The organism is Saccharibacillus sacchari (genome assembly GCF_037722395.1).
Taxonomy (GTDB): domain Bacteria; phylum Bacillota; class Bacilli; order Paenibacillales; family Paenibacillaceae; genus Saccharibacillus; species Saccharibacillus sacchari_A.
Window position 1 is genome coordinate 461,374 of the sequence record NZ_JBBKAR010000056.1, and the last position, 115,343, is coordinate 576,716.

At 52.9% G+C, this 115,343-nt stretch carries 94 protein-coding genes, 1 pseudogene and 2 riboswitches (2 of these 97 only partly in view); of the genes and pseudogenes, 77 read left to right on the top strand and 18 right to left on the bottom strand.

Annotation, left to right across the window (positions count from 1 at the left end):
• The 16 genes from pheT to WKI47_RS23440 form a co-directional block, all read left to right on the top strand.
• Nucleotides 1-1,698, top strand: partial view of a phenylalanine--tRNA ligase subunit beta gene (gene pheT / locus WKI47_RS23365; protein WP_340229579.1) — the 3' portion only. It extends 732 nt beyond the left edge of the window; only the last 1,698 of its 2,430 coding nucleotides appear in the window; the start codon falls outside the window, past its left edge; it ends in the stop codon at nucleotides 1,696-1,698.
• Nucleotides 1,699-1,985: 287 nt separating this feature from the next.
• On the top strand, nucleotides 1,986-6,050 hold the full coding sequence (gene zapA, locus WKI47_RS23370; protein WP_340229580.1) for a cell division protein ZapA: 4,065 nt from the start codon (nucleotides 1,986-1,988) through the stop codon (nucleotides 6,048-6,050).
• An 8-nt stretch (nucleotides 6,051-6,058) separates the two neighbouring features.
• The gene (locus WKI47_RS23375; protein WP_340229581.1) at nucleotides 6,059-7,159 is read left to right on the top strand and encodes a GGDEF domain-containing protein; all 1,101 of its coding nucleotides are present in this window, start codon (nucleotides 6,059-6,061) and stop codon (nucleotides 7,157-7,159) included.
• A gap of 186 nt (nucleotides 7,160-7,345) precedes the next feature.
• The gene (locus WKI47_RS23380; protein ID WP_340229582.1) at nucleotides 7,346-9,709 is read left to right on the top strand and encodes an endonuclease MutS2; all 2,364 of its coding nucleotides are present in this window, start codon (nucleotides 7,346-7,348) and stop codon (nucleotides 9,707-9,709) included.
• A 25-nt stretch (nucleotides 9,710-9,734) separates the two neighbouring features.
• A complete protein-coding gene (locus tag WKI47_RS23385) occupies nucleotides 9,735-10,154 on the top strand; it encodes a DUF350 domain-containing protein (protein WP_340229583.1) in 420 nt (139 codons plus the stop codon).
• 662 nt (nucleotides 10,155-10,816) lie between these two features.
• Nucleotides 10,817-11,317: an Lrp/AsnC family transcriptional regulator gene (locus WKI47_RS23390; protein ID WP_340229584.1), complete on the top strand. Its 501-nt coding sequence runs from the start codon at nucleotides 10,817-10,819 to the stop codon at nucleotides 11,315-11,317.
• 79 nt (nucleotides 11,318-11,396) lie between these two features.
• Nucleotides 11,397-12,572 (top strand): aminotransferase class I/II-fold pyridoxal phosphate-dependent enzyme, encoded by a 1,176-nt coding sequence (locus tag WKI47_RS23395; RefSeq protein WP_340229721.1) that lies wholly within the window; start codon nucleotides 11,397-11,399, stop codon nucleotides 12,570-12,572.
• A 125-nt stretch (nucleotides 12,573-12,697) separates the two neighbouring features.
• The gene (locus WKI47_RS23400; RefSeq protein ID WP_340229585.1) at nucleotides 12,698-12,946 is read left to right on the top strand and encodes an aspartyl-phosphate phosphatase Spo0E family protein; all 249 of its coding nucleotides are present in this window, start codon (nucleotides 12,698-12,700) and stop codon (nucleotides 12,944-12,946) included.
• Between the two features lie 231 nt (nucleotides 12,947-13,177).
• Complete coding sequence (locus tag WKI47_RS23405; RefSeq protein WP_340229586.1) at nucleotides 13,178-13,720, top strand: hypothetical protein; 543 nt, start codon at nucleotides 13,178-13,180, stop codon at nucleotides 13,718-13,720.
• A gap of 37 nt (nucleotides 13,721-13,757) precedes the next feature.
• Nucleotides 13,758-14,348, top strand: coding sequence for a cob(I)yrinic acid a,c-diamide adenosyltransferase (locus WKI47_RS23410; RefSeq protein WP_340229587.1), 591 nt, complete (start codon nucleotides 13,758-13,760; stop codon nucleotides 14,346-14,348).
• A gap of 65 nt (nucleotides 14,349-14,413) precedes the next feature.
• Nucleotides 14,414-15,373: an RluA family pseudouridine synthase gene (locus WKI47_RS23415; protein ID WP_340229722.1), complete on the top strand. Its 960-nt coding sequence runs from the start codon at nucleotides 14,414-14,416 to the stop codon at nucleotides 15,371-15,373.
• 9 nt (nucleotides 15,374-15,382) lie between these two features.
• On the top strand, nucleotides 15,383-15,760 hold the full coding sequence (locus tag WKI47_RS23420; protein WP_340229588.1) for an arsenate reductase family protein: 378 nt from the start codon (nucleotides 15,383-15,385) through the stop codon (nucleotides 15,758-15,760).
• On the top strand, nucleotides 15,757-16,689 hold the full coding sequence (locus WKI47_RS23425; RefSeq protein WP_340229589.1) for a 5'-3' exonuclease: 933 nt from the start codon (nucleotides 15,757-15,759) through the stop codon (nucleotides 16,687-16,689). Before WKI47_RS23420 ends, WKI47_RS23425 begins: the two co-directional genes overlap by 4 nt.
• 811 nt (nucleotides 16,690-17,500) lie before the next feature.
• Nucleotides 17,501-18,610 carry a phosphodiester glycosidase family protein gene (locus WKI47_RS23430; protein ID WP_340229590.1) on the top strand — a complete coding sequence of 370 codons (1,110 nt, stop codon included), beginning with the start codon at nucleotides 17,501-17,503 and terminating at the stop codon, nucleotides 18,608-18,610.
• 43 nt (nucleotides 18,611-18,653) lie between these two features.
• Complete coding sequence (locus WKI47_RS23435) at nucleotides 18,654-19,313, top strand: MOSC domain-containing protein (protein ID WP_340229591.1); 660 nt, start codon at nucleotides 18,654-18,656, stop codon at nucleotides 19,311-19,313.
• A gap of 149 nt (nucleotides 19,314-19,462) precedes the next feature.
• Nucleotides 19,463-20,596 carry an HRDC domain-containing protein gene (locus tag WKI47_RS23440; RefSeq protein WP_340229592.1) on the top strand — a complete coding sequence of 378 codons (1,134 nt, stop codon included), beginning with the start codon at nucleotides 19,463-19,465 and terminating at the stop codon, nucleotides 20,594-20,596.
• A gap of 113 nt (nucleotides 20,597-20,709) precedes the next feature.
• Here the strand turns inward: WKI47_RS23440 and corA are convergent, their stop codons facing one another.
• Nucleotides 20,710-21,651 carry a magnesium/cobalt transporter CorA gene (gene corA / locus WKI47_RS23445; RefSeq protein WP_340229593.1) on the bottom strand — a complete coding sequence of 314 codons (942 nt, stop codon included), beginning with the start codon at nucleotides 21,649-21,651 and terminating at the stop codon, nucleotides 20,710-20,712.
• Nucleotides 21,652-22,070: 419 nt separating this feature from the next.
• On the opposite strand from corA, the gene WKI47_RS23450 reads away from it, so the two are divergent.
• From WKI47_RS23450 to mqnC, 8 genes are all read left to right on the top strand, one after another.
• Nucleotides 22,071-22,424 carry a hypothetical protein gene (locus WKI47_RS23450; protein WP_340229594.1) on the top strand — a complete coding sequence of 118 codons (354 nt, stop codon included), beginning with the start codon at nucleotides 22,071-22,073 and terminating at the stop codon, nucleotides 22,422-22,424.
• Nucleotides 22,425-22,518: 94 nt separating this feature from the next.
• The gene (locus WKI47_RS23455; RefSeq protein ID WP_340229595.1) at nucleotides 22,519-22,884 is read left to right on the top strand and encodes a BlaI/MecI/CopY family transcriptional regulator; all 366 of its coding nucleotides are present in this window, start codon (nucleotides 22,519-22,521) and stop codon (nucleotides 22,882-22,884) included.
• A 10-nt stretch (nucleotides 22,885-22,894) separates the two neighbouring features.
• Nucleotides 22,895-24,382: a M56 family metallopeptidase gene (locus WKI47_RS23460; protein WP_340229596.1), complete on the top strand. Its 1,488-nt coding sequence runs from the start codon at nucleotides 22,895-22,897 to the stop codon at nucleotides 24,380-24,382.
• Nucleotides 24,383-24,615: 233 nt separating this feature from the next.
• Nucleotides 24,616-24,726: riboswitch (SAM riboswitch) on the top strand.
• Between the two features lie 627 nt (nucleotides 24,727-25,353).
• A complete protein-coding gene (gene metA / locus WKI47_RS23465; protein WP_340229597.1) occupies nucleotides 25,354-26,307 on the top strand; it encodes a homoserine O-acetyltransferase MetA in 954 nt (317 codons plus the stop codon).
• 272 nt (nucleotides 26,308-26,579) lie between these two features.
• Nucleotides 26,580-27,764, top strand: a complete 1,185-nt coding sequence (locus WKI47_RS23470; RefSeq protein ID WP_340229598.1) for an aminotransferase class I/II-fold pyridoxal phosphate-dependent enzyme — start codon at nucleotides 26,580-26,582, stop codon at nucleotides 27,762-27,764.
• A 1-nt stretch (nucleotide 27,765) separates the two neighbouring features.
• Nucleotides 27,766-29,052: a trans-sulfuration enzyme family protein gene (locus tag WKI47_RS23475; protein ID WP_340229599.1), complete on the top strand. Its 1,287-nt coding sequence runs from the start codon at nucleotides 27,766-27,768 to the stop codon at nucleotides 29,050-29,052.
• An 85-nt stretch (nucleotides 29,053-29,137) separates the two neighbouring features.
• Nucleotides 29,138-29,500 carry a DUF1304 domain-containing protein gene (locus WKI47_RS23480; RefSeq protein WP_340229600.1) on the top strand — a complete coding sequence of 121 codons (363 nt, stop codon included), beginning with the start codon at nucleotides 29,138-29,140 and terminating at the stop codon, nucleotides 29,498-29,500.
• Between the two features lie 274 nt (nucleotides 29,501-29,774).
• Nucleotides 29,775-30,911, top strand: a complete 1,137-nt coding sequence (gene mqnC / locus WKI47_RS23485) for a cyclic dehypoxanthinyl futalosine synthase (protein ID WP_340229601.1) — start codon at nucleotides 29,775-29,777, stop codon at nucleotides 30,909-30,911.
• A 78-nt stretch (nucleotides 30,912-30,989) separates the two neighbouring features.
• Here the strand turns inward: mqnC and WKI47_RS23490 are convergent, their stop codons facing one another.
• The 4 genes from WKI47_RS23490 to WKI47_RS23505 all read right to left on the bottom strand — a co-directional run bounded on the left by WKI47_RS23490 (nucleotide 30,990) and on the right by WKI47_RS23505 (nucleotide 36,078).
• Nucleotides 30,990-32,015 (bottom strand): iron ABC transporter permease, encoded by a 1,026-nt coding sequence (locus WKI47_RS23490; protein WP_340229602.1) that lies wholly within the window; start codon nucleotides 32,013-32,015, stop codon nucleotides 30,990-30,992.
• Nucleotides 32,012-33,031 carry an iron ABC transporter permease gene (locus WKI47_RS23495; protein ID WP_340229603.1) on the bottom strand — a complete coding sequence of 340 codons (1,020 nt, stop codon included), beginning with the start codon at nucleotides 33,029-33,031 and terminating at the stop codon, nucleotides 32,012-32,014. The genes WKI47_RS23490 and WKI47_RS23495 overlap by 4 nt, the downstream gene beginning before the upstream one ends.
• Nucleotides 33,032-33,040: 9 nt before the next feature.
• The gene (locus WKI47_RS23500; protein ID WP_340229604.1) at nucleotides 33,041-34,009 is read right to left on the bottom strand and encodes an iron-hydroxamate ABC transporter substrate-binding protein; all 969 of its coding nucleotides are present in this window, start codon (nucleotides 34,007-34,009) and stop codon (nucleotides 33,041-33,043) included.
• Nucleotides 34,010-34,260: 251 nt separating this feature from the next.
• Entirely contained in the window at nucleotides 34,261-36,078 is a 1,818-nt protein-coding gene (locus WKI47_RS23505; protein WP_340229605.1) for a S9 family peptidase, read from the bottom strand.
• Nucleotides 36,079-36,269: 191 nt separating this feature from the next.
• Here WKI47_RS23505 and WKI47_RS23510 point away from each other — a divergent pair, with 191 nt between their 5' ends.
• From WKI47_RS23510 to WKI47_RS23555, 10 genes are all read left to right on the top strand, one after another.
• Nucleotides 36,270-36,968: an HAD family hydrolase gene (locus tag WKI47_RS23510; RefSeq protein WP_340229606.1), complete on the top strand. Its 699-nt coding sequence runs from the start codon at nucleotides 36,270-36,272 to the stop codon at nucleotides 36,966-36,968.
• A 679-nt stretch (nucleotides 36,969-37,647) separates the two neighbouring features.
• Nucleotides 37,648-39,585, top strand: coding sequence for a threonine--tRNA ligase (gene thrS / locus WKI47_RS23515; protein ID WP_172241880.1), 1,938 nt, complete (start codon nucleotides 37,648-37,650; stop codon nucleotides 39,583-39,585).
• Nucleotides 39,586-39,822: 237 nt separating this feature from the next.
• Entirely contained in the window at nucleotides 39,823-40,023 is a 201-nt protein-coding gene (locus WKI47_RS23520; RefSeq protein WP_340229608.1) for a hypothetical protein, read from the top strand.
• Between the two features lie 127 nt (nucleotides 40,024-40,150).
• Entirely contained in the window at nucleotides 40,151-41,449 is a 1,299-nt protein-coding gene (liaF, locus tag WKI47_RS23525) for a cell wall-active antibiotics response protein LiaF (RefSeq protein ID WP_340229609.1), read from the top strand.
• A 12-nt stretch (nucleotides 41,450-41,461) separates the two neighbouring features.
• On the top strand, nucleotides 41,462-42,586 hold the full coding sequence (locus WKI47_RS23530) for a sensor histidine kinase (RefSeq protein WP_340229610.1): 1,125 nt from the start codon (nucleotides 41,462-41,464) through the stop codon (nucleotides 42,584-42,586).
• Entirely contained in the window at nucleotides 42,498-43,157 is a 660-nt protein-coding gene (locus tag WKI47_RS23535; protein ID WP_340229611.1) for a response regulator transcription factor, read from the top strand. The genes WKI47_RS23530 and WKI47_RS23535 overlap by 89 nt, the downstream gene beginning before the upstream one ends.
• A 654-nt stretch (nucleotides 43,158-43,811) precedes the next feature.
• Entirely contained in the window at nucleotides 43,812-45,485 is a 1,674-nt protein-coding gene (locus WKI47_RS23540; protein WP_340229612.1) for a S1C family serine protease, read from the top strand.
• 119 nt (nucleotides 45,486-45,604) lie between these two features.
• Nucleotides 45,605-46,297, top strand: a complete 693-nt coding sequence (locus WKI47_RS23545) for a response regulator transcription factor (protein ID WP_340229614.1) — start codon at nucleotides 45,605-45,607, stop codon at nucleotides 46,295-46,297.
• A 19-nt stretch (nucleotides 46,298-46,316) separates the two neighbouring features.
• On the top strand, nucleotides 46,317-47,903 hold the full coding sequence (locus WKI47_RS23550) for a HAMP domain-containing sensor histidine kinase (RefSeq protein WP_340229615.1): 1,587 nt from the start codon (nucleotides 46,317-46,319) through the stop codon (nucleotides 47,901-47,903).
• A 143-nt stretch (nucleotides 47,904-48,046) separates the two neighbouring features.
• A complete protein-coding gene (locus tag WKI47_RS23555) occupies nucleotides 48,047-49,012 on the top strand; it encodes a 4-hydroxy-3-methylbut-2-enyl diphosphate reductase (protein ID WP_340229616.1) in 966 nt (321 codons plus the stop codon).
• Nucleotides 49,013-49,493: 481 nt separating this feature from the next.
• Here WKI47_RS23555 and WKI47_RS23560 read toward each other — a convergent pair whose 3' ends face one another.
• From WKI47_RS23560 to WKI47_RS23570, 3 genes and pseudogenes are all read right to left on the bottom strand, one after another.
• The gene (locus WKI47_RS23560; RefSeq protein ID WP_340229617.1) at nucleotides 49,494-50,237 is read right to left on the bottom strand and encodes a lactate utilization protein C; all 744 of its coding nucleotides are present in this window, start codon (nucleotides 50,235-50,237) and stop codon (nucleotides 49,494-49,496) included.
• Between the two features lie 191 nt (nucleotides 50,238-50,428).
• Nucleotides 50,429-51,805, bottom strand: a pseudogene (locus WKI47_RS23565) (LutB/LldF family L-lactate oxidation iron-sulfur protein); the annotation flags it as partial.
• Nucleotides 51,802-52,566, bottom strand: a complete 765-nt coding sequence (locus WKI47_RS23570; RefSeq protein WP_340229618.1) for a (Fe-S)-binding protein — start codon at nucleotides 52,564-52,566, stop codon at nucleotides 51,802-51,804. The gene WKI47_RS23570 and the pseudogene WKI47_RS23565, both read right to left, overlap by 4 nt.
• 195 nt (nucleotides 52,567-52,761) lie before the next feature.
• Here WKI47_RS23570 and aldA point away from each other — a divergent pair, with 195 nt between their 5' ends.
• The 5 genes from aldA to glnA all read left to right on the top strand — a co-directional run bounded on the left by aldA (nucleotide 52,762) and on the right by glnA (nucleotide 58,690).
• On the top strand, nucleotides 52,762-54,207 hold the full coding sequence (gene aldA, locus WKI47_RS23575) for an aldehyde dehydrogenase (protein ID WP_340229619.1): 1,446 nt from the start codon (nucleotides 52,762-52,764) through the stop codon (nucleotides 54,205-54,207).
• 179 nt (nucleotides 54,208-54,386) lie between these two features.
• Nucleotides 54,387-54,713 (top strand): PadR family transcriptional regulator, encoded by a 327-nt coding sequence (locus WKI47_RS23580; RefSeq protein WP_340229620.1) that lies wholly within the window; start codon nucleotides 54,387-54,389, stop codon nucleotides 54,711-54,713.
• 5 nt (nucleotides 54,714-54,718) lie between these two features.
• Nucleotides 54,719-55,699, top strand: a complete 981-nt coding sequence (locus WKI47_RS23585; protein ID WP_340229621.1) for a permease prefix domain 1-containing protein — start codon at nucleotides 54,719-54,721, stop codon at nucleotides 55,697-55,699.
• Between the two features lie 220 nt (nucleotides 55,700-55,919).
• The gene (aroF, locus tag WKI47_RS23590; RefSeq protein WP_037283107.1) at nucleotides 55,920-56,984 is read left to right on the top strand and encodes a 3-deoxy-7-phosphoheptulonate synthase; all 1,065 of its coding nucleotides are present in this window, start codon (nucleotides 55,920-55,922) and stop codon (nucleotides 56,982-56,984) included.
• 281 nt (nucleotides 56,985-57,265) lie between these two features.
• Nucleotides 57,266-58,690 (top strand): type I glutamate--ammonia ligase, encoded by a 1,425-nt coding sequence (gene glnA / locus WKI47_RS23595; protein WP_340229622.1) that lies wholly within the window; start codon nucleotides 57,266-57,268, stop codon nucleotides 58,688-58,690.
• A gap of 97 nt (nucleotides 58,691-58,787) precedes the next feature.
• Here the strand turns inward: glnA and WKI47_RS23600 are convergent, their stop codons facing one another.
• Complete coding sequence (locus WKI47_RS23600; protein ID WP_340229623.1) at nucleotides 58,788-60,536, bottom strand: methyl-accepting chemotaxis protein; 1,749 nt, start codon at nucleotides 60,534-60,536, stop codon at nucleotides 58,788-58,790.
• 270 nt (nucleotides 60,537-60,806) lie between these two features.
• Here WKI47_RS23600 and serC point away from each other — a divergent pair, with 270 nt between their 5' ends.
• The 3 genes from serC (at nucleotide 60,807) to WKI47_RS23615 (ending at nucleotide 62,934) form a co-directional block, all read left to right on the top strand.
• A complete protein-coding gene (gene serC, locus WKI47_RS23605; protein ID WP_340229624.1) occupies nucleotides 60,807-61,895 on the top strand; it encodes a 3-phosphoserine/phosphohydroxythreonine transaminase in 1,089 nt (362 codons plus the stop codon).
• 152 nt (nucleotides 61,896-62,047) lie between these two features.
• On the top strand, nucleotides 62,048-62,515 hold the full coding sequence (gene trmL, locus WKI47_RS23610) for a tRNA (uridine(34)/cytosine(34)/5-carboxymethylaminomethyluridine(34)-2'-O)-methyltransferase TrmL (RefSeq protein ID WP_340229625.1): 468 nt from the start codon (nucleotides 62,048-62,050) through the stop codon (nucleotides 62,513-62,515).
• Nucleotides 62,516-62,679: 164 nt separating this feature from the next.
• Nucleotides 62,680-62,934, top strand: coding sequence for an AbrB/MazE/SpoVT family DNA-binding domain-containing protein (locus tag WKI47_RS23615; RefSeq protein WP_340229626.1), 255 nt, complete (start codon nucleotides 62,680-62,682; stop codon nucleotides 62,932-62,934).
• Nucleotides 62,935-63,017: 83 nt separating this feature from the next.
• Here the strand turns inward: WKI47_RS23615 and WKI47_RS23620 are convergent, their stop codons facing one another.
• From WKI47_RS23620 to WKI47_RS23630, 3 genes are all read right to left on the bottom strand, one after another.
• Nucleotides 63,018-64,082: a phosphodiester glycosidase family protein gene (locus tag WKI47_RS23620; protein ID WP_340229627.1), complete on the bottom strand. Its 1,065-nt coding sequence runs from the start codon at nucleotides 64,080-64,082 to the stop codon at nucleotides 63,018-63,020.
• The gene (locus WKI47_RS23625) at nucleotides 64,079-64,495 is read right to left on the bottom strand and encodes a hypothetical protein (protein ID WP_340229628.1); all 417 of its coding nucleotides are present in this window, start codon (nucleotides 64,493-64,495) and stop codon (nucleotides 64,079-64,081) included. The genes WKI47_RS23620 and WKI47_RS23625 overlap by 4 nt, the downstream gene beginning before the upstream one ends.
• Nucleotides 64,496-64,613: 118 nt before the next feature.
• Nucleotides 64,614-65,330, bottom strand: a complete 717-nt coding sequence (locus WKI47_RS23630) for a DUF2161 family putative PD-(D/E)XK-type phosphodiesterase (RefSeq protein WP_340229629.1) — start codon at nucleotides 65,328-65,330, stop codon at nucleotides 64,614-64,616.
• Nucleotides 65,331-65,513: 183 nt separating this feature from the next.
• On the opposite strand from WKI47_RS23630, the gene WKI47_RS23635 reads away from it, so the two are divergent.
• The 5 genes from WKI47_RS23635 (at nucleotide 65,514) to WKI47_RS23655 (ending at nucleotide 73,011) form a co-directional block, all read left to right on the top strand.
• Nucleotides 65,514-66,518 (top strand): LacI family DNA-binding transcriptional regulator, encoded by a 1,005-nt coding sequence (locus WKI47_RS23635; protein ID WP_340229630.1) that lies wholly within the window; start codon nucleotides 65,514-65,516, stop codon nucleotides 66,516-66,518.
• A gap of 225 nt (nucleotides 66,519-66,743) precedes the next feature.
• Nucleotides 66,744-69,287 carry a beta-mannosidase gene (locus WKI47_RS23640; protein WP_340229631.1) on the top strand — a complete coding sequence of 848 codons (2,544 nt, stop codon included), beginning with the start codon at nucleotides 66,744-66,746 and terminating at the stop codon, nucleotides 69,285-69,287.
• A 543-nt stretch (nucleotides 69,288-69,830) separates the two neighbouring features.
• Nucleotides 69,831-70,379 (top strand): acyl-CoA thioesterase, encoded by a 549-nt coding sequence (locus WKI47_RS23645; protein WP_340229632.1) that lies wholly within the window; start codon nucleotides 69,831-69,833, stop codon nucleotides 70,377-70,379.
• A gap of 238 nt (nucleotides 70,380-70,617) precedes the next feature.
• A riboswitch (FMN riboswitch) is annotated at nucleotides 70,618-70,773 on the top strand.
• Nucleotides 70,774-70,960: 187 nt separating this feature from the next.
• Complete coding sequence (locus tag WKI47_RS23650) at nucleotides 70,961-71,968, top strand: DMT family transporter (RefSeq protein WP_340229633.1); 1,008 nt, start codon at nucleotides 70,961-70,963, stop codon at nucleotides 71,966-71,968.
• 203 nt (nucleotides 71,969-72,171) lie between these two features.
• Nucleotides 72,172-73,011: an alpha/beta hydrolase gene (locus tag WKI47_RS23655; protein ID WP_340229634.1), complete on the top strand. Its 840-nt coding sequence runs from the start codon at nucleotides 72,172-72,174 to the stop codon at nucleotides 73,009-73,011.
• A gap of 120 nt (nucleotides 73,012-73,131) precedes the next feature.
• On the opposite strand, the gene WKI47_RS23660 is transcribed toward WKI47_RS23655, so the two are convergent.
• On the bottom strand, nucleotides 73,132-74,682 hold the full coding sequence (locus tag WKI47_RS23660) for a phospholipase D family protein (protein WP_340229635.1): 1,551 nt from the start codon (nucleotides 74,680-74,682) through the stop codon (nucleotides 73,132-73,134).
• A 179-nt stretch (nucleotides 74,683-74,861) separates the two neighbouring features.
• Between WKI47_RS23660 and WKI47_RS23665 the strand changes: the two genes are divergently transcribed.
• Nucleotides 74,862-76,772 carry a PAS domain S-box protein gene (locus WKI47_RS23665; protein WP_340229636.1) on the top strand — a complete coding sequence of 637 codons (1,911 nt, stop codon included), beginning with the start codon at nucleotides 74,862-74,864 and terminating at the stop codon, nucleotides 76,770-76,772.
• Nucleotides 76,773-76,840: 68 nt separating this feature from the next.
• Here WKI47_RS23665 and WKI47_RS23670 read toward each other — a convergent pair whose 3' ends face one another.
• The gene (locus WKI47_RS23670) at nucleotides 76,841-77,689 is read right to left on the bottom strand and encodes a DegV family protein (protein WP_340229637.1); all 849 of its coding nucleotides are present in this window, start codon (nucleotides 77,687-77,689) and stop codon (nucleotides 76,841-76,843) included.
• Nucleotides 77,690-77,941: 252 nt separating this feature from the next.
• Nucleotides 77,942-78,532, bottom strand: coding sequence for a DUF4064 domain-containing protein (locus WKI47_RS23675; protein ID WP_340229638.1), 591 nt, complete (start codon nucleotides 78,530-78,532; stop codon nucleotides 77,942-77,944).
• Nucleotides 78,533-78,852: 320 nt separating this feature from the next.
• On the opposite strand from WKI47_RS23675, the gene WKI47_RS23680 reads away from it, so the two are divergent.
• Nucleotides 78,853-79,233: a DUF423 domain-containing protein gene (locus WKI47_RS23680; RefSeq protein WP_340229639.1), complete on the top strand. Its 381-nt coding sequence runs from the start codon at nucleotides 78,853-78,855 to the stop codon at nucleotides 79,231-79,233.
• Nucleotides 79,234-79,666: 433 nt separating this feature from the next.
• On the opposite strand, the gene WKI47_RS23685 is transcribed toward WKI47_RS23680, so the two are convergent.
• The gene (locus WKI47_RS23685; protein ID WP_340229640.1) at nucleotides 79,667-80,209 is read right to left on the bottom strand and encodes a hypothetical protein; all 543 of its coding nucleotides are present in this window, start codon (nucleotides 80,207-80,209) and stop codon (nucleotides 79,667-79,669) included.
• 378 nt (nucleotides 80,210-80,587) lie between these two features.
• On the opposite strand from WKI47_RS23685, the gene WKI47_RS23690 reads away from it, so the two are divergent.
• From WKI47_RS23690 to WKI47_RS23720, 7 genes are all read left to right on the top strand, one after another.
• Nucleotides 80,588-81,052, top strand: coding sequence for a Dps family protein (locus WKI47_RS23690; RefSeq protein ID WP_340229641.1), 465 nt, complete (start codon nucleotides 80,588-80,590; stop codon nucleotides 81,050-81,052).
• Between the two features lie 309 nt (nucleotides 81,053-81,361).
• Nucleotides 81,362-82,150, top strand: a complete 789-nt coding sequence (sufC, locus tag WKI47_RS23695; RefSeq protein ID WP_340229642.1) for a Fe-S cluster assembly ATPase SufC — start codon at nucleotides 81,362-81,364, stop codon at nucleotides 82,148-82,150.
• A 32-nt stretch (nucleotides 82,151-82,182) separates the two neighbouring features.
• Nucleotides 82,183-83,484 (top strand): Fe-S cluster assembly protein SufD, encoded by a 1,302-nt coding sequence (gene sufD / locus WKI47_RS23700; RefSeq protein WP_340229643.1) that lies wholly within the window; start codon nucleotides 82,183-82,185, stop codon nucleotides 83,482-83,484.
• Nucleotides 83,484-84,704 carry a cysteine desulfurase gene (locus WKI47_RS23705; protein ID WP_340229644.1) on the top strand — a complete coding sequence of 407 codons (1,221 nt, stop codon included), beginning with the start codon at nucleotides 83,484-83,486 and terminating at the stop codon, nucleotides 84,702-84,704. The genes sufD and WKI47_RS23705 overlap by 1 nt, the downstream gene beginning before the upstream one ends.
• Nucleotides 84,694-85,119 (top strand): Fe-S cluster assembly sulfur transfer protein SufU, encoded by a 426-nt coding sequence (sufU, locus tag WKI47_RS23710; RefSeq protein ID WP_340229645.1) that lies wholly within the window; start codon nucleotides 84,694-84,696, stop codon nucleotides 85,117-85,119. Before WKI47_RS23705 ends, sufU begins: the two co-directional genes overlap by 11 nt.
• Before the next feature lie 18 nt (nucleotides 85,120-85,137).
• Nucleotides 85,138-86,535 carry a Fe-S cluster assembly protein SufB gene (gene sufB, locus WKI47_RS23715; RefSeq protein WP_340229646.1) on the top strand — a complete coding sequence of 466 codons (1,398 nt, stop codon included), beginning with the start codon at nucleotides 85,138-85,140 and terminating at the stop codon, nucleotides 86,533-86,535.
• Nucleotides 86,536-86,921: 386 nt separating this feature from the next.
• On the top strand, nucleotides 86,922-87,491 hold the full coding sequence (locus WKI47_RS23720) for a hypothetical protein (protein ID WP_340229647.1): 570 nt from the start codon (nucleotides 86,922-86,924) through the stop codon (nucleotides 87,489-87,491).
• A 68-nt stretch (nucleotides 87,492-87,559) separates the two neighbouring features.
• On the opposite strand, the gene WKI47_RS23725 is transcribed toward WKI47_RS23720, so the two are convergent.
• Complete coding sequence (locus WKI47_RS23725; protein WP_340229648.1) at nucleotides 87,560-88,615, bottom strand: HD-GYP domain-containing protein; 1,056 nt, start codon at nucleotides 88,613-88,615, stop codon at nucleotides 87,560-87,562.
• A gap of 625 nt (nucleotides 88,616-89,240) precedes the next feature.
• Between WKI47_RS23725 and WKI47_RS23730 the strand changes: the two genes are divergently transcribed.
• From WKI47_RS23730 to WKI47_RS23820, 19 genes are all read left to right on the top strand, one after another.
• Complete coding sequence (locus WKI47_RS23730) at nucleotides 89,241-90,677, top strand: bifunctional UDP-sugar hydrolase/5'-nucleotidase (protein WP_340229649.1); 1,437 nt, start codon at nucleotides 89,241-89,243, stop codon at nucleotides 90,675-90,677.
• A gap of 134 nt (nucleotides 90,678-90,811) precedes the next feature.
• Nucleotides 90,812-91,906: an HD-GYP domain-containing protein gene (locus tag WKI47_RS23735; protein ID WP_340229650.1), complete on the top strand. Its 1,095-nt coding sequence runs from the start codon at nucleotides 90,812-90,814 to the stop codon at nucleotides 91,904-91,906.
• A 128-nt stretch (nucleotides 91,907-92,034) separates the two neighbouring features.
• On the top strand, nucleotides 92,035-93,171 hold the full coding sequence (yfkAB, locus tag WKI47_RS23740; protein WP_340229651.1) for a radical SAM/CxCxxxxC motif protein YfkAB: 1,137 nt from the start codon (nucleotides 92,035-92,037) through the stop codon (nucleotides 93,169-93,171).
• 46 nt (nucleotides 93,172-93,217) lie between these two features.
• Nucleotides 93,218-94,582 (top strand): hemolysin family protein, encoded by a 1,365-nt coding sequence (locus WKI47_RS23745; RefSeq protein ID WP_340229652.1) that lies wholly within the window; start codon nucleotides 93,218-93,220, stop codon nucleotides 94,580-94,582.
• A 7-nt stretch (nucleotides 94,583-94,589) separates the two neighbouring features.
• A complete protein-coding gene (locus WKI47_RS23750; RefSeq protein WP_340229653.1) occupies nucleotides 94,590-95,282 on the top strand; it encodes an HAD family hydrolase in 693 nt (230 codons plus the stop codon).
• Nucleotides 95,283-95,334: 52 nt separating this feature from the next.
• Nucleotides 95,335-95,679 carry a YlbF family regulator gene (locus WKI47_RS23755; protein WP_340229654.1) on the top strand — a complete coding sequence of 115 codons (345 nt, stop codon included), beginning with the start codon at nucleotides 95,335-95,337 and terminating at the stop codon, nucleotides 95,677-95,679.
• Nucleotides 95,680-95,854: 175 nt separating this feature from the next.
• On the top strand, nucleotides 95,855-97,189 hold the full coding sequence (locus WKI47_RS23760) for a DRTGG domain-containing protein (RefSeq protein ID WP_340229655.1): 1,335 nt from the start codon (nucleotides 95,855-95,857) through the stop codon (nucleotides 97,187-97,189).
• A 29-nt stretch (nucleotides 97,190-97,218) separates the two neighbouring features.
• A complete protein-coding gene (locus WKI47_RS23765; RefSeq protein WP_340229656.1) occupies nucleotides 97,219-100,833 on the top strand; it encodes a DNA polymerase III subunit alpha in 3,615 nt (1,204 codons plus the stop codon).
• A gap of 254 nt (nucleotides 100,834-101,087) precedes the next feature.
• Nucleotides 101,088-101,276, top strand: a complete 189-nt coding sequence (locus tag WKI47_RS23770; RefSeq protein WP_340229723.1) for a glutamate decarboxylase — start codon at nucleotides 101,088-101,090, stop codon at nucleotides 101,274-101,276.
• 116 nt (nucleotides 101,277-101,392) lie between these two features.
• Nucleotides 101,393-102,286 carry an acetyl-CoA carboxylase, carboxyltransferase subunit beta gene (accD, locus tag WKI47_RS23775; protein ID WP_340229657.1) on the top strand — a complete coding sequence of 298 codons (894 nt, stop codon included), beginning with the start codon at nucleotides 101,393-101,395 and terminating at the stop codon, nucleotides 102,284-102,286.
• Nucleotides 102,287-102,290: 4 nt separating this feature from the next.
• Nucleotides 102,291-103,265 (top strand): acetyl-CoA carboxylase carboxyltransferase subunit alpha, encoded by a 975-nt coding sequence (locus WKI47_RS23780; RefSeq protein WP_340229658.1) that lies wholly within the window; start codon nucleotides 102,291-102,293, stop codon nucleotides 103,263-103,265.
• A gap of 264 nt (nucleotides 103,266-103,529) precedes the next feature.
• Entirely contained in the window at nucleotides 103,530-104,948 is a 1,419-nt protein-coding gene (gene pyk, locus WKI47_RS23785) for a pyruvate kinase (RefSeq protein ID WP_340229659.1), read from the top strand.
• A gap of 395 nt (nucleotides 104,949-105,343) precedes the next feature.
• A complete protein-coding gene (locus tag WKI47_RS23790) occupies nucleotides 105,344-105,865 on the top strand; it encodes a thioesterase family protein (RefSeq protein WP_340229660.1) in 522 nt (173 codons plus the stop codon).
• Between the two features lie 13 nt (nucleotides 105,866-105,878).
• Nucleotides 105,879-106,271, top strand: a complete 393-nt coding sequence (locus WKI47_RS23795; RefSeq protein ID WP_340229661.1) for an FxsA family protein — start codon at nucleotides 105,879-105,881, stop codon at nucleotides 106,269-106,271.
• A 413-nt stretch (nucleotides 106,272-106,684) separates the two neighbouring features.
• Nucleotides 106,685-107,797 carry a citrate/2-methylcitrate synthase gene (locus WKI47_RS23800; RefSeq protein ID WP_340229662.1) on the top strand — a complete coding sequence of 371 codons (1,113 nt, stop codon included), beginning with the start codon at nucleotides 106,685-106,687 and terminating at the stop codon, nucleotides 107,795-107,797.
• A 181-nt stretch (nucleotides 107,798-107,978) separates the two neighbouring features.
• Entirely contained in the window at nucleotides 107,979-109,277 is a 1,299-nt protein-coding gene (gene icd, locus WKI47_RS23805; protein ID WP_340229663.1) for an NADP-dependent isocitrate dehydrogenase, read from the top strand.
• 162 nt (nucleotides 109,278-109,439) lie between these two features.
• Nucleotides 109,440-110,393 carry a malate dehydrogenase gene (gene mdh / locus WKI47_RS23810; RefSeq protein WP_340229664.1) on the top strand — a complete coding sequence of 318 codons (954 nt, stop codon included), beginning with the start codon at nucleotides 109,440-109,442 and terminating at the stop codon, nucleotides 110,391-110,393.
• Nucleotides 110,394-110,634: 241 nt separating this feature from the next.
• Nucleotides 110,635-111,018, top strand: coding sequence for a hypothetical protein (locus WKI47_RS23815; RefSeq protein ID WP_340229665.1), 384 nt, complete (start codon nucleotides 110,635-110,637; stop codon nucleotides 111,016-111,018).
• Between the two features lie 303 nt (nucleotides 111,019-111,321).
• The gene (locus tag WKI47_RS23820; RefSeq protein ID WP_340229666.1) at nucleotides 111,322-112,203 is read left to right on the top strand and encodes an SDR family oxidoreductase; all 882 of its coding nucleotides are present in this window, start codon (nucleotides 111,322-111,324) and stop codon (nucleotides 112,201-112,203) included.
• A gap of 225 nt (nucleotides 112,204-112,428) precedes the next feature.
• Here the strand turns inward: WKI47_RS23820 and yfbR are convergent, their stop codons facing one another.
• Nucleotides 112,429-113,061: a 5'-deoxynucleotidase gene (gene yfbR, locus WKI47_RS23825; protein WP_340229667.1), complete on the bottom strand. Its 633-nt coding sequence runs from the start codon at nucleotides 113,059-113,061 to the stop codon at nucleotides 112,429-112,431.
• Nucleotides 113,062-113,222: 161 nt separating this feature from the next.
• On the opposite strand from yfbR, the gene WKI47_RS23830 reads away from it, so the two are divergent.
• Both WKI47_RS23830 and pnpS read left to right on the top strand, forming a co-directional pair.
• The gene (locus WKI47_RS23830; RefSeq protein WP_340229668.1) at nucleotides 113,223-114,197 is read left to right on the top strand and encodes a bile acid:sodium symporter family protein; all 975 of its coding nucleotides are present in this window, start codon (nucleotides 113,223-113,225) and stop codon (nucleotides 114,195-114,197) included.
• Nucleotides 114,194-115,343, top strand: the 5' portion of a protein-coding gene (gene pnpS / locus WKI47_RS23835; protein WP_340229669.1) for a two-component system histidine kinase PnpS. The gene runs 656 nt beyond the window's last position; the window shows 1,150 of its 1,806 coding nt (coding positions 1-1,150); the start codon lies at nucleotides 114,194-114,196; its stop codon lies off the right edge, out of view. The genes WKI47_RS23830 and pnpS overlap by 4 nt, the downstream gene beginning before the upstream one ends.

A 115,343-nucleotide genomic window follows, 5' to 3' on the forward strand; every position in this document is an offset into this window, starting at 1 on the left:
CGTCTGATGGCGGCAGGCGTCCGTCCGACGAACAACGTGGTCGATATTACGAACTACGTGATGCTGGAATGCGGACAGCCGTTGCACGCGTTCGACGCCGACAAGCTGGGCGCGAATATCGGCGTGCGTTCGGCGCGCGAAGGCGAAGTATTGGTCACGCTGGACGGCCAGGAACGCAAGCTCGACCCGTCGATGCTGCTGGTTACCGGCAACAACCGTCCGGCGGCTTTGGCAGGCGTGATGGGCGGCTTGGACACGGAAGTAACGGAAGCGACCATAAACATCGCGTTGGAATCGGCGAAATTCTCCGGTTCTTCGGTACGCAAAACGTCGAGAAAACTGGGTCTTCGTTCCGAAGCCAGTCTGCGGTTCGAAAAAGAAGTCGATCCGTCGGCCGTGATCGCGGCGCTTGACCGCGCGGCGCTGTTGCTGGCGCGTCACGCGGGCGGTTCGGTCGCGCACGGTATCGTCGAGCAGCGCGGCGGCAAGGTCGAAGAAAAGAAAATTTCGTTGTCGCTTTCGAAACTGAACGCGTATCTCGGCACGGACATTTCGATGCTGGAAGTCAAAGCGATCTTCGCGAGACTGAACTTCAAATGCGCGGACAGCGCGCAAGGCATCATTGACGTACAGGTACCGACGCGCCGCGGCGATATTACGCGCGACGTCGACCTGATCGAAGAAGCGGCCCGTATCCACGGGTACGACAACATTCCGACGACCGTAATCGAAGGACCGACGACGCCGGGGGCGTACACGAAATCCCAAGCCGTGCGCGTTGCGATCCGCCGCACGTTGACGCAAGGCGGTTTCCACGAAGCGATCACGTATTCGTTCACCCGTCCGGAGAACACGCAGCGTTTTACCGCTTTCTCGGCAGGGACTCACGAGGTTCCGCTGGCGATGCCGATGAGCGAAGACCGCAGCGTGCTGCGTACAAGCCTGGTACCGCTGCTGCTGGAATCGGCGCAATACAACCGCAACCGTAAAAATGCGAACCTTTCCTTTTTCGAGATCGGCAAAGTGTTCCACGCCAGCGAGCAAAAAGTGACGGTTCAACCGGTTGAGCTGACCATGCTGGGACTGCTGCTCACAGGCAATCGCGCAGACGGCACGGTCGGAGCGGCATCGCGCAAAGTCGACTTCTTCGACCTGAAAGGCGCAGTCGAAGCCGTATTGGACGAGCTGGGACTCGAAGCAAAATTCCGTGCCGACGCGCCGGACGGCTTCCATCCCGGACGTTCCGCGTCGCTGTATCTGGCAAGCGCGCCAAGCAAACGCATCGGCGTGCTGGGGCAACTTCATCCGCAGCTTCAACGAGATTACGATCTGGACGATACGTACGCGGCCGAGATTTGCCTGGACGAGCTGTACGCGAGCGCGACGCCGGAGATCGAATACCGCGATCTGCCGCGTTATCCGTCCGCGCAGCGCGATATCGCCGTAGTGGTCGATTTGACGCTCGAAGCAGGGAAACTGATCGAAGTCGTACGCCAATCCGCAGGCGAGCTGCTGGAAGACGTCAGCGTATTCGACGTCTACACGGGGGATCGCGTCGCTTCGGATAAAAAGAGCGTGGCTCTGGCCCTTACGTACCGTCATGCGGAACGCACGCTGACGGACGAAGAAGTGGCGGCGGCGCAGCAAAACGTCGTGAGCGCGTTGGAACAAACTTTCGCCGCGGAATTGAGAAAGTAAGCATTTTCCGGCAGGAGATGGGCAAAACCGCATCGAATTCTTTAGGAACCCGGTCCGCCAAGCGGTCCGGAACCCTGAAGAGGGATGCGGTTTTTGGCTGTAAAAGCAACTTTCGAGCTTCAAAAGCGTCATAACCCGATAGGGGTATTTTGCGAAAACGACGAACAATCCGAAAATAACGAACCACTCGATGATTTCCATTCACGATATCCATTAATGAAACTTAACGATGAACAAAACGATAAATGCGAAAATATCACGTAAACGACAGAGAGGAGCGGGCGAAGATGGCTGAGGAACGGAAAACAGTCAGCGTGGAAATTTACGGAACGTCCTACAAAATTTTCGGAAGCAGCCAGGAGTATGTCAAACGGGTAGCCCGTCTGGTCGACGAGCGTATGACAACGATCGCGACCGGGCATCCGAGATTGGACACGGTGCGGATTGCGGTGCTGGCCGCGGTCAATATGGCGGAAACGAATGTCATGAACCAGGATCTGCAAGGACGTTTGGACGAAGCTTCGGCAAAATCGGAAGTGATTCAGGCGGAATTGGAAAAGCTTCGCGAGCAGCGCGAAACGGATAGGCTGGTCGCGGAAGAGCTTCGCGCGGAAAATGTCCGATTGACGGAAGCGGAGGACGAATTAGCGGCACGCAACGCAGAAATCGAAAAAGCCAACGCGGAACTCGAACGGTTGAACGAACAGAAAAAGCAATTGGAAAGCAAACTGGCCGAAGCGGAAAAATCCGGCGGCGAGAATCGCGAAGCGCTCAAAAGCGTTAACGAGAAGCTGCTGGCCGAACGCCAAACAAATGAAGGTCTGTCCGGCGAATTGAAAAACGTCCGTTCGGAGTTGGGACGCGGACAAACGGCGTTGGCCGAAAGCCGCAAACGCGTATCCGAACTGGAAACCCAGGGAGAAGAACTGCTTCAACGCTTGTCTGCCGGCGAATCGCGGCATGAAGAGCTGGAACTGGAGCTGGGCTTGCTGCGGGAAGAAGAAGCAACGCTGCAAACCGTGCGCGGCAAGCTCGAAGCCGACGTGCAAAAGCTTGAACAGGCGCAAGCGCAGGCCACCGAGCGGAACGAGAAGCTCGAAACCGTACTGGAAGGGCTTCGGTCGAGCGGACAAGAGCTGCAAACTCAGCTTGAACAAGCGCAAACCCGCGCTTTGGAACTCGACGAATCGCTGCGGGAATCCGCCGGTCTTCGCACAAAACTGGAAGCTCGCGTGAACGAGCTGGAAGAAAGCGAAAGCATCTGGAGCGAGGAACATGCCCGGTTGGAATCGGAATTAAACGAAACCCGAACCCGCGAGCATGAACTTTCCGAACGTTACGAAGACGCTCGCGCCAAGCTTCAGCAACTGCGCGAGCGCGAAGCGGAAGAAGAAGCGCGCCGCAGCGAACTGGAAGCCGGACTTGCCGAATTGCAGGAAACGGAGCGCGATTTGAGGGAAGAACAAGAGCGTTTGCGTCTGGAGATCGGGCAGCAGCGCCAAGCGCACGAGCAATTGGAGCTTCGCACGAACGAGCTGGCCGAAACGGAAGCCGCGTTGGCGGAAGAAAACGCCGGCCTGACGTCGAAACTGCTTGCGTGGGAAGAACAGGAACGCGGCTGGAACGACGAGAAAAGCACGTTCGAGTCTCTGCTCGAAGAAGCGGAAAATTCCCGCGCGGAACTCAAAGACCGTCTGGCCGGGCGCGAAGAAGAAGCGAGCCGTCTCGGCGGCGAATTGCGCACGCTGGGCGAGGCGAATACCCGCCTTGCCGCCGAATTGGAAGAAGCTTCCGGAGACAAAGCGCGTCTGGAGACCGAACTGGAAGCCGTTGTGGCGGAAAAAGAGCGGATTCAAAACGAATTGGACGTTGTGGGCGCGGACAAAGCGCGTCTGGAAGCGGAGCTGCATGCGGCCAACGAACAGGCGGCAGGTTTGGAGCAGGCACTTCAAAGCGTGACGGACGAGAAAGCGTTGCTCGAACGGCAAGCGGAAGCGCTCAATGGCGACAAGCTGGGTCTGGAAAGCCGGATCGAAGCGTTGTCAGCCGAAAAAGACGAGCTGGAAAGCGAGTGGATGTCGCTGAGCGAAGTCAAAGACGGCTTGGCGGCCGAATTGGACGCCGCCCATGCGGAGCGCGTACGTCTGGAAAGCCGCTCCAGCGAACTGTCGACCGAAAAATCCGGCCTGGAACACCGGTTGTCGGAGCTGCGCGAGCAGTTGGCCGGAGCCGAGGAAACAGGCTCGGCGCTTCGTCTTCGGTTGGACGAATACGGTCAGGCCGAACAGGAGTGGGCGTCGCGGACAGCGGAGCAGGAACGCGAAGCATCCGAACGCGATGCGCAGATCGCGGAACTGGAAAGCAAGCTTGTGCAAGCGCAGGATCGCGGCTCCGAGCTTGAAGCGGAGCGTGCGCGCCTGGAAGCGCGCGTAGGCGAGCTGGTCGGGAGCGAGGAGTATCTGACCGGCGAAGCGGTCCGCCTGGAAGAAGAGCTGAACGAGCTGATCGGGCGCGAACGCGCGCTGGACAGCGAGCTGCGGCAGCAGCGCCAGGCGGCGGGCGAGCTTGCCGCCCGGATCGGCGAGTTGGAAAGCGAGCGGAACGCGCTGGACGAACAGCTGCATAGCGAGCGGGAAACGTCCGTACGCCTTGCGGAAGCGCAAGACGAGCTGGAGCTGCGTTTGTCGGCGCTGGGCGAAAGCGCCGACGCGTTGGCGGCCGACAAGCGGACGCTGGAAGCCGAACTGGCGGCGTCCCGCGCGGAAGCGGGCGCGTTGATCGAGGCTCAAGCCGCGTTGGAGCGGCGTCTGGAAGAATCCGCGGGATTCGCCGAAGCGCTGCGCGGCGAGAAGCAGGCGTTGGAAGCGGAATTGGCTGCGCGGAGCAAAGAGTTGAGCGCGACGCGCGGCTCGCTGGAAGAACGTATTCGCGAGCTGACCGGCAGCGAAGAGTATTTGACCGGCGAGACCCTTCGTCTGGAAGAAGCCAAATCCCGTCTGGAAGCCGAGCTGTCCGAAGCGCGGCAAGGTCTTGAAGCGCTGGAAAAATCCCAAGCCCAAGACGCTTCGGAACTTGCGCTGCTGCAAGAGCAGATCGACGTTTCCGCGGCCGAGCGCGAATCGCTTGCCGTTCGTTTGAGCGAAGCGGAACATCGCGAGCGCGAACTGGCTGACGTTCGGGACCGCGTGCGGCAGGAACTGGAACAGCTTCGCGGCGAACGCGATTCCGCCGTATGGCGAAACGGCGAACTGACGGCGGAAACCGAGCAGCTTCGCGGAAGCTTGGACGAGACGCAGCGACGCTTGTCCGAACTGTCCGGCCAACTGGACGACTATGCGCGACGCGAAATCGATTGGAACGGGGAGCGCGAACGCCAAGAGCTTTTGATCGGCGATCTGGAAGATCAGACCCATCATCTGCGCGGCCAAAAAGAAGAATTGGAGAACGGCCTTGAAGCGTTGACGGCCGGCGAAGAAGAGCGTGCCCGCGAATACGCGCGGCTTGAAAACGAATTGGCGGCATCCCGCGAGCGCGAAGCAGCGGCCGAACTCAAAGAAAACGATCTTGGCGAACAGTTAGAAAACCTGCGCCGCTCGGCTGCCCAGTGGAGCGAACAGGCTTCCGGTCTGGAAGCGCGGATCGCCGGATTGGAAACCGAACTGCAAGCGGAGCGTGAAGCGGTGCAGCGTGCTTCTCAAGCGCTGGAAGAAGCCGGACGCGAAGCACAAAGCCTTGCGGACGCCGAAGCGCAGTGGCAGGAAGAACGCGAAAAGCTGTCCGCGCGCATGGCGGAATTCGGCGGACGCGAAGCGTCGTGGCGGATCGAGACAGCGCGTCAACGCCGCGAGCTGGAAGAATTCGGCGAGCGGGAACGCGCATTGACCAAACACAAAAACGCCGCGGAGCGCAAGCTTGAAGAGGCGGCCGCACGCGAAGCGCAAAAAGGCGACGAGAACAGCCTTCTTCGCAGTGAGCTGTTGTCGGCGCAGCAGTCCGGTCGGGAACTTGAAGGACAAGCCCGCCGTCTGCAAAGCGAGTTGGATCAGCTCCGGGAACGCCGCGTTGCGTGGGAAGAAGAGAAGTCGAATCTTCACGAACGGCTGTCCGCGGCCGAAAGCGGCACGTCCGGCCAAGATGAGCAGCGGGAAAAGCTGCAAATCGAATTGGAGCAGGTGACGGAGCAGTACGAAGTCCTTTCTCATCAGCTTCGCATTCTGCATGTCGAACGGGAACTGGACAAAGAAAAGCGCGAAGCCGCCGAGCTTCAATTCGCGCAGCTTCAAGAAGAGCACGCCGAGCTTCGCAAAGAATACAACGAATGGATGGAAATGCTGGAGCAGGAGCAGCACTAGGGTGAATCATGGGTAATGTCGATATTCTGAACAGGCAGATTCTGAATGCCTACTGGATCGTGGCGGCGATGGTACTTGCGGTTGAAATCATGTATTTTTTGACCGGATACGGAAATGCCGAGCGTTACGATATCGCTTCGCTGCTCCGTCGCAGTTTGCTGGTGTTCGTCATCGCGGGGCTGGGCGAACTGCTGTACAAAGCGTTCAGGCGTCACGGCAGACAGATCGTGATCGGTGTCAGCTTGACCTTGGCTTACGTGAATTATTTGAACTTGAGCGTATATATGGAAAACGCGCCCGGCATTCTGTTGATCTTTCCTATGTTCGTTCCGTTGATTTATTTTGATCGCAAGTTGTTGGATCTGTTTGGCGTATTGAACATCGCGTTGTACACGGTATTTTATTTCGCGGTCGAGCGCTATTTTTACGATCGGGGTTTCGAAGGGTTTTTACTGATGATATCCATGCTGGTCGCTTCTTTGCTGCTGAGCCGCACGGTTCTGGTCCGGGCGATCGAGATCGGTCGGCAGGTGGAACATCTGACGCAATCCCAGCAGGACCTGATCGTCGATAAAGCCGTGTCGCAGCGAATGCTCAAAACCGATGCGTTGACCCAACTCTACAATCATGTGACGTTCTACGAGTATTTGGAAGACCTGGTCGACCAAAGCGAACGTAACGGATTGCAGATCCAGGTTGCGGTATTCGATATCGACAATTTCAAAAAAATCAACGATTCCTACGGTCATTTGATCGGTGATTTGGTATTGAAAGAAGTCTCGATCCGTATCGGCATGAATATTTCTCCGAATGATTTTGCCGCCCGGTACGGAGGCGAAGAATTTGCCGTTATTTTTACCGAAAAAAGTATCGAGGAATCGGCGGCCTTTACGGAGCGAATCCGTGCTGCCGTCGAAAGCGCCAACTATTCGTATATGGGCAATCATCCGGTAACGGTAAGCGTGGGGTTGTGCACGTATGAGCCGGAGGATACGGCGGAAAAGATGTTCAGCAAAGCCGACGCCGCGCTGTACCGCGCCAAGCGCTCCGGCAAAAATCGGGTCGAGCTGTACGCAGCGGGCCAAGACGTGGCGGTGCAGCGGCGTTAGAACAGCTATGCAACACGCGTCTACGACCGGCAGGCCCTCCCCAAAATCCGGCGATGCCGAATAAGGGAGGGTTTTGTTTTGCCGAACGCCGGATTCGAAGTCGTGGTTTCGACGGACGGAATCCGCTATAATCAAGGGACGGAGTGCAGGTTTAGGCTCCAGAACGAATAAGGAGTTGTCACGTTCTTGAACGATAAAATATTCGAAATTTTACAATATGAACGCATTTCGAGCGCACTGGCCGATCAGGCCCAGACGTCGCTTGGCAAAGAAGCGGCGCGTGCATTGAAGCCGGATACCGACTTGCCGTCGGTACAGAAGCTGCTTCAAGCCACGCATGAAGCGTTTCATGTCGACCGGTTGAAAGGAGCGCCGCCATTCGGCGGAATCGTCGATATTCGTCCGGCCGTGCAGCGCGCACGGATCGGCGGCATGTTGAACCCGCACGAGCTGCTCGGCATCGCCACGACGCTGTACGGTTCGCGCCGTCTGCGCCGTTTTATCCAGACCGTGCATGAGGAGCATCCGGTTGAGCTGCTTGACGGGCTTGCCGAGCTGATCTCGGAGCAAAAGGACCTGGAGCGTTTTATTAACTCATGTATCGGCGAATCCGCCGAAGTGATGGATTCTGCCAGCCCGACGCTTGCCAATATTCGGCGCGAGCTGCGCGGCGGGGAATCCCGTATCCGCGAAAAGCTGGAGTCGATGATCCGTTCTTCCAGCGTCGCCAAAATGCTTCAGGATCAGTTGATCACGATCCGCGGCGACCGTTTTGTTATTCCGGTAAAGTCTGAGTATCGCTCGCACTTCGGCGGTATCGTGCATGACCAATCCAGCTCGGGCGCCACGATGTTTATCGAGCCGGAAGCCATCGTGGCGATGAACAACAAACTGCGCGAGACCAAGCTGCGCGAGATTCAAGAAGTGGAGATCATCCTGCAAAAGCTTACGGCTGCCGTCGGCGAGCAAGCGGATCTGCTGGCGTACGACGTGGACGTGTTGTCGCAGCTGGACTTCATTTTTGCAAAAGGCCGTCTGGCTCACCGGATGAAAGCCACCGAGCCGACCATGAACGATCGCGGCTATTTGCGTATTCGCAAAGGCCGTCACCCGCTAATCGACGCAAAGGCTGTTGTTCCGCTCGATGTCGAGCTGGGCGGAGACTTTTCCAGCATCATCGTTACCGGTCCGAATACGGGCGGTAAAACGGTCACGCTGAAAACGATCGGCCTGCTCAATATGATGGCGATGTCCGGACTGTTCGTGCCAGCCGACGAAGGATGCGAGCTATGCGTTTTCGACGCGATCTACGCCGATATCGGCGACGAGCAGAGCATCGAGCAAAGTCTCAGTACGTTCTCCAGCCATATGACCAACATTATCCGCATTCTGAAAGAGATGACGCCGAAAAGTCTGGTGCTGCTGGACGAAGTTGGCGCGGGTACGGACCCGGCGGAAGGTTCGGCGCTGGCGATCGCGATTCTGGAATATATTCACCAGTTCGACTGCCGCATGGTCGCGACTACCCACTACAGCGAACTGAAAGCCTACGCTTACGAGCGCGACGGTGTTATCAACGCAAGTATGGAATTCGACGTGGCAACGCTCAGCCCGACATACCGATTGCTGGTCGGCGTGCCGGGACGAAGCAACGCGTTTGCGATTGCGGAGCGTCTGGGACTGCCGGGTAAAATCTTGAGCTTTGCCCGCGGCGAAGTCAAAGAGGAAGACCTGCGCGTCGAGAACATGATCAGCGCGCTGGAAGAAAATCGGATCGGAGCGGAAGCCGAGCGCGAAGAAGCCGAGCGTTTGCGCCGCGAGATGGAAGAACTGCGTACCCGGCACGAGCGCGAGCTGGAAAAGCAGGAAGCGCAGCGTGAAGCCAGACTCGAAAAAGCCGAAAACGAAGCCCGCGACATCATCGCCAAAGCGCGCAAGGAAGCCGACGAAGTGGTATCCGAGCTGCGCCGTCTGGCGATGGAAGAAGGCGCTTCGGTCAAAGAGCATAAGCTGATCGCGGCTCGCAGGCAGTTGGACGAAGCAGAACCGGCGGCTCGTGCGAAAAAGGTTAAAAAGCCGGCTGGAGCGAAAGCTGCGCAAAAAATCGGAGCAGGTGACGAAGTCATTTTATCGAATCTGGGGCAACGCGGGCATGTCATCGAGTTGGACGGCAAAGACGCGCTGGTACAGGTTGGCATCATGAAAATGAAGGTGTCGCTCGACTCGCTTGAGCGCGTGCAAACGGCTCCCGTTACCGCGCCGAAGCAGAAGCCGGTTACCGCCGTCAAACGCACCAAGGATGATAGCACGCGTTCCGAATTGGATCTGCGCGGTACGAATTTGGAAGAGGCCTTGATCGAAACGGATCGCTTCCTGGATGAGGCGTTCTTATCGAATATGGGACAAGTCTATCTGATTCATGGTAAAGGAACGGGCATTTTGCGTACGGGTATCCAAGAGCATTTGCGTCGCCATAAGCTCGTCAAGGCCTATCGGCTGGGTAACTACGGCGAGGGCGGCAACGGCGTAACCGTGGCTGAACTCAACTAACGGAAGGAGCGAGGTCTCGAACCCAATGAACACCTTTATCGATCCGTTGTTGGAGACTCCGATCGGAGCAGCCATCGCTTATTTTTCCGTAGCTGTTCTGGAACTGGTCGTCTTCTTGTCCATTTTCGAATGGGTTACCCGTTATAAATGCTGGGACGAGATCCGCAAAGGCAATCTGGCCGTCGCGATGGCGACTGGCGGCAAGGTCTTCGGGATTTGCAATATTTTGCGCTTTTGCATTGAGTCGGGTTCGACGATTTACGAAAGTATGTTATGGTCGTTGATCGGCTTCGTGCTGCTGCTTTTGGCTTACTTCCTGTTTGAATTCGTGACGCCGTTTTTCAAGGTGGATGAGGAGATCGGGAACGATAACCGGGCGGTGGGGTTGATTTCAATGATTTTGTCAGTGTCGCTGTCCTACGTTATTGGGGTTTCGGTCCTTTGATCGGACTTCCTGCCGTTGTGGCGCACTGGAGACGCTGCGGGAGAAAGTTCGTTTCGGTCGCGTGTTGCAGTCGGGAAGCAGGATTATATTTAAGTGGAGGCTTCCCGACTGCAAAGGCGAACGCTTCGCTCCTACACTGAACTTTCTCCCTCCGCTACTGTGGCGCAAATCGGTAGGAACCTCTCAAAAGCTCAACCCCTGCTTCCGCCGGAAGCGGGGGTTTTTGGGTAGGGGAAAGAAGTGAAAAATCCGCTTGAAGCGGTTTTTCAGGTGTGGGCGGTATGCTTGAAATGGGTGAGAACGGTGGCGGCGGTGTGGTTTTTCGGGTAAGATGGGGTACAACAAAGCAAGACAAAGCTGACTCGAAGAGTCACTCAGAGTGTCGAGAAATTTTAAAGTAACTAGAAGTCAAAAGATGGAGAGAGAAATTCAGTGCAGGAATGAAATGTTCGCCTTTGAAATTGAGAAAATTCCGCTAAAAATTCAATCCTTTTCTCAATTTCAACACGCGACCTAAAGCATTTCGAAGAAATGCACTTCGGAAGCCTATGCTTACAATTTCTCTCGGAATCTTTTCGCTTCCCGCTCACAAGAAACTTTCACGATAAACTGACTGACTCTAAGAGTCACTTACCAAGCGAAATCATCTGGAGGCATGCGTAGTGAAAGAAACGAACAAGCTGAAGCTGGATATTCTCGAATTGTTGGAGGAAGACGCGCGGCGGACGCACGGGCTGCTGGCGACGATGCTTAATGTATCGGAAGATGAAGTTCGCGAAGCGGTCGCGGAGCTGGAGCAGGATCATGTGATCGTGAAGTATGCGACGGTCGTGAACGAGAGCAAGGTCAACGACGAGAAGGTAACGGCGCTGATCGAAGTGCAGATCACGCCGGAGCGCGGACGCGGCTTTGAAGGGATAGCGGAGCGCATTTATTTGTACCCGCAAGTGAAGGCCGTATTCTTGATGTCGGGCGCTTACGATCTGCTCGTCGAAGTGGAAGGCCTCAGCCTGAAAGAAGTCGCAAGCTTCGTTTCGGACAAACTGTCGCCGATCGAATCGATCTTATCGACCAAAACGCATTTCATTCTCAAAAAATACAAGCAAAACGGGATCATTTTCGAAGAACACGAAGAAGATCGCCGTCTGCTGATCTCGCCGTAAAGGATGCGAAACGATGATTACTAACCGGGAATTGAACGTAAACGGAACCCAGCAGCCTTCGGACTCCGAACATGGCTCGATGGAACGCTATTTGTCGCCGCTCGTACGCGATATCAAGCCTTCGGGCATCCGCAAGTTTTTCGATCTGGTGAGCGCGAGCAAAGATATCATCACGCTCGGCGTAGGCGAACCGGACTTCGTTACGCCTTGGCATGTGCGCGAAGCGTGCGTGTATTCATTGGAGCGCGGTTATACCCGTTACACGTCGAACGCCGGCATGCCGGAACTTCGCGAAGCGATCTCGTCTTATCTGGACACTTCTTTCGGAACGTCTTATGATCCGGAAAAAGAGGTTCTGGTCACGGTAGGCGGCAGCGAAGCGATCGACCTCGCGCTGCGTGCTTTGATTCGTCCGGGCGACGAGGTTCTTGTACCCGAGCCTTGCTATATCTCGTATTCGCCGATCACCTCGATCGGAGGCGGGATTCCGGTCGGCATCGAGACGTTTGCGAAAGACGGATTCAAACTGACAGCCGAAGCGCTGGAAGCCAGCATCACGCCGAAATCCAAAGTATTGATTCTGTGTTATCCGAGCAATCCGACAGGCGCGACGATGACGGCCGAAGATTGGCTGCCGATCGCGAAAGTCGTGGAAAAGCATGATCTGATCGTCATTTCCGACGAGATCTATGCCGAACTGAGCTACGGAGCGGTCAAACATGCCAGCTTCGCTGCTGCGCCGGGCATGAAGGATCGCACGATTCTCGTCAGCGGCTTTTCCAAAGCGTTCGCGATGACCGGCTGGCGGATGGGTTATGCTTGCGGCCATCCGGAACTGATCTCGGCTATGCTGAAAATTCACCAGTATACCGTGATGTGCGCGCCCGTTATGGGTCAGGTTGCCGCATTGGAAGCTTTGACTAACGGTTTGGGCGAAAAGAACAAAATGGTTGAGTCCTATAACCGCCGTCGCCGTCTGGTCGTGCAAGGACTGAGAGACGCGGGACTGGAATGCCATGAACCGGAAGGCGCGTTTTACGCGTTTCCGAGCATTCAGTCTACAGGATTGACCTCGGAAAACTTCGCACAGCGTCTGTTGGTCGAAAATAAAGTTGCGGCTGTACCGGGCAGCGTATTCGGGCTTGGCGGCGAAGGTTTCTTGCGCTGTTCCTATGCAACGTCGGTGGCTCAACTGAACGAAGCGCTGGACCGAATCGGCCAATTTGTGTATAAAGTAAAGCGTGAAGGTGCATAAAGTCATTTTTTGGCTAAAGAACCGTAAAAATGCGTAAAATCCCCTTATTGGATAAGTTGCTTTTGTTGGAATCCTTCTATATAATGGGGGATCGAAACAGGTGATTTTTTCAAGGGGGAATTTTTTTGTCTGCCGCTTCGTTCCAAAAGTTAAGGCATGGACAAGGCGATGCACCGTCGCGTGTACAGCGCAATGCTCAGGCTTTCGGCGCTATGGCGGAACGCGAACTTTTCCTACAGGAGGAGATTCGGGTTTTGCGCGCCCAGATGGAAGAAACGTTCGGACGTGAACAGTCGTTCACCGCTGCGACCGTTGTCGAAATCAGCAGCCGGCTGGATCTGAAGATCAACGAATATATGTTACTCGTACGTTAACTTAACCGGTTAGCGTATTATCCCACTCCGCACACCAGCCCAAATCCATTTGCATACCGGCCAAAAAGGAAGAGACTTCGCGCAGAAGCTCTTCCTTTTTTTGTTCAAGCGGAACTGCCAAAGTGCCAAAAATGCTTGTAGGCCGTCAGGTATGATATATTGGTTAAGACACACTTTTTATGGCGTGTATGTGCGTGAGTCTTAAAGGGAATCGTCCAAGGAGGAATATGAGTGAAGCGGAAAAAGACGGGGATCTGGCTGCTGCTGATCGTGACGATCATGCTGCTGGCCGGGTGTGGTAAAGAAGACGGCGTGTTGATTTTTATGTCGGACAAAGCATCGTCGAGCCGTGAAGGCATTGACGTGATTCAGGAAAAGCTGACAGCCGAAGCACCGGATCTAAAAGCGGAATTTAATTATTCGCCGCTGTTCGATCTGCAAAAGGTACTGGTCGAGTATGCGGCGGGTGGCAACTCAATCGTGATTCTACCGAAGGAAACGGTTGAAACTTACGGTAAAGACGGGGCGCATATCGTGCTCGATGACTATTTTGACCAAGCGGATTACCCGGACGGCGTGTTCGAAAGCGGCGTGCTGAAAGACGGGGAACAAGACGCGGTTCAAGAAAAGCATCTTTTCGGGATTCCGGTCAAAGACATGAAAATGTTCCAGGATGCCGGCTACACGCCCGATGACATGCTGGCTTGCGTTCTGGTCAATGCACCGGACAAGGACGCGGCAGTCAAAGTATTGCAGAAGCTGACAGAAGGTTAATCGCTTTTGACAAGTTACTAGAAAGGAGGACGCGGACATGCGCATTTATACGAAAACCGGAGATCTCGGTCAAACGTCGGTCATCGGAGGCAGGGTACGGAAAGACGATGCCCAAGTGGAAGCTTACGGCACGATCGACGAGTTAAACAGCTTTGTCGGACAGGCCGCGTCGCTTCTTCAGGATGACCGATTCAAGGATCTGCGCGAACAACTGGCCGTCGTCGGCCAGGAATTGTTCGATTGCGGCTCGGATCTGGCTTATACGCCGGCAAAGCAGCAAGCGTACAAAACCCATGCGGCGATGACCGAACGATTGGAACTGTGGATCGACCGGTTGGAAGCGAATAATCCGCCGCTGGAACGCTTCATTTTACCGGGAGGCAGTCCGCCTGCGGCGGCGTTACACGTTTGTCGGACGGTATGCAGGCGCGCGGAACGTCGGGTCGTGGCCTTGAGCGATACGGCCGAAGTGAATCCGGAAGTGCTGAAGTATCTCAATCGGTTGTCCGATTACTTTTTCAGTGCCGCACGCGCAGCCAATCTGAAACTTAGAGTAGACGACGTCGAATACGTGCGCGGTGCCCGTGTTTTTTCCGACGATAAAAATGAACAAGAGCCGGGTGAATAAAGATCGAACCGTATGATTTTCCAAAAGAAAAAGGGATCGAACCTCCGCATGGTTATTACGATCCTATTGTGTATATCGTAACGTCGCGCGAACAGGGCTGGACGCTCAAGACGTTGATGAGCAGCCGCCTCGGCGTATCGCGCAAGCTGACCTCGCGGCTGAAAATGACCGAACGAGGCATTACGCTTAACGGCGAGCGGGTCTATATCAGCGTGCATGTGCAGGAAGGCGACGTGGTCGAACTTCGGATGGAGCGCGAAGAATCGGACGATATTTTGCCGGAAAAGATGCCGCTGGATATTTTGTACGAAGATCGCGATCTGCTGATTATTAACAAAGCGGCAGGCGTAATCGTACATCCGACGCATGGGCATTACACGGGTACGCTGGCGAACGGAGTGGTGCAGCATTGGCGCGACCGCGGCGAGCAGGTACGTTTTCGCCCCGTGCACCGATTGGATCGCGAAACGTCGGGCGTGCTGGCTATCGCCAAAAATCCGTACGTGCACCAGCATATTTCCGAGCAGATGATCGCGGGAACGGTAGATAAAATGTACCGGGCGTTCGTGCATGGTTGTCCGCAGCCGCAAAGCGGCCGCATCGAAGGGCCGATCGACCGCGATCCCAAAAATCCGCATGTGCGGATCGTCACCGAGTCGGGCTATCCTGCCGCTACCCGTTACCAGACACTAGAGCAGTATCCGGCGTATCGTGCTTCTCTCGTTCAATTGGAGTTGGAGAGCGGACGCACGCATCAAATCCGGGTGCATATGACGCATATCGGCTGTCCGCTGATCGGCGACGATATGTATAAATATGCGCCTGACGCTGCGCTTACGCCGGACGAGCGACAGGGTTCGGAGCGGCTGGACAGTCTTCTCGGACGGCAGGCTCTGCATGCTTTTCGCCTGGCCTTCGTTCATCCCGGCACGCATGAGCGAATGACGTTCGAAGCGCCTTTCCCGCCTGATCTGAGCACGCTCAAGCAACAATTGCAAAACGATGAATCAAAGAAAGAGATGTGATTGACACCGATGACTCAACTAAAAGTGTACCATTACGCCAAATGCAGCACCTGCCGCAATGCGATCAAATGGCTGAAAAACGAAGGACACGAGCTGGAATTAATCCCAATCAACGAGCAGCCTCCGGCCAAAGACGAAGTGCTGGACCTGATCGCGAAAAGCGGACTTGAATCCAAAAAGTTTTTCAATGTTAGCGGAGAAGTCTACAAAACGTTGGGACTCAAGGATAAGCTGGCCGACCTGAACGAAGAAGAACGTGCGGAACTGCTGGCTTCGAACGGCATGCTGATCAAGCGACCGGTCGTGACGGATGGCAATAAGGTTACGATCGGATTCAAACCCGAACAGTATGAACAAAGCTGGAGCAAAGGGGAAACCGATCAATGAGCGAACATAATGGGATCGAAGGGCTTCCGGAAAACGTGTTGGCGCGCAAACCGACATTGATGCTGGTTGACGGCATGGCGCTGCTGTTCCGTGCCTATTACGCGACAGCGCTCAAAGGCTATATCCGTCGTACGACCACAGGCGTGCCGACCAACGGCATTTACGGCTTTGTACGCTATATGTGGGACGCCGTGCAGCAATTCGACCCGACGCATATCGCGTGCTGCTGGGATATGGGCGGACGCACCTTCCGTACCGAGCAGTTCGAATCTTACAAAGGCAACCGTTCCGCCGCTCCCGACGATCTGATTCCGCAGTTCGATCTGGTCAAAGAAGTCGTCGAAGCGATGGATATTCCCAACATCGGCGTGCCTGGCTATGAAGCGGACGACTGCATCGGCACCATTGCCAAACGCTGCGCCCGCGAGCAAAACATGGACGTGCAGATCCTGTCCGGCGACAACGACCTGCTGCAACTGACCGACGAGCGGATCAAGGTCATCATCATGAAAAAAGGCTACGGCAATTACCAAGTCTACACGCCGGAGTTTCTGATGGAGGAAAAAGGATTGAAGCCTTCGCAGATCATCGATATGAAGGGCCTGATGGGCGACGCCAGCGACAACTATCCGGGCGTTAAAGGCATCGGCGAAAAGACCGCGATCAAACTTGTGCAGGAATTTGACGACATTGACGGTATTCTCGCCAATCTCGATAAGCTGACCAACTCTGTTCGCACGAAGATCGAAAACGACCTCGATATGCTGCATATGTCCCGCAAACTCGCCGAAATCCACTGCGAGGTGCCGGTCGAGTGTCCGATCGATCCGTGCGAGTTCAAGCTGGACGACGCGAAGGTGGCGGCGAAATTCGAGGAACTTGAAATGAGTAGTTTAACGAAGATGCTGGGCGCTGACGTGTTCGGTTGACCGATTTGCTTTGGGTGCTTGGGAGACGCTGCGGGTGGGAGGGGACTCGATCGCCGCTAAAATCCGATTCCCCTCTATTTAATAAGACATGCTGGGGGAAGGGAATCGGATTTTAGATGCGAGCGCTCCGCTTCTTCGTCTCCCTCCCACCCTCCGCTCCTGCGCACGCACGCGATCAGCCGAACAAGCGTCCAGCCTCTTCCTTATGGGGGAAGAGGGGAAGGGCAAAGCGAATGCCCATAGGTCAATAGGCATCGCTCCACAAGATTTACCCACAGATTCCCAAAAAGCGCAGCGCCTGTTCGTTGATTCGAGCTTTTACGTCTGTAAATCCCTAAATCCTTCAGTCTCTAAGTCTTCGCTTAGCAGCAAAGCTGCCTAAGCCAAAAACCGGGCGGAAGCGGGCGACAAGAAATCCCTTGTCGCCCGCTTCCGCCTTTTACCTACCCTAACAGCAAAAAAATACTCGCTTTTTTTGCGTATTAGGGGAAAAGCATTTCCGCTTTAGGTTGCGGAAATGCGCGCAGGAGCGGAGGGGGAAAGGAGCCGGAGGAAGCCGAAACTTTCCGAAGGAAAGTCTCTTCGTAAGCATATGCCACGTTCGCCTTTAAAATCCGGTTTCTTACCACCAGCCATGTCTTACTCCAATCGAAAGAAACTGGATTTTAACAGCGATCCGCAGGCCCTTTCCCCCGCAGCGTCTCCCAGCGCGAATTTCCTGCCACCGAGAAGCAGGAAGTCGCCCCCTCCATCGCCAATTAAAGAGAGTAGGCAACCAAAATCAAAGAAGAGTCAAGGGAGAAGATTCGTGATGAAAAGCAGGAAATGGGGAACGATGCTGTTGGCGGGGGTGCTCGCGGTATCGGGAATGTTCGGTGTGATAGGGGATCGGAAGGCCGAAGCGGCGGCGTCGATTACGACGGCGGTGCGCAAAGTATCGGTATCGGGGCGTACGTATACGGTACAGACCGTGACGATTCCGAAAGGCACAAAAGCCGCGTTGGGCCTGGCTCAGGGGCAAGTCGGCCAGACGCAAAGCTTCGCTTCGATCGTCAAAAACAGCAATGCGACAGCGGCGATCAACGGAGCCTTTTTCAACTCGTACGGAGGTCCTGCCGATCCTTACGGGACGCTGATCTCGAAAGGGCAGATCGTGCATACCGGCTATTATGGAACGAGTATCGGATTCAAAAAAGACGGAACGGCGTTGATGGATTCGCTCCGCGCGAACATTCGGGGCACGGTCAGCAGCAAACCGGACAAAGTTGGCAAAAGCAAAACGCTCGGCTGGTACGCGACTTTCGTGAACCGGACGCCGGAAACCGGGCAAAACGTCGTTTTGATGTATAACGCCGCGCGCGGCAGCAATGTCGGGTTCAGCGGCGGGATCGCGGTGACGATACGCAACGGCAAAGTCGTCAAAAAAGGCGCAAACACCAACACAACCATTCCCTCCGACGGCTATGTACTCGTTTATCATGGGTCTGAGAAAGATAACGCTGCACGTTTCGAAGTGGGTTCGACGGTTGAGATGGAGATCACGTACACAGATGCAGCGGGTAAAACCATTGCTTGGGACGATGTCGTAACGGCTGTCGGAGCAGGCCCGCGTCTAGTTAAAGACAGTAAAGTATCGCTCGACGCGAAAGGAGAAGGCTTCAACGATCCGAAGATTCTGACCGCTTCCGGCGCACGCAGCGGAATCGCGATCATGCCGGACGGCTCGGTGATACTGGCGACGATCAGCGGAGCGACGATGAGCCAGTGGGCGCAGGTCATGCAGAAGCTCGGCGCGAAGCAGGCGATGAATCTGGATGGCGGCGCATCGTCGGCGTTGTACGCCAACGGACGGACGCTAACCAACGCAGGCCGCCAATTGAGCAATACGTTGGTGTTCGGACAATGGGTAGCCATGCAATAAGATCCGTGCCATAATAAATCTCAGGATAAAGGAGGCGAACGGAATGAAAGACGTACGGATAGCCGCAGTGAACGTCGGATTGCCTGAGGCAGTGCCGAACGGGAAAAAAGAAGTCGAGACCGGTATTTTTAAATATCCCGTAGACGGAGCCGTATACTTGGGCAAGCTGGGCTTTGAAGGCGACGGACAAGCGGACTTGAAAAATCACGGCGGCGTAGATAAAGCGGCATGCGTCTATTCGACGGATCGCTTTCCTTTTTGGGAAAATGGCGTATTGCCTAAGCTGGGACCGGGCGCGTTTGGAGAAAACCTGTCGATCGAAGGCGGAGCCGAAGAAGATTTCTGTATTGGCGATACGTTCGCGATCGGCGAAGCGGTGGTACAGTTGAGCCAGCCGCGACAGCCGTGCTTTAAACTGTCGGTTCGTTATGGCGTTCCCGAGCTACCTGCCCAAGTGCAAGACACAGGCTACAGCGGCTTTTACTTCCGGGTGTTAAAAGAAGGCGTGATTCAGGCAGGCGATCAGGTACAGCTATTGGAGCGTCACCCGGCAGGCATGACCGTCATGCGCGCCAATGAAATCAAGTACAAGCTGAAAGACGATGCCGAAGCGATTCGCAGTCTGCTGGCAATCGACGAGCTGGCGGATGGCTGGCGCGGCTCCTTGGTCAAAAGGTTGGCTACATTGGAAGCGGAAGCCTAAGCAACTTAGCTTGACGAACCTTCCATATCAAGGGTATGATGAACACAACAGCATACAAGCGCGGAGGAAGCACCTCTCTTACATGTCCATGTAGGAGGGGTGTTTTTTGCGTTTCGGCTGAAATTTTTACGATAAGGTGAGGGATAGGGATGACGATCGTATTTTTGAACCGAATGGAAATCGAACGGGAGCATGAAGTAGGCGGCGCGCAGGTATGGATCGAAGAAGAAGGCGGGCTGTGGACCTGTGGCTGGAGCGAACAAGACAACGGCAGCCGGAACACGCAGGAGCGCGAAGCCTGGTACGAAGGCGATATGTGGAACGAGATGCTTGCCGTATACCGGCATAAGCTTGCGGCCAAGTTGGCGGAAGGGTACCGTCCGATCATTCGTGACACGTTTCAGGAATTTCTCGAATCCGGCCAACGCGGGCGTTATACGCAGAAACTGATCTGCTACAGCGAATTGCGCGCCGATGAAGAGTTGTATGCGCGATTGGCCGCTTGGCGCCGCGTGAGAGCGACCGAAGAACATCGCGCGCCTTATCTGATTGCTACCAACCGCGCGCTGCGCTTGATCGGAACCTTTTTGCCGCAGACGCTTGAAGAACTTCGGGAACTTCCGGGAATCGGCGAAAGCACGGTGACCCGTTACGGCGAAGCGATCCTTGAACATACCCGTCCGATCGAACGCAAGCATTCATTCCCGCTGGATTGGGTGGAACATCGTCTGGACGAAGAAGAATTCGAAGCCTGGACATACAAAAGCAAAGAACGCAAATTCAAACGCGAAGCGGAGCGGGTACGCGCCAACCGTCTGTTGCTTGAATCGACGATTCCCGGGAGCGCCTGCATTTCGTTGACCCAGATCAGCCAGGACAGCGGATTGGAGCGGCGGGAACTGATCGAAATGATGGAGTCTCTGGAAAAGAACGGCTATTCGCTCGAAGCGATTATCGAACACGAGATTCAGTTGGTTCCGCAAGAACAGCAATCGGCAATCAAGCAGGCGTACATCGAACTGGGCGATACGTTTCTCAAGCCCGTTTTGAAAAAAGTATACGGCGAAGAACCGCCAAGCGAACCGGGACAAGATATTTTGTACGAACAACTTCGGTTGCTGCGGATACGTTACCGTCGGGAAGCGGAGCGGACGGCGGCTGCGGCCGAACTGGCAGACATTGTGGCCAACGGTAGCGAGGCCGATGCGTCGGCGCCGCAAATCGTGATCGCGCCTACTGCGGCAAACCGTTCCAAATCCCAGCGCGCGACCGGGTCGGACTGAACGCGCAGCCGATACGCAGCGATCCGCATAACACCCAAAAAGACCGTTTCCGACTCCCGGCAAAGGAAGTTCGAAACGGTCTTTTTACGTACTTTTATGGGATGACTGACGAGTTACAGCCAGCCTTTTTTGCGGAACAACAGATACATCGTCAGGCCCAGTACAACCATCAGGCCGAGTACCATCGGATAGCCATAGGTCCAGTGCAGCTCCGGCATATGATCAAAGTTCATTCCGTAAATGCCCGTTACCACGGTGAGCGGCATGAAGATCGTCGTAATCACGGTAAAGACTTTCATGATCTCGTTCGCGCGGTTGGAGATACTGGACTGATAAGCTTCTCGAAGGTTGCCCATCAGGTCGCGGTACGTATCGAAAGCTTCGGAGACTTTGACTGTATTTTCGTAAATGTCGCTGAAATATTTTTGCAGTTCGTCGTCGATCAGGCGCAGGTCTTTCTTATTCAGGATATTGATGACCTCGCGCTGCGGCACCAGTACCTTTTTGAGCCACAGGATTTCCGCGCGCAGACCGATGATATCGTTCAGATGCGTACGTTTGGTATTCATCAGAATGTCTTCTTCGAGCTGTTCGATCTGGTCTTCGATCCGGTCGCCGACCGCGAAGAAATTGTCGACGACGCGGTCGATCAGCAGATACATGAAGCGGTCGGGCGTATTGACTTCCTCTTCCCACATGATCGGCTTGACCGTACGCAGTTCGTGAATCTTCTGCCGGGTAACGGTAATAACGAAATGCCGTCCCAGAAAAATGTTGAGCGCACGCATAAAGATTTCTTCGTTGTCGAAGCGGATGCTGTTGACGACGGTGAAATAGTGATTTTCATAAATTTCGATCTTCGGCCGCTGTTCTTCCTCGCCGAGCATATCTTCGACAGCCAGATCATGCATGCCGAATGTGACTTGCAGCAACGTAATATCGTCAAGGTCGGCATCGATCCAGTAAAAGCCTTCTTCGGGTGCATTTAAAGTTTCAGCCAGGTTCTCATTTTCAATAAGCGTAAAAACGCCGTTTTTTACATGCCGGATTTTCATGCCGTTCACTCCTTCGAAATGGGACATCGGTCGTCCAAAAATAGTCTCGAATTTGCGGGAGAACGCAGGAAAAAACAGGCCGGCGCGAAGAAGCGTGCGTCGTCCCGACACGGCTGAAGCAATCAGTCGCCAGGAAAGGCCGCTGTCAGCGAATGTCCAGAATTGGAGGCACTGCGCCGATTGGCCGTTTTTTCTGCTGTTGCACTAGAGTCTGCGTTCTCTTACGCTTGGGCCTCGGGTCGCCGTCCATCTGAAATTCACCTCTTGCTTTCCATATTGTTTTCATAAAACCCTCGTTAAGTATACCTTGCGCCCTGAGGGCTTTCAAGGCTTTGTTTGTGAAGGTTTCTGCTTACACTATCGGCTTCAAGAACGTTAAAATGTAGAAAAAGATCGAGAGCGGAAAGGAAGCGAACAGTATGGCGACCCAGGCAGCGAAGATTATCCGTGAAACCTTGGTACTACAAGGATTTGAACATAAGGGGAAGTGGCCCAGATGGTATTTGCAGCGCCAGATCGACGGCTTTGTGGAAAAGGTGGAATTACTCACGGAAGCGACTCAAAAAGACGGGCATCGTTCAAGGCGAATGAATATCAACTTTGCCGTGCGCCGTCCTCGTTCGGAAGTGGATCTGTGGATGAATCGGCCTTATGAAGAATGGTTTGATTATGATTGTGAAGAGACATTGCGGGCAGAGCTGCATCGTTGCATGTCCAGAATTGAGAGCGAAGTTTTGCCCTGGATGAACAGGATACGGGAAGGTCAGCAGTAAGTCTTTTACAGTTACGAGATTGTCATTGGATTTTTCGATAAGACAATTGTATTATGAGTTTGTAAACGACAACTGTCTTATGAAGGAGGCAACAATGGACAAGCCCAATCTGGTGGACTCGGAGCTTAAGGTGATGGCGGTGCTTTGGGAATGGGGAGAGTCGCCCGCGCGGCAGGTTGCCGGTGAGTTGGAAGAGCGCTACGGATGGAATGTCAACACGACGTATACGCTGATTAAGCGCTGTATCAAAAAAGGGGCGATCGAGCGCTCGGAGCCAAACTTTATGTGCCGGGCACTTGTCTCGCAGGAGGAAGCGCAGCGGCAAGGGACACGCGATCTGGTCGACAAGATTTTTGACGGATCGGTAAATAAGCTTTTTGCATCGCTGCTCGGTAAAAAAGAACTGTCCAACGACCAGATCGATCGACTGAAAAAGATGGTCGACGATATGGATAAGTGAGGAATCCGACATGAGCATGCTGCAAATGGATTTGGCTGCCGCCGTTATGATCATCATGGTGGCCGCTGTACGAAAAACAGGCATTCATCGGCTTCCCGCGCAGACCTTCGCTTGGTTATGGGCATTGGTCTGGGTTCGGCTGATGCTGCCCGTTCCGTTATTTTCATTGCCTGTGTCTTCAGAACTGGAGCAGCGCATGAGTCATTGGGAAGGCGCATGGGATACAGGAAACCAAGGCTCGTCCGCAGTGGCAGGAAAAAGTATGCAGGCCGTTGCGGAGGTGCAGAACGTTTCGCCGGGCGCACATGTGGCTTGGCGGGAAGGATTGGAGGTGTTGGCGGAGCTTTGGCCGACGCTGCGAATGCTGGTTTCCGCTCTGCTGGTGCTGCTCGCTGTCGCCGTTTACATTCGTTGGTATGTTCGTTTCGCTCCGGCCAAGTCCGTTTCGAACGAGCATACGGAGAAATGGACCGAGCGTCGCTCTTTGTGGCGGAAAGTGCGTATCGTTCAAAGCGGCTATGCCGAATCTCCGTTGACGTATGGCATTTTCCGTCCGGTAATCGTGCTTCCCCTGCACACGGATTGGACGGATCACGAACGGGTGGATTATGTTTTGGCACACGAGTACATGCACGTCCGCAGGCTGGATGCTGGGGTCAAAATGCTTTTACTGCTGGCGTTATGCGTGCATTGGTACAATCCTTTGGTCTGGCTGATGTATGTGTTGGCGAATCGGGATTTGGAGCTTTGCTGTGATCGCGCCGTCGTTCGCAGTCAGGATTACGCATGTAAAGCCGGTTATGCGCGAACGCTGATTCATATGGAAGAACGCAAAGCATCGAGGCTGTCGCCGCTGAATCATTTCAATCAATCTCCTACTGAAGAAAGGATCAAACATATTATGAAATTGAAAAAAAGCACATTCAAAAGCATTCTCGCTGCATGCGCAGCAGTCGGAATCGTAAGCACGGCGTTCGCCGTTTCTTCGGTCTCTGCCCAAATCACCGATCCGGTATCTGTACGCAGCGAACCCCGGCAACAAGCGTATCAGATTGGACAAAGCTGGACGGTAGATGGCGAATGGTCGTTCAAAGTGGATGCTGTCAAGGAAGTTGCAGTCAAAAACTCGGCTGAAGCCAAGGCGGAAGGATACGCGGGACACTATGTGGCGATCAATTACAGCTACACCAATCTCGGCTTCGACGACAGTGCAAACTTTGAAGACGGCATAAATACGGGACTGGCCTTCTCCAAAGCAAACTTCTCCGTTAGCGACGCGCTCAACGCAAATAACTGGGCGAGCGGTAACCCGGGCCCGTTCCACTACGCAGGAATGGACAGCATCCGTAGTGTAAAACCCGGACAGTCGGTAAAAGGAGCCGCTTGGGCATACATTTTCGGAAATAGTCCTAAAACCATTCAACTGAGCGTAGGCCATTACGATTCGGCGTTGAAACTCCATGAAGCGAACTTTGTATTGCCCGTCGAAAAAAAATAACAAAGCCCGTCAGCTATACCGAAAAGCCCGAATGTGTGAGCATACGGGCTTTTTGTGTATACGCCAGTATCTTTATTCACGAATATGTGCAAAAAAATGCTTAATTCCTGTATAAGCTGCTTCTTGCCTGAATACCGATTTCGTGTATAATTGATCTAAAGTTCTTCCGGCGCAAGCTGGAACCCGACAATTGAATACTTCCTCCGGCGTTCGCACGCCGGTCGAAAAGTGGAATCTTATCAAGAGCAGGTGGAGGGACTAGCCCGATGAAACCCGGCAACCGGCGACCCTGTCGTACGGTGCTAATTCTTGCAGTTACCATGCGATCCATGACGAGATACGAGTCATACAGTGTCTATCGTCATGGAAGAACCATGCGATCCAAGACGAGATACGAGTCATACAGTATCTATCGTCATGGAAGAACCATGCGATCCAAGACGAGATACGAGTCGTTAAGAGTTATTCGCATGGGCGTCATTAAGGTTGTCATAGTGCGATCCGAGGCAAGCGACTAGCGAGCCGACAGCATTTATCGTCACGACGACGTAACGCCCATATCCGAATGTACCTCCAAACGCTCAACCCTCCCGTACTCTGGAAACCATGCGAATTAAGGTGAGGCACAAGCCGTTCAACGCCGGTCGTATGGGTCAACGTTCAAAGCTTTATCCCTGTGAAATCCCAGGCAAGCGTCATAGCGCGCCTACGGGATCGATCTTCACAGAAACGTTGAGCCGTAACCGACTTGTTGTTAACGTTTTGTTTAAGCCAACATCCTTAGTCGTTCTTCGCATTCACGGTAACTGACAGATGAGAGAGGCGCTAGCTTTCTATAGACCTTTCTCGGCTTGCCCGGAAAAGGTCTTTTTTGTACCCATTTGTACATTCGAAAGGTGCTTCGGCTGCCGAATGCCTGATAGATCAACGCTACATTCAAGTCAAAAAAAACAAAAAGGAGTGAATGCGAGATGCCGATTAAAGTGCCTGACAATCTGCCGGCTATGGAAGTACTGTTGAAGGAGAATATCTTCGTCATGGACGAGAGCCGAGCATATAGCCAGGATATCCGTCCGCTGCGCATTGCGATTTTGAACTTGATGCCGACCAAAGAAACAACCGAAACGCAGTTGCTGCGTTTGATCGGCAACACCCCGCTGCAAGTCGACGTCGTTTTGCTTTACCCAAGCTCGCATACATCCAAAAACACGTCGGAAGAATACCTCAATACGTTTTACAAAACCTTCGACGAAATCAAGCATAAGCGTTTTGACGGCATGATCATTACCGGCGCGCCGGTCGAGCAGCTTGAATTCGAAGAAGTCAGCTACTGGGACGAGATTCGCGAGATTTTCGAGTGGACCAAAAAGAACGTCACGTCGACCATGCACATCTGTTGGGCCTCGCAGGCAGGACTGTACCATCATTTCGGCGTGAGCAAAATTCCTTTGGCTGAAAAATGCTTCGGGGTATTCCCGCATACGATGAACAAAACCAATGTCCAACTGCTGCGCGGATTCGACGAATCCTTCTATGTTCCGCACTCCCGCCATACCGACGTGCAGCGCGAAGACATTCTGCGCAGCGAGGAATTGGAGATCCTGGCCGAATCCGAAGAAGCCGGCGTCTACCTCGTCGCAACCAAAGACGGCAAACAAATCTTCGCCACCGGCCATTCCGAATACGATCCGTTCTCGCTCAAATGGGAATACGACCGCGATATCGCCAAAGGCCTGGACGTTGCCGTTCCGAAAAATTATTTCCCGGGTGATGACCCAACCAAAAAGCCATTGTCTTCATGGAGAGCCCACGCCAATCTTTTGTTCTCCAACTGGCTGAACTACTACGTCTACCAAGAAACGCCTTTCGACCAGGTCGACCAATCCAAAGAAGCCGAATTCAGCGACTACGGCGCAGGCATCTAAAAAGATATTTTAACTCTTTTTACCTACATCCCATCCCGCCGAAGTCCGTCTGTCGAAAAGTTTCTAGCGTAAGCGAAGCGCCAGGCGGAGGGAGAAATTCGGTGAAAGACGCCTTTGAACTCGGAAAACTTCCTTATTTAAATCCAATCCAGTTTTCAGAGTGAGACAGCGCCTTGAACGAATTTCTCCCGCAGCCTCCAGCGAAGCAATACGAATAGGAACTTGCCGGCAGCCCAACCCAGGCGCTCACCCACCCTTTAGGAGGAATGAACATGAAGGACGAAAGACAGCTCAAAATCGAAAGCGCATTGGCTCAGATCGGTTCCCTCGAAGACCCACAGACAGGCGGAGTGACTTTCCCGATCTATCATTCCACCGCTTATCGTCACCCGGGACTGGGCCGCAGCACAGGCTTTGACTATACACGCACGAAGAATCCGACCCGCGCCGTGCTGGAAGAAGCGTCGGCGAAGCTTGAATCGGGTGACGCCGGCTTTGCATGTAGCTCCGGCATGGCTGCACTGCAAACGATCTTCGCTCTGTTCAGCCAAGGTGACCACCTGATTGTGTCGCTCGATCTGTACGGCGGAACGTATCGTTTGCTTGAACGCATTCTGTCCAGATTCGGCATCACGGCGTCTTACGTCGATACCAATGATCTCGAAGGCATCGAGAAGCTGCGCACGCCCAACACCAAAGCCGTGTTCATCGAGACGCCGACCAACCCGCTCATGATGGTAACCGATATTAAAGCCGTAGCCGACTGGGCCAAGCCGCATGGCATTTTGACGATTGTCGACAACACGCTGCTCACGCCGTTTTTCCAACGTCCGATCGAACTTGGCGCCGATATCGTCGTGCACAGCGCAACCAAATATCTGGGCGGCCATAACGACGTTCTGGCAGGCTTGATCGTGACCAAAGGCCAAGAATTGTCCGAAGAAATGTTTTTCCTGCATAACTCGATCGGCGCGGTACTTAGCCCGACCGATTCTTACCAATTAATGCGCGGAATGAAGACGCTGGCATTGCGGATGGAACGCCACGAAAGCAACTCGCTTGCGATGGCCCGTTTCCTGCAAACCCATCCTCAGATCGAAAATGTCTATCACCCGGGACTGCCGGAACATCCGGGGCATGAGATCCAAAATCGCCAGTCAAGCGGAAATACGGGCATCTTCTCGTTCAAAGTCAAAGACGCGCGCTGGATCGAGCCGATTCTGAGCCATATCCAAGTCGTCGCGTTCGCGGAAAGTCTGGGCGGCGTGGAGTCGCTGATGACCTATCCGTCGATCCAAACGCATGCCGATATTCCGCAGGATATCCGCGATGCGATCGGCGTGGACGACAAGCTGCTGCGCTTCTCGGTCGGCATCGAGCATATCGACGATCTGATTGCCGATATCGACGGAGCGTTGCAAGCGGCATTGCGCGAGACGGAAGGAGCGAAAGCCTGATATGAGTAACGAGCACAACGAAACCCGGGAAGAAAGCTTGAAGACCGGTACGGAAAAAACGGCTCAACCGCAAGGACGCACGCCGGAAGGAACCGAACATGCGCCTTCCCAGCTTCAAACGCCCGAAGAAGCCGCGGAAGCGCTCAAAGGCCGTCATTTCGATACCAAGCTGATCCATTTCGGCGCGGAGATCGACCCGACAACAGGCGCGTCCAGCGTGCCGATCTATCAGGCGTCGACGTTCCACCATTTCGATATTTACGATCCGCCGCAATATGACTACAGCCGTTCGGGCAGCCCGACGCGCCAAGCGCTCGAAGATTATATCTCGCTGCTCGAAGGCGGCGCGGGCGGTTATGCGTTCGCATCCGGCATGGCGGCGATCTCGGCGGCGCTCATGATCTTCTCGGCAGGCGATCACTTGATCGTCACCGAGGATGTCTACGGCGGAACGTACCGTTTGCTGACAACGATCCTGAGCCGGATGAATATCGAGACGACGTTTGTCGATATGACCGATCTGGAGCAAGTGAAAGCCGCATTGCGTCCAAACACCAAAGGCGTATTCATGGAAACTCCGTCCAATCCTACGCTGAAGATTACCGATCTTGGCGCAGTGACAGCTTGGGCCAAAGAACATGATCTGTTGACGCTGGTCGACAACACGTTCATGACACCGTATTACCAGCGTCCGATCGAACAAGGCGTTGATATCATTTTGCACAGCGCGACCAAATTCCTCGGCGGACATAGCGACGTATTGGCGGGACTTGCGGTTGCACGCACTCCAGAGCTGGCTACGCAGTTGAAAAAGTTGCAAAACGGTCTGGGTACGGTGTTGGGGCCGCAAGATAGCTGGCTGCTGATCCGCGGCATCAAAACGCTCGGCGCGCGGATGGAACGCAGCGAATTGAGCGCGCGCAAGCTGGCGAAATGGCTGTCGGAACGGGATGATATTACGTCGGTCTACTATCCGGGCTTGTCCGATCATCCGGGGCGCGAAATCCATGAAAAGCAATCCACGGGCTACGGCGCGGTCGTATCGTTCGACGTAGGCTCGGAAGACCGCGCCAAGCGCCTGCTCAACAAAGTGAAGCTGCCGCTGGTAGCGGTTAGCCTCGGCGCGGTAGAGAGCATCCTGTCGTACCCGCCGATGATGTCGCATGCAGCAATGCCGCGCGAAGTTCGTCTGGAACGGGGCATCGGAGACGGTTTGCTGCGCTTCTCGGTCGGCTTGGAGAATATCGACGACTTGATTGCCGATCTGGAACAGGCTTTGGAGGACTGACTTTGTTCGGATAAAGGGAGTAAGCTGCTTTTTCTGCTACAATAGAGAACACAGTTACACACCTTGGACGAAAAGAGGGAAATCGATGGAATGGGTAGCCAACATCCTTGTCGCAGTTATTGCGCTTCTGCATGTGTATATCCTCGTATTGGAGATGTTCATGTGGAATAAGCCTCGCGGCATGAAAGCTTTCGGGTTGGAGCAAAAATTTGCGGATATGACGGTATCGCTTGCAGGCAATCAAGGCCTGTATAACGGTTTTCTCGCAGCCGGATTGATCTTTGGTTTGCTCTATCCGAATGCAGAAGCAGCGTCGCATATTCAAATCTTCTTCCTGGCTTGTGTCATGGTCGCGGGGATTTACGGCGCAGCGACAGCCAAGGTCAAGATTCTGTTCGTTCAGACCGTTCCGGCATTGATCGCATTGATAGCGGTGCTGCTTGCGTAGTCCGATCAGACGGACGGAAAAGCAGGAACACCGCATCATCAAGTAAAGTCGGCTCGCTCGGGCTTGTCTCACTCTTAATGAAGGATTACGAAACCTGCATTGGAGTGAGACAAGCTGCCAGCGGGTCGATTTTTCTTTTTTGTAAGTCGTGTAACGTTCACAAATATTTAAATCTTATGTGAAGTGTGATAGGATTAATAGAGAATTTGCAGTACAGCCAAACGTATCATATCAACTTCATTTGAACTTATTTTCACAAAGGAGGCTGCATGCAATGAGTGCGGTTGATGAAATATTGGAGAAAGCTTTAAACGGAGGACGTTTGAGCGTAGAGGACGCAATCGCCCTGTACGAATCGGATGACGTCGAGAAGCTGGGCCGGGTCGCAAATGAATTGATGATTCGCAAAAACCCCGAGCCAATTACGACTTTCGTTATTGGACGTAACGTTAACTATACGAATGTGTGCGACGTATTTTGCCGCTTCTGCGCGTTCTACCGTCGTCCGGGTTCGGCAGAGGGCTACGTATTGTCCGATGAAGTGATTTTGCAAAAGATCCAGGAGACCCAAGATGTCGGGGGAACGGAAATCCTGATGCAGGGTGGGGTCAATCCGGATCTGCCTTTCCAATACTACCTGGATATCCTGCGCAAGATCAAACAGCATTTCCCGGATATCACGATGCACTCGTTTTCTCCGGCCGAGATCATGAAAATGCAGAAGTTGTCGGGCATGTCGATGGAAGATACCATTCGCGCGATCCACGAAGCCGGACTCGATTCGTTGCCGGGCGGCGGGGGAGAAATTCTCGACGACCGTACACGACGCAAAATCAGCCGCCTGAAAGGCTCTTGGCGCGATTGGATGGACGTCATGCAGACGGCGCACAAGATCGGCATGAATACGACGGCAACGATGGTCATCGGCTTTGGCGAGACGTACGAAGAGCGTGCGCTGCATATGCTTCGCGTGCGCGACGCGCAAGACGAATGTATCCAGAACGGCTATGACTCCGAAGGGTTCCTGGCGTTTATCTCCTGGACATTCCAACCGGATAACACAAACATGAAGGTGGAAAAGCAAACTCCGGAGCAATACCTGAAAAATGTGGCGATCAGCCGTATTTTCATCGACAATATCAAGCACTTCCAATCTTCGTGGGTGACGATGGGACCTGAAGTCGGCAAGATGTCGCTTCAATACGGTTGCGACGACTTCGGCAGCACCATGATGGAAGAAAACGTCGTTTCCGCTGCGGGCACGACGCATAAGGTTAACATTGAGCAGACGTTGGAAATTATCCGTGCGGCAGGCAAGATCCCAGCGCAGCGCGATACCAAATATAATCTGCTTAAAGTGTTCGATGACGAGAATGCCAAAGTACAACGCGATTTCATTATGCAAAACTAGAGGCTTATCGATTCAAACGCAAAAATCCCGATGCCTACCGCATCGGGATTTTTCTTTTTGGAATATACAGCCTGTTGCTTAACTCGGTTTTTTCAAAAGCAGATACAGGAAGTAAGGCGCTCCGATAAAGGCAACGATAATACCCGCCGCGATACCGTCGGAGTCTCCCAGGTTTCGGCCGATGGTATCGGCGAGCAGCAGAAGCCAGCCGCCCACCAGTACGGAGATCGGCATAAAACGCTGATGCGCCGGACCGACCATCCCTCTGGCGATATGCGGAGCCATCAGGCCGATAAACGCGATCCCGCCTGTCACGGAGACGGCCGAAGCGGCAAGAGCCACGGCGGCGAGCAGCAGCAAAATACGGTCTTTTTGCACCGTGACGCCTGCGCCTACCGCCGACGATTCGCCTAACGACAGCAAGTTCAACGCTTTGGACTTGAACAGCGCGTACGGAACCAGCACGATCAACCACGGAAGCAGAGCAAGCACGAATGGCCAATCGGTTCCCCAGATATTCCCGGCCAACCAGGTCGCAATGAAGTCTACTTTTACCCGGTCAACCGAAGAAATGAGTACGATCATGACACCGGACAACGCCGTGGAAAAGCCGACGCCGGTTAGAATCATTTTCAGCGGCTGCACGCCTTCGCCTCGTTTGTACGCGAACAAGTAGATCAAGGTGGCTGTAATCAGCGCACTGGCAAAAGCCACGACGGGCAGCAGATACACGAAGGTTCCGACTTCAAGCGGAGCGAACAGGAAAAAGATCGCGACGCCTACGCCCGCGCCGGAGTTAATCCCGACGATGCCCGGATCCGCCAGTTCATTGCGAGTGATTCCTTGAAGAATCGAGCCTGATAGAGCCAAAGCCATCCCGGCCAGCAGGGTGATCAAAATGCGCGGTAGCCGAATAGAAAACAGCACGAATTCATCTTTGAACGTTCCTTGGCCGAATAGCGTCGGCAAGATGCGATCGAACGACACGGTCGATGAGCCGTGACCCAAGCTAACGACAAGCGTAACCAGAATCAATACGATAAGCAGCATGGCGACCCACTGCGGTTTTTGCAGTAAGGAGAGTTTTTTGGATACAGGCTTCATGACAGCGACTTTCCTCCTTTACGCACAATGAACAGGAAGAAAGGCAGTCCCAGTACCGCGACGATTGCCGCAACCGGCGTTTCGAGCGGCGCATTAAGCATCCGTCCCAACGTATCCGCACCGACCATGAACATGGCGCCGAAGATTGCGGAAAGCGGAAGAACGGTCCGATAATCGGTTCCCGTGAAGACGCGAACCAGATGCGGAATCATCAAACCGACAAAAGCCAGATTGCCGACCAGCGATACGGCGGCACCTGCAAGCAGCGTAACCACGATGCAGAGCACGAGCTTGATCCAGCCCGTATTTAGCCCCAGGCCAACTGCCGTTGATTCGTTCAGACTCATAATGGTCAGCTGGCGCGAAAGCAGAACGGCTACCAGAATACCGACCAGAATGACAGGCGTGATGATCATGAGCTGGCCCCAGGTCGTGCCGATCAGGCCGCCCGAGGTCCACATGGATACGCTTTTCGAGATTTTGAACTCCAGGCTGATCGCTTCCGCGAGTGCGGTCAGCAGCGCGGATACGGCCGCGCCGGCCAGCACCATACGCAGCGGTGACAGCGTTTTGCCGCGCAAAGCCAGTATGCCGAAAACAAACATTACGCCGACAGCCGCTCCGATAAAGCAGGCGACCATGACGCTGAAGTAACCCGCAGCCGGAAGAAAAGCGAACACCACGGCCAGCGCCGCATTCGCGCCTGCCGTAATGCCAAGCAATCCGGGATCGGCGAGCGGGTTACGGGTCAGTCCCTGCATAATGGCACCCGAGACGGCTAACGCGGCACCGACTAGCAACGCGCCGATCTCCCGCGGAAGACGAAGCTCCCGAATGACCGAAATATCATCGTTGGATACGCTTGGATGGGTAACGGCCAACCAAATATCCGAGAAAGAAACGCTTTTGGCGCCCACCAGAATCGCGCCGACGAATACGGCGAGAAGTAGCAGTACGGACGCCAGCAGCTTAACCGGAAAGGAACGAAGCAGGCTAGGCAAAGCGGACTTTTTCATCCCGCAAACTTACTCGCCCAGGAACGATTTTTTGAAGAAATCGAGTTGGTATTCCAGCGACAACGCATCGTTGAAGTAGAAGCCCGTAGCATCGACTTCGTAGACGTGGCCTTCTTTCACTGCCGGAATGTTTTTGTACGTATCGGTTTCTTGGAAGGAGTTGTCTCCGGCAAGCGTTTTGCTGAAGATGACATAATCGCCCAGGTATTCAGGCAATACTTCGAGCGACAGATCGTAATAGCCTTGCGACGAAGTGACTTCTTTGACTTTCTCCGGCATTTTCAGACCCATGGCTTGATACAGGATTTCGGTGCCGCGACCCCAAGCATCGCCGAAGATGTAGAGGGCTTTAGCGTCGCCTTCCATAACGGTAACGGTTTTGTCTTCGCCGATTTTGGCTTTGATTTCTTCGCCGGCAGCTTGAGCTTGGGCTTTGAAGTCGGCAACCCAGGCTGCGCCTTCTTCGCCTTTGTTAACGGCTTTAGCCACTTCTTCGATTTGAGTCAGATAGTCGACTTTGTTGTAGGTGTACGTGACGAGCGGAGCGATTTGCTTCAGCTTGTCCGCATTTTTCACGTCGCTCGAAGCGATGATCAGATCCGGTTGCAGTTCGATGATTTTTTCCACGTCGTCCGCGGATACTTGCTCCACGTCTTTCAGTTGCTCTGCGAAATTCGGGTTGGCTTTGGTCCATTGGTCGACACCGACAACCGGAACGCCGAACTTGAGCAAGCTACCCGTATAGCTCGACAGGTCGACTACGCGCTGCGGATTGGCGGGAACTTCGATCGGTCCGTTTTCCGATTCGTATGTAACGGTACCTGTAGCGGCTTCGGCTGTCGTGTCAGCCGCAGGTTCTGTAGTTGCGGTCGTCTCGGTAGAAGCATTGCTGCTTGCAGTCGGCGTGCTCGCCTGGTTGCCGCAAGCGCTGAGGATAAGAAGCATGGTGAATAAAAGAGGCAAAAGCAGTTTTTTCATGATATACACTCCCTTGGAATAATGTCGAGTTGACAACGATAATCGTTATCACTCAAGCGCAATATCCCAACATTACGGTGGCTTAGACACTTTGTCAATAGGGGAAGTAGGTAAAATGATGATCCGGCTATACAGCTCAAAAGACGTAGGCAGTGGCGGAGAATTTGCAATGAAAAGGAAAAGACTCGCTCCCCTGCCGAATCGACGGCAAGAAAGCGAGTCTATAAGCTGAAAAAAATCATGAACGAAAGTCAGGCTTGAACGCTTGCAGGCTGTTCCTTGATCGCTTTCTCCAGGAATTCCAGCACGGCGCGGTAAACCCGCATTTCGTTTTCTTTTTTCGAGAATCCGTGACCTTCGTCTTCGAGCACGATATATTCGACGTTCGCACCTTTTTCGTTCAAAGCTTTGACGATCTGGTCGGATTCGGCTTTGACGACGCGGGGATCGTTGGCGCCCTGAATAACAAGCATCGGCTTGGTCATCCCATCCAGGTAAGTGATCGGCGAGAACGCGGTGAGCTTGTCCTTGTCCGCTACAGGGTCGCCGACCCACTTGTTCATGACCGGTTTCCAATGTTCCGGCACCGATTCGATGAACGAGAACAGATCGCTCGGTCCGAAGATATCGACAACGGCTTTGAAGTAATCGGCATGGCGTCCGTGCAGCAGAAGTGCCATGTATCCGCCGAAGCTTCCGCCCATCAGCAGCAGTTTGTCGCGCTCGGCGTAGCCGTTTTCCACGATCCAATCCAGTCCCGCGATATTGTCCAATCTCGGGCCGTCGCCCCAATCACCTTCGACCAGCTTGCAGAACGATAGGCCATAGCCCGTTGAACCCCGGAAGTTCGGCGCGAAGATGTTGAAGCCGCGACTGACGAGGAATTGGAACAGCGAGCGGAAGCCCAGACGCTCCGCTGCTTGAGGTCCGCCGTGCGGCCACAAAATGGTATGTCCGTTGGACGTTTCTTCGGTTGCCCGGAAGAACAGCGATTCGATCTCCAGACCGTCGAACGACGGATAGGTCAGCACTTCGGGACGAATCAACTCCGATTCTGCGATGCCGGGTACGCCATAGTTCGTGCAGCGCGTCCATTCCTCGGAAAACCGTTCCTTTTTGAAAATATTGGTCGGGCTTACCGAGCTTCGTCCGAGAATATACAGATTGCCGCTTTCCGCGACATGGATTGAGGCAAGCGTATCTACAGGAAGCGGAATGCCGCCAAGGGAGCCGGATTCCAGATCATACGTATACAAATAATCGGAAACGCCTTTGCTGGCCGTTAAGTACAGCAGCTTGCGTTCCTTGTCATAGGTGATCGAGGTGAAATCGACGCCTTCCACATCAAGCAATTGGGTCTTGGTCTCCGTCTCGATATCAAAGCGGGCCAAATACGTGAAATCGCCGCCTGCGTTAGTCAGGAAATGCAGCTCAGCGTCTCCGGTAAACACGCTATCCGAAACGGTATACTCGCCTTCGGCTTCCGGGTCGAGCGAGACGTGTTTATCTCCGAAGCAAATGAAAGCAGGCGCGTACGTGTTGGCAAAATGCTTGCTGTATACCAGATATTCTTCTTTCGGACTGACATCGGTCAAAAAGACGGAAGCATCGCCGGAGCCTTGCAGCACCGAGACTTCCTGCCCCGTGGTCAGGTCGCAGCAAAGAGCGCTCAGGTACGTCGCATCTTCTTTGGTGGACGTATAATAGAGGCGTTTGCCGTCTTCCGACAAGATCGGACTCATATGCCGGTGGCCTTCTTTTACGCAGAGCGGAAGCAGTTCCCCGCCTTGCGGCTGAAGCGCGTAAAGCTGTGAATTCTCGTCGCCGTCCTTGTCGAATCCGACTACGAGAAAACGTCCGCGTTTGTCGTACTTGACGGCATGGCAGCTCTGTCCGTTAAAAGTAAGCGGATACGGAAAAGCGTTCGGAAGATCCATGGCCCACAGATCAAACTTTCCGCTGAGGTTGGTGCTGAACACAAGCTGTCCTTCGTCCGGGCTGACCGCGAAAGTCTCGATCGCGAACGTACGGAAGAACTGCTCGACATCAGGTTTTTTGAACGATAGCATGGAATCCTCCTTGTGTCGGCCGGTAGCCTTGAATGAGTAACGCAGGTCGTACATGTCTATCTATTCGCTAATTGTTTCCGAAATCCTGCCTGTATTTAAGGAAACGGGGAGAGAAAAGAGCGGAATCGGGTATAAGAAAGAATGAACATATTCTATTTCTACCCTATAAAAAAGCTCAGGAGGGCGCGAACATGACTCAAATCCATTCCCAAAAAACTCCTATCCCATTCGACGCAGCGCAGATCAAAGTGATCGCGTTTGACCTGGACGGAACATTGATCGACACCTCGCAAGCGATGCTGGACGTGAATCACGAAGTGTTCAGCGAAGCTATCCATAACGGAGACGCCAAAAAGCAGCCTACCAAAGACGAAATATACTCGACATTCGGTATGATCGGCGACGAAGCCTGGAATACGTTGGCCTCCGAAATCCCGGACGACCGGGCGGACCAGTATAAAGAACGGCACAATGAGCTGCTTCGGAAAAAGATGGATGCTCAGTCGTTTGCTCTTCCCGGCGTAGCCGAACTTTTGAAATCTTTGGCCGACCGTTACGATCTGGCGACGGCCAGCAATTGCGGCGAAGGTTACCTGGAACGCGTGCTTGCCCAAGACGGCCTGAAAAAAGTGATTACTTATCCGTTATGCGCAGGAAGCGTAAACGCCGAACAAAAAAGCGACGTCCTGCGCGAGCTGCTTCGCCAAAGCGGACTCGACACTTCCCAAGTGCTCATGGTCGGCGACCGAAAATCCGACGTCGACGCCGCCAGAAAAGCCGGAATCCCCGTCGTCGGCGTCCGTTCCGAATTCGGGGAAGAGAACGAACTACAAACCGCCGACGCCGTGATCGATACCATCGGCGATTTGAAAAAGCTCCTAAAACTGTAATCCGCTAAATTTTTCAAAATACGACGCTCCGTGCGATGAATTCCCAAAAACGGTTCTAATCTTTCCTACACCCCTATCCAGAAAATCCAACGTAACTAGAAGCGAGAAGACGAAGAGAGAAATTCAGTTCAAGACGCCTTTGAACTCGGAAAACTCCTTATTCAAATCCAATCCCTTTTCCGAGTGAGACAGCGAATTGAACTGAATTTCTCTCGCAGTCTTCTCGCTTCCCGCACCAACGTAACTTTTCCCACCACAACCATCACTCTTGACGCTTCCCCCCGTTGCAGCTTATAATGAACAGCAGCAAAAGCGACGACAAAGACATGGATGCCGGCACACGGCACCGCTCCAGAGAGAGGAAACCTCGGCTGCAATTTCCTCCGGACCGGCCTGCATTTACCCCTTTCGAGCTGCGTTTTCGAACTTCCGCCTCCGATCATCGCATTCGCGAATCGTAGAGCCGAGCAGTAGATCACGCCGGAACCGCACTTCCGTTATTGACGTGCTCAATGAGGGCTTTTTGTCCCGCCAGGATCAACGAGATCGAACGCATGGCGGAACCGGGCCGAATCAGGGTGGAACCACGGGTATAACGCTCGTCCCTTCGCGGGACGGGCGTTTTTTGCGTGCCGATTCCGTACTTGCTTTTTTCAAAATCAAAGGAGGAATTATCATCATGGCTATCTCTATCAGCCTGCCGGACGGCTCTGTTCGGGAATACGAAGCAGGCAGCACTATCGAGGACGTTGCCGCATCGATCAGCAGCAGCCTGCGTAAAAACGCGCTTGCAGGCAAACAAAACGGAATCGTCGTCGATCTGAGCACTCCGCTCGAAAACGGCGCGCAAATCGAAATCGTCATGCCCGGCTCGCCGGAAGGTCTTGAAGTGGTTCGTCATAGTACCGCTCACCTGACTGCGCAGGCGGTACGTCGTTTGTTCGGTACAAATGAAGTAAAACTGGGCATCGGTCCTGTGATCGAAGAAGGTTTCTACTATGATATGGATCTCGAACACGGCCTCAACCCGGAAGACCTGCAAAAGATCGAGAAAGAAATGGAACGTATCGTGGGTGAAAACCTGCCAATCACGCGTCGCGAAGTGAGCCGCGAAGAAGCGCTGAAAATTTTCGGCGAGCTGGGCGATCCGTATAAGATCGAGCTGATCGAAGCGTTGCCGGAAGATTCCGCGATCACGATCTACGATCAAGGCGAATTTTTCGACCTGTGCCGCGGGCCTCACGTGCCTTCGACAGGCAAGCTCAAAATTTTCAAACTGCTGAGCGTGGCGGGTGCTTACTGGCGCGGCGACAGCAAAAACAAAATGCTGCAACGCATTTACGGCACGGCCTTTTTCAAAAAAGCCGAGCTGGACGAGCATTTGCATTTCCTCGAAGAAGCGAAAAAGCGCGACCACCGCAAATTAGGCAAAGACCTGAAAATGTTCACGTTTAACAACCTGGTCGGTCAAGGTCTGCCGATCTGGTTGCCAAACGGTGCCAAACTGCGCCGTACGCTGGAGCGTTACATCGTGGATCTGGAAGAAAGCCTGGGCTACCAACACGTGTACACGCCGGTTATGGGTAACGTCGAGTTGTACAAAACGTCGGGGCACTGGGAGCATTATCAAGAAGACATGTTCCCGCCGATGGAGTTGGACAACGAATCGCTCGTGTTGCGTCCGATGAACTGTCCTCACCATATGATGGTCTATAAAAGCGACATGCACAGCTACCGCGAACTGCCGATCCGGATTGCCGAGCTGGGCTTGATGCACCGTTACGAAATGTCCGGCGCACTGACCGGCTTCCACCGTGTACGTGCAATGACACTGAACGACGCGCATATCTTCTGCCGTCCGGATCAGATTAAGGAAGAATTCGGCCGCGTCGTGAAGCTGATCGCCAAAGTTTACGAAGACTTCGGCATCGACAGCTACCGTTTCCGGTTGTCGTACCGCGATCCTCAGGATACCGAAAAGTATTTCCAAAACGACGAAATGTGGGAAATGTCCCAACGCATGCTGCGCGAAGTCGTCGAAGAACTGGAATTGCCATTCTACGAAGCGGAAGGCGAAGCGGCGTTCTACGGACCGAAGCTCGACGTGCAGATCAAAACGGCACTGGGCAAAGAAGAAACGTTGTCGACCGCACAACTCGACTTTCTGCTGCCTGAGCGCTTCGAACTGGAATACATCGGCGATGATGGTCAAAAGCACCGTCCGGTCGTGATCCACCGCGGTATCATCAGCACGATGGAGCGTTTCACCGCGTTCCTGCTGGAGAACTTCGCGGGCAACCTGCCGCTTTGGCTGTCGCCGATGCAAGCCAAAATCATTCCGGTCTCGGGCAACTACAGCGAATACGCGGAGCAAGTGGCAGATCGCTTGAGAGAAGCCGGCATCCGCGTCGAAACGGACGTGCGCAACGAGAAGCTGGGCTACAAGATCCGCGAAGCGCAACTGGAAAAAGCGCCGTACATGTTCGTGGTCGGCGAAAACGAGAAAGAAGCCGGCGGCGTATCCGTACGTAAGCGCGGCGAAGGCGATCTGGGCGCGAAACCGCTGGACGAAGTGATTGCTTTGTTAAAAGAAGAGATTCAAACCCGCAAGATCTAATCTGTTAAAATCAAGCCGTTCCTTACGTGGGAGCGGCTTTTTGACGTGCTGTTGCGGCGCACAGATCGGCGCTTCGGGTATCCGTAAGCTTGGGCATCGGTCGCCAGACGGAGAAAGGCAAGGCTGAAGGCGGGAAAGAAGTTCGCTCTCAAGCCGGAACAGCAAATCATTCCCGCGCCGCTTAAGAGAAATCGCTTTTTCGCACATACTGGAAAAAACGAAGGGGAGGCGCGGGATATGAGAAAACACAAGGTGAAGAAACTACTTAAAGAAGCTTACGGTCGACTGTTCGGACAAGGGGCACGGAAAGAGCGCCAAAGGTGGGCGGCAGGAATCATGCCTCGGCTCGGCGAAGACTGGAAACGTTCGGGCCGAACCGAATTCAAGCAAGGCTTGAACGAATCTTTGGCCATCGATTCTATTCGTATTCGATTATAATACCCGTCTCGGTCTCAAGACCGAGACGGGTTTCATTCTTGGGCCGCTTTTGCTTAAATCAAGCTTACGGTAGACTGAATGTAAGAGTAGAACAGTTCCCGGTCCCACATACAAGGAGGAGAACGTGATGAAGAAGAGCGGAGCCATATGGCTGATTGCGATCGGCGGTATTTTTCTGGCCTACCAACTCGGTTATATCAGTTACGGCATTGGAGATTTGATTCGGACATTCTGGCCGACCCTTCTGATTGTTGCCGGACTTTCGCAGCTAATGAATGCCAAAAAGCATAGTTCAAGCATAGTCGGTCATCTGATTTTGATCGCGATCGGCGGATATTTTCAGGCCCGCAACCTCGGAATTACCGATCTTAGCACAGGTGAGTTTTTCAAATTCCTGATTCCGGCCGGACTGATCACGATCGGTATTTACACGTTGATCAAACCGAAGCGCGTTCCGGAATATCCGTCTCCCCGCCCGGAAGGACCTGATGATTTTTCGCATACGGGCAGTAACCACAACCCTCAACCGCCGATTCCGCCAGCTCCTATCGAGCCGTTGGAATCGCCGCTGGATCGCATGTTCGTGAACTTGGATAAAGACGAACCGAAGAGCGAGCCTAAGCATGAGCGTAAAAGTGAAAGCAAACGTTATGAATGGAAGCCGGAGTCCCATCGTGAATTCGATCGGGAAGATCCGGAAAATCGTTCGGGCAACGGGTCCGAATTCCAGAAGATCGGGGATATGGCTCGTGAGATCGGAAGACAGACCGCCGATCAGGTGCGCAAGATCGACTTTTCCCGGATTGCGGACGAAGTGAAAAGTGAAGTCGACAGCGCGATGAAGGATTTTAAAAAGTCGATGAATCACGAGCCGAACAAGCAAAAGCCCGGCACCGTTTCGCTGGAAAAAGATCCGTTCCCGGAAGATTTTTCGGATGACGGAAGGTTTTACGACCACTGCGACGAAGATAGTAGACACGCTTATGGCGGTTATGACCGTGAACAGATGCGCAAAGCGCGCCAGAAAGCGGACAAAGAAAAAAAAGACAAGACCGTTAACGAGTCGAGCTTTATCGGAGACTACTATATCGGTAGGGATTATTTCCGGCTCAAGCCGCTGAACGTTTCCCATTTTATCGGAGATACGGTAATCGACCTGACCAAAGCACAGATTTCCTACGGAACAACGAGAATCAATGTATCGAGTTTTATCGGAGATGTCGTGATCTATATGCCAAACGATCCTGAAGTCGGAGTCAAAGTACACACAAGCTCGTTTCTGGGCGATCATAACGTACTGGGCAACAGACGAAGCGGTATGGTCGGCGGCATAGACGAAACGCGGAACTATGACGATTGCGCGAAACGGATCAAGATTAACGTCAGCTCGTTCATCTCGGACGTCAACGTAAATATCGTAGGGTAAAGGCGGGCGGTTATGGGAAATCTACTGAAAAATACGAAGTGGGAGCTTATGTTTTACTTTCTGTTAAGCGGCGGGATTCTCGCCGCTTTGCTGTATTGGTTCAGCCTGTACGGGTTCGTACAGGTTGTTCCGCCGCGAATCTGGGTGTTTTATTTGCTTGCGACCGTTTTGGTGGCTGTCGTGACCGGTTATATGGCGGGGCGTCGGATTCAGCGGCGGATCGACGTGCTGCATTACACGATGCTCCAGGTGTCGCAAGGCAATCTGGCGCTTCGCCTCGGTGATACGGACGACCAGTCTTTTGCCCGCGTATACGGCGAGTTCAACGTCATGATGGATTCGATCGAGACCAAGACCAAATTGCTGCAAAAGCTCGGCGAAAGCGAAGCCATCGGCAAGGAGCAATTGGTCGAGAACGCGGTGCGCGAAGAACGTCGCCGGATGGCGCGCGATCTGCACGATTCGGTCAGCCAGCAGCTTTTCGCGATCCATATGTCTGCCGCTTCGCTGCCCAAAGTGTTGGAGCTTAACCCGGATGCCTCCGTTCAGGTGATGCAGCAGCTGATCCAGATGTCGAATCTGGCCCAGAAGCAGATGCGTGCGCTGATCGCGCAATTGCGCCCGGTTGAACTGGAAGGAATCGACCTGCCCGCTGCTTTGGACCGCTGGTTCCCCGACTATTGCATCCAGAACGGATTGAAGGGTGTAAAAGATGTCGAGCTGTGCGAAGGACTGTCCGAAGCGATCGAGCAGCAGCTGTTCCTAATTGTGCAAGAAGCGATGGCGAACATCGTCAAACACGCGCAGGCCGGAATCGTCAGCTTGTCGCTGCGGGAGAACGAGCGTCAGGTGCTGCTGTCGATCAGCGACGACGGCAAAGGGTTTTCCGGAAGCGCGACGCAAAAACAAGGTTCGTACGGCTTGATGACCATGCGAGAACGAGCGGAGAAGTTGGGCGGCCGGGCAGAGATTATTTCAAGACCCGGAGCCGGAACCACGATTCGCGTACATATTCCAAAATTCACAGAAGGAAAGGCAGTGGAAGAGCATGGACAAGATCAAGATCCTGCTGGCGGACGATCACGACATGGTGAGAATGGGGCTGAAGACGTACTTGATGCTGGAGCCCGGATTTGACGTGATCGGAGAAGCGAGCAACGGCCTGGAGGTCATCGAACGCTTGCGCGCCATTTCTGCCGAAGGCGGCGAAATGCCGGATCTGATCCTGATGGATATGATGATGCCGGAAATGAACGGAACGGAAGCCACGCGCGTCGTCGTCTCCGAGTTCCCGGCGGTGCGCGTCGTCATGTTGACCAGCTTCCTGGAAGACAAGCTCGTTATGGAAGCGATCGAAGCCGGGGCGGTGAGCTACGTGCTCAAGACCGTTACGGCGGAAGAGTTGATCTATGCGTTAAAAGGCGCGTTCCGGGGCATGCCGGTCATGACCGGAGACGTCTCCCAAGCCTTGACCCGCGGCATCCGCCAACGTACCGTCGAAGCCGATTCCTCCCCGCTGACCGAACGGGAAAAAGAAGTGCTGCTGCTGATCGCGGAAGGCATGGGCAACAAAGAAATCGGCGAAGAATTACATATCAGTATCAAAACCGTCAAAACGCACGTCAGCAACCTATTGATGAAGTGTGAACTGGAAGACCGGACGCAGCTTGCGATCTATGCGCACCGACAAGGCATGATTCGTTCGTAAAAGAAGGATGAGGCATGGAATTATCCGGCACGTACACAGCTCTCCCGAACGGCACTATCCGCCAGCTGGACTCAGCCAGCTTCTTTTCGAAATCCGCACATTCTATACAGAAGCCCTAAAGCAAGGAAACAGCGTCATCTTCCACTTGTCTTAGTCCTATTGAATTAAGACGAATATATTTTCAAGTATTTAATGTGCGTTCCCTTGCTCTGGTTCTTGTCTTTGCTCTTGCCCTTGCCCTTGCTCCTTCCGCCCCCGGAAGGAGCTTTTAAGCATGGAGAAGTTTTTGCTTAGCGGAAGCTACAGCGAAGGGAGAAATTCAGTGAAAGGCGCCTTTGAGCTTGGAAAACAACCTTTTTAAAGTTCAATAAAGTTTTCCAAGCGAGACAGCGCATTGAACGAATTTCTCGCGTAGCGCCCCCAACTTCCCCAAAAACTCTCCCTGCTTAAAAGAAAGCGAATTCAAAATAATTTATTTTTCTTATCTATCTTTATATCTCTTTTAATGTTCAATTAAGGTTCTTGGGCGAAAATAACTACAGAAGCAAACGACGAACAAACAACGCGATGCCGGATTCATCCTTGAGGCTTTACGAAATACCCCAACAAAATCACGTTATTCGGCATAGCCCGAAGGCGAGGAGGAAAATAGACATGGACGAAAAGAAATACGGAAACTCTTTCGAAGACAATAACGCAGCAGGTAACACAGGTGCCAATAACGAAGGCCGCGGCAATCAATCGAATCCCGGCTCCTCCGAGCAATCGGGCAACAACCCGGACGGTTCTTCCTACTACTATTCGTACGGTCCGTTCCAATCGGTAGGTTCTTCCGACCCGGAATCGCCAAACAAAGTTCGAGAGGTTGAAGTGACGCCGCCAAGTCCGGTTCGCAACTATGACTCTTACGGCACACCGACCGGATCGAACGGTTCGGCTCCGAACGGCAATTGGAACTACAATCAAAAGCCGAAATCCTCGTTCAAAAATATGGTGACTTCTTTCGCGGCAGGCGCGCTGGGGGCAATCGTTATTACAGGATCGGTCTTCACAGCAGGACATGCAGGCTGGTTCGGAAGCGACGAAGCAAACACGGCTCAAGCGGCAGCCACAACAACCACCGCAGCGGCAAATTCCAGCGGCGTATCGACAGCGGCTTACACGATCGCTTCTTCCAAAGACATCTCGGACGTCGTGAATCAAGCAAGCCCTTCGGTCGTGAAGATCGAGACGCTGTCCAAAGGCGGGTCGTCGAGCACGCAAGGGAACTACAATGATCCGTTCTTCCGTTACTTCTACGGCGATTCGCAAGGCAACAGCAATAACGGCAACAGCAACAACGGCAGCTCCGATTCGTCCACTTCGGATCAGTTGACGCCGCTTGGTTTGGGAACAGGCTTCATTTTCGATAAAGAAGGCTATATCCTGACCAATAACCACGTGGTTGAAGGCGGCGACGTGATCCAGGTTACGCTGGACGGCAACACCAAGCCTTACGAAGCGACATTGCTCGGCCATAGCGCCGATCTTGACCTGGCTGTCCTGAAAATCAACAGCACGGACGGCAGCGACTTCCCGGCGATTTCGCTGGGCGATTCCGACGCGACAGCGATCGGCAACTGGGTCGTCGCGATCGGCAATCCGGAAGGCTTCGAGCATACCGTAACAGCCGGCGTACTGAGCGCGAAAGAACGCGAAATCTCGATCGCCGACGAAACGACAGGCGCAACGACCGATTACAAACATCTGCTGCAAACGGATGCTTCCATTAACCCAGGCAACTCCGGCGGTCCGCTGCTCAACCTGAACGGCGAAGTCATCGGTATGAACACGGCCGTCAGCACGGAAGCGCAAGGCATCGGGTTCGCGATCTCTTCGAACACGATCAAAGGCGTCGTCGAACAATTGAAAAACAACGAAGAAATTCCGAAAGAAGCTGTTCCGTTTATCGGCGCAAGCTTGACGACCATGTCCGACAGCATCGCGCAACAAATGGGCGTGGACACGAAAGAAGGCTCGCTCGTTAGCGAAGTGCTGTACGGTTCGCCGGCTTACAAAGCCGATCTGCGCAGCTATGACATCATCACGGGCGTGAACGGAACTCCGTATGCGACCAGCCAGGATCTGATTACGGCGATTCAAGCGCTGAAAGTCGGTGATTCCGCTACGCTGAACGTGGTCCGCAACAATCAAAAGATCGACGTGAAAGTAACCATCGGCGACCGCAACGAATACGAAGAATCCAGCGCGGCTCAGCAAAACAACAATAGCCAAAATAACAACAGCCAGAATGAAAATGGATTGACCAACCCGTTCGGCGGCCAATGATTTTGTTCGACAGTGAAAGATTATAAGCTTGGCAGACTGCGGGAGGGGCAACCCTCCCGTTTTTGCTGCTTGGATGCTACAATAATAAAAAAAGAACGTAGAGGGGAACGAAGGACAAGATGCGATCGAATATACTGGTTGTCGACGACGACGAGAAAATCATTTCCATGTTGAGAAGAGGATTGGCTTTCGAAGGTTATGAGGTTCATACCGCGCCGAACGGAGCAGAGGGTCTGAAGCTGATGCGGACGACCGATCCCGATCTGTTGGTGCTCGACGTCATGATGCCGGAGGTGGACGGCTTCGAAGTCGTGCGCAGATTGCGCGAGGCGGGCAGTGCCGTTCCGGTGCTGATGCTGACGGCCAAGGACGAACTGGAAAACCGGGTAAAAGGTCTTGACCTGGGCGCGGACGATTATTTGGTGAAGCCGTTTGCTTTGGAAGAGTTGCTGGCGCGGGTGCGTGCTTTGCTTCGACGCAAAACGGACAACGTGCGCGAAGACGACGGCGAGCGCCTGACGTTTGAAGACTTGATCATGAATGTCGATTCGCGCGAAGTGACCCGGGGAGACAAGCGGATCGAGCTAACGGCCAAAGAGTTCGAATTGCTTCATTTGTTCATGCTCAATCCGAGGCGTGTATTGTCGCGTGACCTGATCATGGATAAAATCTGGGGTTACGATTATAGCGGCGAATCCAACGTGCTTGAAGTGTACGTCGCGATGCTGCGGCAAAAAACCGAAAGCTCCGAGCATAAGCGCCTGATCCAGACGATTCGCGGCGCAGGTTACATCTTAAGAAGCGATTCCTAAAAGGGGGCAGCCCTCTGTTATGTCTATTCGTTTACGCCTGACCGCCTGGTATTCGGGCATCCTCGCGCTGACATTGCTGATGTTCAGTGCGATCATTTATGGATTCGTCTATTACAATACCTACCTGAGTACGTACGATACTTGGCAAAGCCGCATCCGGGAGCAGATCCGACAAAGTATCGTGGAACAAAACGGGATGGTCACTTCCGACATTAATATTGAAAATTTGTTGAAAACGATCGATAGTCGGCTGTATGTGCAAATGTACTACTACGATACAGGCACATTGAAGCAATCGACCAATATGGGTTTTGTCAGCAATACCTTCAAATTCGATATTCCGGAGGTCGACGACGTCACCCCGGATTTCAGCCGTATCCAAACCGACGGCAAGCCGTATCTGATGTATCAACAGGTTTTGCAAACGAAAGCGACAGGCTCTCCTGTTCTTCTTCAGATCGCGGCCAGTACGGAAGAAGCGGAGAACATGCTGTCCGATCTGCGGTTTATCCTCGTGTTGGGATCGCTCTCCACGCTGATTTTGGCTTTCACGCTGGGTTTGTTTTTAGCTCGTAAATCCATGGCGCCTATCGGCAAAGTAATCGAGGCGGCCAACGCTGTCCAGACAAGTAGCGACCTCAGCGTGCGTATCGACTATAAAGGACCTCAGGATGAAGTCGGACAGCTGATCAGTACGGTTAACCGCATGTTGGGCCGTACAGAAAACTTTTACAAGGATCTGGAAGAGTCTTACCGTACGCAGCGGCGCTTCGTTTCGGACGCTTCTCACGAACTGCGTACGCCGCTTACGACGATTCGGGGCAATACCGATTTGTTGAAAAAGATCTGGACCATGCAAAGCGCGCCTTCCGGCCTCAGCGAGGAGGAGCTGAAGCAAATGTCGGTCGAAGCAATCGGCGACATTGCGGACGAATCCGAGCGGATGAGCCGTCTGATCGGAGATATGCTATCGCTGGCTCGCGCGGATGCAGGCCAGACGATGCAAAAAGAATGGCTGAAGTTCGGTCCTCTGGTGGAAGACGTGGTGCGTCGTGCTCAATTCCTGCCGCACAAAGCCGAATGGGCGCCGGGTGATTTGAGCGCGCTCGACGGCATTGCCGTAGTCGGCAATAAAGATTACTTGCAGCAAATGCTGTTTATCTTTATCGAAAATGCGTTCAAATACACGATGGAGGGCCAAGTGTCGCTCGATATCGTGGTTTACCGGCAGCAAGTCGGGATTCGCGTGAAAGATAGCGGGATCGGGATGGACAAAGACGAAGTTCCGCATATCTTCGAACGTTTCTATCGGGCAGACGAGTCACGCGGCAAAACGCCGGGAACCGGCTTGGGTCTGTCGATCGCGAAATGGATCATCGACGAGCACCAAGGGTCGGTTGAAGTGGTGACGGTCAAAGGCGAAGGGACGACTTTCATTATCTGGCTACCCGCGTTATTCCCGGAAATCCAGGCTTCGACCACTGCCGAAGAAGCGTCCGAGGATGAAGTCATCCATATCGAGCCTGACGAAATCGAAGAAGTCGAAGAAATTCAAAAGACCGATTCGGACTCCCAAGAAGGAACATCACGGCGCAGCGCCAAGTAATCCAACTGAAATCAATGCGATCTTGTCCACAGAAAACGTGCTGTGAACAGGGTCGCCTTTCTTCGGCCTTCCGAATACGTTATAATCGGGTTATGCGTGATCGTTCACGCTTAAGCCATGAATCTGAAAGCAGGTGCTAATAGATGGAAGTTCTACGTATCGCGCCCCGCGGTTACTGTTACGGCGTAGTCGACGCGATGGTGCTCGCCAGACAAGCGGCCAAAAACCTCGATCTGCCACGGCCTATTTATATACTCGGGATGATCGTGCATAACGCGCATGTGACCCAATCGTTCGAGGACGAAGGGATTGTTACTCTTGACGGACCGAACCGGCTGGAAATTCTGGAGCAGGTCGATAAAGGCACCGTTATTTTCACCGCTCACGGCGTATCGCCGGAAGTACGCAAGCGTGCCCGGGATCGCGGGTTGACGACTGTCGATGCGACATGTCCGGACGTGACGAAGACGCATGATCTGATCCGCGAGAAGGCGGCAGAAGGCTACGAGATCATTTATATCGGCAAAAAGAACCACCCTGAGCCGGAAGGGGCGATCGGCATCGCGCCGGACAAGGTGCATCTGATCGAAAAAGAAGAAGAGATCGAAGCGCTGAACGTTCCGCCAGGCAAAATCATCATTACGAACCAGACGACAATGAGCCAATGGGATATCAAAAACATCATGAAAATGCTGCTTGAACGTTATCCGGGCGCCGAAGTGCATAACGAGATTTGTTTGGCGACGCAAGTCCGTCAAGAAGCCGTTGCCGAGCAGGCCGGTCAAGCCGATCTGGTGATTGTGGTTGGCGACCCGCGCAGCAACAACTCCAACCGTTTGGCGCAAGTGTCGGAAGAAATCGCAGGCACGACCGCTTACCGCGTATCCGACGTGAGCGAGATCAAGCAGGAATGGCTGATGGGCATCGCCAAAGTCGCGGTAACGGCCGGAGCTTCTACGCCGACGCCGATCACCAAAGAAGTCATTACGTATCTGGAGCAGTTCGAAGAAAGCGATCCGTCCACGTGGGAAATCAAGCGTACGGTCGATATGAAAAAGCTGCTGCCGCCGGTACGCGAGAAAAAGAAAGTCAACGCGCAAGCGGAGTAAAAACAAGTACGGGTACGAAATTGTCGATCATTCAGAGCCGTCTTAGCCGTTTGTCAGCGAGAGTCAGGGAAATAAGGGCTTAAATACATTTATTTCGTGCGATATTTTTCTGAATCTTCAAATAGGTGCAAATCTGCACTTATTCGAAGAGAAAACGTGTAAAAGCGTATGAGAAGAAGAAATTAAGTGTATAATTGCACCTGTTCTTCTCCGATCGCAAAATTCGGAGTAAATAAGTGTATATCCGCACTTATTCTCGAAATGCCGATCGGAGGGTGTCCCCGCGCGTTCCAATCCGGTCAACATGCTGGCGTCATGATCCCGGTCCGGCGTTACCGTCCCGGTTCGAAAACGAATATACGGAAAAAAGTGTCTCTACCGTCGCAAACGGATAGAAGACACTTTTTTTCGTTGTTGCGAGAAGTTTCGTCAAAACGGCATCGCGATTCTTTTTCTCAGATGTATCGTTCTGTGCCGCGACTCAAATCAATACATACGTCGCCTTCAGCGGTCCATGCACGCCGACGACAAGTTGCATCTCGATATCCGCCGAATTGGACGGGCCGGAGATCAGGTTCAGACAGGAGCCGAGCGGTTCGCCGTTCTCATGGCGGCGGTTCAGCTCGGCCATCGCCTGCGTGGAGCGAGGCACGATGCGGTCGCGCTCGATCACGGCGATATAATGCGCCGGAAGAAAATGCAGTGCGCGTCCCTGATCGGGACGGCTTGCCAGCAATACCGTTCCCGATTCGGCGAGCGCATAGTCGGCGAACACGATCGCGATATTCGCGGCTTCGGCTTGGCGAATATTTTCTTCGCGCGTCGCTTCCGCCGACCAGGCAAAACCGTTCGGGAAAGACAAGCCGTACCGGGAGAACCTCGGATCGCCTGAGCGAATAACAGAGCCGCCGCCGTAGCTGTCGATCAAGTCGTCCAACGTGGTCTGAAGCCGTTCGGGCGTCGATTCGATGACCTGCGTATGAATAAAGAAACATTGTTCTTTTAACACGTCGACCAACTGCTCGGACGTGCAACCGGCCAGCGTATCCAGATGAACGGTATGTTTCCATGCGGGCCTCGTCACGTCGTCCGTGCGGCGAGGACGGCCCAGACTTTCGGCGACCCGGTTCAGAAAAGAGTCGCGATTCGACGGATGCGGTTTGCTGCTGTCCGATGGATTCGGCAACTTGGTATCGGAGCTTGGTTCGGTGTCGATCCGGTTCATGGTCTTCTCCCTTCTTTTCCGATCGGCGCGGCAGCTTCTTCGACCGAGGTGTCGCGTCCGGGTTCCGGCAAAGCGGCGGCGTTGAAATCGCTTTGCGCCGCCGGCCCGTTTTTGCGAATATCGGCGGGAACCGGCGAGTTATCCGGCCGATGGACGTGTTCGCGCCGCTCGTACCACGAACGGAATCCGTCTTGCTTTTTGACCGGCTGCGGCATATCGCGGATGCCGATCCAGCCTTCGATCGGACCCGGACCGCGCACGATACGGCCGTGACGGCTGAGCAGCCGGGTCATCGAATACGCGACCCTTAGCGTGCCACGGAACATGCCCGGCGAAGACAACAGTTTGCTTGCCGCTTTCATTTGCACCCGATCCGCGACGCCTGTCCGTCCTTGCGAGACGATATTCTGCCGGTGCATGACAAGCTGTTCATGCAGCGGAATTTTAACCGGACATACGTCCGTGCACGCGCCGCATAGGCTGGACGCGTACGGCAGCTCTTTATAATCGTCGTAACCGCCGAGCAGCGGGGTGATGACCGCGCCGATCGGGCCCGGATAGATCGAGCCGTAAGCGTGTCCGCCGATATGCCGATAAACGGGACAAACGTTCAGGCAAGCGCCGCAGCGGATACATTGCAGCGCTTCGTGAAACTCGCTCGCCAAAATCTCGGAGCGGCCGTTATCGACGATCACCAGATGAAACTCTTCGGGACCGTCGACTTCGCCTTGTTCGCGCGGACCCATCACCGTGATATAGCTCGTCAATTTCTGCCCGACCGCGCTGCGGCACAGCAGATTATCCAATACTTCCATCTCTTCCAGCGTCGGCACGATCCGTTCCATGCCCATCACCGCGATATGCGTTTTGGGCAGCGCGGCGGTCAGGTCGCCGTTGCCTTCGTTCGTAACCAGATTGATCGCGCCCAGATTCGCTACAGCGAAATTGCAGCCCGTGATGCCGATCTCCGCGTCGAGAAACTTTTCCCGCAAGATGTCCCGGGCGAACCGGGCCAGATGTTCCGGCGTCTCGTCCCCGGCATAACTTAGCTTGGAAGCGAACACGTCCCGAATCTGTTTGCGGTTTTTATGCAGGGCAGGAGCGACGATATGCGAAGGCGGGTCCCAATCGTCTTCTTGCAAAATGTACTCGCCGAGGTCGCTTTCGATGACTTCGCAGCCCGCTTCCATCAGCACGTGGTTCATCTCGATTTCTTCCGTGACCATCGACTTGGATTTGACCACTTTGCGCGCGTTTTTGCTTTGCACGACGTCCCGGATATACGCGCTCGCTTCTTCTTTGGTCCGCGCGAAAAAGACATGCCCGCCGCGCCGCTCTACGTTATCCGCCATTTGCCCCAGGTAATAGTCCAGGTTTTCCAACGTATGCTGCCGGATCTGTTGACCCAACTCGCGCCACTGCTCCCAATCGCCGAGCGCGGTCGCCGCGGTCAACCGACGCGTTTTGAGACTGTCCTGCGCCGAACCGACCGCGCCGCGCATAAACGCGTCTTCGATTCCGGCCGCCGTGCGCGCGTCGAATTTCCGATCGTCCGTTTTTAAACTCATGCCAAAGCTCCTCCTTCCACGGCGCCTCGGCGCTCGGGTTCGGCCGGGATGCGATTGAGCACCTCCGCGATATGCATGACCTTGATCTCTTTGCCGGTTCTCGACATGCGTCCGCCGATATTCATCAGGCAGCCCATGTCCGCGCTGATGAGATACTCCGCTCCCGTATCCGCCACGCAGGCGCTTTTTTCATCGACCATCTGTTCGGAAATCTCGGGCATCTTGACGGAAAACGTTCCGCCGAAGCCGCAGCAGTTATCGGCGTTTTTGAGCGGTTCGAGCTGAAGTCCGTCCACTTTTTCCAGTAGCATAAAAGGCGTCTCCGCCTCGCCGAGCAAACGCGTCATATGGCAGGAGCGATGATACGTCGCGCTGCCTTCCAGACGTGCGCCGACATCCGTAATGCCGAGTACCCGCACGATGAATTGGGTAAACTCGAACGATTTTTCTTTTAAAGCAATCGCTTTCATTTCCCAGTCCGGGTCTCCTTTGAAAATATGCGGATATTCGTGGAACATCGCGACGCAAGAGCCGGACGGCCCGACGACGTAGTCAGAATGCTCGAAAGATTTCATCATATTAATCATGGCTTGTTTGGATTCTTCCAAATAACCGCTGTTGTAAGTCGGCTGCCCGCAGCACACTTGAGACGCGGGAAAATCCGTTTCGCAGCCGAGACGTTCCAGAACTTCGACCATGTTTTTGCCGACGCCGGGAAACATAAGGTCAACCAGGCAGGTCGAGAAGATGCTGACTTTCATTCGCGATCCCTCCGTTTCTCTTCCATTGTACTCCGCGGTAGTGCCATTGAAAACCATAAAAGCAGAAAAATAAAATAAAAAACATCACAAAACCACAGATAAAAAGAACGTAAATGTTGACAATAAAAATTGATAACGTTTACAATACAATAGAAGGAAACAGTTTTTAACCCCATTTCTGAGGAGGCAGGTTCGGTGCAAAAACATCAGATGTACATTAACGGGCAATTTACCGATGCGGAAAACGGAGAATGGATGGATGTGACCAATCCGTCGACGGACGAGACCGTTTCCCAAGTGCCAAAAGCAACGCGCGGAGACGTGGCCCGGGCGATCGATGCGGCGGAAGCGGCGCAAAGCGCCTGGGAAGAAACACCGGCGGTGGAGCGGGGCGTCTATCTACATAAAATCGCCGACGGCATACGCAAGCAGGCGGACGAGATTGCCCGTTTGATCTCCGAGGAAGTGGGCAAAACGCTGGAACTGTCGACGGTGGAAGTGCATTTCACGGCGGATTATATGGATTACATGGCGGAGTGGGCGCGACGTTACGAAGGCGAGATTGTCCAAAGCGACCGCGATAACGAGAATATTTTTGTATTTAAAAGAGCGATCGGCGTTACGACGGGCATCCTGCCCTGGAATTTCCCGTTCTTCCTGATTGCCCGCAAGATGGCTCCGGCGCTGATCACAGGCAATACTATTGTCGTGAAGCCAAGCGCGGAATCCCCGAACAACGCGGTTGCTTTTACCAAAATCGTGGATCAAGCAGGTCTGCCGAAAGGCGTGTTCAACCTGGTAACGGGACGCGGCGGTGAAGTGGGCAACGAACTGGCCAGCAATCCGAAAGTCGGGATGGTCAGTCTGACGGGCAGCGTGCCTGCGGGACAGAAGGTTATGGAAGCCGCGGCCGAAAATATTATCAAAGTCAGTCTGGAGCTGGGCGGCAAAGCCCCGGCGATCGTGCACAAAGACGCCGACCTCGATCTCGCGGTGAAATCCGTCGTCGATTCGCGCGTTATCAATACCGGCCAGGTGTGCAACTGCGCCGAGCGCGTGTACGTGCATGAAGAGATCAAGGAAGAATTCACGAACCGTCTCGTCGAAGCGATGAAAGCAGTGAAATACGGCGATCCGCTGAAAAACTCCGATATCCATATGGGCCCTCTGATCAACAAAGACGCGCAAGACTCGGTACAGGCCAAAGTCGATCGCGCGGTCGAGCAGGGAGCGAAAGTGCTGCTGGGCGGCAAAAAGGTGGAAGGTACGGGGAGTTTCTACGAGCCGACCGTCATCGCGGACGCGAGCAACGAGATGGAGATCATCCAGGAAGAAATCTTCGGCCCGGTCATTCCGATCGTGTCGTTCAGCACGCTGGACGAAGCGATCGAGCTTGCCAACGACAGCGAATTCGGCCTGACTTCGTCGCTGTATACGCAAAATCTCAACGTGGCGATGAAAGTCGTCAAGCGCCTGAAATACGGGGAAACGTATATCAACCGCGAAAACTTCGAGGCGATGCAAGGCTTCCACGCGGGCTGGCGCAAGTCGGGTATCGGCGGCGCAGACGGCAAGCACGGCCTGAACGAGTATCTGCAAACGCAGGTCGTTTATTTGCAATACGATAAGGATATCCAGTAAACGTTTTAAAAATAACACTATCCCAATGCGGGGAGCTGCCGAACGGCGGTTCCTCGCATTTTTTTATGCAAAACTACTTTACCTGTCGTAGTAAGCATGATACATTGAAGATGTAAAAATACTACGACAGATGAAGTATGACAGACGTAGTAATATAGCAAAAGAAAAGAGGGAGGCCTTTGATTAGCAGCGATGTCATCCGAGGTTACAACGATACGATGATTCTGTACATGCTGCTGGGCGGAGAATCGTATGGCTACGAAATTTCGAAAAATATCCGCAGATTGTCAGAAGAAAAATACGTGATGAAGGAAACGACGCTTTATTCCGCTTTTGCGCGATTGGAGAAGAACGGCTATATTTCTTCTTTTCATAAAGATGGGGAGAGCGGGAAACGGCGGACGTATTACCGGATCACCGAAGAAGGTTTAGCCTATTATCAGGAAAAATGCAGCGAATGGCAGATCACACAAGAAGTCGTCAATAAATTCATAAAGGAGCCGTGAAGACGATGGACGTATTGCGCGCTTATTTGAATAGCTTGTTTGCCGCATGGCCGCGTACCGCTCAAGTACTGAACTTGAAGCGGGAGATGCTGGATACGATGGAGGACAAGTACGAAGAATTGAAGCAGGATGGCAAAAGCGAGCATGAAGCGATCGGGATCGTGATTTCGGAGTTCGGCAGCATCGACGAATTGATGCACGAACTCGGAATTTTGCCGGTTTCGGACGACGGGGACAAGGTTGTCGTGTCCAAACAGTCCGCGCACGAATACGAAAAGATCGTCCGGCGCTCCGCGCGGCTTCAGGCGATCGGCTGGTTGTCGATCTTGCTGGGCGTCGCCGCCACGATGTGCATCGCGGCGCTCAAAGACAACGGAGCTTTCGGCAATTGGTCGAGCGATCAGGCTTATCTGTTCGCGGTTATCGTGCTGTTCGTTTTCGTCGTTCCGGCAATCGGGTTGTTCATCGCGGGCGGAAACGGCAAAGACAAGTATACGATGCTGGAAAACGAGTTCGAGCTGGAAGCGGACGCGAAAGACAGCGTGAAGCGTCATATGGAGACGTTCCGTCCGTTGCATTCCCGCTTGATCGTGATCGCCGCTTGCCTGGGAACGCTCTCGCCCGTGGCGTTGCTGATTGCCGGAATGCGCGGAGAAACCGAAATCGCTTACGGCGCCGCGATCATGCTTGCGCTGCTGGGCCTCGCCATTTTCTTGTTCGCGTATGCGGGAAGCATTCAGGGTGGCTACCAAAGATTGCTTCAACTCGGGGAGTACACGCCGGAAAAGAAAGAAGAAAACCGGGTTATCGGCCGTATTGCGACGGTATTGTGGCCGCTTGCGTTCGTCGTCTTTTTCGTCAGCGGGTTCGTGTACGGGCGCTGGGACGTGAACTGGGCGGTCTTTCCGGTTACGGCCGTGTTGTTCGCGGCAATCGGAGGCGTATACAGCATGCGTCGAAAAACGAAAATGAAAACGAAAGCGTAAAACAGGCGATAGCGGATATACCGCGCCAAATCGAGACAATCCCTGTTTCAGGATGTTCTTCTTCTTCCGCTTGCGGTTGACGGGGAGCATTTTTTTTGATAGTATTGCTTTATTGATTAAAAGCCTAAAAGCATAAAAGCGTTTAAGTGCGAAAGAGTGCACGCCACGAAAACAAACCGGGAACTTCGTTCCTATTCCCATAACGAAAGGATGATCGAACATGATCGCTATCTTATCCAACCAAGCTCCCGAGGAGCAACTGCAAGAAGTCATTCGTGTGATCGAAAAAGAAGGACTGACCGTACACTTGTCCAGAGGAGCGGACCGTACCGTCGTGGGACTGATCGGCAAAGCCGAACCGAGATTGGCCGAGCATCTGCGCCAGATGAAAGGCGTCGAAGACGTCGTCAAAATCTCCAAATCGTACAAGCTGGCGAGCCGCGACTTCCATCCGGAAAACACGGTGATCCAGATCGGTGACGTCAAGATCGGCGGCGGCGAACTGGTCGTCATGGGCGGACCTTGCGCGGTCGAATCGCCGGAGCAGATCGACGAGATCGCCCGTCTGGTCAAAGCCGCGGGCGGACAAGTGCTGCGCGGCGGCGCGTTCAAACCGCGCACGGGTCCGTACAGCTTCCAGGGCGTCGGCGTAGAAGGTCTGATTATGATGGCCGAAGCCGGTAAAAAGCATGGTTTGCTCACGATCACCGAAGTCATGACACCGGAGTATGTCGACATCTGTGCCGAATACGCGGATATCCTTCAGATCGGTACCCGTAACATGCAGAACTTCGATTTGCTGCGTAAACTGGGCACTTGCGGGCGTCCGGTCCTGCTCAAACGCGGCTTCAGCGCGACGTACGACGAGCTGTTGAACGCAGCCGAGTACATCTTGGCAGGGGGCAACCCTGACGTTATGCTGTGCGAGCGCGGTATTCGTACCTTTGAATCGTACACCCGCAACACGCTGGATCTGGCTGCGATCCCGGCCCTGCAAAGCCTGAGCCATCTTCCGGTCATTTCCGATCCGAGCCACGGTACCGGACGGCGCGAACTGGTCGAACCTATGGCTAAAGCTTCTGTTGCCGCAGGCGCGGACGGTCTGATTATCGAAATGCATACCGATCCGGACAATTCCATGACAGGTGACGGCGTTCAATCGTTGTTCCCGGATCAATTCGCGGGTTTGATGCGCGATTTGGAACAATTGTCGCCGATCGTTGGCAAAAGCTTCGCTACGCCGAAGGCTGAAGCTGCCGCTTTTAAAAATTGGGCGATCGTCTAATTTTTGAACGCCAGTAAACAAAAAAGCTTGCTATTTTCATCTGCTTGCTAAATCGAGGGAGCCCGCGTCGCGCCGCTATTTGTGGTCGACTTCGGGCTTTTGTTTCAAACTTCTTTAAATTTCGTCAAAGTGTGAGCATAACTTACATTGCCGTAAAAAATACCTGACATGAGTATTGACTGCTAAATAGTGCCGTTTTATAATGACGACAGCTAAAAAAGAGCATGAACGTTTCATAACGCATATCCGTTCAATGTTCGGAAATTTGGGAGGAAAGTGACATGTCGGTAGAAAAAGTATTGAAGCTTATTCAGGAGAACAACATCGAGTGGGTTGATTTCCGTTTCGTGGATCTGTCGGGCAAAACGCATCACATTTCGGTCCCTGCAAGCGCGGTTGAAGAAGAAACTTTTGAGAACGGTGTAGCCTTCGACGGATCGTCGATTCCGGGCTTCCGTGGTATCGAAGAGTCGGATATGGTCATGATGCCGGATACGGAATCGGTATACATCGACGCTTTCACCGCTCATCCAACATTGAACATTATGTGCAACATCTATACGCCGGACGGCGAACATTACGACCGCGACCCGCGCGGCATCGCGGAGAAAGCCGAAGCTTTCATGCAGGCGAGCGGCGTAGGTTCCGACGCGTTCTTCGCGCCTGAATCCGAATTCTTCATTTTCGATGACGTTCGTTACCACAGCGGAATGAACAGTTCTTCGTTCGAAGTTGATTCCGAAGAAGCGGCGTGGAACACGAACCGCAAAGAAGAAGGCGGCAACCTGGGCTTCAAAGTCGGCGTCAAAGGCGGCTACGTGCCGGTCGCTCCGGTCGACAGCCAACAGGATATCCGCAGCGAAATGTGCCGTTTGCTCGAAGAAGCGGGTCTCGTGATCGAACGTCACCACCACGAAGTGGCGACGGCCGGCCAAGCGGAAATCAACTTCCGTTTCGATACATTGAAGAAAACGGCGGACAACCTGCTCAAATACAAATATATCGTGCACAATACGGCTCGCCAATACGGTAAAACGGCTACGTTTATGCCTAAACCGCTTTTCGGCGACAACGGTAGCGGCATGCACGTTCACCAATCGATTTTCAAAGACGGAGAGCCTTTGTTCTACGAAAAAGGCGGCTACGCCAACCTGAGCGAGATGGCGTTGAACTATATCGGCGGCATCCTGTACCACGCTCCGGCACTGATCGCGCTGACCAACCCAAGCACGAACTCGTTCAAGCGTCTGGTTCCGGGCTACGAAGCTCCCGTTAACCTGGTCTTCTCGAAAGGCAACCGCTCGGCTGCCGTGCGTATCCCGGTTGCTGCCGTGACGCCGAAAGGCTGTCGCATCGAGTTCCGTACGCCGGACTCCACGGCTAACCCGTACCTCGCTTTCTCGGCCATGCTGATGGCGGGCCTGGACGGCATCAAGAAGAAGATCAATCCGGTCGAGCTGGGCTACGGTCCTGCCGACAAGAACCTTTACGATCTGCCGGACGAAGAAAAATCCCAAATCCGCAGCGTTCCGGGTTCCCTGGAAGAAGCGCTCGACTCGCTCGAAGCGGATAGCGCGTTCCTGACAGAAGGCGGCGTCTTCTCCGAAGACTTCATCGCGAACTATATCAGCTTCAAACGCGCGGAAGCGAAGCAAGTCTCGATCCGCGTTCACCCGCACGAATACAGCCTGTACTACGATTGCTAATTCTCGCGGATTATTTCCGAGTGAAAGCCATAACAAAAACGGCCTCCGCCCTTGTACAGGGTGGAGGCCATTTTTGTTACGCAGCGTAAACGCTCGATTAACCTTCCGTCGCTGATTTCAGTTCGGACGACATCCGGTTCAACTCTTCGATCAATTCCGAAAAGCGTTCTAACGAAGCGGCATAGTTTTGGTTCATTTGTGCGATCTTGCCCGCTTCTTCTTCAGACAGCTTCGATAAGCGGCTCAATTCTTGCATCGAAGAATTGGCCTGCTGCGCGCCGGCGGAAATTTCTTCGGCCGAAGCGCTGACGCTTTGGATCTGCATTTCCGAATGTTCCGTCGCTTGCAAGATGCCGCGGAACTGCGCTTCGTTGTTTTCCATCCGGTTCATTCCGGTTTGAACTTCGCGCGTGATCGACAGCATATCGGCTGAAGAAAGGCTGATGCGCTGACGGATATCGGAGACGACCTGCTCGATCTGCTGCACGGCGCCGCCGGTTTCTTCGGACAGCTTGCGAACTTCGGTCGCCACGACTTCGAAGCCGCGCCCATGCTCGCCGGCATGGGCCGCTTCGATCGCGGCATTGAGCGCCAGAAGCTGGGTTTGCGAAGCAACGTCGCGGATAAAGCCGATGATCGAGGAGATCTGTTCGGACATCTTATCGAGCTCGTCGATCGAGGCCGAAGAGGTATCGACCTTTTCCCGAATCTGTTGCATTTGCGTGATCGATTCGCGGATCGACTGTGCGCCGACCTGCGATTGGCGGGTCGTTGCTTTGGCTTGTTCGGACACGTCGCCGCTCATTTCCGCCACGTGCATGATCCCTTGCGAAATTTCGTTAATTGCCGCTGAACTTTCAAGCGTGCCTTGCGATTGCAGCAGCGAATGGTGCGCGATATCGTGCATGGCGGATACGATTTGGCTGTTCATTTCTTTGCTTTGATTTTGCAGGTCGGACAGCTCGGCAGCCATATGCACGATCCGGTCCGACGCGCTGCCGGCCTGAATCATGATTTGTTCAAGCTGCTGTTTTTGGCGCAAAATATCGGTGCTTGCTTCGGCGCGTTTGAACTGGAAATACATGCTCACCAGCAGGCCGATCAGAACAAGAATGTAGCTGACCTTTTTCAACAAATGGGCCAGATCGAAGTTTACGTCGTACGAAGCGTGCGAGAACGACATGAAGCCGAGCTGCGTCAACGCCGCGGTGATGATCGAAAGGACAAGCCAATGCTCGAAATGTCGCGTTTTCCAATGACCCAGCTTCAGATGTCCGTACAGCGCGACCAGGAACAGCAGTCCCGGAACGATTTCTTGAGGACGTCCGATAAATCCACCTTCGACATAAGCTTTAGGAAGTGGAACGAAAATAAAGAACAGGAAGCAGGCCAGGGTCAACAGCGCAGTTATACCGTAAACGAGACGTTCCGTACGATGGCGCTCGGCGGCTTGTTCTTCGCGGCGATTCCATAGCAGCCAGGCGAGAACAAGCAGCACGGACAGGAAAAATCTCGAAGCCAGCCAACTCCAGGCGACCAGCGAAGAAGAGACAGACGGGAACATGTCTGCGAAAAAAGAAGAGGTGACGACTGCGTGATAACCGTCTAGCAAAGCCGTGCCGAGAAAACCGCTGCCGATCAGTAGCATAGATGTTCGATTTTGGGTGTAGTAGTAAACAAGAGCAAGTATGCCGATAAAGCCGGCGAGCATCGTCGCCATGATCTCCATGGAAGTGTGCAGAACGGTGCTGCCTTGCCAGTGGACATTGCGCAGCGGAATTTCGGCCAAAGCTAAAATCAGGAACAAGATGGCATAGCCCCAGGCACGTTTGTTGACGGTTTGCATGTCGGGTCTCCTTTAAGTTGAATACAGAATTGGGTATTTTGTCTCAGGACTATTGAATTATATAAGGTGTAAAGAATATCGTCAATGGTTTTGCAAAATTATTTTGTTCAAAATAAAAAAACACGAACAAACAATGAGTTTTGACAAAAAAAGTACAGGTCACAAAAAACGATTGTTTATCGCTTTATCGCGTCATAGTTTTACTTGAAGTAATGTTAGATTGCTGTTATGATTAACCCTAAATTATGGGCTTGAGGGGGCATTTGATTCATGGGCAAACGGGCTTACAACTTTAATGCGGGGCCGGCTGCATTGCCGCTCGAAGTATTGGAGCGCGCGCAGGCGGAATTTGTGGAATTTCAGGGTACGGGCATGTCGATCATGGAAATGTCCCACCGGGGAGCCGTGTACGAGAGCGTACATAACGAAGCGCAGGAACGTTTGCTGAAATTGCTGGGCAATCCGACCGGCTACAAAACACTCTTCCTTCAAGGCGGAGCCAGCACGCAGTTCGCAACGATTCCGATGAACTTGCTCACAGCGGGCAAGACAGCAGGTTATGTGATGACCGGAAGCTGGGCTTCCAAGGCTGCGAAAGAAGCGAAGCTGATCGGAGATATTTATACCGCTGCTTCGACGGAAGGCGACAAGTTCACGCGCATGCCTTCGCAAAACGAAATCGAAGTACGTGACAATGCCGCTTATGTGCATATCACATCGAACGAGACGATTGAAGGCACGCAGTTCGCCGAATATCCGGATACGGGCAATGTGCCGCTGATCGCGGATCTGTCCAGCGATATCTTCTGCCGTCCGCTTGATATCGAGAAATTCGGCATGATCTATGCGGGCGCTCAGAAAAACCTCGGACCATCCGGCGTCACCGTCGTGATTGCCAAGGAAGAATTGCTGGCGCAAGAAGCGAAAAACATTCCGACCGTGTTCCGCTACAATACGCATCTGTCGAACAACTCGCTGTACAACACCCCGCCGTCTTTCTCGATCTATATGGTCAACCAGACGCTGCGTTGGATCGAAGAACAAGGCGGTCTGGAAGGCGTACAAGAGAAAAACAATGCAAAAGCCAAGCTGCTTTATGATGCGATCGACGGCAGCGGCGGATTCTATAGCGGCGTCGCGCAAAACGATAGCCGTTCGATTATGAACGTGACGTTCCGTTTGGGTTCGGAAGAACTGGAGAAGGCTTTTGCCAAAGAGAGCGAACAACAAGGCTTTGTCGGTCTCAAAGGCCATCGCAGCGTCGGCGGCCTGCGTGCTTCGATCTACAACGCTGTTCCTCACGAAAACGTAGCGGCGCTGGTTGACTTCATGGGCGATTTCCAAAAACGCAACGGTTAAGGATACAATCTTCCCTAAAGCAGTCGATTCGGGTACTATAGAAAAGAAGAGACGGAAAAGCCGCCCAACCTTCGGGCGGCTTTTCTGCGTGCATCCGACAGCATGCCTAAATGCTGTGGGTCTTATTTTTTTGAAATGGAGTGAAAACAATTATGGCTTTGCATATCGTTTTGGTCGAACCGGAAATCCCGGCGAATACCGGCAATATTTCACGAACCTGCGCCGCGACGGACACCCATCTGCATCTGGTGCGTCCGCTGGGCTTCCGTACGGACGACGCTTCGCTTAAACGCGCCGGTCTGGATTACTGGCCGTCCGTCAAGCTGGAGTATCACGACTCGTTCGCCGAACTTCAGGAGAAGTACCCGGAAGGCCGTTTTTTCTACGCGACTACAAAAGCGACGAAGCGCTACAGCGACGTTCGATTCCAAGACGGGGATTTCCTCGTTTTCGGCAAAGAAACCAAAGGCTTGCCGCCGGAATTGATTGCGGCGAATCCCGATACTTCGATTCGCTTGCCGATGAGAACCGAGCATGTCCGCTCTTTGAATCTCTCGAATTCGGTCGCGATCATGCTGTACGAAGCGCTGCGTCAACTGGATTTCCCGGGAATGGAATAATTGCTTGATTAGATAAAAAACCGATAATTAACCAACGTTTCTTTTTTTTGCTCAACAAGAAGGAATTCGTAATCCAGTCTCGAATATCTAATGTTGGGTTTGCAGAATCATTTCTGCAGGTGGGGCAGAAAAGCAAACTAAAAACAGAAGAGGTGTTTTCAATCATGAAACCTGCTGGAGTAGTCCGGAAAGTCGACCAATTGGGACGTATCGTCCTCCCGAAATCGCTGAGAAAAAGATATCAAATGAACGAAGGCGATCCGGTCGAAATTTTGGTCCAGGGAGATCATATCATTTTGGAGCGTTACCGCCCAAAATGCGTGTTCTGCGGTTCAATCGATGAGGTCAGCGAATTTAAGGATCGTTATATCTGCGGAGCTTGCGTGGTCGACATGATACACCTTCCCAAACATGGCTGAGCGGCATTGAAAACATCCGTATCATGCAAAAAAAGAGCCCTAGGGCTCTTTTTTTATAACGGAGCATTACTTGTTAGGCAAAGTTATTTGAAGAATAAAAAGTTGGTCGGTACAGGGCGCAGCGTGCCGTCCGAGGGATGATTCACAATGCGCCCGTTCATAACGAGCGAAGACGAGCCGCCGCCATCCAGATTGTACGCGTTCACGACGCCGATTTTGTACAACTGGCCTTGAATCTCCTCAAGCGTTGCACCGGAGCCGCCACCTTCGTTGTAACCGTCGATCACGAAGATGATTAATTGGTCGTCTTTGTAGCTGCCGATAATGGTGCGTGGCGCGCGTTTCGGAGCCGCTTTCCATTTTGCCGGAATAGTCGTTTTATTGCCGTCTTTGAGCAGGATCGGAACGAACGAAGCGCCGAATTGCGGTTGGAGCTTATCCAGCTGATCCTGGCGGTCGAATTTGCCTCCGATCAGTTTGCCCGAATCATTGAGTCCGACAAAGTACAGATCTTTGAAGCTGGACTGGAAGCCCGTCAGATACTGGCCGTCCACCATCGTCGTGCTAAGCGGATAACGTTTACCGTCTTGATCCGCAAAGCCGCCTGCGTTGATGCCTGCGATCGCACCATGACGTTGTACGGCTTTGAGCGTCGTCTCCGAGCTGCCTAGTGTCTCACCCGCTAGGCTCATGCGCATTGCGGAAGGGTCTTTCAGCTTCACTTTCATCGCATAGCCTTTGTAGGTGACCGCATTGACTCGGAACAGCTCGACCCGAATTTTGTCGCTATCCACCGTCTCGATCGGCAGTCCCAGCTTGGCGCGAATCCGCTTGTCGTAGATGCTTTCGGGCCGCTGAGCTTGAATAGAGGCTTTCTGTACGATCGAAGACATCGTTTGCGTAGTCTGATTGTACAAAGTGAGCGTCTGCTGAAGCGAGTCGGAAGTCGACTGGGCGCTGATCTCTGCGGTATCCAGGTCTTTCAACAGCTGGGCGGACGAGACGCTAAGGCTGCTCTTGGACGTATAGGCATCGGTATCGAGCTGTAAATTAAGCTGGGGCGGAAACAGCAATAGGCACAGCAACAGGCCGATTGCCGGAGCCGCCAGGATCAGGAAAAAGCGATTCACATGTTGAACTACCGTCATTTCAATAGATCCATCTTTTTCTGAAGTTCGCTGAGCTGGGTTTTTACTTCATCCAGCTGCGTGTAAAGCTTGTTGCTGTTATCGGTTTTGTTGCTCGCATTGTCCTTGGTAAAGGTCAGCAGCTCGTTAAACGAGTCCACTTTGCTTTGTAAGGCAGCAATTTGCTCGTTCAAGTCCGTATTCAGAGCGGCAAGTTGCTTCTCATAATCGGCGCGTAAGTCAGCCATTTGAGTCTCCGTTTGCTGCTGCAAAGCGGCAATGGTCTGAGCTTGCAGCCTTTGGCTGTACTCATAAGCGGCATAAACGAAAAGCGCGATCAGGATCACCCAGACCAGCAAAAACCATCTGGCGGAGAGCTTTCCTTTTTTCGTACTGCGTGACGGGGTGGAGGCAGAGCCCGTTGAAGCTTTCATTCAATCACCTCGGTTATCATTTGAAAAAGGGAGAAAAGCGACTAGCCCCGAATTTCAGTTTTCATTCTATCATGGAGGGTTTTATTTCGCAAAAGAGCTTTTTTAGCGTTGTACATTTCTATTTTTCAGGCCAGGCGGATACCACAGCGGCATATTCGTTGAGTGCGGCGATGCCTGCTTCGGTGAGCTTATAGCGTCCGCGAGACACTCTTTCGAACCAGCCGTAATAATTATGTTGAAGCACAAGAGCGGCCTTGCCCACACCGCTGGCTTCTTTTAACATGACGGGAGAAGCCTCGCCGAACATCCAGAGCTGCCGAGCCACTTTTAGCGCGTTTTCCCGATAAGCGGTCACGATCTTTCGTTGGGTCGAGCCGCCGACGTTATGATCTCCGCTTCGTGCATCGAACTCGGTGCGCAACCGTTTGGCTTTTTTACCGGAGAGTTTGCCTGTCTTGCCGGGAGCGTCGCCTGCTTCGCAAAGCACTTCAACGAACGGAGACTTGGACTTATAAAAGGTAACGACGATCAGCCCGATGCCTAAACGTCCACAAAGCAGCGCAATTTCGCTGAATCTCTGATTATGCGCGCCTTTTTTGGCTCGATTGCGCTCAACGGCCAAATAAACCAACCCACCTGTGCGTTGGCGTTCGGCCCCCTGAAGCAGCAATTCGAGCGTAAACGTACGTTTCATCTCCACAATGAGCGGACGTTCTTCATCTTCAAGATAACCGACCAGATCGCAGTGACGGACTTCGCTCTTGACCGAGTACCCTCGTGCTTCAAAGAACGATTTGAGTGGCGGATACAATTCCGTTTCATACTTCACAGCCATCTTTCCGACTCCTTTTATATCGCAAATTGCCTGAATTCAATATCTTATCATACCGTTAAAGCAGTCGGTTGGCAAAAAAGCTTGTCGTGCAAACGACACCTATATATAATAGTAGAAAAAAACATGGATTTCCGGCCGGAATGTCGCAAAAGTGTACAATCCGGCCGGGAAGGAGGTAAAACGATGGCTTCGATTCACGACGTGGCCAAGGAAGCGGGAGTTTCAGTCGCAACCGTTTCCAAGGTAATTAACAACTATCCGGATGTGAGCGATAAAACGCGCAAAAAAGTCAGCCAAACGATCAAGCAACTTAAGTATCATCCGAATGTGGCTGCCAGAGGATTGGTCAAAGGCCGTTCCTGGACAGTCGGCGTATTTGTCACCACTTCGTTCACCAATCCGTTCGTCTCGGAGCTGCTCGAAGGAATCAAGACAGCCCTGCAAAACAGCGGGTATGATCTGGTTCTATTGTCGACGCGCTTTGACGATCCGAACTATTCGTTTGTCGAGCATTGTCTCAGCCGGAATGTGGATGGCGTAGTCGGCTTCGGCGTAGCGCGCAACGATCCGCATCTGGAAGAACTGCTCGAATCCGATATCGCCACGATGTTTGTCGATGCCGATATTCGCGGTCGACGTGCCGGATACATCACAACAGAAAACAAAGCGGGCATCATGCAAGCCGTCGAGCATCTCGTAGAGCTGGGACATTCGCGGATTTCGTTTATCTCGGGCGAGCTGGACAAGGCTGTCGGCGTTCTGCGCCACGAAGGTTTTATGGAAGGCATGAAGGCGCACAATCTGTCGGTAAACCCGGATTACGTGCGTATCAGCGACTATTCCATGGAAGGCGGCACGCGTGCAATGAACGACCTGCTTGCATTGAACGAACGCCCAACCGCTGTGGTCTGTACTTCGGATATGATGGCGTTCGGCGCAATCAATGTGATTCATCGAAGTGGTCTGTCTGTGCCTGAGGATATTTCCGTGATCGGCTTCGACAATACGTATTACTCGGAAATTTTCAGTCCTGCATTGACTACGGTGAACCAAAACATTCCGTCGATCGGCTCGCACGCGATCGAGACATTGATCGCCATGATCGAAAACAGCGATTTCGCGCCTTCTGTTGTCACAGAGCCGTCGAATCTCGTTGTCCGTTGCACCACAGCCAAGCCGCGCAAGTGAAAAGTGATCTATCCAATCAAAATTCTTATAGGAAACCCTGACCGTATACGGCAGGGATTTTCTTTTGCCAAAAACCTAACAAAAATCTAAAAAAGAAATTTTGTTTTCCTAAAAAAATAAAATAAATATAAAAAAACGAGATTATATTGAAATTTAGTGCGGAGAATGATACGGTGTTGATGGAAATTAAAAGCGGTTACACTTTGAGTATTGGGGGAAAACATCGTGAACGAAATCAAATGGGAATTGAAAGAATGGACGTTTGCAGCTTCAGGCGAACAGGAATGGCTGCCGGCCGTCGTACCGGGCTGCGTGCATAGCGATCTGTATCGAAACAACAAAATTCCGGACCCGTACTACGGAACAAACGAGCATGACCTACAGTGGATCGATAAGCGGGATTGGGTCTATGAGACGACCTTCGCCGCACCTGCCGAGCTGCTTCGCCAAGATAATATCAGCCTCGTGTTCGACGGTCTGGACACCTACGCGGATGTAGAACTGAACGGCGAACGTATCCTGTCGGTCGACAATATGTTCCGTACCTGGAACGTACCCGTCAAAACGCATCTGAAAGACGGGGAAAACCGTCTGCGTATCCTTTTCCGTTCACCGATTAACGAAGATCTTCCAAAGCTCGAAAAGCTGGGTTACGCACTGCCTGCTTCCAACGACCAATCGGAGTTGGGCGGCCTCGGCGATAAGCGGGTCAGTATCTTCGCGCGCAAAGCTCCTTATCACTATGGTTGGGACTGGGGTCCACGTTTTGTCACCAGCGGTATCTGGAGAGCGGTTCGTCTGGAAGCTTGGACCGGGCAGCGTATCACCGATCTGTTTATCCGTCAAAATGAAGTCACGGCGTCGAAAGCCCAGCTGACCGCGATCGTAACCGTAGAATCGGACCGCGACTTCGAAGGACGTTTGCGTATCTCGGCGGAGGGTCTGGATATTGACCGTACCGAGCAAATTCGCCGCGGCGAAAATACGATCCGTTTCGAATTCGAAGTCAATGATCCGAAGCTGTGGTGGTCGAGAGGTCTGGGCGACGCACACTTGTATACTTTTACCGCAGAAATTTTGGAAGGCGAATCGGTCAGCGCGGAGAAAAGCGTACGTACCGGCCTGCGCAGCGTCAAGTTGAAACGGGAAAAAGACGGCGCGGGCGCTTCCTTCTACATTGAACTGAACGGCGTTCCCGTCTTTGCAAAAGGCGCGAACCATATTCCGAACGATAACTTCGAGACAGATGTGACTCGTGAGCGTTATCGCTACGAGATTGTCTCGGCGGCCGAAGCGAACATGAACATGCTTCGCGTCTGGGGCGGCGGGATTTACGAGGAAAACGCGTTTTACGAGCTGTGCGACGAATACGGCATCATGGTCTGGCAGGACTTTATGTTCGCGTGCAGCATGTATCCGGGCGACGAAGATTTCCTGGAAAGCGTACGCCATGAAGCTGAAGACAATCTTCTTCGCCTGCGCAATCACCCGAGTATCGTGCTCTGGTGCGGCAACAACGAGATCGACTCGGCATGGGCGCACTATATTCCGGACGGCGGTTGGGGCTGGAAAAAAGACTATACCCAAGAGCAGCAAAACAGCATCTGGGCAGACTACGAAGCTATTTTCCACCGTTTGCTGCCGACTGCGATCTCGAAAATGGCGCCGGGTGCGGAATACTGGCCTTCTTCGCCGCTCGTGTCGCTGAGCAATGACGAGAAGCAGCACGCGCACCCAGGCACGTCGGAAGGCGATATCCACTATTGGGGCGTATGGCACAATTCGGAACCGTTCGAGAACTATAACAAGTACATCGGCCGTTTTATGAGCGAATACGGATTCCAATCGTTCCCGGAACACAAGTCGGTTCTGCAATATGCACCGGAAGATGCGCTTCAGCTCGATTCGGAGATCATGCTGGCGCACCAGAAAAACGGACGCGGCAACTTCCTCATCAAGGAATACATGGACAAGTACCTGCCGGAGCCGAAAGACTTCGTGTCGTTCCTGTACATGAGCCAAGTGCTGCAAGCCGAAGCGATGAAGTCCGCAATCGAAGCGCACCGCCGCAGTATGCCGTATTGCATGGGAACGTTGTACTGGCAAATGAACGATAGCTGGCCGGTCGCTTCCTGGTCGGGCATCGACTATTACGGCCGCTGGAAGGCGCTGCATTACTACGCTCGCCGCAGCTTCCGGGATCTGTCCGTATCGATCGACGGAACCAATGGGGAAGACCTGAACTTCCATATTCTGAACGATCATTTACAATCGGAATCCGTATCGCTGCGTATCCAACTGCTGAGCTTCAGTGGCGAAGTGCATAGCGAGCTGGTACTTCCTGTAGAAGCCAAAGCGAACAGCGCGGAGAAAGTCTACTCGGTGAAAGTTGCGGAAATACTCGGCGAAGAAATTGCGGAGCGTACCGTATTGTTGGCCGAACTGGAGCAAGGCGGCCGGGTCATCGATCAGCGCACGCACTACTTCGTACCTGCACGCGAGATCGAACTGTCCACGCCGAACATCCGGGCCACGCGTACCGACGACGGCGAAGGCCGTACAACGATTGCGCTCGAAACGGACATTCTGGCGAAACAAGTCTGGCTGACCGCCGAAGCCGAAGGCGTCTTCACCGACAACTACTTCGACCTCGTCCCAGGCGAAAAAGTCTTCGTCGAATTCTGGGCTCGCCAAACCGACGGCACCTTGTCCCACGGCGCTCCAGGCGCTGTCTCTGTCCAATCTATGGCTGATTTTATTAAAATTTAAAAATAAGTTCCTATTCGTGGCGAACTGAGAGGGCGCTGCGGGAGAAATTCGTTCCGGTCGCGTGTTGCATTTGGGAAGCTGGATTAGATTTGAATAAGGGCGCTTCCCAAATGCAAAGGCGAACGCTATCGCTCCTACACTGAATTTCTCCCTCCGCACCCGCTTCGCCGGGAATATAAAATCATTTTTAAATCTTGGCGCCGTCTAAAAAGAGACGGCGTCTGTTTTTTTAAAAATAAAAAAACAGATCGAGCAAGGCGAAGCCGATGCTTAGGGAAGACCCCTCAGCGGAGGGGAGAGTTCGTGTAGGAGCGAAGCGCTCGCCTTTGAAATCGGGAAGCCTCCTTTGTGCAATCAGATCAGCTTCCCGATTGAAACACGCGACCTAAAGGCTTTCGAAGAAAGGCACATCGTAAGCATAAGCTAACGAATTCTCCCCGCAGCGCCCCCGGTCTTCCTAAGCAGAGGGTTTGTCCGCCTGAGTCACAGAGGCGTATAATAGACAAACGAGATCATTCAACCAAACAGAAGGAAGTGCAAGGGATGAAAGGGATTCCGATTCGTACGACGAGAAGTTATAAAATGGCGCGCGTTTTTCCGACGGACGTCAATAGTTATCAGACGCTGTTCGGCGGGAAGCTGATGGCGTATATCGACGATATCGCTTCGATTGCGGCGGCGAAGCTGTCGAGAGCGAATACGATTACGGCTTCGACGGATTCTGTCGATTTTCTGTATCCGATCTATATGACCGATTCGGTAACGCTGGAATCGTTCGTGACCTGGACGGGGCGCAGTTCGATGGAGACGTTCGTGAAGGTGGTTCGGGAAGATCTGAAGACCGGAGAGCGGCAGATTGCGGCGACGGCTTTTTTAACCTTTGTCGCTTTGGACGATCATGGGCGCAAGGCGGAAGTGACGCCTGTGTATCCGGAGACCGAAGAGGAACGGAAGCTGCATGAGAGCGCGCCGGTGCGGGCAGAGATGCGTAAGCAGCGGAGAGAAGCGAGTCGAACGTTGGCCGAGTTTTTAACGAAAAGTTATCCGTGGGAGCCGCAGGAAGACAGCCATACAGACGGGCAGGATGCTTAGGGCAGTAATGCGCAACCCGGAAACTAACTTTATTTTATTCAGTAGCTTGTAAAAGTGTGCGACATGGTTTATGATGAAACCAGACTTGAAAGACTGAACGCAGATGAAAGTTTGCGAAAGACGACATCATTCTCGATCATTTTTACGGAAATCGGGAAATGTACGAATATCGTGACAATTTTCACATGCTTTTGGCCTGGATTTGTTTTAAAATAAGATTATAAAAAATAAATGAATAAAGGATCTTCGGGGTAGGGTGAAATTCCCGACCGGCGGTAATGGTTTGCGACGCAAACTTAGCCCGCGACTCTCGCATCGTTCGCAACAAAACGATCGGGACTGATCTGGTGAGATTCCAGAGCCGACGGTACAGTCCGGATGGGAGAAGATCAAGCGCAGACATGCCGGTGCGAGCCGACTGTAGGTTTATTTTACGAACCTGCCAACGGATATTCGCTTCGTGTTTGTTGAACCGCTCGACCCTTCGATTAACGTAAAAACCGCCCCGAACGCCGGATCTTCCGGTCTTCGGGGCTTTTTGCGCGTATGATCCCCCTTATTCAGATGAGGAGACTAGGGAAATGAAAACAGCCAATCGTAACGACTTTACTCAAGTAAGCACAGGGGGCAAAGGGAATTCTTTCTTTTCCAAAGCTGGAAGCGGATTTTGGTTGATCGTGCTCGGCGCAGCCATGTGGGGCATCGATCCGCTGTTCCGTATTTTGCTGCTGGAGTCGATGACGTCTTCGCAGATCGTTTTGCTGGAGCATGTCATTATCGGACTGGTCGCAGCGCCGATCCTTTGGAAAAACCGGACGGAGCTGAAAGGCTTGGGATGGCGTCAAGTCGGTGCATTGCTATTCATTTCTTGGGGCGGTTCGGCTCTGGCGACCTTGATGTTTACGCTGGCTTTGCAACATGCAGGCGGAGCGTTTAATACGGTACTTCTGCTGCAAAAGCTTCAACCGCTGTTCGCGATTGTGTTGGCACACTTTATGTTGAAAGAATCGTTGCCGCGTCAATTCGGTCCGTTGTTCCTTGTCGCTCTGGGCGGTACGTATCTGCTGACATTCGGCTTCACGATTCCGTTCGGTCATGCGGGTGAGTTTATGCAACTGGGGAGTCTGCTCGCTTTGGGCGCTGCGGCACTGTGGGGCGGATCGACGGTCATGGGACGTTATATGGTAGGCAAGCTGAAATACGAGACCGTGACTTCGCTTCGCTTCATTCTGGCGTTGCCGCTGCTGCTCGCGATCACAGCCAGCGAAGGTGCGGCCTGGGCGCTGCCAGCAGGCGGAATCGCGCTCACTCTGGTCGGCGTCAATCTGCTGCTGCAAGCTTTGCTGCCGGGACTGCTCAGCCTGTTGGCTTATTACAAAGGCTTGAAAACGACTAAAGCTTCCGTGGCGACACTGGCCGAATTGAGTTTCCCTATGGTCGGCGTACTGGTGAACTGGCTGTACGGAGGCGAGGTCGTAACGCCGGCGCAGGTGATCGGCTTCATCTTGATCTGGTCGGTTCTGTTCATTATCTCCCGTCAACAGACGCAGGAGATCGGACCGGGGCGTTTGGCGCAAGAAGCGGCTTAAGCTCAGCCGAAATTCGGTACACTTGAATCTTCGGGTTCTCTTCCAAACGAGTGTGGGAGAGAGCCTTTTTTCATGAGTACGGGATTACAGGAATAGCGATCAGGGTAGAGGTTTTATGATCACCGACTAGATATGCTATCATGAACATAACGAATGACAGAGATTATCGAAAAATTTCAGATCGGGAAACGGAGAGAATGTTCATGAATGGAGAAACAACTTGGTCGGCGCGCAAGCCGGACCAATCTTTTGTACGCCTTGTGCCGGATGTGCAATTCGCACGGTTTGCAGGAGGTAAGACACTCAGTATGAACCTGCTGCTCCCAGCCACGGACAGACCGGCACCGCTGATTGTTTGGATTGTCGGCGGTGCTTGGGTTAGCTGTAATTCGGCCCGCAATCTGCCCCAGCTTGTGCGTTTTGCGGAGCAAGGTTATGCGGTAGCCGCGATCGAGTACCGTTTGGCGCATGAAGCGCGTTTTCCCGCCCAGATCGAAGATGCGAAAAGTGCATTGCGCTTCCTGCGTGCCAATGCCGACAAGTACGGGATCGACGGCAGTCGCGTGGGCGTATGGGGACACTCGGCAGGCGGGCAGTTGGCAGCGCTGCTCGGCGTGACGGGCGGTTCTCCGGAATTCGAGACCGCGGACGATTTACAGCAATCCACGCGCGTTCAGGCAGTCGTGGATTTCAGCGGCCCGACTGATATCGAATTGGATTTCCAAAGCGAATTCCATATGCCCGTTATGGCGCTGATGCTTGGGGGCACGATCCGGATGAAGCCGGAGCTTGCACGCAGCACCAACCCGGTTCATTATCTGGACGGCCGCGAAGTTCCTCCGTTTCTGATTATGCACGGGGATGCGGATACGACCGTGCCTTTGCGCCAAAGCCGCATCTTGCATGAGGCGCTGACACAGGCCGGAGTCTCCTCCGAGTTCTGCGTGCTGGAAGAAACGGGACACTCCACAGCCGAGATGCTGACCCGCGGCGACGTGCTCGGTAAAGTCGGCGAATTTTTCGATCGGCATCTCAAAGCGTAAATCATCAGCCTATTTTTGCACGACGTAAGGGTACGGACTTTGTCGCGCGCGCAGAAGAGTTTTTTTGAACGATCCCATACAAAAAGCAGCCCGTTCCGTCAAAGGAAAGGGCTGCTTTTTTTAAAACGTCGTAAATCCAAGTCGCATCTGAATCCGGTACAAAACATCTTTGATCCAGGTCGTCGCTTCCAGATGTTCGTCCAGATCCAGCGTATATTCGGCTCCGTCGTTGTTCCAGATCCGTTCGAAATAGTCGCGCACATTGCCCGTCAATTCGCTGTCTGTCGGAGCTTCCACAAACAATTCGTTTTCGAGGTTATAGTCTTTAAGATTGCGCGGGGTGAAGTTGGTCGATCCGGCCAGAATGCTGCTTTGGCCTTCGGCCCGATCAATGAACAGCATTTTGGTATGGTATTGTTCCTTGGTTGTGTTATACCAGCGAATCTGAATGCCTTCCGGTGACTCTTCGTGCAGTTCGGCAGCGACAGGACGGTTTGGAATCCCGATTTTGTCCCGACCGAACGCATTTTCATTGGGATCGAGCACCAGGCGAATTTCCGCTCCCCGATCCGAAGCGTCGATCAGCGACTGCATCACATCGTAATCCGCGAGATAGAACATTCCCATCCAGACCGTATCGCCTTCGCTTGCTTTATCGATTTCCGCGAGTACGTGCTGATGCACTTTGCCTTCCGTCAGGTATTGCACCGCGTAAGGCGCATTGGCGTCTTCTTCGGTGCTGCCCGTATACACGGGAAGCGTTCCGCCGCCCGAAAAGTCCAGTACCGCTTGCTCTGCCTTCAGCAGATCGCCGATGATCGGACCGCTGACCTCCAGCGCGACATTGGAATGATAGGCGCTCGCATCGTGGATATTGCCGCTGGAGACAATCGCATTGTTTTCCGTGATAAAAGCTTTGCGGTGGTTGGCTTTGACGTTCAGCAGCTTCAGATAAGAGCGAAGCGTAATATCCGGGCCGTCGCTTGCCATAAGATTCGGAATCCAGCCGTTGCCGGACTGACCGAACCATTGGATAAACGTGCGCCATACGGCCGAATAGATCGGAGTCGAATCGCGCAGCGGATCGGTGTTCGTGATGACGACGCGAATCCCGGCTTTTTTCATACTTTCCAGTAACGCATTGGAGGACGAGCCGTAATTCGTGTTCACCTCATCCGTAATGAACACGATATCGAGGTCCGGCACGGCTTGTTTGCGATCGATCAGCGTTTTGGCAAGTTTGGCGCTGACTTTCGGATATTGCTGTCCTTCATGCGTGTAATCGTTGAAAAGAAACACGTCAATCACGATAAATTGTTCGGCTTCGTTGATCAGTTCGATCGTTCGGTCAAAAATTTGCCTATCCTGCGTGAACTCGCGGGTCTGCGCCGGGTAAGTCAAATCGTACAAAAAATCGACCTGATCCGTACGGTAAACCGGGCTTTCGTAGGAAATGCCTTCTGGCAGCGGCTTATTCATTTGGTAAAGCAGGACCACCAGCAGCCATATCGCCAACGCAATCAGTATGCGCCGTATGATCTTGCCGCGAGTCAAGGGCGTGCTGCGTTTGTTTTTTTGCCTACCCGGGCTCTTGGGTTCATATTGCCGTTTGCCCGACGCGCGCATGATCGTGCCACTGCGGTGCGACGTCCATAATTCATCGTTGCCCATCCCGCTCATCCCTTCTATGTATGCTCTATCTCTATATAACAACAAGCAAGCGTGAATGACGCAACAGGAAAAAGGAAGTGGAACAAATTCGGGAAACCCGTTCGATACTCCCTGTTTTTTAAAGAAAAGTTGAGATAAAATGAGTCAAGAGATCATGTAGCAAACGAAAGGAGTCCGCCTTGAAAAATTCATTTGGTTTGTTAGGAGAGACGTTTGCCCAAAGTGAAGTGTATCGCCCGCTTTTTGTGCACCATCCCGACGCCATTTACGTGATGAACATGGCGGGAGAGCTGGTTTATGCCAATCCGGCAACGCAGCAGATCACGGGTTATGCCTTTGAAGAGATGCAGTCGATGAAGCTCCGCGATTTATCGGCCAACCGTGAGCAAGGGCGAATCCTGCGTTACTGGCATGCGATGCATACGGAAAAAAGACTGGATTTCAAGCTTGAGATTATACGTAGAGACGGCGAAAAAAGAATGCTGTCTATTACATATGTAGCAATCGAACAAGACGGTGCGCGGATAGGCGTGTATGCCATCGTAAAAGACATCACGGAGGATGAACGCCGAAATCGCAAGCTGCGGGAGCAGGAGAGGTTATACCATTCGCTTTTTGAATATAACCCCGCGGGGATTTTGTCTTTTGATGCTGAAGGACGTTGTTTATCGGTGAATCCGAATCTGGAAGCGATGACGGGCTTTTCGCAGCGCGAGTTGTCCGAACGGTCTTATACGGATTTTTTCGCCCCGGAATTATCCATGCTGCTGGAGAATCGGTTTGAGTACGCTTTGAACGGGCATTCCGGTAACTTCGAAGCGCAATTGTTGGCCAAAGACGAACAGCGAATCGACGTCAATCTGACCACGCTGCCCATCATTGTCGATCGGCAAGTGTTGGGGGTATACATGATCGCGCTCGATATTACGGAATGGAAGCGCCAGATGCAGCGAAGCCGGGAATTGACCGATCAATACACGTCGATCTTGAACGCGGTATCGGAAGGGATCTATGAGATCAATCGCGAAGGGCGCTCTGTATTCATTAATCAGGCAGGCGCACGCATGTTGGGATACGAAAAAGAAGAATTCCAAAATATCTATAATCACGACCTGATTCACCACAGTCGCTCCGACGGCAGTCCGTATCCGGTAGAAGAGTGCCCGATCTACCGTTCCATGCGCGAAGGCATTGCCCAAGAAGTTCACGGCGAGGTGTTCTGGCGCAAGGATGGAAGCAGTCTGCTGGTGCAGTATCGGGTGAATCCGTTATTTGAAAATGGAGAGCCGGCAGGAGCCGTCGTTGTATTCAAAGACGTTACCAGCGAGACCGAGATTATCAGGCAGAAAAACGAAGCGCAACGCGGACTGGCTGCCAAAACGAAGTTCTTGAGCCTGATGAGCCACGAGATTCGGACGCCGCTGGGCGGGGTGCTGGGCATGGCGGAATTGATGCAGGAAACGGAACTGACGCCGGAGCAGCAGGATTATATGGAAGTTCTGCTGCTCAGTGGTCGCGGATTGCAGGCTGTCGTCGATCGGATTCTTGATTTTAATGCTGCGGAAAGCGGGAACGTGCATTTTGAAAACAAGCCGTTTCGGGCACGTCGCTTGATCGAAAAATCGGTTGAGGCTTTTTCGGTTCAGGCGGAGGCCTCGGGTGTAGAATTGTCGCTGCGGATTGCCGACGGATTCCCTGCGGAGCTGGTTGGGGATGAGGGAAAACTCCGGCGGATCATGGTAGGACTGGTCGGCAATGCGATTAAGTTCACGCCGCGAGGGATGATCGAAGTATTGGCGGAGTGCCTGCTTCGACCGCGTACGGGTCAAGGCGAGCTGGCACGTTGCGTACTGAAGGTTGAGGTGCGAGACAGCGGAATCGGCATTCCGGCAGATAAGATAGGACTGTTGTTTCAGCCTTTTTCCCAAATTCATTCTTCGGCCCTGGACCGTAATTACGAAGGAACAGGCTTGGGACTCGCGATCTGCAAACGTTGGATCGAACAGATGGGGGGGACGATCTGGGCAGAAAGCCAGGAAGGCGCCGGATCTGTGTTCTCCTTCACTTTACCGATGTTGTGCGAAGAATAAAAAAGACCGCCATACTCCTGTTTTAGGCCGGAGAAGATGGCGGTCTCTTTTTTGATAGGGATAAAACTTTAGCTTTGCTTCGCGTACATCAGACCGATCGTGCCCGGACCGCAATGCGTCGAAATCACACATCCGGCCGAGGCCATTAGCACTTCCGTTACATTCGTTTCCCGAAGGATGATTTCGCGCATTTGCAAGGCATCTTCCTCGGCGTCCGCGTTTACGACTACGACAGGGCCGTCGATCCGGTCTTTATTGACCAGCAGGTTTTGCAGCATTTTGTCGATCGCTTTTTCCCGCTTGCCGCGAACTTTGTAAGCCGGTGTCATCTTGCCGTCGTTTACTTTGATAATCGGACGAATGCTGAGCAGACTTCCGATCAGATTCTGCATGCCGGAGCAACGGCCGCCTTTGTGCAGATACTCCAGGGTGTCGATCGCGAATTCGGTTTCAACCTCGGGGCGCATGCGTTCCAGCTTGCGTACGATCTCGTTAACCTCCAACCCGGCTTCGGCGTGGCGAGCGGCTTGCAGCACCTGAATCCCGATTGCCGTTGAGAGATTTAAGGAATCAAAGACGGTTACGCTACCCGGCTCGAAGTCATCGGCCGCAATCCGGGCATTCTGGTAAGTCGATGACAGCTCGGAAGATAGACTGATATACAGAATACGCTCCCCTTTTTCAATATAAGGAGCAAACGCCTGGCTGAAATCTGCCGGCGAAGGGGCTGCGGATTTGGGTAGTTTGCCCTGACGGGCGACTTTATCGAATAGCTGGGATGGCGTAAGGTCTACACCGTCACGGTAAGTCTGATCCTCGAAAACGACGTACAGCGGTACGATTCCAATGCCGTATTGCTCGATTAGCCCGGCAGGCAGATCGCTGGTACTGTCAGAAAAAATTCGAATGTTGGACATATTCATCTCCTCATGGACGCTCCCGCACACTTCAAAAGCAAGCGGGCGAAATAAGCGAAGCTGTTACATGGTCTTCAGCGGATTATCAATATCAGGCGGCAAATCGGGCGAGACAAGATATGTAGAGACTTCCTCCGCAGCTAACAGTATATCATGATCTGAAGCAAATCGGCAGGCGAAAGGCCGACGCTGGTGAAGCGTCGGCCTTTTTTTGGATGCACTCACGGGAACGTTTATCGGAAAAGGTTTGTTTTACAGGCCGCTGGCTCCCATCAGTGTGCTGAAGATAATGAAGCCGCCACCGCCAAGCAGGCACAAGCCGTTTAATACGGTGCCGATAATAGCAAATACTCTTTTGCGCGTTTTGGATAGGATTCCGACGATGCCCAAGATTGCGCCGATCAGATTCAGTACGGCTGCGCCGAGCACGCTCAGGATAAGAACGATAGCACTAAAGCCTACACTCATGAGTTGTTCCTCTGTGGCCGAGTTCACGTCGAAGTTTGTTGTGGTGCCTACATCGGCAAGCGAGTACGCGACGCCGATTGCCGAAATGACAAAGACGACGTACAAAGCAATGCTGATCAGCGAGAGTACGAACGAGGCAATGCCGACTCCGGAATGTTTCAGACGCTCTTGCGGGTAATCGCCTTGCGGATACGAATCGTACGGGCTGAACGGAGGATTAACCCGTTCGTCGTAACCGCGTCCGTCCGGTTCGCTGCGATACGGATCTCCAAAATTGTTGGTTGATTCAGATTCGTTGCGGTAAGAATCTTTGCGAAGATCGGGGCCGCTTTGACGGTCGTCTTTGCCGTCAGATGGTGGGAAACGATTATCCATGCTTCAACTCTCCTTTATTTTGGAAGCTTTTACGTGATTACTTTTTCATATTCCGGATCAAAAAGCAACCCTGAATTGCCAAGCGTCTTCCGTAATACGCAGTGAATCAGCATCTGGTTTCAGTTAGGAAGGATATTCGAGTTAAGTTTGGCGTTAAGGAACATTACCCGAGAATGCGTGCATGGATCGTAAAAATTCATGAAGTTTTCGGCTTTTTCTGGTCTTCGCCTTCATAACATTCTATAATGAAAGTCGATTTGCAAGGCGAATCGGAATAGCCTTCAAACCCGTTTTGAAGTTCAAAGGAAAAGAGGGAATGTATGCAGCGGAAAATTGCGGTTGTTGCTTGTATCGTCGCGATGATCGGCGTTGGATTAGGAGCTTTCGGTAGCCATATTCTTGGCGAACAGATCGGCGAGGATGCGATGAAGACGTTCCAGACAGGCATTCAGTATCATTTCATTCATGCACTTGCCATGTTGATTGTAGCTATGGCTATGGGCGTATGGGGCGAATCGCGCGGCCTGAGCTGGGCGGCCTGGTTATTTTTTGCCGGCATCGTCATGTTCTCGGGCAGTTTGTATCTGCTGAGTACAACCGGTCTTAAAATTTTCGGACCGATCACGCCGCTGGGCGGAGTTGCTTTTATTGCGGGGTGGATATTGATGGGGTTGTCGATGGGTAAGCGAAAACTTACCTAGACGGGGAAGCGAGAAGACTGCGAGAGAAATTCGTTCAAAACGCTGTCTCGCTTGGAAAACTGGATTTAAATTTAAAAGGTTGTTTTCCAAGTTCAAAGGCGTTTTTCGCTGAATTTCTCTTTCCGTCTTCTCGCTTCCAGTTACGCTAGGTTTTCTTGATGGTTTTTTGATGAATTAAAGACCGAGTGAACGGAAACGTTCACTCGGTCTTTTGCTTTGCAGATATAGTTTGCCCAGGACGTGTACGCAAACTCAACACCGTGCAGCTTGCCCTGCCTTTTCGCCCTCTGCGGCGTCATTTCCCCTTGACGTGCCCCGGCACGCCTTCAGAAAAATTCCTTGCCGAGAACGAAAATTCAGCTCAATCTGCTCCCGGCGGAGTTTGCGTACACGCCCTAGATAAAGACGTTTAAACCTACTGCTAGCTGAAAACTTACTGGCCTGTAAGCTCGTCGATTTCGTTTAGCGAGAAGCTGTATACTTGCTTTTCGTCCACGTGGTAAACGCTCAGCATTTGCGCGGTTTCGTCAAAGTTGATGATGCGGCAAGGGATGCTGAGTCGATTGCCTCCCGGTTTGTTGACGATCAGGCGGACCAGTCTGTTTTTGCTGATGCTGTCCCGAATGTCGTCAGGCGTCAAGTACGAAGTCAATGAAGTGGACGTTGCAGGCTGGGCTGCTTTTTGTGCGGCTTTTGTAGCGTTTTCGGTAGCCGCTGCCTGTTTGATCTGTAATCCTTTTGCCGAGGAGAGTCCGGCTCTGGATTTTTCAACGTAATTCGTCTTGAGATTGGACAAAGAGGCTTCGATGATTCGTCCGAGTTCCAGACCCGAATTCACACGAAGATCGACGACCTTGTCCGAGGCGTTGAGAAGCGCCAAAAGGGACTGTAAAGCCTGGGCGTTTGTCGAACCGTCAATCAGAATGTCAACATTGAATAAAAATCCGGAACGTTCTTGCGATGTCTTATTGTTCATAATTCCCCCGGTCTTAACCCGTTCAAATTTGGATTCGAGCTTGATGTCAATCGGAATCCCACGTCTATCCATAATACCATGACTTTTGGCATAATCCTAGTCCCGGAGGACCTCTTGCTGCTGAAAATTATCCAGTTTAATGGGTGCAAGCGAGCTAGCGTTCTTCGGTATATTTCTACATATCGATATTTTCTGAATTGACGCAACCTTGACATCTTTACTCGTGATTCCTTTGTTTCGTCCTAATTTCAAGAGGGTAATTTGTAACTAGCAACGGCGATCAAGAAAAACAAATCGTCGCATGAATTACAACTCATTCGTTCCAAGCCGAAGCTGTAGACAAGGAACGATAAATTTTAACGAAAGCAGGGATCAATCATGGCTAAAACGAAAACCGAGGCACAAACCAAAACAATCGAGGAAATTCTGAACCGCCAGGTCGCGAACCTGAACGTTCTTTACGTTAAAATTCACAACTTCCACTGGTACGTCAAAGGCGAAAACTTTTACACGCTGCATGTGAAGTTCGAAGAACTTTACAATGAAGTAACAGAGAAAATGGATGAAGTGGCAGAGCGCTTGCTGACAATCAAAGGCAGCCCGGCCGCTACCATGAAAGAATATCTGGAGCTGTCCAGCATTCAGGAAGCGGCAGGCGGCGAAGATCATCGCACGATGGTACAAACGCTGATCGAAGACTTTGCGACGGTAGCCGAAGAAATGCAAGAAGGTCTGGAGCTTGCCGAAGAAGCACATGACCAAGCAACAAGCGATATGCTGATCGCGATGAAGCAAGATCTTGAGAAACATATGTGGATGCTGCGTTCGTTCCTCGGACATTAAGAACGGCTTGTATAGCTTGTTCTGAACAAGTCTATATCAAGCAGAAAGCCCGGTCCCAAGCGGACCGGGTTTTCCTTTTTGAAACGCCGAACTATCCATACAAATGGTTGCACAACATTCATGATTCGGACAGTTTAATTTTTAAATGTATGTCGATTCGTTGAACTGTAAAATAAATTCGGGTAAAATAAATTGAGTATCAACGATAATCAGTTTATAATCATTACAAGGTTATAATTATTTTGATTAGAGCGCTTGATCAAAAAGAGATTACGGATTCACCATTATATTTTTGGAGGGACGCTGAACATGGCAACCAATTTCGTCATCGAAGGACTCAAAGCGGAAATCGAAGGCAAAGAAATTCTGAAAGGCATTAACCTGGAGATGAAAGGTGGAGAAATCCACGCGATCATGGGACCGAACGGTACAGGTAAAAGTACGCTGGCTTCTGCACTGATGGGACACCCGAAGTATGAAGTTACGGACGGCACGGCTACGCTTGACGGCGAAGACCTGCTGGAAATGGGCGTTGACGAGCGTGCGCTTGCGGGATTGTTCCTCGCGATGCAATACCCAAGCGAAATTGCAGGCGTAACGAACTCCGACTTCCTTCGCAGCGCGATCAATGCACGTCGCGGCGAAGGCAACGAGATCTCGCTGATCAAATTTATCCGTCAAATGGAAAGCAGCATGAAGGGCCTCGAAATGAACCCTGAATTTGCACACCGTTACCTGAACGAAGGTTTCTCCGGCGGCGAGAAAAAACGGAACGAAATTCTGCAAATGATGATGCTTGACCCGAAAATCGTCATTCTTGACGAAATCGACTCCGGTCTGGATATCGACGCCCTGCGTATCGTAGCGGCAGGCGTGAACGAAATGAGATCCGAAGATCGCGGTTTCCTGATCATTACCCACTATCAGCGCCTGCTGAATTATATTACGCCTGACTTCGTACACGTGATGATGCAAGGTCGTATCGTAAAATCCGGCGGACCGGAACTTGCGGCACGCTTGGAGCAAGACGGATACGATTGGATCAAAGAAGAGCTCGGAATTACGGACGAGACGGTTGGACAAGAACAAGAAGCTTAATTCAATAAGAAGCGGAAGGAGGAACACCGATTATGACATTGCAAACCATTCTTCCGGTACAGGCCGCGCAGATCAAGGAATGGGCGGAAGCCCGCAGTGAAGCCGCATGGCTGACTGAACGCCGTCTGCAGGCATTGGAGCTGGCTGCTTCGCTGGAGCTGCCAAAACCGGAAAAAACCAAACTCGACCGTTGGGACCTGAGCGCTTACGGCGCATTTAAATCGGTTGCCAAAACGGCATCGAGAGAAGAACTGCCTGCCGCGACAAAGGAATTTATCGAGGAAGGTACGCATAACCTGATCGTTCAGCACAACTCCGGCGTCGTGTACACGGAATTGTCGGAAGAACTGCGTGCAAAAGGCGTAATCTTCACCGATCTGGAGACGGCTGCGCGCGAGCATGAAGTGCTGGTCAAAAAACATCTGGGTACTGCTGTGAAAACAAGCGAGCACCAGGTGTCCGCACTCCACTATGCGGCATGGACAGGCGGAGTCTTCCTGTACGTACCGAAAAACGTTGAATTGGAAGTGCCGCTGCAAGCGGTATTCCTGACCGACGATGCTTCGGCGACATTCGCGCCGCATATTCTGGTCGTGGCCGATGCGAACAGCCGGGTGACTTACGTGGACAACTACGTATCGACAGGGCTGGACGGCAAAGTGCTGCATAACGGCGTGGTCGAAGTCATCGCGCTGGACGGCGCTAAAGTTCAATACGCGACGGTGCACCAGTTTGGCAAAGAAGTGACGGATCTTTCTTATCGCCGTGCCCTGCTGTCGAACGATGCGGATATCGAATGGATCGTCGGCGAAATGAACGACGGCGACACCATCGCGGATACCGCAACTTCGCTGAACGGCAACGGTACGCATTCCGATGCCAAAATCATCGCGATTGGTTCCGGTACGCAAAAGCTTAACTTCACGACGCGCGCCGTTCACTTCGGCAAATCGTCCGAAAGCGATATGTTCACCCGTGCGGTTATGCGCGAAGAAGCGCAATCGATCATCAACGGCATCACGAAAATCGAACACGGCGCAACGAAGGCTAACGGCCAGCAAACGGAGAAAGTGCTGATGCTGAGCCCAGCGGCCCGCGGCGACGCGAATCCGATCCTTCTGATCGACGAAGATGACGTTATGGCCGGACACGCGGCTTCCGTCGGCAAAGTCAATCCGGAGCAAGTCTACTATCTGATGTCGCGCGGTATTTCCAAAGTGGATGCCGAACGCCTGATCATTTACGGCTTCCTGGCGCCGATCATCGCGGAAATTCCGCTTGAGTTGCTGCGTACCCGCTTGCAACGTATCGTCGAAAGAAAGCTGGGGCAGTAATGAACGCCTCGGTTCGGGAGCAATTCCCGATACTCAACCAGGAAGTGAACGGACATCCGCTCGTTTATCTGGACAGCGCCGCGACTTCGCAGAAGCCGCGCGCCGTTCTGGATGCGGTACGCCGTTACTATGAGTTGGATAACTCCAACGTGCACCGTGGCGTGCATACGCTGGGCAGCCGGGCAACCGATGCTTATGAAGGCGCACGGGAAAAAGTCGCAGCGTTTATCGGTGCGGCCCATCCCGAAGAGATCGTATTCAATCGCGGGACAACGACAGGCCTTAACCTGGTTGCCGCTTCTTACGGGGATGCTAACGTGAACGAAGGCGACGAGATCGTGCTCACGCCGATCGAACACCATAGCAACCTGATTCCGTGGCAACAGTTGGCGAAGCGCAAAGGAGCGGTTCTGAAGTATATCGAGCCGAATCCGGATGGTACGATCGACGTTGAAGCTGCGGCGAAAGTCATTACCGACAAAACGAAGATCGTGGCGATCGCTTACGTGTCCAACGTTATGGGCGTTGTGCATCCGGTCAAAGAGATCGGAGCGCTCGCGCATAAGCACGGCGCGGTTATCGTCGTAGACGGCGCGCAAAGTACGCCGCATATGAAGGTTGACGTGCAGGATCTGGATTGCGACTTTTATGCGCTCTCGGGCCATAAAATGTGCGCACCGACCGGTATCGGCGCGCTGTACGGCAAAAAGGCACTGTTGGAGAACATGGAACCGGTCGAGTTCGGCGGGGAAATGATCGACGATGTCGGCCTATATGAATCGACATGGAAAGATCTTCCGTGGCGTTTCGAAGGCGGCACGCCGATTATCGCCGGAGCAGTCGGGCTTGGCGCTGCGATTGACTTCCTGAACGAGCTGGGCATGGATAACGTAACGGAGCATGAGCATCGTCTTGCTACTTACGCCATGAACCGCATTCAGGAAATCGACGGTCTGAAAGTATTCGGGCCGCAAGACCGCAAGGTCGGCATCGTAACGTTCAACCTGGACGACGTGCATCCGCACGACGTCGCGACCGTTCTGGATTCTTACGGTGTCGCAATCCGGGCCGGTCATCACTGCTGTCAGCCGCTCATGCGTTGGCTGGAAGTCAGTTCGACGGCCCGCGCCAGCTTTTATCTGTACAATAACGAACAAGACATCGACCGTCTGATCGACGCCTTGATCCGAACAAAGGAGTATTTTGGAGATGCAACTTGACGACCTGTACCGTCGCGTCATCATGGACCATTACAAAAACCCGCGGAATAAAGGCAAGTTCGAAGACGAAGGCGTCACGATCGACCTTAATAATCCGACTTGCGGCGACAAAATCTCGCTTCAGCTTCAATTGGAACAGGGAATTGTCAAAAACGCTCGTTATACCGGCGACGGCTGTTCGATCAGCATGTCTTCCGCTTCGATGATGACCGAAGCGGTCAAAGGTAAAACGCTGCCGCAGGCGCTGGAACTGGCTGAACGCTTCTCCGCGCTGATGAAAGGCGAAGAAGTCGAATTCGGCGAATACGAAGATATCGAAGCGTTGTCGGGCGTTAATAAATTCCCGGCGCGCATCAAATGTGCAACGCTGGCCTGGAATGCCCTGCGCAAAGGGATAGAACGGGAAGCCCACTAACGAAAGGGAGGAATCCACATGGCTAAAGAAGCACCGATTAGCGACGAGTACCAATATGGTTTTCGCGATGAACACGAGTCGATCTACAAGAGCGGCAAAGGCCTGACGAAGGAGATTGTCACGTCTATTTCGAAAATGAAAAACGAACCGGAATGGATGCTGGACTTCCGTCTGAAATCGTTCGAGCAGTTCCAAAAGATGCCGATGCCTACATGGGGCGGCGACTTGAGCGAACTGAACTTCGACGATATCCAATACTACGTGAAACCGTCCGAAGGACAAAGCAAAACGTGGGAAGAAGTTCCAAGCGAGATCAAAGAAACGTTTGATAAGCTGGGTATTCCCGAAGCGGAACAAAAGTTCCTTGCAGGCGTGTCGGCACAATACGAATCCGAGGTCGTGTACCACAACATGCAGAAGGAACTGGAAGACCAAGGCGTTATCTTCATGGATACCGATACGGCTCTTAGAGAGCACCCGGAAATTCTGAGAGAACACTTCGCCAAAGTCATTCCGCCTTCCGACAATAAATTCGCGGCTCTGAACAGCGCGGTATGGTCCGGCGGTAGCTTCATCTACGTACCAAAAGGCGTGAAGTGCGAAGTACCTCTGCAAGCGTACTTCCGCATCAACTCGGAAAACATGGGTCAATTCGAACGTACGTTGATCATTGCGGACGAAGGCAGCTTCGTGCACTATGTCGAAGGCTGTACGGCTCCGGTCTACGGCACGAACTCGCTGCACAGCGCGGTCGTTGAAATCATCGTGAAAAAGGATGCCCGTGTCCGTTACACCACAATCCAAAACTGGTCGTCCAACATCTACAACCTCGTAACCAAACGCGCGGTTGCGGAAGAAAACGCCAATATGGAATGGGTAGACGGCAACATCGGTTCCAAGCTGACGATGAAATACCCGGCTGTCGTTCTCAAAGGACGCGGCGCCAAAGGTTCCGTTCTGTCGATCGCGGTTGCCGGCAAAAACCAGCATCAGCACGCAGGCGCGAAAATGATCCACCTGGCTCCCGACACGACTTCGACGATCATTTCGAAGTCGATCAGTAAGCACGGCGGCAAGGTTACGTATCAAGGTCTGGCTTCGTTCGGTCGCAAAGCGACAGGCGCCAAGTCGAACATCAAGTGCGATACGTTGATCCTGGACAATCAATCCACGTCGGATACGATTCCGTATAACGAAATCCTGAACGACGACGTGATGCTGGAGCACGAAGCAACGGTATCGAAGGTATCCGAAGATCAGCTCTTCTACCTGATGAGCCGGGGCCTCAGCGAGAACGAAGCGACGCAGATGATCGTTATGGGCTTCATCGAGCCGTTCACGAAGGAACTGCCGATGGAATACGCGGTCGAGATGAACAGATTGATCAAGTTCGAAATGGAAGGTTCGATCGGTTAATTTCTGAAAACCCTTGTGTGGCAAGGGTTTCAGGATATTGAATCGGCACCTTGAGCGGTGTCGTGCCGATTATGTGCCAACCGAGATTTTGGTTTAATATAGAGGGCGAACTTTCCGAGTTCGCCCTCTTATTATTTTTGCGACTCGCCCTAGATGCCGTCTGTCTGTTATACTGAAAAGGCTGACATTTTCTTTTAAATTTGCGCGACTAGCAGGAATCATTGGGATTGTGCCGAATTAGTTGGCTACGGCATGTACGCAAATGGCGCATGATGCAGAGTTGCCGCTTCTGTGCGGTCTGGCAAATGACGGCTGCCGTCGTTTGGCATACGCCGCGGCATGAGCCATTTGCGTACGTGCTTTTAGAGAAGGAGGAGTATAAGAAGATGAGCTTCATTTCCGTAATCGCAAAAGAGAAATTTATAACCGTGATGAGCGACAATGCCGCCGCCGGTTCGGAACATACGCCGCAGCCGGAAGAGCATGTGGTGAGAGTGGGGGAACGCGAGTTTGTGGCTACAGCCGGAGGGGATCGTGAAGCGCGCGCGGTTATTGCCAAGCACGTTGAGGATCTGCTGAAGGAAGGCACGCCTTATGATCGCATTCTGGTCATTTTGCAGATGACGCTGTCCGCTTTTTCCGAAAAAAGCAAATCGATCATGACGGCATTCGGCGGCGTGAACAAAGACGGAGACGTCGAAGTTTGCACGTATGACCACAACAGCCGTGCAGAGCGCCATCTGAAGCCACGTGGCAGCGAGATTGCTTATTTCTTCCTGGCAGAAGGCGCAGGCAAGTACGGTAATCTGTACGAGCTGCTCCAAAGCTATTGGAAAGAGACCGGAACGGAAACGCCGAGCGCGATGATCCAATCCCAGAAGCTGTTGAACCGTTACGTCGCGTCCAAAGACGAGGATGTTCACGCATCGACAGTCAAATTGGTTTTGAAAAAATAGACCAAATAAAAACACGTGCCCGCTTTTTGGCGGATACGTGTTTTTTCTGCTGCAATGCAATGAAGGAATCAGGCCTCGCTATCCGAAAACACTTCTTCAATGTCCAGATCGTGTTCCGTGGAAAGATCGACGAAACGGTCGCTGACACGAACTAGAGGCCGGAAGAAATCGGTAGGATGGTTCATGACAATATAGCCGAGCTCCCCATTGGTTAGCTTCACTTTTTTATTGATAAAGTAAGGCAACATATTGCGAATGAACGTATGCGTAGGTTCCGCCGACAACTGTCCGAAGCTGAGCGAATACAATTCCTTCAGCACGTTGATGAGTTCCTGCTTGTCTTGGTAAACGCGGTTGCTGGTCATGGCACTGTAAACGTCCGCCACGGCAATGATCCGCGACCAAGGGTGCATTTCCTCTTCTTTGATTCCGTACGGGTAACCGCTGCCGTCTCCGCGCTCGTGGTGCTGGAGAGCTGCGGTCGCAGCGACCGTGTCCCCCAACGAGTTGCGAATGATTTCGTACCCGTTTACGGTGTGGGTTTTGATGATCTCGTACTCTTCACGCGTCAACCGACCCGGCTTGTTCAGAATTTCGCTTGGAATGGTCGATTTGCCGATGTCGTGCAAATAGCCTGCCTGACAGATGGCAGAAGCTTCGTCATGCGGATGCCCGAGCCAGAGCGCAAGGTAGTAAGACAGCATACCGACTTGCATGGAATGAACATACGTGTAGTTCGCGTCCCGGTTCAGCAACAGCAGCAAAGCTACCGCGTCTTTTTGGGAAGCCAATACGTTGAAAAGCGGCTGCATGATGTCTTCGACGAGTTCGCTGTTGAACGTGCCGGTCGTCATGGATTCGTGGAACAGAGATTCGAACATGAGCACTGCATCGTCGAACGTTGACTTGATTTCCGGGAAGAAATAAGCGGCTGAGCTAGCATTGGTGTACGCTTCTTCCACATTGGGTTGAACTTCGACATAATCAATGCTGTGCTGAACCAGACGAGCGATTTCCGCATCGTAAAGCGCAGTGCCTTTGGCGAGAATGTGTACGCCGTGTCGGTTGAAGGTGTCGGCGATCAGGCGGTCGCCGGGCTTGAGATCGGTCACGTAAACTTTCAAAAGCGATGTCTCCTTTCTGTAACGAACGAATGCTGCGGAGAACGATGGAGACTACCGGGCGATATCGCTTCCCGTAAGACTTCGTCATCCCCGAGATCTCAGATTTTGCAGATCGGCACGATCCGGTCCCTCAATCGCGTCGGCTGAAACCAATCATGGGGCGCGAAGTAGGTCATGCGCATCATGGAGTCCTCGCTTCATTTTCTGGGCCTAAAAGCACAGAGAATGTCTAACTCGTATATCGGCAGAACAGGTGCAATTTGTTTGCGGTTAAAATCTTTCCATAAATATGATACTGACCCTCTCAATATATCATACTCCATCATTAAATTGGAGGGTAATGTACGAGACAATTCTATCATACAAGTGCAGAATATCCTTATTTTTCATCTTATTTTATAGGTGTTTGACAAACATTTTGGAAGCAAGGAATGTCTTATTCTTTTCGAGTGCCCGGTGTCATGTTAAAATGCTTGCATAGGGCCCGAAAACAGACTTGTTTGTTTCCGGGTATAGCCTTATGATTGAGTGTCAAAGCGAATACGATATCGCGTCGGCGTAGCACCGGGAATCGTAGTGCGACGTCGCTCGCGCAGGATGTAAGGTCCGAAGGAGGACGGCTTCAATGGGCTCAAAGACAGAAGAGCGAGACACGTTGACGATTTTGCATACCAACGACCTTCACAGCCACTTTGAGCAGATGGGCCGGATCGCCGCGTTTATCGCTGCGGAAAAATCGCAGGGTAAGCCGGTATGCACACTCGACGTGGGCGATCATATGGATCGAATGGCGATCGAGACGGAAGGCAGTCTGGGATTGGCCAATGTCGATATTCTCAATCGCACCGGTTACGATGCCGTGACGATTGGCAATAATGAAGGCTTGACGTTTACACCGGAGCAACTTGGAGAAGTCTATGCGCATCTGGAATGTCCGGTTGTATGCGGAAACGTAAGGATGGCGGATGGTTCATTGCCTGCTTGGCTACAGGATTCGGCAGTCATTGAAACCAGCGGATTTAAGGTGGGCATACTGGGCCTGACCGCGCCGTTCTCCGATTTTTATCGATTGTTGGGCGTAGAAGTATCCGATCCGTTTGCTGGCCTTCAGCAGCGAGTCCATGAACTGCGCCAACGTGCCGATATTATCGTTTTGCTATCTCATCTGGGACTTGCGTCGGATGAGCGAATAGCCGGCATGATAGAAGGAATCGACCTGATTCTGGGCGGTCACACGCATCACCTGCTTGCTGAGCCTATCGCAATCGGGAAAACCGTCGTATGTGCGGCCGGTAAGTTCGGCCAACATATCGGGCGAATCGTGATTGAACGCGATTCCGTATCGGGCCAGTGCGAAGTCAAAAAGGCCGGGCTTGTCGCGCTTGGCGACGAGGTTAATTCAGACGATCGGATTGACCGCGCCATCTCTAGGCATCATCAGGAGGCGGCAGAGCGTCTTCGGCGGGTAACTGCCGTATCCGAGCAGGAATTGGCAGTCGATTACGAGCAGGAGTCCGAACTCGGAAATTTGCTTGCCCAATCGGTTCGCCGGTTTGCCGGAGGAGAGTTTTCGTTGGTCAATTCCGGTCAGGTGCTCGGCCCGTTGCCTCCCGGAGAGATCACGGAAGGCATGCTGCACGCGCTGTGCCCGTCACCGATCAATCCATGCGTGGTGACGCTTCGCGGCAGCGATATTTTACGCAGTCTGGAACAGTCGCTCCTGCCGGAATACACAGGCAAGAAGCTAACCGGATTCGGATTTAGAGGCGAGAGGCTGGGTGGCTTGTGTACGGATGGATTATCCGTACGCTATGATCCGGAAGCAGAGCCGTATTCGCGTATTTTGGAGGCTAGAACGTCCGAACGGGCAATTGAGCCCGACGAAGAGTACCGGGTGGGGACGCTGGATATGTTTACGTTTGGTGCCGGTTACGAATCGCTCAGCCGCGGAACGGATAAGACGTTTATCTTGCCTGAATTTTTGCGCGATCTGTTGCGCATGGAACTCGGGCGTCCCGGCGCTGCCGGAGAAGCCTCCGCTGCACGCTGGATACGAGCCTGACGGCCGGGAGCGTATCGCTGAGGACGGGTCCTTGTTTAGGCAAGGTTCGCCTGATCTATAGTAAAGTTCAAAATATCAACGGCCCTCGCCGCCAGAATCGGTTGCCGAGCGATCTGGATCACGGGACGGCTTAAATGGAGTGGAAGTTTGTGCGCCTGCTGTCGATCGGACAAGTACAGCCCGGCATGAAGCTGGGCAAACGCATTTATAATGAAGAGGGTTTGACGCTGTTGGCCGAAGGGGCCGAGCTGACGTCTTCGATCCTCCGCAGGCTGGAAAAGCTCGGGGTCGACATGCTGTACATTCAGGACCAATTGACCGACGACATCGTACCGCCGGAGATGATTGCCGACGAGACGAGACGCCAGGCTATTAAGCAAATCCGAACCGTTTACCGCAGCATGATGAATGATACGATGGGGAGGATGTCCTATCCCCATCTGGGCTATAGCTTTCGCAAAATGACGGAAGAGATTCTGAATGACCTGGGCTCCCGGGAAGACGTTTTGATTATGTTAGGCGATATTCATACGACGGATCATTACTTATACACGCATTCTTTCAATGTCTGCCTCTATACGCTAACGCTGGGAATGGCCGCTGGCTATTCGCGGGAAGATCTGTTTACGCTTGGAATGGGCGCTATGCTGCATGATATCGGAAAGACCCGTATTGAGCCGAAAGTGCTGCTGAAGCCGGGCAAGTTGTCGGACGACGAATTTTCGGAAATGAAGCGGCACACAGAATTGGGTTTCGCGATCTTGAAGGATGAGCCTTTTGTTCCGCTGCTTGCTGCGCATTGCGCGTTCCAGCATCATGAGCGGCTTGACGGTAGCGGATATCCGCGAGGGATTCACGAGGGTGAGATCCATGACTTTGCCAAGTGGATTGCCATTACCGATTCGTATGACGCGATGACGACTAACCGGGTATACCGCCGGGGAATGCTGCCGCATCAAGCGGTAGATATTTTATACGGTGGGTCTTGTACCCAATACGATCAACGCAAGCTGGAAGTGTTCCGGGACAAAGTAGCCTTGTATCCGGTAGGGCTGACGGTAAAACTCAATTCAGGAGAGACGGGCGTGGTCACCAGCGTTCCGTCGAAGACGCCCAATCGTCCGATTGTGCGAATCATCGAAGATGCGGAAGGCGGCAGCGTGCAGCCTTATGAAGTCGATCTTTCACAGCATCTTTCGACCATGGTGGAACGAATTTCGGATCGCTAAAAATCCGGTCTGGCAATCGTTGGCTGTAAAACGGTTATATTAAAGAAAAGTAGCTTTTACCCTTTTGGACTGCCGCGGCTTTTGTCGCAGCGGTCCGAAGGCAGTTCTTAATCATAAAGGTGGTCAACATGACAGTAATCAATAACAGTGGTCAGAAGCTTCGCGATTTGTCTCCCAGTTACGATCCGTGGGACCCGATTCGCTCGCTGCGCAAACACGGACGGCATCGTCTGACGAGCGTGGAAATGACGGTCACTAATTTGTGCAATATGCGCTGCGAACATTGCGCGGTCGGCGATACGCTCGTTTTGAACGAGCCGGACATGATTCCGCTCGATCTGATGCTGCGCCGTTTGGACGAAGTCGAGCATTTGGAGACGATCAGCATCACGGGCGGGGAACCTTCTTTCCGCCGTCAGACCGTGGACAACGTGATCGTGCCTCTGCTTCGTTACGCGCGGGAGCGCGGCATCCGTTCGCAGATCAACTCGAACCTGACGCTGGATCTTGCGCGTTACGAGAAACTGCTGCCTTATTTGGACGTGATGCACATTTCGTTCAACTACACGGGGCCCGAGCATTTTCACGAGACCGGGTTTGCGAACAGCGGTCATCCGGTTCCGTTCGCTGCGGCCGAGAGAATGTATAATCGTATGATCGACAACGCGAAAAGCCTCAGCAAATCGGGCATGTTCATTTCCGCGGAAACGATGATCAATTTCCGCACGCACAAACATTTGCCGCAAATGCATCAGGCTGTGCTTGATATGGGTTGTGTGCGTCATGAAGTGCATCCGATGTATCCTTCGGCTTTTGCCGCTAATCTGCCCGTATTGTCGTTGGATGAGATGCGTGTAGCAATCCATGATTTGCTGGATCATCGTAATGAGGATGTCTGGATGTTGTTCGGTACATTGCCGTTCTATGCTTGCGGAAGCAACAAAGAAGAACGCGAACTGCTGAATCGTCTGTATAGCGCCAAAAATGTAACGGTACGCAATGATCCGGACGGACGGAGCCGCGTAAACGTTAATATGTTTACTGGCGATGTGTTTGTCACGGACTTTGCAGCCATTCCTTCATTTGGTAGTGTATATAAGGACAATCTCGATTCAATCTTCGAAGAATGGACAACCAATCATCCTTTGAATCGCACCGTTAACTGTTTCTGTGATGCGGCAAGCTGCTGTGGACCGAACTTGCTAGTCGCAGATATGTATTATAAAGGGGTCGATTTCAAGTCGCGCCGTGCGATTTTGGAATAGGGAATACCGGATTTTCGGCATGTGCTGAAGAAAAGAGGAGATTTCATTGGACCACCAGATAGAGATAGGAACATTGGCGATTAATCTGTTTTTGGTTCTGCTGCTGGTTCTTCTGAACGGCGTATTCGTTGCTGCGGAATTTTCCCTCGTCAAAGTTCGGCACTCTCGGCTGCTTCAGCTTGAAACGGAAGGGAACCGTTTGGCGCCTTACGCCTTGAAGGTCGCCAATCGGCTGGATGCCTATCTATCCGCTACGCAATTGGGTATCACTTTGACTTCACTCGGACTCGGTTGGCTCGGCGAGCCGGCCGTGTCGGAGCTGTTGGTTGAACCGTTGATGTACCAAATGGGCTTTACCGATCCGGGTCTGATCTCGGGCATATCGGTTGCAGTCGGCTTCGCCATTATTACGTTCCTGCATATCGTACTGGGCGAATTGGCCCCCAAATCGTTGGCGATTCAAAAATCCGAAGGCACCTCGCTTGCACTGGCTGGACCGTTGCTTGTGTTCTACTATGTATTCCTTCCGGTGATCTGGTTGCTCAACCATGCAGCTAACGCATTTCTGCGTATCTTCGGGATTCAACCTGCCGGAGAGGCCGATGCGGCCCATTCGGAGGAAGAGATTCGGATTCTGATGAATCAGAGTGCGAAGAGCGGAGCCATTGATCTGGAGGAAGTCAAACTAATGGACAACATCTTCGACTTCTCCGATATGCTGGCACGCGAGGTTATGCTTCCGCGAACCGATATGGATTGTCTGTATGTGAACCTTCCATTGAAGGACAATATGAAGATCATTACCGAGACGCGGCACTCCCGCTATCCGGTAGCGATCGAAGACAAAGACCAAATCATCGGCTTCGTACATATCACGGATGTCCTGCTTTGGCCGCAGGGGACGGAACCGAATCTGCGCAAGCTGGTTCGGCCGATCTTGAACGTGCCGGAGTCGATGGAAATCAGCCATGTGCTACGGTTAATGCAGCAGAAGCGTGCGCAGCTTACGCTTGTTGTCGATGAATACGGCGGTACGGCCGGGTTGCTGACGGCAGAAGAGATTCTGGAAGAAATCGTCGGCGACTTGTACGATGAATTTGAGGACGAACGACCGGAAGTCGAAGTCGTGGGAGACGTGATCTCTGTCGATGGCCGTCTCTTAATCGAAGAGGTCAATGATCTGACCGGAGCCGGCATCGATGATGAAGAAGTCGATTCGATCGGTGGCTGGATGTTTAAGGAGCTTGAGGGTAACCCGCTGCCGGGACAAATCGTCCAGTTCGGTCGCATACAGTTTGAAGTGGCTGAAGCCGAACGACTGCGCATCACCCGCGTCAATATTCATAAGCCGCACAAAGAGACGGATGAGAACGAAGAACACGGGGAAGAAAATGAACGGGGAGAGGATTGAGCTGAACATGCAAACAGCAACCAGTCTACGAAAACCGGAAGCGATGATTTTTGATATGGACGGGACGTTGTTCAAAACGGAAACCGCACTGCTGCCGGCTTATCACAAAATGTTCGATGTGCTGCGTGCCGAAGGCCTTTATGAAGGAGAGACTCCGCCAGAACGCCTGATTTTGGGAAGTCTCGGCATGTTGCTGGAAGAAATTTGGAAGGTCGTTATCCCGAATGCCGACGAGAAGGTACGCAGCCGAGCCAACGATCTGCTGCTTGAGCTTCAGCTTGACGTGTTAAAAGGGGGAGAAGCGCTGCTGTATCCCGACGTCAAGGAGACGCTGGAAAAGCTTCGCGAACGCGGGGTACGCCTTTTTGTAGCCAGTAATGGCCTTGAAGGGTATGTAAAAGGAGTATCTGCCGCACTTGGTATTGAGGAACTGTTCGAATCCCAATACAGCGCGGGAGAGTATCAGACGGCGACCAAGGTGTTGCTGGTGGAAATGCTGCTCAAAACCCATGGGGTAAGCAGCGCTTGGATGGTCGGCGACCGATCTTCTGACGTTCAGGCGGGGCGAGGCAATGAGCTTGGCGTCATCGGCTGTGCGTATGCGGATTTCGGCGCCAACCACGAGCTGGAAGATGCCGACGTATTGATTACCGGATTCAGTCAACTGATCGAACTGTACGATAATGCGCCGTCTGCTTAAAAGCATAGCTAAATAAACACGGGAATTGCCCGAAAAGAAGGAGACTTATCTGATGACTAATGTTTACGATAAAGCCCATGACCTTGCAAAATCGCTTCAAGAAAGCCAGGAAGTGCAGGACATCACAGCGGCACTGAAACTGATTGAAGTCGATCCGGAAAGCAAGCGTATGCTGGACGACTTCCGTACGCGTCAAATGAATATTCAACAGCGCATCATGGGTGGAGACGTTCCTCCTCAAGAAGAGATGGAGCAAATGGAGAAGCTGTTCGAAGTGTTGAGCTTGAACCTGAATATCCGTCGTTTGTTCGAGTCTGAACAACGCTTGAGCGTGATCATTCAGGATGTAAACAAGATCATTTCCGATAGCTTGGCTAATATGTACGATCCACGTTAATTTTTTTTAGAAGCAAATCCTACCTCAATACCGCGCATGACAAACGGCTCCGTTTTCCTTTTTGGAAAGCGGGGTTTTTCGTATGGTTCCCGCTTATGGCTGTCGATTTTCAATACGGATATTTATGTTATAATAAGTACAGTCTAATACAGATTTCCGGGGAGGAGTACAACAGTTGGAAGGGCATGAACAGACCGTGACGAAGCATGAACAATTACTTCAGCATATCGAACAGCTCAAAGTCGGCACGAAGATTTCGGTGCGCAAGCTGGCTAAAGAAATGGGCGTCAGCGAAGGCACGGCTTACCGGGCTGTAAAAGAAGCGGAAACGCTCGGCATCGTCATCACGAAGGAACGGATCGGAACCGTTCGCGTGGAGAAGAAGCCTCGCAATATTACGGATCAACTAACCTTTGCAGATGTCGTGGATATTGTGGAAGGCCATGTGCTCGGAGGAAACGAAGGCTTATCCATCACGCTGCACAAATATGTGATTGGCGCCATGAAGGTGGATGCGATGGCCCGTTATATCGACACAGGCAGCTTGCTGATCGTCGGTAACCGGGAAAATGCCCATTCGCTGGCAATCGAGCACGGCGCGGGGGTATTGATTACAGGCGGATTCGGTACAAGCCGTGAAGTAAAAAGTCTTGCGGATCGATTGGGGTTGCCGATTATCTCGTCGAGACACGACACGTTCACGGTCGCTTCGATGATCAACCGTGCCATTTTCGACCGATTGATCAAAAAGAAGATTATGCTGGTTGAGGATTTGGTCGGCTTAAAGCCCAAACCGTATTCGCTAAAAGCCACGAGCACGGCAGAAGATTTCTGGCGCGTGTCGGAGCGGACCGGGACCACAAGCTTTCCGGTGACCGACGAGTGGAATCGGGTGCTTGGCATCATCAGCCGCAAAGACATCGAGAGCATCGAGCCGGGGCACACGATCGAACGCTCCATGGTAAGAAGCCCCGTTACGGCAGGCTTGCTTACGTCTTTGGCTTCAGCGGCGCAGATCATGACCTGGGAAGGGATCGACTTTCTGCCCATCGTCGATCGCAACCGTAAGCTGGCGGGCGTGCTGACGCGGCGCGAAGTGCTTCAGGCGATGCGCGACGCGCGCGAACAAAGCAGCCTGGGCGAGACGTTCGATCATCTGATCTGGAACGGTTTTGCGGAAGAACGGGATGTGGAAGGGCGATTGTTTTTCCATGGCTTTATCACTCCGCAGATGGCGACGGATCTCGGCACCATCTCGGAGGGCGTGATGACATCCGTGATGATTCAGGCCGCACTGCGCATGGCTAAAGATTATAGCGGCAACGATTACGTCGTCGACAATATGAGTACCTATTTTATCCGCCCGGTTCAGATCGAAGACGCGGTTACCGTCATGCCTCTCGTGTTGGAAGTGGGTCGCCGGATCTGCCGCTTGGAGATTGCAATCTCGCATGAAGAGCAGACGGTTGCCAAAGCCATGATGACGTTGCATTCGATCGAAAACGGATAGTTGAGAAAAGGAAAAGGGGGAACGCCTGCATGAACGATTTTGTCCATCTGCACGTGCATAGCGAATACAGCCTGCTCGACGGAGCGGCGAGGATCAAGGAACTGGTGGGGCGCGCGGCGGAGCTGGGCATGAAGTCGCTTGCGTTGACCGACCATGGCGTCATGTACGGCGCAATTCCATTTTACAAAGCATGCCGTGCGGTCGGGATCAAACCGATTCTCGGCTTCGAGGCTTATTATACGTCCGATTCTCGCCATGAGCGTGGAAGCCGCAAAGATCAGCCGATCTACCACCTGCTGCTGCTTGCCAAAAATGAAGTCGGCTACCGCAATCTGATGAAGATGTGTTCGATCGGTCATTTGGAAGGGTTCCATTACAAGCCGAGAATCGACCGCGAAGTGCTTCGGCAGCATAGTGAAGGCATTATCTGCACCAGCGCTTGTATCGGCGGCGAGATTCCGCAGCATTTCTTGAATGGACGTCCGGAGGAAGCGAAGATTGCGGCCTTGCGGTACAAAGAAATTTTCGGCGAAAACTTTTATATCGAGTTGCAGGATCATGGATTGGCGGAACAGAAAAAGGTCAATCCGATGCTGATCGCGCTGGCCGAAGAAATTGGCGTGGAGCTGATCGCGACCAATGATTCTCACTATCTGGCCGAACCGGATGCGGAGATCCAGGATGTGTTGATCTGTATCGGCACGGGAAAAACGATGGAAGACGAAGAACGTTTCCGTATTCCGACGCGTCAGCTATATCTGAAAAGCGGCGACGAGATGGCGAAGCTGTTTCCGCATTTGCCGCAGGCGCTCGCGAACACAGCCAAAATCGCGGAAGAGTGCGAGCTGGAATTGGAGTTGGGACAGTCCATTTTACCGGAATACCAACCCTTGCCCGAAGGCAAAACCCCGCACCAATATCTGATCGATCTATGCCAACAAGGGTTAGAGCGCCGGTACGGCCAACTGCCGAGCTGGAATGATGCCGAAGAGCGTCGCAAGCTGGACGAACGATTGGACTATGAGCTTGGCGTGATCGGAACGATGGGTTTCTCCGATTATTTCCTGATCGTTTGGGACTTTATCCGTTACGCCCATGAACAGGGAATCGTGACAGGCCCCGGCCGGGGATCGTCAGCAGGCAGTCTGGTCGCGTATACGTTGAACATTACGGATGTCGATCCGATCAAATACAATCTTTTGTTTGAACGCTTTTTGAATCCGGCGCGGATCACGATGCCCGATATCGATATCGACTTCAGCGACGAACGGCGCGATGAAGTCATTGCTTACGTGACAGACAAATACGGTTCCGATCGGGTAGCGCAAATCATCACTTTCGGAACGTTGGCGGCGCGTGCCGCCGTGCGCGACGTCGGCCGCGTGCTGGCGTTGCCATATGGCGAGGTCGATAAAACGGCCAAACTGATTCCGGTGCAGGTCGGGATGACCATCGACAAGGCGCTTACGCAAAATACGGCGCTGCGCGAACGGATCGATCAGTCGCCGGATACGAAAAAGTTGATTGACACGGCCAGACGCGTTGAAGGAATGCCGCGCCATGCCTCCACACACGCGGCGGGCGTCGTCATTGCACGTGGCCCGTTGACGGATTACGTTCCTCTTCAGGAAGGCGGAGAAAAGACGGCGCTGACCCAGTATCCGATGGAAAGTCTGGAAGCGGTCGGTCTGCTCAAAATGGACTTCCTGGGGCTGCGTACATTGTCGATCATTGAACGCTGCCAGAACTGGATAGCCGAACAGGTGGGGGCGCCCGTCGATTTCAAAGCGGTACCGGATAACGATCCGGGCACGTACGAATTGCTCGGCAGAGGGGATACGATGGGCGTGTTCCAGATGGAATCTCCGGGCATCCGGCGTGTGATGAAAGAAATGAAGCCTTCGGTCATCGAAGACATCATCTCGGTCGTCGCGTTGTACCGTCCGGGCCCGATGGAATTTATCTCGAACTATATCCAGGTGAAGCACGGAGCAGTTACGGCGCACTATCCGCACGAAGACCTTCGGCCGATTTTGGAAGACACGCATGGCATCATCGTGTATCAGGAACAGATCATGCAGATCGCTTCGACAATGGCCGGATTCTCGCTTGGAGAAGCGGATTTGCTGCGCCGAGCCGTATCGAAGAAAAAGCGCGAGACGCTGGACCAGGAGCGCGAACACTTTGTGCGCGGCAGCCTGGGGCAGCAGTATAGCGAAAAGGATGCCAATAATGTCTACGACATGATCGTGCGCTTCGCCGACTATGGATTCCCGCGCGCACACGCGGCGGCATACGGCGTGCTGGCGTTCCAGACGGCTTATCTCAAAGCGCATTACCCGGTTGAGTTTATGGCTTCGATGCTTGCAGCCGTGACCGGTAATCACCGCAAGGTTGCCGAATATGTCGTGGAGACCCGGCGCATGAATATTCCGGTTCTGCCTCCTGACGTGAATAAAAGCGGGATGCTGTTCACGCCGTCTGACGAAGACGGCGTACGCAGCCTTCGCTTCGGCTTGGCGGCGATAAAAAACGTCGGCACGAACGCGATCCGCAACGTCATGGACGAACGTGCAAAGCAGCCGTTCGAAAGCCTGCTCGATTTCTGCCGCCGCGTTGATCCGAAGACCTGCAATCGGCGCGTGATCGAAGCGTTGATTCAAGCGGGGGCTTTCGATTCCCTGCCGGGGCATCGCGCGCAGCTTCTCGCGATGCTGGACGAAGCTTTGGATGCGGCAACCAAGTGGCGGAAAGAACGCGAAGACTTCCAGATCCAGATGTTTGATTTTGTGGAAACGCCGAACTGGGAGATCGAATACCCGAATGTGCGTGAATACACGGTAACGGAGCAGCTTGATCTCGAACGCGAACTGCTGGGCTTATATCTGTCGGGACACCCGCTCGACGACTATGATCGTTTGCTAAGCGAAACGGGGGCGCAAAAACTAGTGGAGCTGGGCGAAGCGCCGGATGAAAGCCATGCCGTGACTGCGGGAATGGTCGTCAGCCTCAAAACGATCACGACCAAGCAGGGCAAGGCGATGGCATTTGCCGAGATCGAAGATCAGATTGAACGGTGCGAGCTGGTTCTGTTCCCGGAAGTATGGAAAAGAAGCCAGGATGCGTTGCAGCCAGGCGCCTTGGTTGCGCTGCGTGCCAAAGTGCAGCAGCAAGATGAGGGCTTCAAGCTTCTGGCCGATACGGTGCTTCCGCTCGCCGAAGATGCCGTTCACGGGCTTATCGCGCGCGGGGAAGCTCGTGCCGCCGGGTCGTCCCGGGCTCGAAGCACAAGTTCAGCCCCGGGCAAGTCAGCGAATACGCGCAGTCAGCAAGCTTCCAAGCCAACGGTGTCCGAACAGGCAGCCGTGCCTCATGCTTCAGGCCATCAAGCCAATGCGGTAGAGCAGGAGTCCGCGCAACAGCGGGTTTTTGTGAAGATAGCGGCAGATCGCCGGAACCCGGAGCTGCTTGAGACGCTCAAAACGATGCTGCAAAGCCATCCAGGCCCTATGCCGACGCTGCTTTTTTACGAAGATACGCAGAAATTGATCGCACTTAGCGATGCTTACCGGATTCAACCTTCTCCCGAGTTGTTTGAGCAAATGGAAACGCTGCTCGGCGCTGGGACTGTTCGAGTCAAATAAGAACCGCGGATCGGCCGACATGCCTCGATAGGGGCTGTCGGTTCTTGATCTTTTCCGGCCGATAAGATCCGATCCAGCCTTATTGTTTACGCTTTTTTTCTTCGGTATCCGCTTATGTTCAAGGTCCCTGGGCTTCCGGCCACCCGCTCCCGCGCCGATTCTGTTGCTAAAAAAAACAGCCTTATGGTATCATTAAGCCATTATGCGGGGATACGGGTTCATCCGGGCAGTCGACAAGGGGGACATATTTGTTCATGTGGACGGTGATCTATATCGCCTCTACCGCCAAATTGGCGGAGAAGCTTAAGAGCAGGCTGACCGAAGAAGGTTTTCTCGTCAAGATCCGTCCCGTCAACATGTCCAAGCAGCAGTTCGAGATTTTGGTTCCTTCCGGCGAACTTGAGGAAATTCAAGAGGTGCTGAACTACATCTTGCATCCTTGAGTACTATGACCGGTCATGGTACAGTCGCATCCGGCCGGGATCAAATGCGAGAGTGCACGGTTTAAGAACGACCTTCAAGGCGAGGCCCGCCAAATAACGGCTGAAGAGGTGTAGTGGTGTTCAAGGATTTATTTCAGAAAAAAAGAAAGTATGCAACCCTTCCTCCTGACCGCAGCGCTGCAAACGGCAGCCCGGAGGCGCAGCAGCGCCCAAAACGGGAGATTCCCGAAGGGCTTATGAATAAATGCAGCAAGTGCGGCGCGATCCAGTATAGCAAAGAGCTGGAGAAGAATTTGAAAGTCTGCCCGTCTTGCGGACACCATATGCGATTGAATGCTATGGAACGCATTGCGATGATTCTGGATGAAGGAAGTTTCGTGGAGCGTGACGACGATGTGGTTTCGATCGATCCTCTTCTATTCCCCGGTTACGCCGGGAAGTTGGAGGAGCAGAAGCTGAAGTCCGGTTTGAAAGAAGCTGTTGTGACGGGAGAAGGTGCCATTAACGGCCAACCGGTCGCGGTCGCGGTCATGAGTTTCGATTTCTTTAGCGGAAGCATGGGTTCGGCCGTTGGAGAGAAGATTACCCGGATTATCGAACATGCCGGCGAATACCATTTGCCGCTGATTATTTTCTCGACTTCGGGCGGTGCCCGTATGCAAGAGAGTATTCTCAGTCTGATGCAGATGGCCAAAACCAGTGCTGCCTTAGGACATTTTTCGGAAAAAGGCGGTCTTTTCTTGTCGGTTATTACCGATCCGACGATGGGCGGGGTATCGGCCAGTTTCGCTATGCTCGGAGATATCATCATCGCTGAGCCAGGTGCGATGTTCGGATTCGCAGGCCGGATTGTTATCGAACAAACGATTCGCCAGAAGCTTCCTGAAGACTTCCAAACAGCAGAGTTCAATATGCAGCACGGACAGCTTGATATGGTGGTGCACCGCAAAGAAATGAAGACGACGCTGGGCAAACTGATCGGCATGCACAGTAAAAAGGAGGAGCTCTAGGCGGATGGCAGGAGAATTAGCATTTGAGCAGCCTCTCGTAGAGCTGCGCAAGAAGATCGATGAGCTTAAGCAGTTCGGACAGGAAAAAGGCATTGATTTCAGCGACGAAATCGCCCGGTTGGAGGAGCGCCACGCGCAGCTTCAGCATGAAATTTATACCAATGTAACGCCAGCGCAGAAAATGCACTTGGCGCGTCACCATCAGCGTCCGACGACTCTTGATCTGATTTCTCACGTATTTACGGACTTTGTCGAATTGCATGGTGATCGGATGTTCGGCGATGACCTGGCGATTGTAGGAGGCTTGGCTCGTTTGAACGGGACGCCTGTTACGGTCATCGGGCATCAGCGAGGCAAAGATACGAAGGACAATATTGCACGCTTTTTCGGAAGTCCCCACCCTGAAGGATTCCGTAAAGCGCTTCGTTTGATGCAGCAGGCCGAGAAATTCGGACGTCCTATCGTTACTTTTATCGACACAAAGGGTGCTTATCCGGGCAATACGGCAGAAGAACGCGGACAATCGGAAGCGATTGCTCGCAATCTGCGTGATATGGCTATGCTGAAAGTACCGGTTATTTGCGTGGTAATCGGTGAAGGAGGCAGCGGTGGAGCGCTTGGATTGGGTGTAGGCAACCGCGTGCTGATGTTGGAGAACGCCATCTATGCCGCAATCTCTCCAAACGGCGCCGCTTCGATTCTGTGGAAAGACGCTTCGAAAGCCGACCAGGCGGCGGAAGCCATGAAGATCACGGCGTCCGACCTGCTCGAAATGAACGTGATCGAGGATATCGTGCCTGAGCCGAAAGGCGGCGCGCATCGCGATTACGAAGCAACGGGTCTTGCGATCAAGGACGCTTTGACGCGTCACTTGGATGAGTTATCCGTGCTCGATGCGCAAGGTCTGATCACGGATCGTTACGAAAAATTCCGCAAGATCGGACAATACGCCTCGGAGCGGACTTTACCGAATTCCTGAGCAAATTTTACGTTAAAAACCTATACAAATGCGTCATTTTAGTGTAGATTTAATTGTTGGTGAGGATTTTATAACCTTCCGAAAACCGACTTCTGCATGTCAATGATCAAGAGGTCGGAGTACCACGAAACCGGCCTCTTTTTTGCGTCAACGTGGAAGGATGGAGATAGATTCCCTTTTTCAGAAACAAGCAGGAAAACAGAGAGAGTCCCCGAGAGGGGAACAAACAGAGATCGACAGAGATCAAAAAACGGAGGAACCCAAATGCGCAGAACAAAAATCGTATGTACAATCGGACCGGCGAGCGAATCGCTTTCCAACACAAAAAAGCTGATCATGGCGGGCATGAACGTCGCTCGGATGAACTTCTCCCACGGTGATTTCGAAGAGCACGGCAACCGCATTAAAAATATCCGCCAAGCCAGCCAGGAACTCGGCAAAAGCGTTGCTTTGCTGCTGGATACCAAAGGCCCGGAAATCCGCACAGGCAAAATCGCGGTTGAGCCTCTGGATCTGGTGGAAGGCGAAAACATCACGCTGACGACAGAAGAAATCGCCGGCGATAAAAACCGTTTGTCCGTTTCCTACGCTGACCTGCCAAAAGACGTATCGGTCGGCTCCACGATCCTGATTGACGACGGCCTGATCGGGCTGACCGTTACCAAGGTTGAAGGCACGGAAATCGAATGCCATATCGTTAACGGCGGACAAATCAAAAGCCGTAAAGGCGTAAACGTGCCGGGCGTCAGCATCTCGCTTCCGGGCATCACCGAGAAGGACACGAACGATATCGTTTTCGGTATCGAACAAGGCGTGGACTTCATTGCAGCTTCGTTCGTGCGTAAAGCCAGCGACGTACTGGAAATTCGCGAACTGCTGAAAAAGCATAACGCGGAGCATATCCAAATCATCTCCAAGATCGAAAACCAAGAAGGCGTCGACAACCTGGATGAAATCCTGGAAGTATCCGACGGCCTGATGGTTGCCCGTGGCGACCTTGGCGTAGAAATCCCTGCCGAAGACGTGCCGATCGTGCAAAAGCAAATGATCGAGAAATGTAATCGTGCAGGCAAACCGGTTATCACAGCTACGCAAATGCTCGATTCCATGCAGCGTAACCCGCGTCCGACTCGCGCCGAAGCGAGTGACGTGGCCAACGCAATCCTCGACGGTACGGACGCGATCATGCTGTCCGGCGAAACGGCTGCGGGTAAATACCCTGTTGAGTCGGTACAAACAATGTCCCGTATCGCTGAAAAAGCGGAATCCACAATCAACAACCGTGAGATCCTGAAAAAACAAAGCGAAGCTCAACAAAAATCCGTGACCGAGTCGATCAGCCAATCCGTGGCTCACGCAGCATGGAACCTGGACGTTAAAGCGATCGTCACTTCGACGCAATCCGGCACAACGGCGCGTATGATTTCCAAATACCGTCCGGTCGCTCCGATCATCGCGGTAACGACTCAAGAGCAAACGCTTCGCGCGCTGGCTTTGTCGTGGGGCGTTATCCCGGTTAAAGGCGAAGTTGCCGAAACGACCGACGAACTGTTCGAAAGCGCGCTGCAAGGCGCGAAAAACTCCGGCGTCGTGTTCGAAGGCGACCTGGTCGTCATCACAGCAGGCGTCCCACTGGGCCGTTCCGGTTCGACCAACCTGATCAAAGTCGATCAAATCCACTAAGATTTGATTCACAAAGCATAGATTCATTATTGAAGAAGAGCCGCCGTTTACACGGCGGCTTTTTATGTTTTTATATTGTTGCACTTTCTTTTCTTCTTCCTTTAACTCCACCGTCGGAGTGCCTGGCGAAGGGAGAAATTCAGTTCAAGACGCCTTTGAACCCGAGGTTTGAAGTTTGAATGCACATTCAAATTTCAAACTCCGGGTGAGACAGCGACTTGTGAAGCATTTCGAAGAAATGCACTTCGGAAGCATATGCTGGCAATTTCTCCCGCAGCCTCCACAACACCCACGTTGGAAATCCCCCCTACATTTCGTATACAATATAGATAGGCTTAAGGACGCATAATCAACAAAAAAAGCGTCCGGTTTGACCAAACAAGGAGTGGGGAGTCATGGGGAGTTCTGAAGGAAAGCCTGCCGAAGGGCAGGGAGGCTGGTTTCGTACAGGCCTCAAAGTACGCTACCAGGAAACCGATAAAATGGCTGTAGTCTATCACGCCAATTATTTGAACTGGTTTGAGATTGCGCGAACAGAAATGATTCGGGCGATCGGATTATCGTATCGGGAGATTGAGGAACAAGGCGTATATTTGCCTGTGCTTGAGGCACATGCCCGCTTCGTCAGTCCGGCGCGTTATGATGATCGGATCTGGATTTATGCACGGATCAGCGGGTTTTCGCCGCTGCGCCTGGAGTACGAATACGAGATTCGCCGCTGCGAGAAGCAATCGGATTGGAGCACGGATTCCGTTGAGCTTGCTCAAAACGAAGAACGGGCGGGAACGCTGTTAAATACCGGAAGCACCGAACACATCTGGCTCAGTGCGGACTGGAAGCCGATCCGTCTTCATAAGACCGCGCCAGAACTGTATAAGCGTATCGAGAATTGGGTTTCGGCCGGATCGACGACATAAGGAGGATACACACATGAAAAATAGGATGGCCATTTTGTTTATTCTCGGCGTCGTGATTGAAGCGGCGGTGTTTGCTTGGTTGATCGAATATTTTGGCTTTTTCAAAACGCTGGTATTGGCACTTGCGACAACCGTAATCGGTATTGCCATGGTTCAATTTGAAGGACGCAAAGCGATGAACGATCTCAAGCTGCTCGCAGAGAGCGGACAGCCTCCCGGCCGAAAACTGGTCGACGGGGTCTGCATCATGGCAGGTGGAGCTTTTCTTATTGCACCGGGCTTCATTACCGACCTGATCGGTATCACGCTTGTGTTTCCGCTAACGCGTCCGCTCTACCATCGCGCCGCGATGCGCTGGATCGAGAAGCGAATGAAGAACGGGAACATTACTTTTTATCGTCGCTAATTCACTGGCTTGTGCAAACTGCCGTCCGCATCCAGCGGACGGCTTTTGACAATTTGTTGAACTTGCAAACGCTTGCTGCCTACTGTAACATAGTTCATTGTAAGGGGTTTCAAATGTTCTTTATCGGCCCGATAAAACAATTTGATTCCTTGTTAACACGCAGAAACGTTCAAAAAATTGACAAAATCCGGTATGATAACAAAGAACTAAGGTTACACGCCTTGTTGTTTTCCACGCAAGGTTTCGCTACCGGAGGCCCAAACGTTTGTTAATCGGTAAAAACGGTTACAACTATTTGGGGTGTGTTTCAAACCCGAAGACCCGTGGAAGTTCTGCGGGTTGCAAACACATTGCATGCCTTCGAAATTTAACGCCTGCATGTATCCGTTCCATTCGCAAAGGAGAGATGTACGATGACAGCGACTAAAGGTCTGGAAGGCATTGTAGCCGCAACTTCTTCGATCAGTTCGATCGTGGACGGTGTGCTTACATACCGGGGGTATAACATCGACGATCTGGCCGTTAACGCCTCGTTCGACGAAGTAGCGTATTTGCTCTGGCACGGCGCATTGCCGAACGAAGAGCAACTGGCTGCGTTAAGAAGCAATCTGGAGAAGTATGCAGCCGTTCCATCGGAATTGATCGAGCAGATGAAGCTGTATCCGAAAGATATGAACATGATGGCTGCACTGCGTACCGCGGTGTCCGGTCTGGCTTTGTACGATAAGGAAGCCGACGACATGAGCCGTGAATCGAATCTGACAAAGGCCGAGCGTCTGCAAGCACAACTGCCGACTTTGGTTGCGGCACTGGCTCGTATTTCCGAAGGTCAAGAGCCGATCGCGCCGAAGGCAGGGCTGGGTCTGACCGAGAACTTCCTGTACATGATGAGCGGGGAAGTGCCTGAGCAGACGGCTATCGAAGCTTTGGACAAAGCGCTCGTGCTGCATGCCGACCATGAGCTGAATGCTTCGACGTTTGCGTCGCGTGTAACCGTTGCAACGCTATCGGACATTTATTCCGGCGTAACTTCGGCTATTGGCGCGCTCAAAGGCCCGCTGCACGGCGGCGCGAACGAAGCCGTCATGCGCACGCTTGAAGAGATCGGCACGCTGGATAACGTAGAGAGTTACATCAACGACAAGCTCGCGAATAAAGTCAAGATTATGGGCTTCGGCCACCGCGTCTACAAGAACGGCGATCCGCGCGCGAAGCACCTGATGGAGATGTCCCGCCGCCTGGGCGAGACCAAAGGCGATACGTCGCTGTATGAAATTTCGGTCAAGGTCGAAGAACTGGTGACTTCGAAAAAAGGTCTGAAGCCCAATGTCGATTTCTACTCGGCTTCCGTTTACACAATGCTTGGAATTCCGCGTAAGCTGTTTACGCCGATCTTTGCGATCAGCCGGGTGTCGGGGTGGACTGCGCATATTCTGGAGCAGTACGAAGATAACCGCCTGATCCGTCCGCGTGCCGAGTATGTAGGCGAACTGGATCTGACCTACGTGCCGATCAAACAACGCTAAGCAAAAGCAGGCCGTCCGACGGCTAAACAAGCTGCGGACGGCTTTTTTTCGGCAAGCTTTTCACCTTTTGTTCAAAATTCGTCCGTCTTGAGCTACAATGTAAGAGATTGCAGGTGCAACTTTGCTTTTTTGAGCAGCAAGCACCGGGCTTTACCAACACTTTGAAGGAGGAATTCCATTCATGTCTAAATTGGAAAAATTCGCCGCACCGACTGAGGGAGAACAAATTCAGATCGATAACGGTACACTCGTTGTTCCGAACAATCCGGTTATTCCGTTTATCGAAGGCGACGGCACAGGTCGTGACATCTGGAAAGCTTCCAAACGCGTTCTTGACGCGGCAGTGGAAAAAGCTTATAACGGCGAGAAAAAAATCGCTTGGTACGAAGTATTTGCAGGCGAAAAAGCATTCAATACATACGGAGAGTGGCTGCCAGCCGACACGTTGACGGCAATCCGTGAATATATCGTAGCGATCAAGGGACCGCTGACTACGCCGATCGGCGGCGGTATTCGTTCCCTGAACGTAGCTTTGCGTCAGGAGCTCGATCTGTATGTCTGCTTGCGTCCGGTTCGTTACTTCAACGGCGTGCCTTCCCCGGTCAAACGTCCGGAATTGGTCGACATGGTGATTTTCCGCGAGAACACGGAAGATATCTATGCGGGCATCGAGTACCAAGAAGGCAGCGAAGAAGTGAAGAAAGTGCTGGAGTTCCTGAAAAACGAAATGGGCGTGAACAAGATCCGTTTCCCGGAAACGTCGGGTATCGGCATCAAGCCTGTTTCGGAAGAAGGCTCCAAGCGTCTGGTTCGCGCAGCGGTTCAGTACGCAATCGACAATGGACGCAAGAGCGTGACGCTCGTGCATAAAGGCAACATCATGAAGTTTACCGAAGGCGCCTTCAAAAACTGGGGCTACGAAGTGGCCGAAGCCGAGTTTGGCGATAAAGTGTTCACATGGGCACAATATGACGAAATCAAAGAAAAAGACGGTACGGATGCAGCAAACGCGGCGCAAAAAGCAGCTGAAGACGCTGGCAAAATCGTCGTGAAAGACGCTATCGCGGACATCGCGCTGCAACAAGTTCTGACGCGTCCGACAGACTTCGATGTCATTGCGACACTGAACCTGAACGGCGACTATCTGTCCGATGCTTTGGCTGCACAAGTTGGCGGTATCGGTATCGCACCGGGAGCCAATATCAACTATGTGACAGGCCATGCGATCTTCGAAGCCACGCACGGCACAGCGCCGAAATATGCGGACAAAGACGTCGTGAACCCGGGTTCCGTCATTCTGTCCGGCGTTATGATGTTGGAGCACTTGGGCTGGCAAGAAGCGGCTGACCTGATCTACAAAGGTCTGGAAACGTCGATCAACAACAAAACCGTAACTTACGACTTCGCTCGTCTGATGGAAGGCGCGAAAGAAGTGAAGTGCTCGGAGTTTGCTGACGAAGTCATTAGCAACATGAAATAAAAAGCCATATGAACGGACGAAGATAGGCCGATACAGGATCTGATCAACTTTTAATCGAAGGTAACCCTACTTTTAATGTTGATCAGATCCGTTGCCTGTTTTTCGATCCGTTCTTTTTTTTGCCGAATCTCATTACGGATCAAGTAGGGAGGCACCAGGATTATGACGATTATGCGCAAAAAAATCACGATCATCGGCGCGGGCTTTACCGGGGCTACGGCAGCGCTGATGATTGTCCAGCAGGAACTGGGCGACGTTGTTTTGTTGGATATTCCGGAGCTTGAGAATCCCACTCGCGGCAAAGCGCTGGATATGCAGGAAGCATTGCCGGTGCTCGGCTTCGACGCCAGAATCAAAGGAACATCAGATTACGAGGATGCCCGGGATTCCGATTTGGTGATCCTCACGGCAGGCATTGCCCGCAAACCGGGAATGAGCCGCGATGACCTCGTTAATACCAATGCCGGCATCGTTCGTTCGGTCTGTGAACAGATCAAGCAGGTAGCACCCGATTCGACAGTGCTTGTGCTGAGCAATCCGGTCGATGCGATGACTTATGCGGCGTATCAGACGCTGGGTTTTCCGAAGAATCGGGTCATCGGACAGTCGGGGGTACTGGATACGGCCCGCTATTGCAGCTTTATTGCCGAAGAGCTGAACGTATCTGTCGAGGATGTGCGCGGATTCGTTTTGGGCGGGCACGGCGACGACATGGTTCCGCTCGTGCGCTATTCCAGCGTCGGAGGGATTCCGATCGAGACTTTGATTCCGAAAGCGCGCATCGCGGAGATCGTCCAGCGCACCCGGGTAGGCGGCGGAGAGATCGTGAATCTGCTCGGCAACGGCAGCGCTTATTATGCTCCGGCCGCTTCGCTGGTACAGATGGCCGAAGCCATTTTAAAAGACAAGAAGCGGGTGCTACCCGTTATCGCGCTGCTGGACGGAGAGTACGGGTACGAGGACCTGTTCCTTGGCGTCCCCGCAGTGCTGGGTGGGAACGGGATTGAACGGATCTTTGAATTGGACCTGACGCATGAAGAAAAGTCGGCGCTCGACGTGTCGGCCGATTCTGTTCGCAGCGTGATTTCTGTTGTGGCTGCAAGCCTGTCCAACTGATTTTCTAATAGCATCATACCTTCAGCTCAAGCGTCCGCTCCGATCCAAGATTCGGTAGTCGGACGCTTTTTTATGAGGCTTCAATCACTGACATTCTTCTCCCGATACGGTAAAATAACGCTGAAACCTGTTTACCGGTAAACAAACGCTTGAACAGGTAAAAGCAGCGACATTTAATCGGAAAAGGAGAGAAAAAATGGAACGGTTTATTTTATTTCTACACGTATTAGGTGCTGTAGCCATGGGATTCTATCTACTGGCACCGCTCATCGTCTCGCAATTGAACAAGCTTGAGGGGGAAGCGAAAAAAGGCATCCTGTCTGTCATGCGGTCGCTCAATACATATGCACAATACGGCTTGGTGTTGGAGTTGTTAACGGGAATCTACTTGTTCACCCAAGATGATTATTCGGTGCTCTGGATCGTGCTGACATCCGTGTTATTCGTTCTGATCGGCGCATTCGGCGGCATGATGGGCGGCCCGCTACGTCGTGCGCTCGACGGACTCAAAGAAAAACGCGATATCGCCGCCGAGCTGCGCAAACTGCGCGTGTTCGGTACGATGGTATGCGTGTCATTCGTGGCTATTTTGTTCGTCATGATGTTCCACCGCTTGTTCGCTTAACTTCAATTTTTCATTGTGTCGAGAAAGTCAAACGTGCCTGGAAGTGAACAGACGGAGAGAGAAGTTCAGTGTAGAAGCGGTAGCGTTCGCCTTTGAAATCGAGAAAAAACAAATAAAAGCTTCAATACATTTTCTCGATTTCAACACGCGATCGGAACGAATTTCTCTCGCAGTCTGCTCGCTTCCTGCGCCAACGTGACTTTCTCTTTTTGTAAAAGGGATGTTTTCATTGGGGCGGGGGGTGGTAAGTATGAGACGGAAGCTCGAAGACAACTACAGATGAACGCGAAGGGAGTTTTCAGTATGCCAGCCAACGAACAGCAAGCCAACGAATTGAGACCCAAAAGCCCGCCTGCCCAACAGCTTGAAGGACACGGTTCGGAAGCGGACATGACGCCTAGACCGGAGTATATTTCGCCGAGTTACAAAGCCGCGGGTAAGCTCGAAGGCATGACTGCGCTGATTACCGGAGGGGACAGCGGGATCGGACGAGCTGTAGCTGTACATTATGCCAAAGAAGGCGCAGACGTGGCGATCCTGTACTTTAGCGAACACGGAGACGCAGAGGAAACAAAGCGCCTGGTCGAAGCCGAAGGCAAGCAGTGTCTGCTGCTGGTCGGGGATGTAGGGGATGAGGCGTTCGCGCAAGAATCAGTGAACCGTGTCATCGAGAAGTTCGGTAAACTCGATATTCTGGTCAACAACGCGGCCGAGCAGCATCCGCAGGAATCGCTAACGGATATTACGGCCGATCAGTTGGAGCGCACGTTCCGTACCAATATTTTCGGCATGTTCTTCATGAGCAAAGCGGCGTTGCCGCATCTCAAAGAAGGATCTTCGATCATCAACACCACGTCAATTACCGCATATCGCGGCAGCCCCGAACTGTTGGATTACTCGTCGACCAAGGGGGCTATAACCAGCTTTACCCGTTCGCTGTCGATGAATCTGGCCGAGAAAAAGATTCGCGTCAACGGCGTAGCACCAGGACCGATCTGGACGCCGCTGATTCCTGCCACGTTCCCGGAAGAAAAAGTCGAATCGTTTGGTGAAAGCCAACCGATCGGCCGAATGGGCCAACCGTCTGAACTCGGCCCCGCTTACGTCTATCTGGCTTCGCCGGATGCGTCTTACGTTAGTGGGCAGATTATTCATATCAACGGCGGAGAAATCATCAACGGCTAGAATCAAGTACGGCGCAGAGCGTGTCGGCGCGTCTGTTGCAGTCCTCCATATCCGTACTTGTATGAATCCGTTTTCGCATCCGTTGCCAATCCTGCCAAAAAGCCGCTTCCCGGGCGCGTCCGCGCACCGACGAAGCGGCTTTTCGATGTTTTCGACGATACGGTTCCGATCACCGATCCCGTTCATTATTCGGTCGGCAAAATTCCTTCGCCGGCAGAACCGGATTTACCGCACTTCCGGGCGCTGCGTTTCCTCGCCGATCTGCGCCGACAATTCATCCAGCGTCATCTCAAAGGCAGGAGCCATATGCTTCAGGAAATATTCGACCTCCGGCATGGCGGATTCCGTTAATTTTTCTTCCGTTTGCTGCTTGGCTACGGCAAATTCCCGATTGCCTGCCGCGACTTCCCAGGCACATTTGAGATAGGCGTCGATCCGGTCCGCGGCTTTGACGTAAGCATGCAGCTTCCGGTCTTCGGCGCTCGGCTCGCTGGTGCCGATCAGCGGCGCATAGACCGGCTGGAGCGGCTCGGGAGCCATATCGGTCAAGCGCTGCGCGCCCATTTGCTCGATTTGGCGGAAATTGGACAGCAACGCTTCGTTATGATGCTTGACCGGAGTCGGGATATCCCCCGTGAAGACCTCCGGCGCATCGTGGAAAAGCGCAAGCGTAGCGGCACGGTCCGCGTTAAGCGATTTGCCATACATTTCGTTGCCGATCGTGCACAATAGATGCGAGAGCAGCGCGACATGGTAGGAGTGTTCGGCTACGTTTTCAGTCATCGTACTGCGCATCAGACTCCAACGCTTAATATGCTTAAGACGGTATAAATAAGCGGAAAACGGATAAGTGGTCAAAAGAAGGCACCCTTTCTTTGCTGCGTTCACGACTTTCGGTCGCCGGACTTTGTGGTAAGATGAAGAAGAATAGTCAAACAAGTACGCTACCCATTATAGCAGGATTGAAAGGAAGGGACGCAAGTGAAAATTGCAGGATCGAAGCGCAAGGACAAGGGCCGATGAGAGAAAAAGCCCTGGCGTTCAGCAGTTGGGTGGATCGGGGAATGTTTTGGATCACTCCGCTGTTGCTGGTACTGGGCCTGGTCTTTTCCAAGCCGTTTCTTCCTCTTGTACCCGCCATACCGTATTTGTTCGCTTATATTACATTCGTAATGGGCGTGGGTTGCGGACGTGAGCATCTGAAACAAGTTTTTTCCCGGCCTTTGCCGATTGTGTTGACGCTTGTGATTAGCCACCTGGTGGCTCCGCTTGCGGCGTTTGCTCTGGGAAGTGCTTTATTCGGGCCGTCCTCGCCGTATACGATCGGGTTGGTGCTGTTCACGATCATTCCGCTCGGCGTATCTTCGGTGCTGTGGATCGAGTTGTCCGGCGGTAGCTTGGCTTTGGGTCTGGCGATGGTGTTGCTCGATTCCGCGCTCAGTCCGGTCGTTGTCCCCGGCTTGATTCAATTGTTTTTCGGGGCGGAGCTTACGTTCGATACGCTGCATCTGATGCGGGACCTGTTGCTGATGGTCGTTGTACCGACTGCTTTGGGAGTCGTCATCTATGAGCGCTCGGGCGGCAAGTTCAAGCAGCAGGCTGGACCGATCTTGCTTCCGATTTCAAAAGTATTCTTTATGCTGGTGATTTTGCTGAATGCAGCGGGTATCGCGCCTTATGCGTATGAGCTACGTGGCGATCTGGTTTCGGTCATTCCCGCCGTGCTCCTGCTGGTAGGCATCGGCTATATGCTGGGCTACTATACGCCGCTTCTGTTCAAACAGCGTACGCCGGAGCTGCTCGTGACGGTCTCGTTTGCAACAGGCATGCGCAACAATTCGCTCGGCCTGGTGCTTGCGCTCGGTTACTTTTCGCCGCAGGCGGCCGTTCCGGTCGTGCTCGCCATTTTAGTTCAGCAGCCATTGGCGACGTTGCATCAATTTGTTTTACGTAAATTCAAACCGTACCCGTTGAAGGAGAGCCTCCGTTCATGAAACCCTTTCGTTCCCGTCTCACCTTGATTTTACTGCTGCTCGTCGGCATCTCCGTGCTGGCCGCGGGACTTACGATGGCTAAAGTCTTCCGGGACTCGCATATCCGTTCGCTGGAAGAGTATATGGGGCGCGAGATTGCGCTGCTTGAAGATTTGCTGGTGCTTCCGTCTTCTCCGCAAAAAGGGGAGGCGATTCCGCAGACGTTTGCCGAACAATCCGAACGCCTTGCGAAGTTGACCGATTCCCGCGTGACGTTTATCGCCAAAGACGGACGGGTGATCGGCGATTCGCAAAGCGATCCGGCTACCATGGACAACCACCTGAACCGTGAGGAAATCCGAACGTCCAGCGCCGAAACGCCCGGCCACGCGGTTCGTTACAGCGATACGCTGGGGCGGGATATGCTGTACGTGGCGGCGCCGATCGTTTCGTCCGGAGGATTCGACGGCTATATCCGTTTGTCGATGAGTCTCGCGATCGTCGAAGAAGGGTTGCAGCGCGGCTGGATCATCATGGGCAGCGCGCTGGCCGCGTTGTTCCTGCTGTCGGCGGCGCTCAGTTATCGGTTGGCCGGAGGATTAACCAAGCCGATCGAGCATATCATGGATACGGCGAACCGTATTTCCAAGCTGGATTACGATGCGAGGGTCGGTCCGATGCGCCGCGACGAGATCGGGCAGTTGGGCGCTTCGATCGACAATATGGCCGACAGCCTGCAAGCGCAGATGCACACCATTCGCGATAACGAGAGCCTGCTTCAGAACGTGCTGGACAATATGACCGGCGGCATTCTAATGATCGACGAGCACGAGAAGATCGGGCTGGTCAACCGTCAGGCCGAACGGATGCTGGGCATTCGGGCGGATCGGGTGGTCGGAAGGCCGTATACCGAATTGAAAAGGTTCTACGAGCTGACGCGTTTTATCGAAGACGGCTTGCATCACAAAAACCGCATGCACGACGAACTGACGCTGTTTGTACCCGAAGAACGATTGATTTCGCTCGACGGGGTACCGATGACGGTGCTGCATGACGATTCGTACCACGGCATGCTGTTCCTGTTCCAGGACGTATCGGATATTCGGCGTCTGGAGCGGATGCGCAGCGAATTCGTCGCCAACGTCTCGCACGAGCTGAAAACGCCTG

What these genes read in the sequence shown, in the direction of transcription:
- zapA (WP_340229580.1), top strand. Translation starts at nt 1,986, where the DNA reads ATGGCTGAGGAACGGAAAACAGTCAGCGTGGAAATTTACGGAACGTCC.
- WKI47_RS23375 (WP_340229581.1), top strand. Translation starts at nt 6,059, where the DNA reads ATGGGTAATGTCGATATTCTGAACAGGCAGATTCTGAATGCCTACTGG.
- WKI47_RS23385 (WP_340229583.1), top strand. Translation starts at nt 9,735, where the DNA reads ATGAACACCTTTATCGATCCGTTGTTGGAGACTCCGATCGGAGCAGCC.
- WKI47_RS23395 (WP_340229721.1), top strand. Translation starts at nt 11,397, where the DNA reads ATGGAACGCTATTTGTCGCCGCTCGTACGCGATATCAAGCCTTCGGGC.
- WKI47_RS23410 (WP_340229587.1), top strand. Translation starts at nt 13,758, where the DNA reads ATGCGCATTTATACGAAAACCGGAGATCTCGGTCAAACGTCGGTCATC.
- WKI47_RS23420 (WP_340229588.1), top strand. Translation starts at nt 15,383, where the DNA reads ATGACTCAACTAAAAGTGTACCATTACGCCAAATGCAGCACCTGCCGC.
- WKI47_RS23425 (WP_340229589.1), top strand. Translation starts at nt 15,757, where the DNA reads ATGAGCGAACATAATGGGATCGAAGGGCTTCCGGAAAACGTGTTGGCG.
- WKI47_RS23430 (WP_340229590.1), top strand. Translation starts at nt 17,501, where the DNA reads ATGAAAAGCAGGAAATGGGGAACGATGCTGTTGGCGGGGGTGCTCGCG.
- WKI47_RS23435 (WP_340229591.1), top strand. Translation starts at nt 18,654, where the DNA reads ATGAAAGACGTACGGATAGCCGCAGTGAACGTCGGATTGCCTGAGGCA.
- WKI47_RS23440 (WP_340229592.1), top strand. Translation starts at nt 19,463, where the DNA reads ATGACGATCGTATTTTTGAACCGAATGGAAATCGAACGGGAGCATGAA.
- corA (WP_340229593.1), bottom strand. Translation starts at nt 21,651, where the DNA reads ATGAAAATCCGGCATGTAAAAAACGGCGTTTTTACGCTTATTGAAAAT.
- WKI47_RS23450 (WP_340229594.1), top strand. Translation starts at nt 22,071, where the DNA reads ATGGCGACCCAGGCAGCGAAGATTATCCGTGAAACCTTGGTACTACAA.
- WKI47_RS23455 (WP_340229595.1), top strand. Translation starts at nt 22,519, where the DNA reads ATGGACAAGCCCAATCTGGTGGACTCGGAGCTTAAGGTGATGGCGGTG.
- WKI47_RS23460 (WP_340229596.1), top strand. Translation starts at nt 22,895, where the DNA reads ATGAGCATGCTGCAAATGGATTTGGCTGCCGCCGTTATGATCATCATG.
- metA (WP_340229597.1), top strand. Translation starts at nt 25,354, where the DNA reads ATGCCGATTAAAGTGCCTGACAATCTGCCGGCTATGGAAGTACTGTTG.
- WKI47_RS23470 (WP_340229598.1), top strand. Translation starts at nt 26,580, where the DNA reads ATGAAGGACGAAAGACAGCTCAAAATCGAAAGCGCATTGGCTCAGATC.
- WKI47_RS23475 (WP_340229599.1), top strand. Translation starts at nt 27,766, where the DNA reads ATGAGTAACGAGCACAACGAAACCCGGGAAGAAAGCTTGAAGACCGGT.
- WKI47_RS23480 (WP_340229600.1), top strand. Translation starts at nt 29,138, where the DNA reads ATGGAATGGGTAGCCAACATCCTTGTCGCAGTTATTGCGCTTCTGCAT.
- mqnC (WP_340229601.1), top strand. Translation starts at nt 29,775, where the DNA reads ATGAGTGCGGTTGATGAAATATTGGAGAAAGCTTTAAACGGAGGACGT.
- WKI47_RS23490 (WP_340229602.1), bottom strand. Translation starts at nt 32,015, where the DNA reads ATGAAGCCTGTATCCAAAAAACTCTCCTTACTGCAAAAACCGCAGTGG.
- WKI47_RS23495 (WP_340229603.1), bottom strand. Translation starts at nt 33,031, where the DNA reads ATGAAAAAGTCCGCTTTGCCTAGCCTGCTTCGTTCCTTTCCGGTTAAG.
- WKI47_RS23500 (WP_340229604.1), bottom strand. Translation starts at nt 34,009, where the DNA reads ATGAAAAAACTGCTTTTGCCTCTTTTATTCACCATGCTTCTTATCCTC.
- WKI47_RS23505 (WP_340229605.1), bottom strand. Translation starts at nt 36,078, where the DNA reads ATGCTATCGTTCAAAAAACCTGATGTCGAGCAGTTCTTCCGTACGTTC.
- WKI47_RS23510 (WP_340229606.1), top strand. Translation starts at nt 36,270, where the DNA reads ATGACTCAAATCCATTCCCAAAAAACTCCTATCCCATTCGACGCAGCG.
- thrS (WP_172241880.1), top strand. Translation starts at nt 37,648, where the DNA reads ATGGCTATCTCTATCAGCCTGCCGGACGGCTCTGTTCGGGAATACGAA.
- WKI47_RS23520 (WP_340229608.1), top strand. Translation starts at nt 39,823, where the DNA reads ATGAGAAAACACAAGGTGAAGAAACTACTTAAAGAAGCTTACGGTCGA.
- liaF (WP_340229609.1), top strand. Translation starts at nt 40,151, where the DNA reads ATGAAGAAGAGCGGAGCCATATGGCTGATTGCGATCGGCGGTATTTTT.
- WKI47_RS23530 (WP_340229610.1), top strand. Translation starts at nt 41,462, where the DNA reads ATGGGAAATCTACTGAAAAATACGAAGTGGGAGCTTATGTTTTACTTT.
- WKI47_RS23535 (WP_340229611.1), top strand. Translation starts at nt 42,498, where the DNA reads ATGGACAAGATCAAGATCCTGCTGGCGGACGATCACGACATGGTGAGA.
- WKI47_RS23540 (WP_340229612.1), top strand. Translation starts at nt 43,812, where the DNA reads ATGGACGAAAAGAAATACGGAAACTCTTTCGAAGACAATAACGCAGCA.
- WKI47_RS23545 (WP_340229614.1), top strand. Translation starts at nt 45,605, where the DNA reads ATGCGATCGAATATACTGGTTGTCGACGACGACGAGAAAATCATTTCC.
- WKI47_RS23550 (WP_340229615.1), top strand. Translation starts at nt 46,317, where the DNA reads ATGTCTATTCGTTTACGCCTGACCGCCTGGTATTCGGGCATCCTCGCG.
- WKI47_RS23555 (WP_340229616.1), top strand. Translation starts at nt 48,047, where the DNA reads ATGGAAGTTCTACGTATCGCGCCCCGCGGTTACTGTTACGGCGTAGTC.
- WKI47_RS23560 (WP_340229617.1), bottom strand. Translation starts at nt 50,237, where the DNA reads ATGAACCGGATCGACACCGAACCAAGCTCCGATACCAAGTTGCCGAAT.
- WKI47_RS23570 (WP_340229618.1), bottom strand. Translation starts at nt 52,566, where the DNA reads ATGAAAGTCAGCATCTTCTCGACCTGCCTGGTTGACCTTATGTTTCCC.
- WKI47_RS23585 (WP_340229621.1), top strand. Translation starts at nt 54,719, where the DNA reads ATGGACGTATTGCGCGCTTATTTGAATAGCTTGTTTGCCGCATGGCCG.
- aroF (WP_037283107.1), top strand. Translation starts at nt 55,920, where the DNA reads ATGATCGCTATCTTATCCAACCAAGCTCCCGAGGAGCAACTGCAAGAA.
- glnA (WP_340229622.1), top strand. Translation starts at nt 57,266, where the DNA reads ATGTCGGTAGAAAAAGTATTGAAGCTTATTCAGGAGAACAACATCGAG.
- WKI47_RS23600 (WP_340229623.1), bottom strand. Translation starts at nt 60,536, where the DNA reads ATGCAAACCGTCAACAAACGTGCCTGGGGCTATGCCATCTTGTTCCTG.
- serC (WP_340229624.1), top strand. Translation starts at nt 60,807, where the DNA reads ATGGGCAAACGGGCTTACAACTTTAATGCGGGGCCGGCTGCATTGCCG.
- trmL (WP_340229625.1), top strand. Translation starts at nt 62,048, where the DNA reads ATGGCTTTGCATATCGTTTTGGTCGAACCGGAAATCCCGGCGAATACC.
- WKI47_RS23615 (WP_340229626.1), top strand. Translation starts at nt 62,680, where the DNA reads ATGAAACCTGCTGGAGTAGTCCGGAAAGTCGACCAATTGGGACGTATC.
- WKI47_RS23620 (WP_340229627.1), bottom strand. Translation starts at nt 64,082, where the DNA reads ATGACGGTAGTTCAACATGTGAATCGCTTTTTCCTGATCCTGGCGGCT.
- WKI47_RS23625 (WP_340229628.1), bottom strand. Translation starts at nt 64,495, where the DNA reads ATGAAAGCTTCAACGGGCTCTGCCTCCACCCCGTCACGCAGTACGAAA.
- WKI47_RS23630 (WP_340229629.1), bottom strand. Translation starts at nt 65,330, where the DNA reads ATGGCTGTGAAGTATGAAACGGAATTGTATCCGCCACTCAAATCGTTC.
- WKI47_RS23635 (WP_340229630.1), top strand. Translation starts at nt 65,514, where the DNA reads ATGGCTTCGATTCACGACGTGGCCAAGGAAGCGGGAGTTTCAGTCGCA.
- WKI47_RS23645 (WP_340229632.1), top strand. Translation starts at nt 69,831, where the DNA reads ATGAAAGGGATTCCGATTCGTACGACGAGAAGTTATAAAATGGCGCGC.
- WKI47_RS23650 (WP_340229633.1), top strand. Translation starts at nt 70,961, where the DNA reads ATGAAAACAGCCAATCGTAACGACTTTACTCAAGTAAGCACAGGGGGC.
- WKI47_RS23655 (WP_340229634.1), top strand. Translation starts at nt 72,172, where the DNA reads ATGAATGGAGAAACAACTTGGTCGGCGCGCAAGCCGGACCAATCTTTT.
- WKI47_RS23660 (WP_340229635.1), bottom strand. Translation starts at nt 74,682, where the DNA reads ATGGGCAACGATGAATTATGGACGTCGCACCGCAGTGGCACGATCATG.
- WKI47_RS23670 (WP_340229637.1), bottom strand. Translation starts at nt 77,689, where the DNA reads ATGTCCAACATTCGAATTTTTTCTGACAGTACCAGCGATCTGCCTGCC.
- WKI47_RS23675 (WP_340229638.1), bottom strand. Translation starts at nt 78,532, where the DNA reads ATGGATAATCGTTTCCCACCATCTGACGGCAAAGACGACCGTCAAAGC.
- WKI47_RS23680 (WP_340229639.1), top strand. Translation starts at nt 78,853, where the DNA reads ATGCAGCGGAAAATTGCGGTTGTTGCTTGTATCGTCGCGATGATCGGC.
- WKI47_RS23685 (WP_340229640.1), bottom strand. Translation starts at nt 80,209, where the DNA reads ATGAACAATAAGACATCGCAAGAACGTTCCGGATTTTTATTCAATGTT.
- WKI47_RS23690 (WP_340229641.1), top strand. Translation starts at nt 80,588, where the DNA reads ATGGCTAAAACGAAAACCGAGGCACAAACCAAAACAATCGAGGAAATT.
- sufC (WP_340229642.1), top strand. Translation starts at nt 81,362, where the DNA reads ATGGCAACCAATTTCGTCATCGAAGGACTCAAAGCGGAAATCGAAGGC.
- sufD (WP_340229643.1), top strand. Translation starts at nt 82,183, where the DNA reads ATGACATTGCAAACCATTCTTCCGGTACAGGCCGCGCAGATCAAGGAA.
- WKI47_RS23705 (WP_340229644.1), top strand. Translation starts at nt 83,484, where the DNA reads ATGAACGCCTCGGTTCGGGAGCAATTCCCGATACTCAACCAGGAAGTG.
- sufU (WP_340229645.1), top strand. Translation starts at nt 84,694, where the DNA reads ATGCAACTTGACGACCTGTACCGTCGCGTCATCATGGACCATTACAAA.
- sufB (WP_340229646.1), top strand. Translation starts at nt 85,138, where the DNA reads ATGGCTAAAGAAGCACCGATTAGCGACGAGTACCAATATGGTTTTCGC.
- WKI47_RS23720 (WP_340229647.1), top strand. Translation starts at nt 86,922, where the DNA reads ATGAGCTTCATTTCCGTAATCGCAAAAGAGAAATTTATAACCGTGATG.
- WKI47_RS23730 (WP_340229649.1), top strand. Translation starts at nt 89,241, where the DNA reads ATGGGCTCAAAGACAGAAGAGCGAGACACGTTGACGATTTTGCATACC.
- WKI47_RS23735 (WP_340229650.1), top strand. Translation starts at nt 90,812, where the DNA reads ATGGAGTGGAAGTTTGTGCGCCTGCTGTCGATCGGACAAGTACAGCCC.
- yfkAB (WP_340229651.1), top strand. Translation starts at nt 92,035, where the DNA reads ATGACAGTAATCAATAACAGTGGTCAGAAGCTTCGCGATTTGTCTCCC.
- WKI47_RS23750 (WP_340229653.1), top strand. Translation starts at nt 94,590, where the DNA reads ATGCAAACAGCAACCAGTCTACGAAAACCGGAAGCGATGATTTTTGAT.
- WKI47_RS23755 (WP_340229654.1), top strand. Translation starts at nt 95,335, where the DNA reads ATGACTAATGTTTACGATAAAGCCCATGACCTTGCAAAATCGCTTCAA.
- WKI47_RS23765 (WP_340229656.1), top strand. Translation starts at nt 97,219, where the DNA reads ATGAACGATTTTGTCCATCTGCACGTGCATAGCGAATACAGCCTGCTC.
- WKI47_RS23770 (WP_340229723.1), top strand. Translation starts at nt 101,088, where the DNA reads ATGTGGACGGTGATCTATATCGCCTCTACCGCCAAATTGGCGGAGAAG.
- WKI47_RS23780 (WP_340229658.1), top strand. Translation starts at nt 102,291, where the DNA reads ATGGCAGGAGAATTAGCATTTGAGCAGCCTCTCGTAGAGCTGCGCAAG.
- pyk (WP_340229659.1), top strand. Translation starts at nt 103,530, where the DNA reads ATGCGCAGAACAAAAATCGTATGTACAATCGGACCGGCGAGCGAATCG.
- WKI47_RS23790 (WP_340229660.1), top strand. Translation starts at nt 105,344, where the DNA reads ATGGGGAGTTCTGAAGGAAAGCCTGCCGAAGGGCAGGGAGGCTGGTTT.
- WKI47_RS23795 (WP_340229661.1), top strand. Translation starts at nt 105,879, where the DNA reads ATGAAAAATAGGATGGCCATTTTGTTTATTCTCGGCGTCGTGATTGAA.
- WKI47_RS23800 (WP_340229662.1), top strand. Translation starts at nt 106,685, where the DNA reads ATGACAGCGACTAAAGGTCTGGAAGGCATTGTAGCCGCAACTTCTTCG.
- icd (WP_340229663.1), top strand. Translation starts at nt 107,979, where the DNA reads ATGTCTAAATTGGAAAAATTCGCCGCACCGACTGAGGGAGAACAAATT.
- mdh (WP_340229664.1), top strand. Translation starts at nt 109,440, where the DNA reads ATGACGATTATGCGCAAAAAAATCACGATCATCGGCGCGGGCTTTACC.
- WKI47_RS23815 (WP_340229665.1), top strand. Translation starts at nt 110,635, where the DNA reads ATGGGATTCTATCTACTGGCACCGCTCATCGTCTCGCAATTGAACAAG.
- WKI47_RS23820 (WP_340229666.1), top strand. Translation starts at nt 111,322, where the DNA reads ATGCCAGCCAACGAACAGCAAGCCAACGAATTGAGACCCAAAAGCCCG.
- WKI47_RS23830 (WP_340229668.1), top strand. Translation starts at nt 113,223, where the DNA reads ATGAGAGAAAAAGCCCTGGCGTTCAGCAGTTGGGTGGATCGGGGAATG.